The following is a 111988-nucleotide window of genomic DNA, read 5'->3' on the forward strand; positions in this document are numbered from 1 at the left end:
ATGGTCTGACGCCACAGCTCGTGGTGCTTCACTACACCGCCATGACAAGCGCCGAGGCCGCGTTGGAGCGTCTGTGTGATCCCGAGGCCGAGGTGTCCGCTCATTACCTGATCGGGCGCGATGGCACCCTGTGGCAGCTGGTCGAGGAAGACCAGCGCGCCTGGCATGCCGGCGCCGGTGAATGGTGCGGGCAACAGGACATCAATTCGCGCTCTATCGGGATCGAGCTGGACAATGTCGGCGATCATCCGTTTTCCGAGCCTCAGATGCGGCAATTGGAAGATCTGCTTGCAGGTATCATGCAGCGGTGGGCGATCCCGCCAGAGGGCGTAATCGGGCATTCCGACATGGCGCCGGATCGCAAATTCGATCCGGGGGCACGCTTTGACTGGGCGCGCCTTGCGCGGCAGGGCCTTGCACGGCCGGGGGCGGAATCTGGCGGTGGGGCTGGCCTGATGGAGCCGGAGATGCTGGATATGGCGCGGTTTCGGGCCTATGCGCGTGATATCGGCTATACAGCACCGGTGGAGGACGCGGCTTTGCTGAGGGCCGTACGTCTGCGCTATCGCCCGCAGGGCAGGGGGGCGCTCTGTGCCGCTGATTTCGCACCACTTGGGCAGGCTGAACTCTGGGGCTGACCTCCCCATATCATCCTCTTGACCGCAGCTGGATGAGCGCATAGGTGCTGCCTTGCGCAGAAGGCTGGACGGCCGCGCAGAAGGCTTGCCTTCCGCGAGGAAAGTCCGGACTCCCTAAAGCAACGGTGCCGGGTAACGCCCGGGCAGGGCAACCTGACGGAGAGCGCCACAGAAATGAAACCGCCAGGCCCCCGGCAACGGATCAGGGCATGGTAAGGATGAAACGGTGGGGTAAGAGCCCACCGCGCCCCTGGCAACAGGGGTGGCACGGCAAGCCCCACCGGGAGCAATGCCAAATAGGGCCCCCGCGCGGGCAGGTCCCGGCAACGGGAAACCGCCGCTAGGCACGCTTTAGCCAAGAGGGGCCGGGTTGGCAGCTAGAGGTGCGCAGCAATGCGTATCGCAGATGAATGGTCGTCTATGGGGCTATGCCCCGGGACAGAATCCGGCTTACAGGCCTTCTGCGCAAAATATCCCCCCGAATCCTATTGACTTGGGGGGCAGTGCAGGTAAAAGCGCACGCTCATATAGGAATTTACCGAGAGGCCCCCTGCCTTTTCGGACGCAGGAGAAGCACCATGGCGAAGCCGACGACCATCAAGATCCGCCTGAACTCGACCGCGGGCACGGGCCACTTCTACGTGACCAAGAAAAACGCACGCACCATGACTGAAAAAATGGTTGTGCGTAAGTACGACCCGGTCGTGCGCAAGCACGTCGAATACAAGGAAGGCAAAATCAAGTAAGCCCAATCGGCTGACTGGATTTTCCAACCCGGACGATCAAAAGGGTCACGCCGACAGCGTGGCCCTTTTTCGTGTTTGAAGGGCTCTTGCGGGCGGGTTTCCTGCCTGGGCTGCCGGATCCGGGGCGTTATTCCATCGTTCGAATTTGAACAAATTGCCCTTTAGATCAGTGCCACTGTACGAAAGGATAGTCGCCTTTTCGCCTCATTTCAGAGGTAGCTTGTTAATGTGAGTTAACAGAACCGGGTGGGTTTAACGGTGTTCAAACGTATCTTGAGTGGTGTGGTCTTTGCAGTGGCAGTTGTTCCCGGACCGGAGCCGACCGTGGCCGGTGTGGTGCCTGCCCCGGCGCCGGTCGAGGCGGGGCCCCTGTCCGTGCTCGGTGAGGCGGAAATCTCGGGCCGCAAAGTGACCAAACCGGGCAGCCAGAGCCTGCGCGTCGAGGTCAAGGGGCGTTTTCTGACACTGGATCTGGTGCGGTCCGGGTCTGCCGGGTTTGCGGTGCTGACCACGCCACAGCGCAGCGTGATCTCCAGCCTGCCCGATATCGCACTGTCCGAATTCCAGGCGCTGGCCGCGCGCGAAAGCGGTTGCAGCACGACAGGGGAGGTACAGGTGATGGGCAGCACCCGTGGCACCGTGGCCCTGGCCACAGGGCTGAGCTGCTCCTGAGCTGTCGGGGCGCCCTCAGGCGCCCATCCTCCATTCGGCAACCGTGGTGACAGGCGCCAGCCCCATACGGCTCATAAGCGCGCTGGAGGCTGCGTTGAACGTGGCGTAGGTCGTGACCAGCGTTTCGATCCCCATGGCTTTGCAGCGCGTTTGGATTTCTTTGATCAGGCTGCTCCCGACGCCCAAACGGCGAAAGGGGTCCTCCACCGCGATCTGATGCAGCATGATGCGCTTTCCCCCATGCACGATCGGCAGGCTGGGTCTGTCTTCGATCTGGTAGATTGCGTAGCCCATCAGCGCGCCAGAGGGGCTTTGGGCGCCGATGGCGTGAACGCCGTCCTCGTCCAGCCAGTCTGACAGCCAGTCGCGCAGTTCTGCGTCCTTGGGGTTTGCCGGGTAGCGGTCTGGCTGGTGTTCGGCGTGAAGCGCATGCAGCTCCTGCAACAGGGGCAGCAGGCGCTCTGCCTGTCCGGCCGGGATATCCGAAATCTTCATGGGTCAAATCCTTTGCTATGCGAAAAAAGAAGGGGCGGATCTTGCCGATCCGCCCCTTGCTGAACTCTTGGTGTCTGTGGCGCTTATTCGCGGTTCCCAAGCAGCTGGAGCAGCATCATGAACAGGTTGATGAAGTCCAGGTAGAGGCTGAGGGCGCCCATGATTGCGGCCTTGCCCAGCCACTCCTGATCGCCGGAATGGGCCATCTGGAGGTAGGTGTTCTTGATGTTCTGGGTGTCGTAGGCGGTGAGACCCGCAAAGATCAGAACGCCGATCACCGAGATCGCAAAGGCCATGGCGGAGGAGGCCAGGAAGATATTCACGATCGAGGCCACGATCAGACCGATCAGACCCATGATCAGGAAGGTGCCCATGGCCGACAGGTCTTTCTTGGTGGTGTAACCCACCAGGGAGAGGCCCGCAAAGGCGATGGCGGTGATCAGGAACACCTGCACGATGGATTCACCGGTAAAGACCAGGAAGATCGAGCTGATCGACAGGCCCATCACGGCCGCGAATGTGTAGAACACCAGCTGTGCGGCGGCGGCCGACAGGCGGTTGATGGCGGCGCTGAAGCCAAAGACAAAGGCCAGCGGGGCGAACATGATCACCCACTTCAGCGGGGAAGCATAGATCGCATAGCCAAGGCTGGTCAGGTATTTGTCTGCGCTGAGCTGGGCGGCTGCGCCCGACGGATCGGATGTGACCGCGAGACCTGCGATGGCCCAGGCTGCCAGGAATGTGATGAAGGTGCCCACGGACATCGTGCCGTAGACCTTGTTCATATGGGCGCGCAGGCCCGCATCGATCTCGGCAGAGCGGGCGCCTGCTGCAGAACGAATGGTGTCAAACTGTGCCATGTATCATGGTCTCCGTTTCAAAAACTCTCCCTTGCTGTATCAGAGCCTTCAGGCTGCGCACAGCGTTCTGTGCGAATATCGGATCAAAGCGCAATCGGTTCAAGGCCGGGACAAAAAGATTCACAGCAAAAACATGAAAAGGCGCATCAAATCAATGATGCACCTTCAGGCCGGTGGTGTCATGTGAAAGGCCCTGTTCAGCGCAGCCACGACGCCGGCGCATCCCAGAACGGGCGTTTGGCTTCACTCTGTGCCGCGGCGCGGCTGACACCGATGTCCAGCAGGGCGGCGTCATCCAGTTTGGCCAGGTCACGCCGTTGGCGGATCAGGGCAAAGGTCGTGGCCAGGCGCGCGGACAGGCCGATGCGGGATCTGCGGCGGGGAGCGGAAAGTGTCACGTAGGTCATGTCTTGTGTCCTTTTCTGGTATTGTGATGGTTTCTCATTCGTTCATCATTTCTGTTGATGTATATGGGGGAGTGTGATTTATTTTGAAAACGAATGTTTTTGATACTTAGCATCAGGGATAGTGATGGCTCGAAATCTGGATCTTACGACGCTGCGCTCTTTCGTGGCGGTGGCGGACAATGGCGGTGTGACACGGGCGGCGGGGTTTCTGCATCTGACCCAGTCTGCGGTCTCCATGCAGCTGAAGCGGCTTGAGGAGCTGCTGGGGCTGGAGCTGCTGGATCGGTCGGGGCGCAGCATTGCGCTGACCCCGGCGGGGGAGCAGCTCTTGGGCTATGCCCGCCGCATGGTGGCGCTCAATGACGAGGTGATCACCCGGCTGACCGACCAGGCCTTTGAGGGCGAGGTGGTCCTGGGGGTGCCCCATGATGTGGTCTACCCGGTGATCCCGCGCGTCCTGCAGCGGTTCAACGCGACCTTCCCACGGGTCAGCGTCAACCTGGTGACCTCAAACACCCGCGATCTGAAGGCGGGCTTTGCCAAGGGGGCCTATGATCTTATTCTGACGACCGAAGGCACGGCGGGCGAGGGCGGCGAGGCAATCCACGAAATGCCATTGCGTTGGATCGGGGCCGCCGATGGGTCGGCCTGGCGTCATCGCCCCCTGCGGCTGGGGTTTTGCCGCAATTGTATCTTCCGCGCCTCGGCCACGGCGGCGCTGGATGAGGCCGGGATCGAGTGGGACATGGCGGTGGACAGTGAATCCGACCGCACGGTCGAGGCGACCGTCAGCGCCGATCTGGCCATCGGCGTCCTGCTGGAGGGCACCCAGCCCGGGCATCAGGAGATCATCGATCACGGTGATGTCCTGCCCGAATTGCCGGTGCAGCAGATCAATCTTTATGGCGCCGATCGCGTTCGGGCCGCATATGTGAGCGATCTGGCAGATATCCTCCGCCAGGGCTTTGCCGCTTTGCGCCGGGCCCCGTTGCGCGCAGCCAGCTGATCCGGGGGAGGCCCTAGGGGGTGATGATCACCTTGCCGGTCGAGGCGCGGCTGCGCAGCAGCTCCAGGCCCTCTGCCGCCTGTGCCAGGGGCAGGACATGGCTGATATGCGGTTTGATCCGGCCTGCACTGTACCAGTCGAACAGGGTGGCAAAGGCGGTCTGGATCACCTCGGGCCGCGCCTTCAGGTAGCCGCCGATATAAAAACCGATCACCGTCAGGTTCTTGACCAGCAGATGATTGGCCGGGATCTGCGGAACCTCGCCGCTGGCAAAGCCGATCGGCAGCAGGCGCCCGCCGGGGTTGGTGGCGCGAAAGGCGGCCTTCCAGACCGGGCCGCCAACCGCGTCATAGACCACATCAGCGCCGCCCAGTTCCTTGACGATACTGCGCAGATCCTCGCTGTCGTCAATCAGGTGATCGGCTCCGGCCTTGCGGGCGACCTCCAGCTTGTCGGCACCACGCGCATGGGCGATGACGCGTGCGCCCATCAGCTTGCCGATTTCCACGGCCGTCAGGCCGACGCCGCCCGCAGCGCCTGTGACCAGCAGCGTCTCTCCGGGTTGCAGGCGGGCGCAATGGTCAAGGGCCACGAGGCTGGTACCATAGGCGATCAGCATTGCCGCGGCGTCTTCAAAGCACATGTTATCGGGAATGCGCACGGCGCGGTTTGCGTCAAAGACGCCTTCTTCGGCAAGGCCGCCCTGGCCGCCATAGACTGCGACGCGGTCGCCAAGAGACAGCCCCGCAACCGCGTCACCCAGGGCGGTCACGGTCCCGGCCACTTCGAGCCCCGGCACAAAGGGCAGCGCGGGCGTATCCTGGTAGGTGCCTTTCATCATCAGAAGGTCCGCGAAGTTCAAGCCACAGGCCGCAATTCGCACCGAGATCTGGCCTGCGCCGGGGGGCGGGCAGTCGACAGAGATGAGCGTTGGGGGGGTGTCAAAGGCGGTCACTTGGAAGGCCTGCATGGTGTCCTCGTAGATGCGGCGCGCGTTGGTGATTCGATGCGTGACTGTTCGACAACAGGTCGCGCAATTTCACCTCGCTATTTATGGGGAGGGGATATTTCATATGTTATTGTTCAAATTAACATGACAAAATGACACGTGAAATCATGTATTTGGATGTCTTCGACTCTCAGCTCTACCTTGGGAGGCTTGAATTCAACCGTGGAGGTCGTAAGGTCGGCCATGAGGTTGAACCAGTGTCGCGGTTTGGGGTGGTCCGATTGTTCGGATCAGTGTTGGTATCCTGACGGATTTGGCAATTGTCGCGGCAACCTTGGCGCGAACTACTTTGGTATAACTAGGAGATGGCACATGGCTCATCCAGTAGATGTGCATGTCGGTAAACGGATCCGTCACCGGCGCTGGCTGATTGGTATGACACAGCAGCAACTGGCCGAAAAGGTCGGGATCAAGTTCCAGCAGATTCAGAAGTATGAAACCGGTGCCAACCGGGTCAGCGCATCGCGGCTGTGGGATATTTCTGACGCGATGGAGGTTCCGGTCAGCTTCTTCTTCGACGGTCTCGAAGAAGAGGGCAAAGCGGCGGCGGAGAAGAGCTCGGTTCCCGAGGATCTGATGGGCGACAAGGAAGCCCTGGATCTGGTGCGCTCCTATTATGCGATCCCGGAAAACCAGCGCAGGCGCCTGTTTGAACTGGCCCGTGTTCTGAGCGACGCAGCCTGAAAGAGAAAAGACCCCTGAGGGGTCTTTTTTGTTGTATCCGGCGGGGTGCGATGGCACCCGCTGGATCATGACCGATAAATCTCCCTCTGATCTTGATGTGGCGCAGCGGCTGGCAGATGCCGCCGGCGCGGTGATCCTCCCCCATTTCCGAAAGCCTGGCCTTGGTGCCGACAACAAGCTCGCAGCCGGGTTTGACCCTGTGACCGTGGCCGACCGCGATGCCGAACAGGCCATGCGCGCCGTTCTGGCCGAATTGCGCCCCGAGGACGGGATCCTGGGGGAAGAGTTTCCCGCAGTCGAGGGCCGCTCTGGCCGCACCTGGGTTCTGGACCCGATCGACGGCACCCGTGGCTTCATCAGCGGCACACCGACCTGGGGTGTCTTGATCGCGCTGTCCGATGCGACCGGTCCGGTTCTGGGCGTGATCGACCAGCCCTATACCGGAGAGCGATTTGTCGGCTGTGCCGACCATGCGCAGATGTCGGGGCCGCATGGGACCTGTGCGCTGGCAACCCGGCAGGGCGCGGCACTGGACCAGGCGATCCTTTTTACCACCTTTCCGGAAGTAGGGACCCCGGACGAGCGGTCCGGGTTCGAACGCGTCGCGGCACAGGTTAAGCTGACCCGCTACGGCATGGATTGCTATGCCTATGCGCTGCTGGCCGCCGGCCATATCGATCTGGTGATCGAGGCGGGGCTCAACGCCTATGACATCCAGGCGCCCATCGCGGTGATCGAAGCCGCAGGCGGCATTGTCACCAATTGGCAGGGTGGCCCGGCTCATGATGGCGGGCAGGTTCTGGCGGCGGCGAACAAGGAGCTGCATGCGCAGGCGCTGGGCTTGCTGCAGGGCGGTTGAAACAGGCTTGAGCGCAGGCTGGATGCCGGGCTATAGCTGAGGGCAGGCCCGAGTCCTTTGCCCGTATTCTGTCGGACCTTCTTCACACTTCACCACCGAAACGGGCGATATCGGAGTGTGAAACCATGCAGGAAACCCTGATTCAGAATGCCCAGACCGTCATCACCATGGATGACGATGCTCGCGTCTTGCACGATGCCGACGTCCTGATCCGGGACGGGCAGATCGCGGCAGTGGGGCAGGGGCTGCAGACCTTTGGGCAGATCGTTTCGGGGGCGGGCTGCGTGGTGACGCCGGGCCTCGTCAATACCCATCACCATCTCTATCAGAACCTCACCCGCGCCGTTCCCGGCGCGCAGGATGCGCTACTGTTCGGCTGGCTGCAGCGGCTCTACCCGATCTGGGCGCGCTTCGGCCCGGAGGAGATGTTCGTCTCGGCGCAGCTGGGGTTGGTGGAACTGGCGCTGTCGGGCTGCACGCTCAGCTCCGATCACCTCTACCTCTATCCAAACGGATCCCGGCTGGAAGATACCATTCATGCCGCCCACGAGGTCGGCCTGCGGTTCCATCCCACCCGTGGCGCCATGAGCATCGGCGAAAGCAAGGGCGGCCTGCCGCCCGATAGCCTGGTCGAAGAGGAAGGCGCTATCCTGGAGGACATGATCCGGGTGGTGGACGGGTTCCATGATGCCAGCGAAGGCTCCATGTGCCGGGTCGGGCTGGCGCCGTGCTCTCCCTTCTCGGTCAGCCGCGAGTTGATGCGCGATGCCGCCCTGCTGGCGCGCGACAAGGGGGTGATGCTGCACACCCATCTGGCGGAAAACGACGAGGATATCGCCTATTCCGAGGCGCAGTTCGGTTGCCGCCCCGGCCAATACGCCGAGGAGCTGGGCTGGACCGGAGATGACGTCTGGCATGCACATTGCGTGAAACTGGATGCGGCGGAGATCGATCTTTTCGCGCGCACCCGCACCGGCGTCGCCCATTGTCCCTGTTCCAACTGTCGCCTTGGCAGCGGTATCGCCCCGGTACGGGGGATGCGCGATGCGGGTGTTCCGGTTGGGCTGGGGGTGGATGGCTCTGCCAGCAACGACATGGCCAGCCTGATCGGCGAGGCGCGTCAGGCGATGCTGTTGCAGCGGGTGGCAAACGGTGCCGACGCCATGAGCGCCTATGAGGCGCTGGAGATCGCCACCCGTGGCGGTGCCGACATCCTGGGGCGCCCCGATTGCGGACGGCTTGCCCCTGGCAAACGCGCCGATGTGGCGGTCTGGGATGTGAGTGGCGTTGCCTCCAGCGGCAGCTGGGATCCGGCGGCGCTTTTACTGGCGGGGCCGAGCCAAGTGAAGCACCTTTTCGTCGAAGGGCGTCAGATCATCTCGGGCGGTGAGGTCACCAGCATCGACCTGCCGCACCTGCTGGAACGTCACGGGCGGCTCGCCCGCGCCCTGGCAGAGCAGGGCTGATCTCAGATCTTTTGGCCGCCGATCCAGACCTCGGATATGGCCCGGTCATCGCCCATCATGATCGTGGCAAAGGTGGCTTCCCAAATGTCATTTGCCCTGGCCGCGCGCTGGGCGATCGCGGGGGTTGAGGCGAGATCCAGCACCACGAGGTCCGCCTCCATGCCCGGTGCGATATTGCCGATCTTGTCATCGAGCCGCAGCGCCCGGGCCGACCCTTGCGTGGCCAGCCACAGCAGCTCTGCCGCATGCAGGGGCGTTCCGCGCAGCTGGCCGATCTCATAGGCCGCCGCCATGGTGCGCAGCATGGAAAAACTGGAGCCGCCGCCGGTGTCCGTGGCAAGGCCGATACGCTGCCCCTCGGCCATCAACCCACCCATGTCAAAGAGACCCGAGCCGATGAAGGTATTCGATGTGGGGCAATGCACCAGAGCCGCGCCGTGTTCGCGAAGGCGGTCCCGTTCGCGCGGCTCCAGGTGGATGGCATGGCCATAAACCCCGCGCGCGCCCAAGAGGCCGAAGCTCTCGTAGGTGTCCAGGTAGTCCCGCGCCTTCGAGAACAGGTCTTTGACCCAGGCGATCTCATCCGTCTGCTCGCTCAGGTGGGTCTGCATCAGGCAGTCCGGATTGGCGGCCCAAAGCGCACCCATCGCTTCCAGCTGCTCTGGCGTCGAGGTGGGAGAGAACCGCGGCGTGATCGCATATTCAAGGCGGTCCACCCCGTGCCAGCGGGCAATCAATGCGGCGCTGTCGTCATGGGCGGATTGGGGCGTGTCGCGCAGGCCCTCGGGCGCGTTGCGGTCCATACAGGTCTTGCCCGCCACCACCCGTTGCCCGCGGGCCTGGGCGGCGGAAAAGAAGGCATCGACGCTTTCGGGGTGGATGGTGCAATAGCTGCAGACCGTGGTGGTGCCATGGGCCGCCGTCAGATCCAGATAGCGCGCGGCGACCTCATCGGCGTAGGCGCGGTCTTTGAACCGCATTTCCTCGGGGAAGGTGTAGCTGTTCAGCCAGTCGATCAGCCGCTTGCCCCAACTGGCGATGATCGCGGTTTGCGGATAATGGACATGGGCATCGACAAAGCCGGCCAGGATCAGCTTGTCCCTGTGATCGTGGACCTGGGCCTGGGGGAAGCGGTGTTGCAGATCCGCGAAGGCTCCCAGGGCGGTCACCACACCGTTCTGCAACGCGACGGCTTCATGCAGGGTGGCGGCCTCGTCCGGGGCGGCGGCATCAAAGGGGTTTTGCGCGAAGGACAGGACCTGACCGCGTAGAATATGCTCTGTGCGGGTATCAGGCATGGGTCTTGTGTTCATCTGCAGGTGTCCTTTCGCGCAGGGTGACCAGTCACAGGATATGCGCGACGAGGCTGGGGGTAAATTCCGTCATTGTCATTGTTTTTCGGTAGCTGCTTCTTCTATTCATGAAACAACCGGCACCAAGGAGGCAGCGCATGAGCAGAGGCGACGAGATCAGCGGATCCGACATCGTGCAGGAGGATGCCTACACGCTGGATCGCAAGCATGTGGCGCAGATCCTCTATGCGGTGGATACCAACGATCAGGCTCGCCTTGCGGACCTGATGGAGCCGCTGCATGCGGCCGATATCGCCGACCTTCTGGAGCAGATCAACGCCTTTGATCGCGCCCGTCTGATCCGCCTTTATGATCGTGAATTCGACGGTGACATTCTGTCTGAACTGGACGAGTCGATTCGCGAAGAGGTGATCGCGGTCCTGACGCCTCAGGTTCTGGCCGAGGCGGTGCGCGACCTGGACAGCGACGACGTGGTCGATCTGCTCGAGGACCTGGAAGAGCCGCAGCAGGAGGCGATCCTGGGGGTGCTGGAGGATTCCGACAGGATCGCGGTCGAACAATCGCTGAGCTATCCAGAGAGTTCGGCCGGCCGTCTGATGCAGCGCGAAGTGGTGATGGCCCCGGAACACTGGAGCGTGGGGCAAGCCATTGATTTCATGCGCGAGCGTTCCGATCTTCCAGCGCAGTTCTATCACGTGGTGGTGGTCGATCCGCGCCTGCATCCCGTGGGCAATGTGACGCTGGGGCGGATCATGTCCTCGCGCCGGGATGTGCCGCTGGTGGACCTCCTGGAAGAGACCTTTCAGGTGATCCCCGCCGATCAGGATGAAGAGGATGTCGCCTATGCCTTCAACCAGTACCACCTGATTTCGGCCCCCGTGGTGGATGACGAGGGGCGGCTGGTCGGCGTCATCACCATCGACGACGCCATGGTGGTGCTGGATGAGGAACACGAAGAGGACATCCTGCGCCTGGCCGGTGTCGGCGAGGGCAGCCTGTCGGACCGGGTGATCAACACCACCAAGCGGCGCTTTCCCTGGCTGGCGGTCAATCTGGTGACGGCGGTGCTGGCCTCGATGGTGATCGCGCTGTTCGAGGCGACCATCGCGCAGTTTGTTGCCCTTGCGGTGCTGATGCCGATCGTGGCCTCGATGGGCGGGAACGCCGGCACCCAATCGCTGACGGTTGCGGTGCGGGCGCTGGCAACACGCGACCTTACCGGCTCCAACGTCTGGCGGGTGATCCGGCGCGAAGCCTTGGTCGGGCTGGTCAACGGGCTGATATTCGCGGTGGTCATGGGGGTGGTCGGGATCGTCTGGTTCGGCTCCCCCATGCTTGGCGCGGTGATCAGCGTCGCGATGGTGATCAATCTGGTCGTCGCCGGTCTGGCCGGGACGGCGGTGCCGGTTATTCTGGAAAAGGTCGGCGTCGATCCGGCGCTGGCCTCTGGTGCCTTTGTGACCACGGTGACCGATGTGGTGGGCTTCTTTGCCTTCCTCGGCCTTGCGGCGCTGGTACTCTTGTAGCTCTGAAGACCTTTGCGGGAGGAGTGAATGACGGATCTTGCTCAGATCAAGGCAGGCGCCCGCAAGGCCGCCTTTGCGCGGCGCAAGGCGGCGTTTGAGATGAAAAAGCCGGGGGCGGCCGGGCACCTGTCCGAGGTGCTGGCCGGATACCGCGGCGTGCCGCTGGCAGGCTACATGCCGATCCGCACCGAGATCGATCCCTTGCCCGCCATGGCCGAGGCCGCCGCCCATGGCGATGTCGGCCTGCCGGTGATTGAAGGCGAGGGGCTGCCGCTGCGGTTCAGCCGCTGGCAGCCGGAGGGCGCGCTGCGCGACGGGCCGTTTGGCGCCAGGGTGCCTGAGGTGGATGACTTTTTCGAGCCCGAGATCGTGATCGTGCCGCTGGTGGCCTTTGATGCGTCCGGCGGTCGCCTGGGCTATGGTGGCGGCTTCTATGATCGCACGCTGCAACAGCTGCGCGCGCGCCGGGCGACCCTGGCGATCGGCTTTGCCTTTGATGCGCAGGAGGCCGACAACCTGCCGCTGGAAGCGACCGATCAGCCGCTCGACATGGTGGTGACGGAAAGCCGCATCCTGCAGTTTCGGCGCTGAATGCCGGAAAATGTGACGTCATTTCGCGCCGAGACCCCATGCTGCCGCCGTGGCGGGGCTTGCTCCCATCCGCTTCGAGGCCTAGGAGAGAGGGCATGAGAATACTGTTTCTGGGCGATGTGATGGGCCGCGCCGGGCGCCGCGCCATCACCGAGAACCTGCCGCGCCTGCGCAAGGAGTGGCGGCTCGATTTCGTGGTGGTCAACGGCGAGAATGCCTCCAATGGCATGGGGCTGAGCGGCGATCACGCAAAGCTGCTGCTGGATGCGGGGGCGGATTGCCTGACGCTGGGTGATCATGCCTTTGATCAAAAGGACATGCTGCAGTTCATCGAGAAGGAGCCGCGCATCATCCGGCCCATCAACTTTGCCAAGGGGGCGCCGGGGCGGGGGCACCGGCTGTTCAATGCCGCCGGAGGGCGCAAGGTTCTGGTGACCCAGGCGCTGGGCCAGGTTTTCATGAAACGCGCCTATGATGATCCATTCGGGGCGGTCGAAGGCGTGCTGAAGTCCCATCCGCGCGGCGGGTTGGCCCAGGCGGTGATCGTGGACATGCACTGCGAGGCCACCTCTGAAAAGATGGCGATGGGACATTTCTGCAATGGCAAGGCGTCCCTGGTTGTTGGCACCCACACCCATGTGCCGACTGCGGATGCGCAGATCCTGGCAGGGGGCACCGGGTACCTGACGGATGCGGGCATGTGCGGCGATTATGATTCTGTGATCGGTATGGAAAAGGCAGAACCGATGCGCCGTTTCCTGACCGGAATGCCGAAAAGCCGATTTACCCCGGCAAATGGGGAGGCAACCTTGTCGGGGGTTTTCATCGAAACCGACGACAGGACCGGTGCCGCCAAGGAGATCCGAATGGTGCGCAATGGTGGCCTGTTGCAAGACGCCGGGCCGCAAGCCTGATCGCGAAGACGTCTGTTCCGCCAATTGGCGCTTTGCCGTAAATTCATCCCGATTTCGAGTTTGGATCCGGCAAGGATGCTGAAGCCCTTGCCTCTCCATTTCCGATCGGGAAAACTCGGCGCCGGCGTGTCTTGATCGCCGGGGTCCACCCTGCGCAACGAATGTGAGTCTATTGCCCGATATGCAGTCATTTCAAATCGCGGAAAACGGTAGCGCCATTCTTGCGCTCTTGATCGTCGCGGCGATGTTCCTGGCCTTCCTGAAGGAAAGCTACCCGACCGAAGTTGTGGCGCTGGCGGGCGTATCGCTGATGCTGGTGACGGGGGTGCTTCCCTATGATGCTGCCCTGCCGGTGCTGTCCAACCCGGCGCCCTGGACGATTGCGGCCATGTTCATCATCATGGGCGCCTTGGTGCGCACAGGCGCGTTGGATGCCTTCACCCAGAGCGCGCGCAAACAGGCCGAGGTGAACCCGAAGCTGGCCGTTGCCATGTTGATGGGCTTCGTGGTGGGCGCTTCGGCCATCGTCTCCAACACGCCGGTTGTCGTTGTGATGATCCCGGTCTTTGTACAGATCTCCCGCACGCTGGGTGTCTCTGCCTCAAAGATGCTGATCCCGCTCAGCTATGCGGCCATTCTGGGGGGCACATTGACGCTGATCGGCACCTCGACGAACCTCTTGGTCGATGGTGTGGCCCGCGCGCAGGGTCTGGCGCCCTTCACCATCTTCGAGGTGACGCCACTGGGGTTGATCCTGGTGGTCTGGGGCATGATCTACCTGCGCTTCATCTCGCCGCGGCTGCTGCCGGACCGCGACAACCTTGCCAATCTGCTGAGCGACCGCTCCAAGATGAAGTTCTTCACCGAGGCGGTGATCCCTCCGGAAAGCAACCTGATCGGCCGCGAGGTCACCGGCGTTCAACTGTTCAAACGGCCCGGCGTGCGCCTGATCGACGTCATTCGCGGCGATGTCTCGCTGCGGCGCAATCTGAAGGGGGTTGAGCTGCAGGTGGGCGACCGGGTGGTCCTGCGCACCCAGATGACCGAGCTGTTGAGCCTGCAAAGCAACAAGGAGTTGAAGCGGGTCGATCAGGTCTCGGCGGTGGAGACCAAGACGGTGGAGGTGCTGATCACACCCGGCTGCCGCCTGGTGGGGCGTTCCCTGGGGGCCATGCGCCTGCGCCGCCGCTATGGTGTCTATGTGCTGGCGGTGCATCGGCGCAATCAGAACATCGGCGTGCAACTGGATGATCTGGTGGTGAGGGTCGGCGATACGCTGCTCTTGGAAGGGGCGCCCGAGGATATTCAGCGCCTTGCCGCGGATACGGATATGGCCGATGTCTCGCAGCCGACACAGCGCGCCTATCGCCGCAGCCATGCGCCCTATGCGATTGCGGCGCTTCTGGGGATCGTGGTGCTGGCAGCACTTGGGGTGGCACCCATCCTGATGCTGTCGATTGTTGCGGTGGCGCTGGTGCTGATCGGTCGCTGCATCGACGCGGATGAGGCATTTTCCTTCATCGACGGGCGGTTGCTGGCATTGATCTTTTCCATGCTTGCCATCGGTGCGGCGCTGGAAAGTTCCGGCGCGGTCAGCCTGATCGTGAGCTTCCTGGCGCCGGGCCTGTCGGTCCTGCCGCCCTTCCTGCTGGTCTGGGCGGTCTACCTTCTGACCTCGGTCCTGACCGAGCTGGTCTCCAACAACGCGGTTGCCGTGGTGGTGACGCCGATCGCCATCGGCCTGGCCCAGGCGATGGGACTGGATCCGCGCCCGCTGGTGGTCGCGGTGATGGTTGCGGCCTCGGCCTCCTTTGCGACGCCGATCGGCTACCAGACCAACATGTTGGTCTATGGTCCGGGGGGCTACAAGTTCACCGATTTCCTGCGGGTCGGGGTTCCCTTGAACCTTAGCATCGGCCTCCTGGCCTCGGCGGTCATCCCGTTCATCTGGCCGTTGTGACCGGCGGTTACATCGGCCAGAAAATCAGGATTGCGGGGATCGAAACCGCCACGATCAGGATCTCAAGCGGCAGACCGATCCGCCAGTAGTCGCCGAAGTGATAGCCACCGGGACCCAGCACCAGCGTGTTGTTCTTATGCCCGATGGGGGTGAGGAAAGCGGCAGAGGCGGCCACGGCCACCGCCATCAGAAAGGGATCGGGTGAGACGCCAAGCGCGGTTGCCATCTGGATTCCCACGGGGGCTGCGACGATGGCTGTCGCGGTGTTGTTCAAGACATCCGACAGGGTCATGGTGACCACCATCAGCACGGTCAGAATGGCCCAGGCGGGCAGGCCTTCGGTCAGGCCGATCAATCCGTTGGCGATCAGCTGGGTGCCGCCAGAACTGTCCAGCGCGGCGCCCAGCGGGATCATCGACCCCAGAAGAACGACCACCGGCCACTCCACATGGTCGTAGATCTCGGCCACCGGCAGGATCTTGGTCAGCACATAGGCCACGGCCACCAGCCCCAGCGCCACGGGCAGGTAGACGATCCCGACAGAGGCGGCGATGACGGCGGCGGCAAACAGGCCGATGGCCATCCAGGTCTTGTCGTTGGCGGTCACCGCAAGCCCACGTTGCGCCAGTGGCAGGCAGCCAAGCCAGTCCGTCACATCGGCGCCGCGGTCGCGCGGGCAGAGCAGCAACAGGATATCGCCCGGTTCGATCACGGTCTGGCGGATATGGCTGGTCAGACGCCGCCCCTGTCGGGAAATGCCCAAAAGAACCGTGCTTTGGCGCCAGGCAAGGCCGATGGATTGGGTGCTACGCCCGTTGACGCGGGCGGTTTCCGGCACCACCACCTCGACCAGCTCCAGGCCTTCCCCGGCGGCGGTCAGCTTTTCCTGGCGGGCGGCATCGGCGAAATCAAGCGACAGGGCGGTGCGGAACTCGTCCAGCGCTTCGGGCGTTGCCTCGATCACCAGGGTGTCGGCGGCGCGCAGGGTGAACCCGGCGGCCCGCCCATAAAGCCGCTTGCCCTCCCGGATCAGGCCGAGGATGGCCACATCCGCCTTTTCGGCCTCGCTGTCCAGCTCCCCAAGCCGCTTGCCCACCAGGGAGGAGTCTTCTGGCACGGTCAGCTCTGCGATATAGTCCGCGATCTGCGCTTCGGAGGCGCCTGCGGCATTCTCGCGCTGGGGGATCAGGCGCCAGCCGATCAGCGCCACAAAGGCAAGGCCCGCACAGGCGGCGACCAGGCCGACGGGGGCAAAATCGAACATCCCGAAGGGGGTGCCCAGGGTCTCGTGCCGGATCGAGGCGATGATGATATTGGGCGGGGTGCCGATCAGCGTGACCATGCCGCCGAGGATGGTGGCAAAGCTGAGCGGCATCAGGCTGAGGCCCGGCGCCCGACCCGCCTTGCGCGCGGTCTGGATGTCGACGGGCATCAGCAGCGCCAGGGCGGCCACGTTGTTCATGAAGGCCGAAAGCACGGCGCCAACCCCGCCCATCAGGGCAATGTGCAGGCCAAGCGCGCGGGTGCTGTCGACCAGGGTTCGGGTGATCAGGAACACAGCCCCCGACCGCACCAGCCCGGCGGAGACGATCAGCACAAGCGCCACCACCAAGGTTGCGGGATGGCCAAATCCGGCAAAGGCATCCTTGGTGGGGACGACACCGAGCAGAACCGCCGCCATCAACGCCGAGAATGCAACCAGATCGTATCGGTAGCGCCCCCAGAGCAGCAGGGCGAAAACGGCTGCGAAGATCGCAAAAAGAATGCCTTGGTCAAATGTCATTTCTGCGTTTTCCTAAATCGCGTCCCGTTTTATCGGGGGGGGGGGGTGCCCAGTCTCAGGGTCACTGTTACCACACGCTATATCCTGCGCCAGTACAAGCCGCACCCTCTGCTCAGGCGGAGCATTTTGACCAGCGCGGCGCTGGTGGCACCAATCTCTTGCGGCTCGCACGGCCTGCCTGTATCAAACGCTCCGACACGCAAAACCGCTAAGAATGGAGACTGGCACATGGCAGGCCACTCAAAATGGGCGAATATTCAGCACCGCAAGGGCCGCCAGGATGCGGCGCGCTCGAAACTCTTTTCCAAGCTGGCCAAGGAAATCACCGTGGCCGCAAAAATGGGCGACCCGGATCCTGACAAGAACCCCCGCCTGCGCCTGGCGGTGAAGGAAGCCAAGAGCCAGTCGGTTCCCAAGGACGTGATCGAACGTGCGATCAAGAAGGCCATTGGCGGTGATGCGGAGAACTACGACGAGATCCGCTATGAAGGCTATGGTCCCAACGGGGTTGCGGTGATCGTCGAGGCGATGACCGACAACAAGAACCGCACCGCGTCGAACGTGCGCTCCACCTTCACCAAGAACGGCGGCAACCTGGGCGAGACCGGCTCGGTCGGCTTCATGTTCGACCGCAAGGGCGAGGTGACCTACCCGGCGTCCGTTGGCGATGCGGATACCGTGATGATGGCTGCGATCGAGGCAGGTGCCGAAGATGTCGAAAGCTCGGAAGACGGGCATAGCATCTACTGCGCCGATACCGATCTCAACGAGGTGTCGAACGCGCTGGAAGCGGAGCTGGGCGAATCTGAATCGACCAAGCTGATCTGGAAGCCGACCACCACCACCGAGCTGGACCTGGAAGGCATGCAGAAGCTGATGAAGCTGGTGGATGCGCTGGAAGACGATGATGACGTGCAGCGCGTGACCACCAATTTCGAAGCCTCCGACGAGGTGATGGCGCAGCTTTGATCGGCTGGTGCCAGGTCGGCAGATGTCGGCAGGTATAGACGTTTGATGAAGAAGACCCGCCAATCCGGCGGGTCTTTCTCGTTTGGGGGCGCTATCAGTCCAGCTTGCGGTAGGACAGGAAATTGCCCCGCGGCAGATACATCAGGGTCATCTCGAAATCGGAGATGCTGTCGATGGCATAGCAGTAGGAGTCGCCGGTTTCTTCTTCTCGGGCATAGAGATAAGGGCCGCCCCCCTCCATACCATCGCACCAATCTGTCACCGAAAGATAATCCCGACCGGTGATGGCCCCGTCATAGGTGTTGTCCCGCTCCGACCCCAGGACGGTGAATTGCGCATTGGGATCATCGACCGAATACCAGTGCCCCTGCATGCGGTTCAGAATGGAATCCGCATTGGTCCAGGGGCGGATGGTGACGTCTCGCAGCACCACATCGGCACTGCGGTCATAGAGCGCCTCAAGGTCGCCCTCGACCTGGATTGGGGTGCCCGGATCAAGGTTGCCCATGATCGAAAAGACAAACTGGGGGGTGCGCCCGTCATCGGTGACGTAGAATTTCGTTCCGTCCGCGTGAAAACTGCAGGTGCGAACGCCTTCCGAATAGCACTCCTGCAGGTTCGCCATGTTCGAATAGGGTTCGCCATAGGTGCCTGCAGGCGCAACACCGGTCGGCGCAGCTGGGGCGGGAACCGGTGCCGGGGCAGGATCGCTCTTCTTGTCTGAAGTGTTGACCAGGGTCAGGGTGAAATGCTTGGCGGTTTCGCCTGTATCCAGCTTGCGAAAGCCGGTGGTTTCATAGCCCCGGTTGCCGCATTCCGTATCACCTGCAATGGTGAAGGCCGAGGACGTCGTGCAAAACGTATAGTCGCCGCTGGCAAAGGGGCTGCCAGAGGCATTGGCGCGGTAGTAATAATATCGGTTCTTCAGGTCCCCGGACAGCGGCGTCTTGCAGGCGCCCGGGTCGATATTCCACCAGCCTTTCGACACCCAGGTCTTGCCATCCGCATAGCCGATGGCAACGCTCAGGCTCTTGTCGGCATCGTTGCAGATTTCCAGCCCGGCCAAAGCAGGCGTTGCGGTACAGGCCAGCAATAGGCCGAAGGATGCTTTTTTCATAATATGCCCTGACATTACTTTAGGTCAGGCTAGGCAAGCCAAAGAGGTCGCGCAAGAAATTTGAAGGCGAGGCAAGGCCGCCGTTTTGTTGGCTATGGTGTCACTGCAATAGATGCTGTCGTGCCGTGCGGACGATTGCCCTGGTTGCAGGCCCAAGCGCGGCGGCCATGACGCGGCTCACCTGCCAGCCAAGCGGCACATCCAACGGCGTGCCCGGGACGAGCTCCACCAGATCCCCTGCCGCCAGTGCATCCTGGACCAAAGACAAGGGGTTCATGCCCCAGCCCAAGCCCGCCTTGGCGGCCTCGATGAACGCCTGGCTGGAGGGCAGGAAATGCGCCGGGGGCGCCAGTCCCGGGGCCACGTAGGTCTCCATCCAGCGACGTTGCAGCGCGTCCTTGGCGTTGAAGACCAGACAGGGGGCGGCCGACAATGTGGTCGTGGTGACCCCCTCTGCGAGCCATCGCGCCACAAAGGAAGGGCTTGCGGTTGCCACGTATCGCAGCGCGCCCAGATCATGCAGCGTGCAGCCGCCCACCGGCTTGTTGCCGCAGGTGACGGCAGCCGAAACCTCGCCGCGCCGCAACCAGTCGGCGCTGTGGTCCTGATCGTCGATCACCAGGTCGAACAGCAGATCGGGGCAGGCCGCCATGGCCGGGATGAACCAGGTCGCCAGGCTGTCGGCATTGATCGCGCAGCGCAGCTGGGCGGCGCTGCCGGGGGCCGAAAGCGCCAAGTCCCGCGCGACCTGATCCTCCAAGAGGGCAACATCTTCGGCATGTTTGGCAAGCCGCAGACCGGCGGCGGTGCCGGTGCTGGGCGGTCCCCGGTGCACCAGGGCGGTGCCGGTCCGGTCCTCCAGCGCCTTGACCCGTTGCGAAATCGCCGAGGCCGTGACGCCGAGCGATTGGGCCGCAGCCTCAAAGCTGCCGTGGCGCAGGACAGACCGCAAGGCGGCCAGTTGGTTCGGCACGAACTGCATTAGAATACCTTAATTCGATTAATCATATTTAATTGGATTATCGACAGCGGAGGACTTAGTCAAAGCGGATCAGATGGGGATTTCGAGGAAAGTCAGCTGCGATGCCTTCTAGCCTTCTTGCCGGTTTTGCGCTTGGTTTCAGCCTGATCCTTGCGATCGGCGCGCAGAATGCCTTTGTGCTGCGCCAGGGGTTGCGGCGCGAACATGTCTTCTGGATCTGTCTCACCTGTGCGGGATCGGATGCGGCGCTGATCTATGCGGGGGTTCTGGGTCTTGGCTCCCTGTCCGAGGCCGTGCCGGGGTTTGAACTGGCCATGCGCCTGGCCGGGGCGGGGTTCCTGGTCTGGTATGGCGCCCGCAGCCTTCTGGCGGCCCGGCGCGGTGGCGCTGCGCTGAAGCCAGACGCGGGCGCGGCGCCTCAGGCACTGCTGCCGGTTCTGGCCACGGTGCTGGCGCTGACCTGGCTGAACCCGCATGTCTACCTCGATACGGTTGTCCTTCTGGGCAGCATCTCGGCGCAATATCCCGACCCGATGATCTTTGGCCTGGGGGCCATCTGCGCCAGTTTCACCTTCTTCTTCTCCCTGGGTTATGGCGCGGCTTTGCTGGCGCCGGTCTTTGCACGGCCCCGGTCCTGGCAGGTGCTGGAGGTGGTGATTGGCCTCACCATGTGGGGGATTGCCGCAAAGCTCCTGTTGATGTGAGCCAGGCGATGTGACGTTGTGGATCCTTGTCATGTTCAGGGTTGTGCCTGCCTGATTTTGGGTGTTCTGTCTGATCCATGAGTGATGCACAGCAGATAGAGAAACCCGCCCAGAATCCCGTCATGGGCATCTTCTGGATGCTGGTGACCGGTCTGTGTTTCGTGGCGGTGACGGCGCTGGTGAAACATCTCGGAGGGCGCATTCCGCCTGCGGAATCCGCCTTTCTGCGCTATCTGCTGGGCCTTGTCTTCCTGATCCCGATGGTGGGCGCGCTGCGGCGGGCCCGGCTCACGCCGCGGCTTTGGGGGCTGTTTGCCGGGCGCGGCGCCTTGCACACGCTGGGTGTGATGCTGTGGTTCTTTGCGATGACCCGGATCCCCCTGGCCGAGGTCACGGCGATGAACTATCTGGCGCCGGTCTATGTTACCCTGGGAGCGGCGCTGTTCCTAGGTGAGAAACTCGCCCTGCGGCGGATTGCGGCGATTGTGGCGGCCCTGATCGGCGCCATCATCATCCTGCGCCCGGGCTTTCGCGAGGTGTCTCCCGGGCATATCGCGATGTTGGTGGCAGCGGTCGTTTTTGGTGGATCATATCTTTTGGCCAAGTTCACCGTGGATGGCACCAACCCAACCGTTGTGGTGGCCATGTTGTCGTTGTGGGTGACGGCGGGGCTGGCACCCTTTGCCATGGCGGTTTGGGTGACGCCGACCCTTGCCGAACTGGCAATCCTCTTCGGGGTGGCCTGTTTTGCCACTGCGGGCCACTACACAATGACGCTTGCCTTTTCGGCCGCCCCGGTGGCGGTCACCCAGCCGGTCACCTTTCTGCAGCTGATCTGGGCGACGCTTCTGGGCGCTTTGGTCTTTGATGAGGCGGTGGATATCTGGGTGGTTTCCGGCGGCGCGCTGATTCTGGCAGCGATCAGTTTCATCACCTGGCGCGAAGCAGTGCTGAAACGCCGGGCCATCACCCCGCCGGTGCCTGCAACCAAGGTCTGAGCAGGCGGCCTTTAGGGAAGCGCGATATCCACAACCCGATGGGCGGCGGCACGGGCGGATTCTGGGTCGACGCTGCCTTCGGATTGCGCGGCCTGCAGCCAGACCCCATCCATGTAGCACTGCAAGGCCTGGCGGGCGGTCTCCACCTGGGTTTCGGGGACAAGGCGGCGCAGTTCGGCCAGGAAATGGCTGCGCACCCTTGCGCGGTTGATGCGGTGCAGCCGCGACAGGCGCGGTGAATAGGGCGCGCTGGCCCAGAACTGCATCCACAGGCTGCATTGCGGCACGGTGAACAGATCATCCGAGAAATTCGCATCCATCACCGCATAAAGCCGCTCTTTCGGCGTTCTGGCCTGGCTGTAGCCCGTGACCATGGCCCGGCGCAGCTTGCGCAACAGATGGCGCATGGTCGCCTCCATCAGCCCTTCCTTTGAACCGAAGTAATAGTTGATCGAGGCGGCCGAGGCCCCGGCCTCGGCGGCAATCTCTGCCATGGTCACAACGCTATAGCCACGTTTGTGCACGGCCACGATGGTGGCCTCGATCAGCTCTTCGTTGCGGATGTCACGAATACGTTTTCTGCCCATGCCGCAGTCTTGCGGCACATGGGCACGGGTTTCAACCGCTGTTATCTGAGTTTAAAAAGTTGTATCGCTATTTAAAAAATATTTGGCTTGGAGCCGGGACGTGATAGGAACGGTCAAGCGATTGCCCTGATAGGGGCTCTGCTCCAGTGCGGGCGATTGCGAAAGAAGCCAGGAGATTGCCCATGCGTGGACCCAATATTCTGATCCTGATGGTGGATCAGTTGAACGGAACCCTGTTTCCGGATGGCCCGGCCGACTGGCTGCATGCGCCCAATCTGAAACGCCTGGCGGCGCGCTCGACCCGGTTTGCAAATGCCTATACCGCCTCGCCGCTTTGTGCGCCGGGGCGGGCAAGCTTCATGTCCGGGCAGCTCCCCTCGCGCACCGGCGTTTACGACAACGCTGCCGAGTTTCGCAGCGATATCCCCACCTACGCGCATCATCTGCGCCGGGCGGGCTACTACACTTGTCTCAGCGGCAAGATGCATTTTGTCGGCCCCGATCAGCTGCATGGCTTCGAGGAACGCCTGACCACCGATATCTACCCGGCTGATTTCGGCTGGACGCCGGATTATCGCAAACCCGGAGAGCGGATCGACTGGTGGTATCACAATATGGGATCGGTCACCGGGGCAGGGGTCGCTGAGATCTCCAACCAGATGGAGTATGACGACGAGGTTGCCTATCACGCCAAGGCCAAACTCTATGATCTGGCGCGCGGCAAGGATGACCGGCCCTGGGCGATGACCGTCAGTTTCACCCATCCGCATGACCCGTACGTGGCGCGCAAGAAATACTGGGATCTTTACGAGGACTGCGAGCATCTGCTGCCCGAGGTTCCGGCGATGGACTACGAGGCGCACGACGCCCATTCCAAGCGGATTTTCGATGCCAACGACTGGCGCAGCTACGACATTTCCGCAGAGGATATCCGCCGCTCGCGCCGGGCCTATTTCGCCAATATCTCTTACCTCGACGATAAGATCGGTGAGATCCTCGAGGTACTGGAAACCACCCGGCAGGAGGCGATCATCCTGTTTGTCTCGGATCATGGTGACATGCTGGGGGAACGGGGACTGTGGTTCAAGATGAGCTTCTTCGAAGGCTCTTCCCGCGTGCCCTTGATGATCTCGGCGCCGGATCTTCCTGCCGGGCGCATCGATGCGCCGGTCTCGACCCTGGATGTGACGCCCACCCTGGGGGCGCTGGCCGGGCTGGATCTGGCCGAGATCGAACCCTGGACCGACGGAGAAAGCCTGGTGCCGCTTGCCATGGGCGAAGAGCGCACCGCGCCGGTGGCGATCGAATACGCAGCCGAGGCATCTTATGCGCCGCTGGTGTCGCTGCGCTATGGCAAGTGGAAGTACAACCGCTGCGCGCTGGACCCTGATCAGCTCTTCGATCTGGACACAGACCCGCACGAGCTGCGCAATCTGGCCGAGGATCCGTCTCATACGGGAACCCTGCAGACCCTGCGGGCAAAATCCGAAACCCGCTGGGATCTTGCCCGTTTCGATGCCGATGTGCGCGCCAGCCAGGCCCGCCGGTGGGTCGTCTACGAGGCGCTGCGTGAGGGGGGCTATTACCCTTGGGATTACCAGCCGCTGCAAAAGGCCTCCGAACGCTACATGCGCAATCACATGGACCTCAACGTGGTTGAGGAAAACGCCCGTTTCCCGAGGGGGGAATGATGGATCTTGATCAGGCCCATACTTTCAGCACCCGGCACAGGGAGAGCCTGCAAAACAGCGACCGGGCGGGGTGTTTCCATGGCTGCACGATCTTCGACCCTGCCGAGATCGACGAATGGATCGAGGAAAACCCCTTTGCCGATCGCCCTGCCGGGTTCACGGCCATGTGCCCGTGCTGTGGCATCGATGCGGTCCTCGCCGAAGCGGACGTGCCCCTGTCGCCAGAGTTTTTGAAACAAATGTACAAGAGGTGGTTTGACGAATGACCCCGCAACCCAAAGCAAGCCATTTCATCAACGGTGAATATGTCGAGGACACCAGCGGCACGCCGATCCCGGTGATCTATGCCGCCACGGGCGAACAGATCGCCATGGTCCATGCGGCGACGCCCCAGATCGTTGAGCACGCGCTGGCAACTGCGAAGGAGGCCCAGAAAGCCTGGGCCAGGATGAGCGGCACCGAGCGGGGCCGTATCCTGCGCCGTGCCGCCGACATCATGCGCGAACGCAATCGCGAATTGTCGGTGCTGGAAACCTATGACACCGGCAAGCCCCTGCAGGAAACCCTGGTGGCCGATGCAACCTCTGCCGCCGATGCGCTGGAATACTTCGGCGGGCTGGCAGGCAGCCTCACCGGCGAGCATATCCAATTGGGCGAGGATTGGGTCTATACCATGCGTGAACCGCTGGGCCTGTGCGTCGGCATCGGCGCCTGGAACTACCCGACCCAGATTGCCTGCTGGAAGGGCGCGCCCGCGCTCGCCTGTGGTAATGCGATGGTGTTCAAACCCTCGGAAACCACGCCGCTTTGCGCCTTGCAGGTCGCCGAGATCCTGCATGAGGCGGGACTGCCTGCCGGGGTCTACAACGTCGTTCAGGGCATGGGCGAAGTGGGCGGCGCTTTGGTCACCGATCCGCGCGTCAACAAGGTGTCGCTCACGGGATCCGTGCCGACCGGCAAGAAGGTCTATGCGGCGGCGGCCGAGGGCATGAAGCATGTCACCATGGAGCTGGGTGGCAAATCGCCCCTGATCATTTTCGAAGACGCCGATATCGACAATGCCGTGGGCGGTGCGATCAACGGCAATTTCTATTCCTCGGGGCAAGTCTGCTCCAATGGCACCCGCGTCTTCGTGCACAAGGACATCAAGGAAAAGTTCCTCGCCCGTCTGGCCGAGCGCGTCGGAGGCGCGGTGCTGGGCGATCCGCAGGATGAGGCAACGAGTTTTGGCCCCATGGTGTCGGAGCGGCAGATGGATATCGTTCTGGGCTACATTGAAAAGGGCAAGGAAGAGGGCGCGCGTCTGATCTGTGGCGGCCAGCGCGCCGATATGCCCGGCTATTTCATCGAACCCACCGTCTTTGCCGATGTGAGTGACGATATGGTGATCGCCCGCGAAGAGATCTTTGGCCCGGTGATGTCGGTCCTTGATTTCGAGGATGAGGCGGATGTGATCGCCCGCGCCAATGGCACCGAGTTTGGCCTGTCCGCTGGTGTCTTTACCAAGGATTTCACCCGCGCCCATCGGGTGATTGGCCAGCTGGAGGCCGGAAGCTGCTTTATCAACTCCTACAATGATGCGCCGGTCGAGGCGCCCTTTGGCGGGGTCAAGGCCTCGGGCGTGGGGCGCGAGAATTCCAAGGAAGCGATCAAGCACTTCAGCCAGGTGAAATCCGTCTATGTGCGCATGGGCGATGTGGAGGCGGCGTTCTGATGGATCTTGCGCCGCTTACTCAAGCCTCCGCGCCTATTCCTCTTCATGCCTTTGGGGCGATGGGGGCGTTTGTTTTGGGCGTGGCGCAATTTGTTCTGGCCAAGGGGACCCTGCTGCATCGCGCGGTCGGTAGGCTATGGGTTGGGCTGATGGTGGCGGTGGCGCTCTCCAGCTTCTTTATCTGGGAACTGAGGATGATAGGGGCGTTCTCGCCGATCCACCTGTTGTCTCTCTTCACTCTTTTCTGGCTGTGGCGTGCGGTTGCCGCTGCTCGCCGTGGGGATATCGCCGCCCATAGGCGGTTGATGAAAATTCTGTTCGTCTGCGCGCTGCTCGGGGCGGGAGCTTTTACGTTCCTGCCGGGGCGCATCATGCATGACGTCTTGTTCTAGGAGCGGTTATGAACGCGGATTACGTGATCGTCGGCGCAGGGAGCGCTGGCTGCGCTATGGCCTACCGCCTGTCTGAGGCTGGCAAGTCCGTCTTGGTGATCGAGCATGGCGGCTCGGATGCGGGGCCGTTCATCCAGATGCCGGGTGCGCTGTCTTATCCGATGAATATGTCCCTTTATGACTGGGGCTACAAATCGGTGCCCGAGCCTCAGCTCAACAACCGACAACTGGTCACGCCGCGTGGTAAGGTGATCGGCGGCTCCTCGTCCATCAATGGGATGGTCTATGTGCGCGGCCATGCGGGGGACTACGATCACTGGGCGACAAGCGGTGCGGCGGGCTGGTCCTATGCCGATGTGCTGCCCTATTTCAAACGGATGGAGACATGGGAGCCGCGGGGCCATGGCGGTGATCCCGATTGGCGGGGCACTGATGGCCCGCTTCATGTCACACGCGGCCCGCGCGACAACCCGCTGCACGATGCCTTTGTGAATGCCGGACGTCAGGCCGGATATCCGGTGACCGCAGACTACAACGGCGAGCAGCAAGAGGGCTTTGGCCCGATGGAGATGACCGTCTACAAGGGGCAGCGCTGGTCGGCGGCCAATGCCTATCTGAAACCGGCGCTGAAGCGCGACAATTGCGATCTGATCCGGGGGCTTGCACGCAAGGTGGTGATCGAAGAGGGGCGCGCCGTAGGTGTCGAGATCGAGCGTGGGGGCAAGGTCGAAGTTATCCGTGCAAATGCCGAGGTGATCCTTTCGGCCTCTTCGCTCAATTCGCCGAAGCTGTTGATGCTCTCGGGCATCGGCCCCGCCGCGCATCTGGCGGAGCACGGGATCGAGGTGGTGGCGGACCGTCCAGGTGTTGGAAAAAACCTGCAGGACCATCTGGAGTTCTATTTTCAGTTCGCCTCCAAACAGCCGATCACGCTCTACAAGTACTGGAATCTTTTTGGCAAGGCACTGGTGGGGGCCCAGTGGCTATTCACTAAGACCGGCCTTGGCGCCTCGAACCAATTCGAAAGCGCCGCCTTTATCCGGTCTGACAAGGGCGTGGATTACCCGGACATCCAATACCACTTCCTGCCCATCGCGGTGCGCTATGACGGGCAGGCAGCGGCCGAGGGCCATGGCTTTCAGGCGCATGTGGGACCGATGCGGTCGCCGTCGCGCGGAGAGGTCACGCTCAACTCAGCCGATCCCAAGGAGGATCCGCGGATCTTCTTCAACTACATGTCGACCGAGCAGGACTGGATCGATTTCCGCAAATGCGTGCGGCTGACGCGGGAAGTCTTTGCCCAGGAGGCGATGAAGCCCTTCGTGAAGCATGAGATCCAGCCGGGCGATGCCCTGCAGAGCGATGCCGAAATCGACGGTTTCATTCGCGAACACGCCGAAAGCGCCTATCACCCGTGCGGCACCTGCAAGATGGGGGCGGTGGATGATCCGATGGCGGTTGTGGACCCCGACTGCCGGGTAATCGGCGTCGAAGGCTTGCGGGTGGCGGACAGTTCGATCTTCCCGCGCATCACCAACGGCAACCTGAATGGCCCATCGATCATGACCGGCGAGAAGGCTGCCGATCACATCCTGGGTCGGCGCTTGCCTGCATCCAATGCAGAACCCTGGTTCCACCCGGATTGGCGCAACAGTCAAAGGTAGCGCTTGTCTCCTCTCACTCTCCCCTTGGGGGTGACACGTCCGGGGAACTCTCCTATCGTTGGGGCTATTCCAAGGAAAGCTATTGTCTGGGGGGACTATGAAGAACCTGCAATTGGGCGCCTTGATATGCGCCGCCGCGATGTCGCTGGCGGGCTGTTTCGGCTCAACCGAGACAGTGCCGGTCAATCTTGACTTTTCCCGCACGAACTACGGTTTCATCAACTCCGGGGGCTACGCCGCGGGCAGCTTCTTTGCGTGGAACAAGGCGCAGGATGAGCTGGTGTTCCTGGGCAATGTCCCGGGGTTTGAACCGCCCGAGCCGGGACGCGGCAGGGACGTGGTTGCCTCCTATGCGGGCGGTCTTGAGATCGGCGGCGAATATGCGACCTACGGGCGCCTGGCGCGGGCCAAGGCCGATGCCTGGGTGCGCAGAATCTCGGCCTTTGAGATCAAGAATGGCACGCGCGTTGCCTATAGCAATGTCTATACCAAGATCACGGACCACCTGAGCAAGGACATGGCGGATGGGGGCAGCCTGATCGAAGAGTGGGGAATCAGCGAGGCGATCGGGGATCCGGATCAACGGTTCATCATCGTCCGGGATGTGACCTATGGCGATACCATCCGGCTACAAGTGGATGCCGAGGCGGGGGCCGACGGGTCTTTGTCGGTTCCTGTAAAGGACGGCAGCATCAAGGTGCGCCTGAATGGTCGCGGGCTTGAGGGGATCGCGGGGGACAATATCGAAATCACCTTCTTTGTCTATGTGCTCGAGCCCTATTGGAAGCAGGAGGACGGGGTGAAGACCCTTGCCGTGCGACGGATCAAATCCGAAGACATCTCGGGATTGCCGGGATTGCTGCGACGCGTCGGGGTGGACAGCTGAGCGGCCAGCGTCGCATTTCGGTGTCTTTGAAAAACCTGCATTTGGGGGAATGATTTGATCCCGGTCAAAGTGGCGGGAGTCTCGCTGTTCTACTGTCTTGGAGACAGATGAATAGAAGGAGCGAACAGATGTCGAATACACCTCATGAACTGGCCGAGGAATTCCCTGACAAGGTCGACGTGATGAGCGCGTTGAAGCAGTCGGATGCCCATTTCGCGAAGCTGGCGGATGAATACCACGAGATCAACCGTGCGGTTCACCGGGCGGAAACCAATGTGGAGCCGGTCGAGGAACTGGCCGAAGTGGAAATGCGCAAGAAGCGCGCGGCTCTCAAGGATGAGATCTGGGGCATTCTGGCCAAGGCCTGAGCCAACTGCGTGTGTTGGTTGGTATCCGGGGTTCGCGATGCGGACCCCGTTTTCTTTTGGCGCAGGATGAATTGGGTCAGAGCCTAGCTCACCTCATAGGGCAGGATGCCGCGCGCATCGGCATTGATGCTCAACCGTCTTTCCAGCGGCGGTACCGAACGCTGGTGGCAATGCTTGCGTTCGCAAATACGGCAGGAGATTCCGATGGGTTCATAGGCCGATGCGTTGTTCACATCCAGGCTGTCGGCATAGACCAGCGCATCCGCATGGCGCACCTCGCATCCCAGCGCGATCGCATAGCGCCGCACCGGTGAGCCGAACGAGCCTCCGGGTTTGGAGACATCATGCGCCAGGGAAATGTAGCGCACGCCGTCCGGTGTTTCGGCCAGTTGGCGCAGGAAATGTCCCGGCGTCTCAAAGGCCCGGTGCACGTTCCACAAGGGGCAGGCCCCGCCGAACCGGGCAAATTGCAGCCGGGTTGCCGAATGGCGTTTGGTGATGGTGCCGGCCTGGTCGACGCGGACAAAGAAGAAGGGGATCCCCTTGGCGCCGGGGCGCTGCAGGGTGGAGAGGCGATGCGCCACCTGTTCGATGGAGGCGCCAAATCGGGTGGCCAGGCGTTCCAGATCATGCCGGTCGTCCTGCGCCGCTGCCAGAAAGCGGCCATAGGGCATCAGGGCGGCGCCTGCGAAATAGTTGGCAAGGCCGATCTTGGCGATGGCGCGGGCCTCGTTGGTCTGGAAGCGGGCGAAATCGAGGGTCGCCTCCAGGAGGTTGTCCTGGCTGAGCAGCGCCACTTGCAACAGCAGTTGAAACACCTGCGTCGAGGGTGCGGTGCGGTTTGACAGACGCAGCGTTCGCGTTTCGACATCATAGCTGCGCAAGCCGTCCATATCGGCCATCTGCACGGTGATCCCGGCCGTCTCCAGCGCCGAAAGCGCCGCTGCGCGGACATCGGCCTCGCCCGCAAAACGTTCCGCGGCCCGGTCGACGGCATCGATGTAGTTGTCGCAGTAGTGGAAGAAATCGCGCACCTCTTCCCAGGGGCTGGCCTGAATGCGGGCATCCTCGCGTCCCAAGGCCTCGTCCAGGGAGGCCAGCCTTTCATGGGTTTGCCGGTAAGCGCGATGCAGTGTCAGAAACGCGCGAGCCAGCGCCGGGGCGTTGGATGCGGTCAGGCGCAGATCGGCCAGGGGCGGGGGATCATCGGCAAAGACCGGATCGGCCATTGCTTCGCGCATGTCGCTGACCAGGCGTTCGCTGTCGCCCGCGCTCAGCTCGGTCACATCCATGCCGAATTCCTGCGCCAGCGCCAGGACCACAGTTGTCGACACCGGGCGGTTGTTGTTCTCCATCTGGTTGAGATAGGGCAGGGAGACGCCCAGCTTGGCGGCAAAGTCCTTCTGCGTCAGCTCAAGCCGGGTGCGCATCTCACGCAGCTTGGCACCGGCATAGAGTTTCTGGGTGGCCATCGGGCGTACCTTTGCAAATCCTGATTGCTTGCATTGTATAAATGCAAATCAGGCCCGGCAAGGTGTCACAGATGCAGGGATTTCTCGCGCTGGATCACCAGGATGATGGCGGCAAGCCCCAGCAGCGCAGTGACAAACATGATGGCCAGCAGTGGCACGGCGGTGGCTCCGGGCACCAGGAGCCAGCCGGCAAAGGCACTGAGGCCCGCGCCGCCGCCAATCATGATCGCGCCGCTCAGGCCAGAGGCGGAGCCTGCCAGATGCGGGCGCACGGAAATGGCGCCGGCGGTGGCATTGGGGATCGCCATGCCATTGCCAAGCCCCACAAGGGTCATGAACCCAAAGAAGCTGTACAGGCTGTCCAGCCCGGCGATTGCGATTGCCAGGGAAATCCCGACCCCGACACCATTGACGATACAGCCCCACAGGACCATCCGGTTGACGCCGAGCCTTGTCGAGTAGCGCCCAGAGACGAAATTACCGAGGAAATAGCCCACCGCGGGGGCGGCAAAGCACACACCCAAGACAGCCGGGTCCAGGTGATAGACCTGGGTGCCCACGAAGGGGGCGCCGCCCAGATAGGCGAAGAATGCGCCCGAGGCGAGGCCCGAGGCCAGCGAGTAGCCCCAGAACCGGGGCGAGCGGAACAGCTCCGGATATTCGCGGAACTGGGCAATCAGGGTCTTGCCGCTTTTCTGGGCAGTTTCGCCGAAATCGAAATAGGTGATCGCATAGGTGGCCAGGCCCAGTGCAATCAGCAGCCAGAAATTCGCTTGCCAGCCAAAGCTTTCCTCCAGAACGCCGCCAATGGCGGGGCTGATCATCGGGACCACGGCCATGCCCATGGTGACATAGCCGATCATGCTGGCGGCCTTGTCGGTGTCGTAGATGTCGCGCACGGCGGCGCGGCTCAGAACCATCGTGGCGGCAATCGCGGCCTGGGCCATTCGGAAGACCAGAAAGACCCCGGCGGTGGGGGCAAAGATGCAGCCCAGCGTCGCCAGCAGGAACAGGATGATGCTGGTCAGGATCACCGGGCGGCGGCCCATCTGATCAGAGATGGGGCCGACCAGGATCTGCACCACCGCGTTCACCCCAAGATAGAGGGCGACAGACAGCTGCATCAGGCGATAGTCGGCCTCGAAATAGGCGGCCATCCCGGGCAGGGAGGGCAGAAACACATTCATGGCCAGCGCTGACAGTCCCGCCAAAAGAATCAGCGTGCCAATATGCGGTGGGGTCAAAGGGATACGGCCGTTGCCAGAACTCATTGTCATGACAACGATCTAGTGCCGCCAGCGCCTCTTGTCCATTGGCGCATTTCCACAGCTTATGTGCAATCCAACCGAGTCTTGCAGATCCCGGCTTGCCGTCAGACCAGGATGTCGTCGCTCAGATCCGATACGGAGACGCCACGCACCAGCAGTGTGTCAGAGCCGAAGTCGAACAGGGCGCCATCGGCTGTGTCGCTGGCCGCCGCGAGAACTGCGGATAGATCGCCGTGACCTCTGATCTTGATCGTGTCGAGGCCGTCGTCGAAATCGCGGATCGTGTCGTTTCCGAAGGTATTGGCAAAGACAAAGGTGTCAGTGCTGCGCCCTCCGTAGAGAACATCATTGCCAGCCTGGCCGTTCAGCACATCGTTGCCGCCGCCACCCGCCAGCGTATCGTTGCCAGCGCCGCCGAACAGGCGGTCACGCTGGACGCCGCCAGAGAGGGTGTCTGCACCCGCGCCGCCACGCAACTGATCCCGGCCACTATCTCCTACCAGGCTGTCGCGCCCGCCCTCTCCATAGAGCCGATCCCGTCCACTGCCCCCGACCAGATGATCGCCGCCTCGACCGCCGTAAACCGTGTCGTTGCCGATGTTTCCGTAGAGGTAATTGTTATCCGTGTTGCCGGTGATGCGGTCATTGCCCACGCCTGCGCGGACGTCTTCAATCACCGTGCCAAAGGTGATCACCACGTCACTTTCGGCGTCAATGCTGGAGAAGCTGCCTTGTCGCAGGTCGATGACAACATCGCTCGTGCGGTCGGCGACACTGATCATGTCCTGGCCGCCGCTGTCCCAGATTGCATCCACCGTTGCGGTGCGCGAACCGGTGTAGGTGGTGTCACCGGCGTTAAACGCCGCAGAGCCCCAGATATCCTGCAGGGCCAGGACATCAAACAGCATCATCGCGTCGCTGTCCTGCCCGTTGTTGGGGTTCGCGGTGTAGGACATGACCGAGTAGAGGTTGCTGTCATATTCCGAGGGCAGGTCGCTGTCGTCATCGAATGTGTGCCGGAGCCCCATCGCATGGCCCATCTCGTGCAAGAGAAGGTTCATGTATTGATCTGCGGACAGGTCCAGTGTCTCATCAAAGACCACATAGCCATCCCACTGGGTGATGGTCGTCCCGGAGTAGCGAACGCTGTAGCCGCCATATCCGGTGGTGCTGCCGGGCAGCGTGACCGCGCCGACATTGATGTCCGGATCGCTTTGTCCGCTGACTTCGATGAATTCGACGTTCAGAAAGGTTTCGATATGGGCGAGCGCCGCCTCGAAATTGGCCTGTTCGGCTACCGTGAAATCCCGCCATCCGCTGTAGGTGACGCCAGTCGGCAAATCCTCGGGCGCCTGCGTTCCGGCATATTGGTAGGTGATTTCCATCCGGGGCGACGAGCTGAGATTGACAGGATCGCTCTGATAGAAGCGGTCGAACTGCATGGCGCGGATGATTTCCGATGGGCTCAACATCTGGGTACGGTCCCCTTCAAGAACGAATTATGGTCACAATGACTGTGATGATAGACCTCGTCGGCCCGGCAAGAAAGCAAAAGTCACACGGGCTTCGGCGGGAAACAGCCGTTTGAAGCCGGGGATTTGTGAGGGGTTTGCGAAGTTTTCAAATTTTCAGGTGGTGTATGCAAACACTTTGCAAATTTGCGACAAAGGGCTTTGGTCCGGATCTGCGGCAGGGTATGATCCCCGGAAAATCATAGGGGACCTGTGCCATGAAAGATATCCTTTCCGAGCTGGAAGAGCGCCGCGAGGCCGCGCGGCTGGGCGGTGGGCAAAAGCGGATCGATGCGCAGCATGGACGCGGCAAGCTGACAGCCCGCGAACGGATTGATCTTCTGCTGGATGAGGGCAGCTTTGAAGAGTTCGACATGTTCGTCTCGCATCGCTGCACCGACTTCGGCATGGAAAAGCAAAAGCCGGCGGGCGACGGGGTTGTCACCGGCTGGGGCACCATCAATGGCCGCATGGTCTATGTGTTCAGCCAGGATTTCACCGTCTTCGGCGGCTCCCTGTCCGAAACCCATGCGCAGAAGATCTGCAAGATCATGGATATGGCGGTGCAGAACGGCGCGCCCGTGATTGGCATCAACGATTCCGGCGGGGCCCGTATCCAGGAAGGCGTTGCCTCGCTCGCCGGTTATGCGGAAGTGTTCCAGCGCAACATCATGGCTTCGGGCGTGGTGCCGCAGATCTCGGTCATCATGGGGCCCTGCGCCGGTGGCGCGGTCTATTCGCCCGCCATGACCGATTTCATCTTCATGGTGAAAGACAGCTCCTACATGTTCGTGACCGGCCCCGACGTGGTGAAGACCGTCACCAACGAGGTTGTCACCGCCGAAGAGCTTGGCGGTGCCTCGACCCACACCAAGAAATCCTCGGTCGCCGATGGCGCCTTTGAAAACGACGTGGAGGCCCTGGCCGAAGTGCGCCGCCTGGTGGACTTCCTGCCGCTCAACAACCGCGAAAAGCCCCCCGTTCGCCCCTTCTTCGATGAGCCGGGCCGCATCGAGGAGAGCCTCGACACCTTGATCCCGGAAAACCCCAACACGCCCTATGACATGAAGGAACTCATCGTCAAAGTGGCGGACGAGGGCGATTTCTATGAGATCCAGGAAGATTACGCCAAGAACATCATCACCGGCTTTATCCGCCTGGAAGGGCAGACCGTGGGCGTTGTCGCCAACCAGCCGATGGTTCTGGCCGGCTGCCTTGATATCGACAGTTCCCGCAAGGCGGCACGCTTCGTGCGCTTCTGCGACTGTTTCGAGATCCCGATTCTGACCCTGGTCGACGTGCCGGGCTTCCTGCCGGGCACCACGCAGGAATATGGCGGCGTCATCAAGCACGGCGCCAAGCTGCTGTTCGCCTATGGCGAAGCCACGGTTCCAAAGGTCACCGTCATCACCCGCAAGGCCTATGGCGGCGCCTATGACGTGATGGCCTCCAAGCACCTGCGCGGCGATTTCAACTACGCCTGGCCCACGGCCGAGATCGCGGTGATGGGCGCCAAGGGCGCGACCGAGATCATCCATCGCGCCGATCTGGGCGATGCGGAAAAGATCGCGGCCCATACCGCCGATTACGAAGACCGCTTCGCCAACCCGTTTGTGGCGGCAGAGCGTGGCTTCATCGACGAGGTGATCATGCCGCAATCCACCCGCAAGCGGGTCAGCCGGGCCTTCGCGAGCCTTCGCAACAAGAAGCTCGAGAATCCCTGGAAGAAGCACGACAACATTCCGTTGTGATGCGCTGATGGCATCCCGCTGGCATATCCTGCGCGAGGAGGGGGCTTTGACGCTGTGCCGTCAGTCTCCGCCCCGCTTTGACGTGGCATCTGTCACCGATCTGCCTCTGGCGGATCCGGTGCGGCTGGCGCATCAGATCCGGCAGGATATCTGGCGGGCCTTGCAGAATGTGCGCGGGTTTTCTCCGGTGGTTCGGGTTGAGCATTGCGCGGATGGCGCAAGGGTCACGGCCGGTGGACGCGTGGAGGGCGTTGTTGCGCCGGTTCTGGCAGCGCGGATTTCCGACGTGCTTGCCAACCCTGCGAACCGGCGTCGCTGGCTGCGCCATGCCACGCGTGGTCAAGCCAGGCGTGATCAAGGGGGTGAATTGTGAACCCCCGGATTTGTTTCAATTTGTACGGAAGGCGGCCTCAGGGCGCGAGTTTTGGCAGGGCGACATCACCGCATGCGTGTGGGCTTTTGTTGCATCGCCAAATAAAGCTGCGCGGAGATATCTTTCTGCACAAATTTGTAACAACATTTGACACGAAGGGCGAATCGGCTCCATGATCCGCCGCATCGGCATAAGGATAGCGCGCGCCGCGTGCGCAGCGCCTGCAGCCCCGGCAGGAGGAGCCCATTGTCTATGGGGTCGGGGCTGCGGTTATGCCGCTTCACTGTCTTTGGTTTTGCTGAATTCATCGCTTGCGGGTGGGGCTGCCGCCTCTGACGCCTCTGTCGTTCCGGTCAGCGTGCCATCGGGACAGCCCGTGACCCTGTCCGAGATCCTGCTGGACAGCGATCCGGGCGAACTTTGGCTGCGCTTGCGGTTTGTCGCGCCGCAGATCGCCCGCAACGGCGGTACGGCCTCGCATGAAGAGGCGGCCGCCGATATGGATCACCTCTGCAACCGTCTTGCGCTGCGCTACATGAAGGACCAGGACATCGATCCGGCGCGGATCGCGATCTCCTTTTCCGACCGGCTGCTGCCCTTTGGGGTTCAGGACGCTGCGGCAACCCAGTTTTTCGAGGTCTACCGCCCGGAAGGCGACACCTGCATCTGGGAGGGATTCTGATGGCTCCACAAGATCTTGCGGTGCTTTCGTCAGCGCCTGCCTCGCTTGCGGCTTTGCGGTCACAAAAGGCGGAAGCTCTGTCTTTTCGATGTGAAAACCCCTGCCTGCCGGCTATGATTGGCGCGGGCGATCAGATGGTTGCCCGTTCATTGAGGACAGGCCACACCCGGAACGGTCCGGGTGGCGGTTCAAAGGCAGTAATCAGGAGACAGAAATGTCCAAGAGCATCAAACTTTTTGCGCTGGCAGGTCTGCTGGCGGCTGTGGCAGCCTGCGGCAGCAAGCAAGAAGAATTTGTCGTCGTCGAGCCCGAGCCCATTTCGGTCGAGCCGACCTACACCGGCAAATACAAGTAACACTCTTTGGGGTCCGGCCCTGTGGCCGGCCCCATCCGCCGCGCGCGGTGCCGGATCGGAGGCATCGCAATGTTGAAACACCGTGGCTTTCCCGGGCGTCTTCCGGGCACCGATTTTCAATTCATAATCCGTCGTCCAAATCCCAAGGGGGTCACGCCGATCACCCGGCGGGAACGCTATCGTGACCGCCGTGCGCCGGACCGGCGCGCCGATGCCGCCTTCATGAAGGCGCTGTGGGAGCACTTTGGCGATCAGCCGTTTGAACGCGGCAATCTGGATGCCGGGCGCTTGAGCTGGCTGTTCGGGCGCGAAGTGGTCGCGGTCGAGGAGAATTTCGACCCCGCCGATTACGAGGCCCTGCTGGTCATCAATGTGGATCTGGCGCGCCAGTCTTTCCCCGAGGCCTTTGAGGACGAGGGATACTGATGCGCGTTGCGGCCTGCCATATCACGCAAACGTGCGATGCCAACGCCCGCAGGGGGGCTGGTATCGGCATGTTTCTGCACATCGCGGGCGATGGTCAGCGGGATGCCGCGCAGGTCGGTGCTGTGGCTGCTGGCGGGGTTTTCCTTGCGGGCAAGACCTGCAAACCTTGCCCCGTGGCGCAGGCGTTCTGCGCTGCTTCGCATCTGTTCCAGTCCCTTGACCTGGAAAGGCAGGCCCGCGATCCCATCTGCGGCCTGCCTTCTTTTTTGCGCGGCCCGGCGCGCCCGGGCCGGAGCGCACGCCGATCACAGGCGCGGCTGTCGGCGCCGCTGCACCTCTCATCCTCTGCAAGGAAAGCCCCGGCCGGTGCTGATCGCACCGCCCTGCGCCTTGCCACGATATTCCGACCTGTCGCGGTCGGTTCCACCACCACACAGATGATACCGCGCTCGGGCCTGTCCCGCGGGCGGTGCATTGCATTCCGACCCAAGACAGACCGAGGGTCCACCAGAGCACAAGGGACTGCCAATGTTTGATAAGATCCTGATCGCCAACCGGGGCGAGATCGCCTGCCGTGTCATCAAGACCGCGCGCAAGATGGGCATCAAGACCGTTGCCATCTATTCGGATGCGGACAAGCAGGCGCTGCATGTCCAGATGGCGGATGAAGCCGTGCACATCGGCCCGCCGCCCGCCAACCAGTCCTATATCGTGATCGACAAGGTTATGGATGCCATCCGTCAAAGCGGCGCGCAGGCGGTGCATCCGGGCTATGGCTTCCTGTCGGAAAACGCCAAATTTGCCGAGGCGCTGGCCGCCGAGGGTGTCGCCTTTGTCGGCCCCCCCGTTGGCGCCATCGAAAGCATGGGGGACAAGATCACCTCCAAGAAGATCGCCCAGGATGCCCAGGTCAGCACGGTGCCCGGCTATATGGGCCTCATCGAGGACGCCGACGAGGCGGTGAAGATCTCCAACGAGATCGGCTACCCGGTGATGATCAAGGCCTCCGCCGGCGGTGGCGGCAAGGGCATGCGGATCGCCTGGAACGATGAAGAGGCCCGCGAAGGCTTCCAGTCCTCCAAGAACGAGGCGGCAAACTCTTTCGGGGATGACCGGATCTTCATCGAGAAATTCGTGACGCAACCCCGCCACATCGAGATCCAGGTCCTGTGCGATACCCATGGCAACGGCATCTACCTGGGCGAGCGGGAATGCTCGATCCAGCGCCGCAACCAGAAAGTGGTCGAAGAGGCGCCGTCGCCCTTCCTTGATGAAGCCACCCGCAAGGCGATGGGCGAGCAGGCCGTCGCGCTGGCCAAGGCCGTGGGCTATGCCTCTGCCGGTACCGTGGAATTCATCGTCGATGGCGACAAGAACTTCTACTTCCTGGAAATGAACACCCGCTTGCAGGTGGAACACCCCGTGACTGAGCTGATCACCGGCGTTGACCTGGTGGAGCAGATGATCCGGGTTGCCGGCGGTGAGCCGCTGTCGATCACCCAGGACGATGTGAAACTCACCGGCTGGGCGATCGAGAACCGTCTCTATGCCGAAGATCCCTATCGTAACTTCCTGCCCTCGATCGGCCGTCTGACCCGCTATCGCCCGCCGGCAGAGCAGGCCTCCGGCCCGCTCTTGGAAAACGGCAAATGGCAGGGGGATGCGCCCGAGGGCGTGGTTGCGGTGCGCAACGATACCGGCGTCTACGAGGGCGGCGAGATCTCGATGTATTACGACCCGATGATCGCCAAGCTCTGCACCTGGGCGCCCACCCGCGAGGCAGCAATCGCCGCCATGCGCGATGCGCTGGACGGGTTCGAAGTGGAAGGCATCGGTCACAACCTGCCGTTCCTGTCGGCGGTGATGGATCATCCGAAATTCGTCAGCGGTGACATGACTACGGCCTTCATCGCCGAAGAATACCCTGAAGGCTTCGAAGGCGTGGAGCTGCCCGAAGGGGAGCTGCGCCGTATCGCGGCTGCGACTGCTGCCATGCACCGGGTCGCCGAAATCCGCCGCACCCGCGTGTCGGGCCGTATGGGCAACCACGAGCGCAAGGTCGGCACCGATTGGGTTGTAACCCTGCAGGGGCAGTCCTTCGACGTTGAGATCGACGCCGATCATGATGGTTCCACCGTGCGGTTCGCCGACGGAACCTCGATCCGGGTGGCATCTGACTGGACGCCGGGCGATCAGCTGGCGCGGGTGTCCACCGATGGCGACATGCTGGTTCTGAAAGTGGGCAAGATCTCGGGCGGCTTCCGCATCCGCAGCCGTGGCGCCGATCTGAAGGTGCATGTGCGCACCCCCCGTCAGGCGGAACTCGCCCGTCTGATGCCGGAGAAACTTCCGCCGGACACTTCGAAACTGCTGCTCTGCCCGATGCCGGGTCTGATCGTGAAGGTCGATGTGGAAGTCGGTCAGGAAGTCCAGGAAGGTCAGGCGCTCTGCACCGTCGAGGCGATGAAGATGGAGAATATCCTGCGCGCCGAGAAGAAGGGTGTGGTTTCCAAGATCAACGCCAGCGCGGGCGACAGCCTGGCGGTGGACGATGTGATCATGGAGTTCGAATAAGATGCACCACGGGGCAGCTTTCCAGATGGGGCCATGCGCCTCTGTCCGGGCCGGGGGCGGGCGGATGCCTGTCTCCGGGGCTGCCCCGACCATCGCGTCCGGTCTAATGACCGTCACGTGCACCAATTCTTCAGGAGTGGATGTCAGACTGCCCCGGTGTGATCGGTATCAAGGGGTTCTGGAGGCACCAAATGCGGCGTATGACTTTGGCTCTGATGGCGGGCCTGTTTCTCTTGTCGGCCTGCGCGCTGGACGAGGAGGAAGAGGTGCGCGCGATGGTCTCGCCTTGGGTGCAACTGGGCGATACCTATTTCTTCGAATCTTCCTCGACCTGTACGGCGGCGGTGTTTCACACGGCAAGCCCGCGGATCAGTTCGCTGGTGTCCAAGGCGCGATCGGTGTCGACTGGCATGAAGATGCTCTCCGAAGGCAAGCCGGTCTCCTTCGACGTGGGCGGCAAGACACCCAATATGCTGACCGAAGAGATCATGTCGCGCGACCTGCCGCAGGGGATCAGCGTGCTGAACTCCGGGCTGGCGGGTGCCAATTGCATGTCCGAACTGGTCAAGTCGATCTACTATCAGGCGATCATGAACCCGCAGTCGCGGCTGATCTTCGTGCCCGACGGGGATGCGATGATCGTGGTGGACCGGCAGGCGGGCGCCCTGATCTACGTGCGCGGCAACGGCTAACCCGTCAGCTGCCGCGACGTTCTTCTACTTCGCGCAGGCGGGACGGAAACTTGTCGATGGTGCGGCTCAGCTCGCGCACCGACCAGGGATGCGGTTTGCGCAGTTTCACACCACCATCCTTGCCCACCAGCACCAGCATGAATCCCCTGGGGCGCAGCTTCTTGCGCAATTCGGAGTTTTTGCCCGGATCGGTGTCGGTCAGAACCACTACATCCCGCTCCAACAGATCCTCGGCGCCTTTTTCCAGCCGCTGCAACTGGTCCTGGAACCGCGGGTCTTCGGCGCTGTCGGCAAAGACCACCACCGGCCTGTTGTGCCACAGGAACGCGCTGAGATCGCCTTCATATTCCGGCAGGATCCAGGCCGGGGCATCCGGCTGCGCTGTGTCTTCGGCCAGGACGGCTGTGGGCAGAAAAGCTGTCAGAACAAGGGCTAGGATGGGTTTCATGGCTCCTCCTGTTGCCGACAATATATGCCGCGCCTTGGCGAATGCGATGGTCGATTGCATGGGGCGGGAAAAAAATTCAACTCGCATTAACCGCTTTGAGAGGGTGTGCTGCGCATGATCACGCCGTCTTCCTCTCACCGTCCGCAAAAAGGCGGGCCTGTCCAAAGGACTGGAAAAGCGATGCAAGTGATTGTTCATCTGGGTGCCCACCGGTGCGCCACAACTTCGTTTCAGGATTATCTGCGCTTCAATGCCGCCCCGCTGGCCGAGCAGGGCCTGGTGGCCTGGGGGCCGGATCGCACCCGCGAGGGGCTGTTTCACGGTATCCTGCCCAATCCGTCGGTGATCGGGGCTGCCAAGGGTGCCAAACGGGCGCGCGGGCGACTGAAGATGCGCCTGGACGAGGCCCGGCAGGCGGGCACGCAACAGTTGCTGATCAGCGACGAGAACATGATGGGCAGCATCCGCGAGAACCTGCGCCTGGCCGACCTATACTGCGGTGTGGGCGAACGGCTGGCACGTTTTCACGAGGCCTTTGACGGGAACATCTCGGTTCTGGCGGTCAACCTGCGCAGCCTGGAAAGCTATTGGACCTCGGCACTGACCTATGCGGTGGCGCGCGGCCACCGGGTGCCGGTCGCAGGGCAACTGGACCGGCTGCTGCACAGCACGCGCAGCTGGCGGGATGTGCTGACGGATATCGCCTGTTCCATGCCGGAGGTCGAGATCCGCGTGCTGCCGTTCGAGACCTTCGGCGGGCGGCCCGAGTTGCAGTTGGAACTGCTGACCGGCTGCAAGGGGCCGCGTGAGAATGCGCGTATGCGCCATGCCGCTTCGCCGCGGCTGGAAGAGCTGCGCCGCACGATGCCGACCTCTGCCGCCCTTGCCCTGCCGCAGGGCGAAGGACGCTGGCGGCCGCTGGACGAGGTGCAAAGTGCCGCCCTGCGTGAACGCTATGCGGACGATTTGATGTGGCTGGCTGCGGGCGCCGACGGGCTGTCGCAGATCCAGCTGATGTATGACCCAGACAAACAGGTGGCGGGACAGAACCTGCCCCAGAACGACTTGACGAGAGGAAGACCCCATGACGAAGACAGACGATTGGCGGGCTCTGGCTGAAAAAGAGCTGCGCGGACGCCCGCTCGACGATCTCACCTGGAAGACGCTCGAGGATATCGACGTTAAGCCGCTCTATACGGTTGAGGACACGAAGGATCTGCCGCATGTCGGCACGATCCCTGGATTTGCACCGTTTACCCGCGGTGTGAAGGCCACCATGTATGCGGGCCGCCCCTGGACCATCCGCCAATATGCGGGCTTCTCCACGGCGGAAGAATCCAACGCCTTTTACCGCCGCAACCTGGCCGCCGGTCAGCAGGGGGTTTCGGTCGCCTTCGACCTGGCCACCCACCGCGGCTATGACAGTGACCACGAACGGGTGGTCGGCGATGTCGGCAAGGCCGGCGTGGCCATCGACAGTGTCGAGGATATGAAGATCCTCTTTGACGGTATCCCGCTCGACAAGGTTTCGGTCTCGATGACCATGAACGGCGCGGTGATCCCGATCCTGGCCAACTTCATCGTCGCAGGTGAAGAGCAGGGGCACGACAAGAGCTTGCTGGCGGGCACCATTCAGAACGACATTCTGAAAGAGTTCATGGTGCGCAACACCTATATCTATCCGCCCGAACCTTCGATGCGGATCATTTCGGACATCATCGAATATACCTCGAACGAGATGCCGAAATTCAACTCGATCTCGATTTCCGGCTATCACATGCAGGAAGCGGGTGCGAACCTGGTGCAGGAACTGGCCTATACCATTGCCGATGGCCGCGAATACGTGCGGGCGGCGATCAATGCCGGCATGGACGTGGACAAATTCGCCGGCCGCCTGTCGTTCTTCTTTGCCATCGGCATGAATTTCTTCATGGAAATCGCCAAGCTGCGCGCGGCGCGGACCCTGTGGTACCGGGTGATGACCGAATTCGGTGCCAAGAACGACCGCTCCAAGATGCTGCGCACCCACTGCCAGACCTCGGGGGTCTCCCTGCAGGAGCAGGATCCCTATAACAACGTGATCCGCACCGCCTATGAGGCGATGTCGGCGGTTCTGGGCGGCACCCAGTCCCTGCATACCAATGCGCTGGATGAGGCCATTGCCCTGCCGACCGATTTCTCGGCCCGCATCGCGCGCAACACCCAGCTGGTGCTGCAGGAAGAAACCGGCGTGACCAAGGTGGTCGATCCCTTGGCGGGGTCGTTCTACGTCGAAAGCCTGACCGAAGAGCTGATCGAAAAGGCCTGGGCCATCATCCAGGACGTCGAGGACATGGGCGGCATGACCAAGGCGGTGGCCAGCGGCATTCCGAAACTGCGCATCGAGGAAACCGCGGCCAAACGTCAGGCAATGATCGATCGCGGCGAAGAGGTGATCGTCGGCGTGAACAAGTACCGCAAGGAAAAGGAAGATCCGATCGACATTCTCGACGTGGACAATGTCGCGGTGCGCGAAAGCCAGATTGCCCGGTTGCAACAGATCCGCGCAACACGCGACGAGGCCGCCTGTCAGAGTGCATTGGATGAGGTCACCCGTCGTGCAAAGGAAGGTGGCAACCTTCTGGAAGCCGCTGTCGAAGCTGCCCGTGCCCGGGCCTCTGTTGGGGAAATCAGCATGGCAATGGAAAAAGAATTCGGCCGTCACCGCGCCGAGGTGAAAACCCTGGCGGGCGTTTACGGCGCCGCTTACGAAGGCGACGAAGGCTTTGCCGCGATCCAGAAATCCATCGAGGACTTCGCGGAGGAAGAAGGCCGCCGTCCGCGCCTCTTGGTGGTGAAGATGGGCCAGGACGGTCATGACCGCGGCGCCAAGGTGATTGCCACCGCCTTTGCCGATATCGGTTTTGACGTTGACGTGGGGCCGCTGTTCCAGACCCCGGCCGAGGCGGCACAGGATGCCATCGACAACGACGTGCATGTCGTGGGCATCTCCAGCCAGGCGGCCGGTCACAAGACGCTGGCACCGCAGCTGATCAAAGAGCTGAAGGAGCAGGGCGCCGAGGATATCATCGTGATCTGCGGCGGTGTTATCCCGCAGCAGGACTATCAGTTCCTCTATGATAATGGCGTCAAGGCGATCTTCGGCCCCGGCACCAATATCCCCGAGGCGGCGCAGGATATCCTGAAGCTGATCCGCGAAGCGCGCAGCTGATCCCGTTGATCCGCTAGGGCGGACAAAACGCCAAGAAAACGACCCGGTGCCCCAGTGGCGCCGGGTTTCCTGTTTGATAGGGTGGTTGGGCGCCGTGGCTTTCACGTTGTGAACCTTGGATTTGCCGTTAAGGTGCGGCGAAAACAGGGGAGTGATAGGCGATGATGGAACTGGATCACATTGCCGTGGCCGGCGAGACGCTGGAGGCGGCTGCAGACTACGTTGAGACAGCGCTGGGCGTCCCGCTGCAGGCGGGTGGGCAGCACCAGGTTTTTGGCACCCACAACCGGCTTTTGGGGCTGGCGGATGGGTTGTATCTGGAAGCCATCGCCCTTGATCCGGGTGCAACGCCGGAACGCAGCCCGTGCTGGTTTGATCTTGATAATTTCAGCGGGACGCCGCGTCTCACCAACTGGATCTGTCGCACAACCGGCCTGCCGAAACTGCTGGAGCGGATGCCGGACGGGGCTGGTACGCCCGTCGCATTGACGCGCGGCGATCTGGTCTGGGACATGGCAGTGCCTGCAGATGGCAAGCTGCCCTATGGCAATCTCTTTCCGGCGCTCATTGAATGGCACAGCGATCACCCCGCCCCCCGGCTGGAGCAGCAGGGCTGCGCGCTGCGTCGCCTGGTGATCTCTCATCCTGACGCGGCGAAGCTGGAGGAGATGCTGCCGCTCAACGATGGGCGGTTGGTGTTCGAGACCGGGCCTGCCGCCATGGAAGCGGAATTCGACACCCCGCATGGGCAGCGGGTCCTGCGGTGATCGTCCGACAGGCCACTGCGGCGGATGCGGGCGGGATCGCGCAGATCACCAATCAGATCATCCGCGACACGCTGATCACCTTCACGACGGCAGAGAAACCTGCGGATCAGATCGCCAGCGAGATTGCTCAAAAAGGCGCACGCTTTCAGGTGGCCGAAGAGGCAGGCACGCTCCTTGGCTATGTGAGCCTGGGGGCCTTTCGCGCGGGCCCCGGCTATGCCCGCACCTGCGAACACACGATCTACCTGGCCGAAACGGCCCGTGGCCGTGGGGCAGGCCGCGCCCTGATCGCCGCGATCGAGGATGTCGCGCGCGCCGAGGGGATCCATGTGCTTGTGGCAGGGATCAGCGCGGTCAATACCGGAGGCTTGGCCTTTCACGCCGCCATGGGATTTGACGAGGTGGGACGCCTGCCGCAGGTCGGTCGCAAGGCGGGGCGGTGGCTGGATCTTGTGCTGATGCAGAAAATTCTGACGGTAGAGGCCGACGCAGCCCCTGACAGCGCGGCGCAGACCGGTTAACCTCTGGGCATGTCTCTGTGGACCCGCATATCCGAGGCGCTGGGCGCGCTGGCCAAGGGGGAAAGCCTGGCGCATGTCTTTGACAAGCTTAAGGCACCGCCTGAGCGTACCGTCGGTTTTGCCATCGCGGTGATCGCCCTGGGCGCCAAGATGGCCAAGGCGGACGGGCAGGTGACGCGGGACGAGGTCACCGCCTTTCGCGAGGTTTTCCAGATTGCCCGCGCTGACGAGGCGGGTGCGGCCCGGGTGTTCAACATGGCGCGCACCGATGTGGCGGGCTACCAGGATTATGCCGCCCGTATCCAGCGCATGTTTGCCAATGACCCGGCCACCCTGTGCGACCTGATGGAGGGGCTGTTTCACATCGCCATGGCAGATGGGTTCTACCATCCCGGCGAGAACGAATTCCTGGAAGAGGTGAGCCGTATCTTCGGGCAAACCCCGCAGCAGTTCACTGCCCTGCGGGCGCGGTTTGTGACCGATGCGCCGAAGGATCCTTATGCGGTGCTCGGCGTGCCTGCCGATATGCCCCTCGCGGAGATCCGCAAGCACTGGCGCCGCCTGGTGCGGGAAACCCACCCGGATGCAATGATGGCGCGCGGCGTCCCCGAAGAGGCGGTGCGCCTTGCGGAAAAACGGATGATCGACATCAACCGCGCCTGGGACGAGATCAACGGATGCGGGACCCATGCGGCTGGTCACCTATAACGTCGAGTGGTTCTCGCATCTGTTCGACAAGAACGACCAGCTGATTCTGGATGAAAAACCCTCTGGGCGCTATGATGTGGATCGCTACACCCAGGCGGTGTCGCTGGCGCATGTGTTCCAGACGCTGGATGCGGATGCGGTGATGGTGATCGAGGCGCCCAATACCGGGCGGCGTCAGCGCACCGTGCGCGCGCTTGGCGCCTTTGCTGCCGAGGCGGGCCTGCGCGCCTGCGAGGTGGTCAGCGGTTTTGCCACCGATACCCATCAGGAAATCGCCCTGATGTATGATCCGGCGGTGCTCAGCGCCGAACACGATGCCCAAAGCAGCCCTGAGGCGCCTCGCTTTGACGGCAGTTTCGAAATCGACCTTGATATCGATGAACGGCCTGACAGGGTGCGGTTTTCCAAGCCGCCCCTGGAACTGGCGGTCACCCTTCACAGCGGCAGGACACTCCGCCTGATCGGTGCGCATCTGAAATCCAAGGCCCCCTATGGCGTGCAGGGGCATGATGCGATCATCCAGCGCGCGCTGGAGAATCGGCGCACCCAGCTGGCTCAGGCGATCTGGCTGCATCGCCGTATCGAGGCGCATGTGGCGGCAGGGGACGATCTGATCGTAATGGGGGATTTGAACGATGGTCCGGGACTGGATGAGTACGAACGGCTGTTTGGCCGGTCCTCGGTCGAAATCGTGATGGGGCAGGAGCTGCGCGATCCCCATGCTCAGATCCTGAGCCAGCCGCGCCCCGGTAGCCCGCCCAGCACCGCGCGTTTCTACGATGAAGACAGGAAACGTTTCTTTCGCGCCTGTCTTGACTACGTGATGATCTCCAAGGGGTTGGAGGGGTGCAACCCGCGCTGGCGGATCTGGCACCCGTTCGAGGATGCCGCCTGCTACAAGGATGAGGTGCTGCGCGAGGCGCTCTTGATGGCGTCGGATCATTTCCCGGTCAGCCTGGATATCGATCTGACTTAAAATCGTCGCGCACCCTGCCTATATTGGTATCATGAAACGGACATTATGCATAAGCGCCCTGTGCCTGAGCTGCCTCGTGGCACCAGTCGCTGCCGAGCAGGCAGACAATAACGGCAAGGGTTTGATGGAAAGAGGGGCAGAGCTGTTCTGGGAAGGGCTGCGTCAGGAGATGAGCCCGGCTTTGGAAGATCTGCAGGAGTTCGCCGAGAATTTCGCCAGCGAGGTTGGTCCGTCGATGCGGGATTTCCTGGCCCGCATGGGACCGGCCCTTGCCGAGATCGCCGCCGAGGTGGAGGACTGGAGCCGCTATGAGCTGCCGGAAATCCTCCCCAATGGCGATATCATCATTCGCAGAAAACCCGACCCGGAGCCGGATGATCCACAGGAAAACCCCGCCCCGGAAGGCAATGCCATCGATCTGTGATCTGGGCGTCTGCCGGGCGAATTCGCCCGGTATCAGCCGGAGATCTTGACCTTCAGCTCGGCTTCCAGCGTGTCGCAGAGAGAGCGCAGGCGGGCCTCGGCAACCTCCCCATACAGAGGCTCTGCCGCGCGCGGAAGCTCCAGCGTCAGGTGCTTCTTGCGCGGCTGCCATTTGAATGCGCCGATTTCGCCGGTGTCACTGACCATCAGCATGGCGCCAAACCGCATCGCCTTTCCAAGGATCTCCGCTTCCTTCTGGCCCTTTTCGTCCAGCAGGTCATAGAGGTATTCAAAAGCGGTTCCCTGGCGTTTGTTGCGGTAGCGGTGCAGCAGCGCCAGCCCCAGGAAGACGCGTTCGGAGTGTTTCAGCCCGCCGAGATTGGCGCGGGTGGCATTGTCGAAACAGACCTCCGCCCGATAGTCTGGATGGGCGCGCCAGCTGACGTCATGCAGCAGACAGGCTGCCTTGATCAGGCGCTTTTTCGTGTGTGGCCGGTTGCTGAACAGGGGGATCACGAAATCATAGAGCGTCTTGCCAAAGCCCGGGATGCGCGCGTCCTTGGCTTCGGCAAAACGGCTGGCTTCAATCAGCGGATCGCGTTCGCGCAGGCGCTGGGGCATCTGTTCATACAGCAGCCCCTCGCGGATCCCGTAGCTGGAGATCGCGATATCCTTGGGCTTGAAGGTCTTGACCAGCCGGGTCAGCACATCGATGGCATAGGGCACCAGCGACATCCGCGCCGATGAAATTCCGGTCTCGGCCCGCAGTTCCTCAAGGTCGCGCTTCTCGATGTACTTCAGTGTTTCACGCACGCTCTTTGCGCTCATCCGGTATTCGTGCAGCACCTTCAGGGGATAGCCGCGCCGCGCCATGTCGATCCGGGCAATGGCGCGCCAGCTGCCGCCCACCAGGAACAGGCGGTCCTTCTGCTTGCCCATCTCGGCGTGTAGCTCATCCATCACGCTGGCGATATGCGCCTTGCGTCCACGCCGCCCGCCCTTGATGTCGCGCAGTTTCAGCGGCCCCAGGGAAGAGGTCACCCGCTTGCCGACTTCGCCGTCGTGAATTTCCGCCAGCTCCATGGAAGAGCCGCCGATGTCGCAGACCAGACCATAGGAGCCGGGCCAGCCCAAGAGAACCCCCTGCGCCGACAGCCGCGCCTCTTCACGCCCGTCGATGACCCAGATCTTGAGCCCGGTTTCCCGCAGCACATCGGCACAGAAATCCGGCCCGTCGCTCGCGTCGCGCACTGCGGCCGTGGCAACCACGGAAAGAGGCGGCAATCCCATGCCTTCGGCGAGGCATTGAAAGCGGCGCAGGGCGGCCAGGGCACGGCTGCGCCCCTCGGGATTGAGACGCCCGGTTTCCGACAGCCCGGCGCCAAGCGCGCACATGATCTTCTCGTTGTAGAAATAGGCCGGGCTGCGGGCGGCGCCGTCAAAAACCACCAGACGGACCGAGTTCGATCCCACGTCCACCACGCCCACCCGCGACAGCGCCCGCGCACTGGGATCGTCAAACAACGGTCGCCCAAAGGGCCCCCAGTCGGCGGTGGCAGGGTCCTCGGTCACGGTCATGAGCGCTCCGTTAGGTGTCTTGCTGCAGGATGGGCGAAGGAAGGGGGCTGGGTCAACTCTTGGATCCGGCGATGGTTTCCGGGGCGTTGATCCCCGGTTCTTGCGACATCAGCCGCACCGCAAGGGGGCGCGACAGGGTGCGTTTTTCCGCCAGCGACAGCCGGTCAAGCTGTTCCACGATGCGGGCGGCAGCGGCAAAGGACCGGTCCATATGGGCCACCAGATAGGGGATCACATCGGGTTTCGGCGTGATCTGGCGATCGTTGAAGAGCTTTGCCAGAACCACGGCGAGCAGCGCATCATCCGGTGGCTGCAGTTCGGCATGGGTGGCGGCCTGAACCCGGCTTTGCAGGTCGGGCAGGCTGAGGCCCCAGAGATTGGGCGCCGCGCGGCCGGTCATCATCATGGCATGCCCGTTGGCAAGCACCAGGTTGTGCAGGTGAAACAGGGCTTCCTGTGCGGCCGTGTCCCGGGCGATGAGCGGCACATCTTCGACCACCACCGGACCGGCGGCCAATGCGGGCACCATGGCTTCGGTCAGATCCTTTGCCTGCAGGATCCGCGCCCCCGAGGCCTTGGCCCAGACATGGGCAAGGTGGGTCTTTCCCGATCCCGCCGGTCCCGTCAGCACCAGCTTGCCACTGGGCCAGGAAAAGCCGGGATCAAGCAGGGCCACGGCCATAGCATTGGACGGGGCCACAAAGAAATCGTCGCGGCCCAGCGCGGTCTTGGCGGGCAGATCGAAACTCAGCTGTTGCGCCATGTTACTTCTTCGAATCCCGGTGGCTCAGTCCCTGGTACAATCGGCTGTCCAGATACTGTTCCGTGAGGAAACCTGCAACCACGCCCAAGGCCGCCGCTACGGGGACGGCCACCAGCATGCCGACAAAGCCAAAGAGCGCGCCAAAGACCGACAGGGCCAGCAGCAGCCAGACCGGGTGCAGCCCCACCGATCCACCGACGAGCTTGGGAGTCAGGTAGTTGCCCTCGATCACCTGGCCAATCACGAAGATGCCCGCAACCAGCCCGATGGACCACCATTCACCCCAGAACTGGAACAGCGCGAGGCCAATGGCCAGGGCACCGCCGATCAGGGCTCCCAGGTAGGGAATGAAGGTGACAAGCCCAGCAATGAAGCCCACAGCCAGCCCGAAGTTCAGACCCACGAGCATCAGGGCCACGGCGTAATAGACGCCGAGGATCAGACAGACCGTGCCCATGCCGCGGATGAAGGAGGCCAGGACCTTGTCGATATCAGCTGCCAGCCTGCGAATGACCGGGGCGTGATCCAGCGGCAGCAAGGCGTCGATCCGCTCGATCATCCGGTCCCAGTCCAGCAGCAGGTAGACCGCAACCACCGGCACGATCACGAAAAGCACCAGCAGATTGACCACGGACATGGCCGAGCCGACCAGCGATTCGAACAGCTCGATCCCCTTGCCCTGCAGGGTTCCGGCGATGGAGGCGATGGTCTGTTGCGCGCGGCTGCCTTCGGTAAAGACCGAGGGGAACTGCGCTTGCGCAAAGGCGCGCAGATCCCGAAAGGCTTCGGGCAGCACCCGGATCAGGTCGCTGAGCTGATAGATCAGCGTCGGCAGGACCACCAGCAGCATGAGCAGAAAGGTCAGCATGGCGCCGACTGTAATGACCGCGGTGGACGCGGCCCGGCTGAGGCCCGCGGCCTCGAGCCGGTCGGCAATGGGGTCGATCAGATAGGCAATCGCCGCGCCCAGCACAAACGGCAAAAGCACATCGCCAAGCGCCCAAAGCACCACCGCAAAGACCAAGGCGGCAATGCCCCAGTAGAGAAACTGCTTCTTCGCCGGTAGTGCCATGCGCAAGCTGCCCTTTGATGATCTGTCTGCCAGTCTCGTCCAGTCATTGCCCATGCTGCACGCGCATGCAACCGCCAAGCGGCCGCAAGTGCGATATGAGCGGGAAACCGGGTTATGGGGTCAACAGGCCGGGGCTCGTTTAGTGGATCCGCACACCCTGGCGGGTCAACTCGGCCTGCACGGCAGAGATGGCGATGTCCTGCGGGCTGCAGGACGACTTCACCGACAGGGCCGCCGCAACGCCTGCCCCCTGACCGGCAACGGCGCAGCAGGCCATGTTGCGGGTGGCGGCATGGGCCACCTTGTCGCCGCCGATGGCACGACCGGTGACCAGCAGGTTCTCGACGCCCTTCGGCAGCATCGCGCGATAGGGGATCTGCATGTAGCGCCCGGTGGTGGGCAGGATCAGGATGCCGTAGCCGTCGATGAATTCGGGGTAGATCCCGATGGTATCCTCGAACCGGCCTTGGTTGCGGGTCTCATCCTCGGTGATGTTGTGATGCGCGTCGATCTTGCGGGTGTCGCGGATACCGATGGTCATGCCAAAGTTGCGCAGCCGCGCGCCTTCGCAGCCCGGCGTATAGGCTTTCAGCGCATTGATCGCGTGCATGGCCTGCTTGCGGCCCTCGATCTCGAACCGGGTCATGCTGTCGGGATCGGTGCCGTCGCAGCCCGCCAGGTGCACCAGGTTCATATAGGTCATCTCGCCGCTGTCATGCACCGCGCCCCAGGTGCCGCCGATGGTATTGAGATGCGCCGGGATCACCCCGTCGCGCAAGGCCTGGGCAAAGGGTTTGGCCAGGAAGGGCGAGAACATGTCATCCTCCTTGCCCGAGGTCTCGACCTCCCATTCACCGGTGGACCAGTCCTTGTAGGTTTGCGGGTCGGCCTTGACGCCTTCCATGAACTTCTGCTTGTCGACGCCCGCGATGTGGAACATCACGCTGGCGGCTTGCATTTCCTCGATCGGGGTCTTGATCGTGGGGGCGCCCATCGCATGCGCGATGTCTGCATCTCCCGTGGCATCGATGACGCGCCGGGCCAGGATTGCCTCGCGTCCGGCCTTGGATTCCACGATGACGCCGGTGATCCGGTTGCCCTCGCGGATTGGCGCCACGAACATGCGGTGGAGCATCGGGTGAATGCCCGCCTCCTCGACCAGCTTGTCTGCCACCAGTTTGAAACCTTCGGCGTCCAGCTCATAGGACAGGGACTGGCTTTCGGGAACGGCCGCGTCCATCGCCTTGGCGCGTTCCTCGAACTCCCAGCCGATGCCGCCTGCCTCGACCGTCTGCTCGTGGCGGTACCAGGCAAAGCCCTCGACCCCGACGGTGGTGATATTGCCGCCAAAGCAGCCGAACCGCTCCAGAAGCGTGACCTCCACCCCGCAGCGGGCCGCCGCCAAGGCCGCCGCCAGCCCGCCGGGACCAGAGCCGACCACGAGCACATCGGTACGGTGCACGACAGGGATCTCCCGAGCGGGTTCAGTGATTGTATCGTGCATGCGCGCCTCCGATGGGTTTGTTTGACCATTCACAAACTGAAATCATTGTTCAAGTATTTTTCTGCCTGGAATGACCAAGCGTAGTGCGCCTCATTTTCAAAGCCCGATTGCCTGAGGCGCGACGATGGCTTAGACCGCATGAAAACCCTTCGAACGAATGAGAGCGACATGCGCCTGTCCCGTTACTTCCTGCCTGTTCTGAAAGAGACGCCCTCCGAGGCTCAGATCGTCAGCCACCGCTACATGCTGCGGGCCGGCATGATCAAACAATCCGCCGCCGGGATCTATTCCTGGCTGCCGCTGGGCTTCAAGGTGCTGAAGAAGATCGAAGGCATCGTCCACGAAGAACAGATGCGCGCGGGCCATATCCCGGTCCTGATGCCGACCATGCAATCGGCCGACCTGTGGCGCGAGAGCGGGCGCTATGATGCCTACGGCGAGGAAATGCTGCGCATCACCGATCGTCATGACCGGGACCTGTTGTTCACCCCCACCGCCGAAGAGCTGATCACCGATATCTTCCGTAGCCATGTCAGCAGCTACAAGGATCTGCCGCTGACCATGTATCAGATCCAGTGGAAGTTCCGCGACGAGATCCGTCCGCGTTTCGGCGTGATGCGGGGGCGTGAGTTCTACATGAAGGACGGCTACAACTTCGACCTGACCAAGGAAGACGCGCTGCACGCCTACAACCGTCACCTGGTGAGCTACCTGCGCACTTACGAGCGCATGGGCCTGCAGGCGATCCCGATGCGTGCGGACTCCGGCCCGATCGGCGGCGATGACACGCACGAATTCCTGGTCCTGGCCGACACCGGCGAAAGCGAGGTCTTCTACGACAGCGCGGTCACCGATATTCGCCTGGGCGAGCGGGACATCGACTATAACGATGTGGACCAGTGCCGCGCGGTGATGGAGGAGTTCACGGCACTTTACGCCCGCACCGATGAAACCCATGATGCGCGTCTGTTCGACCAGATCCCAGCCGAACGTCAGCGCAGTGCCCGTGGCATCGAGGTGGGCCAGATCTTCTATTTCGGCACCAAATACTCCGATCCCCTGGGTGCCACCGTGCAGGGGCCTGATGGCAAGTCCATCCCGGTGCACATGGGCAGCCACGGGATCGGGGTCTCCCGCCTGGTTGGCGCCATCATCGAGGCGAGCCACGACGACAAGGGCATTATCTGGCCGGAGGGTGTGACGCCTTTCCACTGCGGGATCGTCAACCTCAAGCAGGGCGATGACGAGGCAGACGCGGCCTGCAACCAGATCTATGCAGCGCTTGTCGCGGCGGGTCTTGAGCCGCTGTATGATGACCGCAAGGAACGCGCTGGCGGCAAGTTCGCCACCATGGACCTGATCGGTCTGCCGTGGCGCATCACAGTCGGCCCGCGCGGGCTGAAAAACGGCGTGGTCGAAGTCACCTGCCGCCGCACCGGCGAGAGTGAAGAGCTGAGCCCGGAAGAGGCGGTGAAGAAGATCGCCAAGATCTATGAGCCGCATACCGCCGGCCGCGGTTTCTGAGACTTGCCATTGGACGATAGGATGAAAGGCAGGCCGGATGGCCTGCCTTTTGCGTTTCCCCTCCAGCAGTAGACCGGAGGGCTGCCGAGGTGATCCGCCTGACTTAGAAAAAGTCCACGTTCAGATCGGTCAGACTGTCCAGCTCAAGGCCGCGCAGCACCAGGACATCGCCTTCACCAAAATCGATCACCGTGTTCTGGCCGCGTTGTTCGGCGAGGTCTGTCAGATCATCCAGGCTCTCGATACCTTCGATGGACAGGGTCAGGACGTCTTCATCCGCATTGAAGTCCTGAATGCGATCTCGCTTGTCACCCTGTTCAAAGACAAAGACATCCGCACCCTGACCGCCAAGCAGAACATCATTGCCACGGCCACCGTCCAGCGTGTCATTGCCCTTGCCGCCATCAAGGTAGTCACGACCCGCGTTCCCCGACAGCTCATCCCAGCCCAAACGCCCCAGCAAGGCGTCCTGGCCACGTCCGCCGTTCGCAAGATCATCAGAGGCCGAACCGATCAGCACATCCGAGCCACGGCTGCCCTCGAAGGTCTCCACCGTGTTGATATGCACGTCCGCAATCTGTGCGCCGGGCTGGGTGAAATCCGCGGCCTCGGGATCAATGAAGGCGCCGGCCGCATTGGTGCCGCCCAGGATATTGCCATCGTCCAGGAAGCCCGGGTGCTCATGCACAACGCCGTTCTCATCCACGCCGGTATTAGCCGCCGTCTGGTTCAAAAAGGCTGCATCCTCTTCGGTGTTTTCCTCGGTCCCGGCATCAAGAACGTCAGCGCCGTCAAAGCGAATGTTCTGGGCGCCCAGGAAATTGCCGTCTTCATCAAACAGGCGAATGGCGCTCTCGGTGCCGATGAAGGCATCGTTTGACGGCAGGATCATCGCACTCAGCGAGATATGGCTGGTCGCGCTGCCATTGAGGCTGACAGTGCTGCTTGCGGTTTCACCGGTGGCAATCGGACCGGCGGCGCCCAGGACGGCGCCGGTCACCGCATCGGCGTCAGCGGCCAGCACCTCTTCATTGATCGGGGTGAAATTGCCGTCTTCGGCCAGGGCCTCAAGCCCTGCCGAGGCTGCCTCGCCATTGGTGTAGAGGTCGAAAGAGCCGTCATGGGCGGCAAACCAAAGCGGTGTCAGGAAGGTGCCGCCGTGCAGGGAGGTGTTGGTTGTTACAATTCGAATGTCGGTCATGAAACTGTGCCCGTGGTTGTTGTGTAGGACTTCGTTGCTGAAGTGGGTGCAGCCTGCCGTCGAACATGTCCGCCGGATAGCCTTGCGACCCTCACGTTCCATCACCTGGCAGCGAGATCCCCGTGAAGCCACGAAAACGCGATTTTTGGTCTCTTTTCCGTGGGTTGATGTGGGAATGGTGCTCAGGAAATTGGGCCGAAGTTCACGTGAATGTGCGCTGCGCGTGGGCTTTCGATCCGCTAGAATAGGCTGTCGCAAATGGGTGCGCTTGACCCTGTTTGTGGCGCACAATAGGCTTGGCGCAAGCAATAATCCGCGCCACGAAAGAGCCGAGCAGCCATGACCTCCTCCCCCCCGCCATTTGCGCGTTTTGAATGGATCATTGCATGGCGTTATCTGCGCGCGCGCCGGGCCGAGGGCGGTGTCAGCGTGATGACCTGGATCAGCCTGATTGGCATCACGCTTGCGGTCTTTGCGCTGATTGCGACCCTAGCAGTGCGCTCGGGGTTTCGCTCTGAATTTGTCGGCACCATCCTGGGCGCCAATGCCCATGTGACGCTCTATTCCTATGGCGAGATGGCCGAGGACGGGCGCCTGGATCGCAGATTGGAAAACTACACCGACCTTGCCGCCCGCGTGGGCGAGGTGCCCGGCGTCATGCGCGCCGCTCCCCTGATCAAGGGACAGGTCATGGCCAATCTGCGCCAGCGCAATGCGGGGGTGGAGGTCTTCGGGATTTCGGCTGCGGATCTCCAGGCGATTCCGGGCGTGGCGCAAAGCGAGGACTACTCTGGCGATCTGGCCCGCTTTGAACAGGGGGTCGCCATCGGGTCGGGGGTCGCGCGCGAGCTTGGCGTCAGTGCTGGCGACAGGATCAAGCTGATCTCCCCAAATGGTGTGAAAACCCCGTTTGGCACCAGCCCGCGCGTCAACGCCTATGAGGTGGTCTATATCTTCACCGCCGGCCGTTATGACATCGACCGCACCCGGCTCTATATGCCCTTTGCCGAGGCCCAGGCCTTTTTCAACCGCGAAGGTGTTGCCGATGAGATCGAGGTGATGGTTGCGGATCCCGAAGCGGTGGATCGCGTTGTCGTGCCGTTGATGATGGCGGCGGGGCAGGGGATCGGCGCCTGGACCTGGCGCGATGCCTCGGGCGGCTTCCTGCGCGCGCTGGAGGTGGAGGACAACGTGATGTTCATCATCCTGTCGATCCTGGTGCTGATCGCCACCATGAATATCGTCTCGGGGCTGATCATGCTGGTCAAGAACAAGGGCCGTGACATTGGCATCCTGCGCACCATCGGACTGAGTGAAGGGTCGGTGATGCGGGTCTTCTTCATCTGCGGCGCCTTCACCGGCGTCATCGGCACCATCTGCGGCGTGATCCTGGGCTGCCTGTTTGCGCTATATATCGATCCGATCTTCTCTTTCGTGAACTATGTCATGGGAGGCGGTGTCTGGGACCCGTCGATCCGGGGCATCTATGCGCTCCCGGCCGAGCTGAATCTGCCCGATGTGCTGTCTGCCGTGGCCCTGTCGCTGGGGCTGTCTTTCGTGGTCACCATCTTCCCGGCCCGGCGCGCCGCCCGGCTGAACCCGGTGGAGGCGCTGCGCTATGAATGATCTGACCGCAGAGAACCCGCAGATGGCGCTGGACCTGAAGGGCATCACCAAGGCCTATAATCGTGGCAGCAGTGCGCAGGTGGACGTCCTGCGCGGTGTCGATCTGTCGCTGAAACCCGGAGAGGTGGTGGCCCTGGTGGCGCCCTCGGGGGCTGGGAAATCCACCCTTCTGCATATCGCGGGCCTGCTCGACACGCCGGATGCGGGCAGCCTGTCGATCGCGGGGCAAGAGGTCGTGGGGCTTGGGGAGGGCAGCCGCACCCGTCTGCGCCGCCGCGATATCGGCTTTATCTACCAGTTCCACCACCTTCTGCCCGAATTCACCGCCGCCGAGAATATCATCCTGCCGCAACTGGCCGATGGGACACGCCCGAAAGAGGCAGAGCAGCGGGCCAGGGAGCTGTTGGATCTTGTCGGCCTTTCGGCACGTGCCGCGCACCGCCCGGCTGAACTGTCCGGTGGGGAGCAGCAGCGCGTTGCCTTCTGTCGGGCGCTTGCCAATCGGCCCAGCGTCCTGCTGGCGGATGAGCCGACCGGCAATCTTGATCCCGGCACCTCCGATCAGGTGTTCGAGGTTTTGATGGAGCTGGTGCGCAGCTCTGGCCTGGCGGCGCTGATCGCCACCCATAACCTTGACCTTGCCGCGCGTATGGACCGCATGCTGCGGCTTGAACAGGGCAAGCTGCTGCAGATCTCCTGAGCCGGGAACCGCACGTGTTCGCGACCCATGGAGAAGCGGTTTACCCTGCTCAAAGAGGCGGCTAAACTTTGAAAAAACAGCGTATTCGGCGCGACCCATTCGGCAGGAGCGATACGATGAATAGAAGAGCAACCCTGTTGGCCCTTCCGGTATTGGCAGCCCTGGCGGTGGCCTGCACCGAAGCGGTGATCAGCATGCCCACCCCAGAGGAGGGGCAGGCGATCTTCAACCGCAACTGTGCCATCTGCCACGGCAGCGACGCAGAGATCGCCAACCGTGAGACCACCGGCAAGGCACCGGATCTGCGCCGGATCAGCGCCCGTCACGGCGGTGATTTTCCGCGTGCCAAGGTGATGTCGCAGATTGATGGATACGGGCGCGGCAAGGTCGGCGCAGACCTCATGCCGGAGTTCGGAACCCTGCTGGAAGGCGACCTGATCCCGGTCGAGGTAGACGGCACCCTGACGCCGACGCCGCGCCCGCTGGCGGCGCTGATGACCTATCTCGAAAGCCTCCAGCCGGAAGCCTAACGCGCCTAGTTGCAGATCCCGCGCAGATCGGCGTTCTTCCAGGGCAGGTAGACGTCGCTTTGGCGGGTCTTTGGAAGGTCGGTGACCGGCATCACTTCTTTCAGCATGGCATGCAGCCGCTTGGTGCGCGCGCCCTGTGGCGCCAAGGCGCGGCAGCAGACGTATTCCTCGACGATGGCGCCCTGCTGTTCGTAGCCGTAGCTCAGGAAATCGGGGCTTTGATCCAATTCGAACAGGTAGGGATCGGGGTTGCCCTGGTGCTCGGCTGCGGCCAGAAGCGGCGTATAGCCGGTGCGCGCCCGGTTCTGCCATTGCCAGACATGGGTGACCTCATGGGCGAGCAGCATCGCCTCAACCAGGTACAGCCGCTCGGGGTAGGCGGGCAGGTAGTTCTCCGCGTACCAGTCGCTGATGAACAGGATCTTGTTGAAGACCGTCATCGCCGCCGGGGAGGAGGTGACACGGCCTTCCTTCATCGGCGGCAGGATGCGTTCACGGCAGGCCACCCGCGGGCGCGGTTTGCGATAAAAGGTGGTGGTCGGCACCGGCGCGCCATCGACGATACGCAGCTTCTCCACCTGCACATCTGCCCCGTGAATATCCGACAGGAAGGCGTGCTCCTGCGGCGTCAATGCGCGCCCACAGGAGCTGAGGATCAGGGCAATCAGGACAAGACGCAGGATCATGGCATCAGGCTAGCGCAGCAGGCGCGGGCTGCAAAGCTGCCTTATGCGGCATAGAAGCTTGCGGTGGCGGTGGCGACCAGCTTGCCACTGTCCTCTTCGCTCATCTCGGCGCGGGCAAAGACCAGCGATTTCCCGGCCCGCACCACGGATGCACGGCAGAGGATCGCGGTGCCCACACCGGGGCGCAGGAATTGCGTGTGCAGATCCGTCGTCGCCAGCGCCCGCACGGCTCCATTATGGGCAAAGGCCGCCAGCACCATGGAGGTATCGGCCAGCGCCGCCAAAGCCTGGCCTGAGACGATCCCGCCCATGCGCGCAAGGTTCGGTGTCAGCGGCATGCGCAGGGTGGTCTGTTCCGGGCTGGCCTCGGTCACGGTCAGATCCAGCGCCTGCACCCAATCGGCAAAGCCTTCGGCCAGAACGGACTGCAAATCCTGTGGGGTCATGGGTCTCTCCCTGTTTTGATCGGGAGGGTAGCTGCAGGCAGAGGCAATGGAAACGGGCAATTGCGCGCGCGCCTGACGTTACATTCGGGAGTTCGTCCCGGACCGCGCAGCGGCAAACAGTGCGGGGCACTGTTTGGGGAAAGAACGGGCGGAGCCCCAAGCCGAAACACCTGCCCCAAGATGCAGCGCCTGCAGGGTGTCCCCTTGGGGCGTGGAGCGTAGCCGCACGGCCCGCGCCTGACCTTCCCGTCATGCCGGAGGCATGCTTTCAGCATAACGAAGGCGCATTCGCGCCCTTCCAAGGTCAGGCACGGGCCTTTTATTGACAAGAATGTTCAGTGAAGCAGATTTCGTCAACATTATGGGCTGGCTTTTACCCTAGCTCAGGGTCACAATCAGACAGCACTGGGACCCCGTTCTTTATTATGAATTCTTGCCTGCGAACCTGTTCACGAATATTCTTACTTTCTAGAGTAAGTTTATACTCCTTTGAAATATCAAGTTTTCTATCATCGATATTCGTGATTTGAATCTGTTGTTCTTGTTCAGAGCTAAGATAGCTGAGGTTTTCGGTTTGCAATTGCAGGTCTGGGTTGTCTTCTAGGGCCACGGTGGAGCTCAGTGAAGCCGCTCCAACGTTTTTTGCAGTAAATTTGTAAGTACGCCTTCCGCCAGTGGCCGAACTTCCACCGCCCCTCAATTGAAAGAATGGCAATTCCCTTGAACGGGACGCGAGAGTTTGATCTTCACGTACTGCAATATCCAACTTCAATTGCTTTTCCGTAATTCCGACCATTTCCTTTTGTTGCTCAACCGAGTTCTGTAATTCTTTCGCCTGTAACTGAAGGGCTTGAACGCTGTGTCTTAGCTCTCTCCCTTGTTGGAAGAAACCTAGAACAAGCCAACAGATTGCCAATGGCCCAAAAGCGCCAGCTAGAAAATCGCCGACTTCGTTTAAGCTCATTGGTGCAAGCTGTAAGACGCCAAAGTAGTATAGAAGTGGTATTCCAGCAAAGAGGAGTATGAAGTATATCTTTGTAATTTTCAGTCCTAGTGACTCAAGTTTTGTTCCATCTTCATCGTACCTACGCGTCTGTGTAGTCTCCTCAAACATCCAGCTCCTCCACGAACTTGGCGTTCTCCTGAATATACTGGAACCGCAGTTCGGGTTTCTTGCCCATCAGACGCTCCACCAGATCGCCGGTCTCGCCCGGTTCGTCCTCGTCGATCGTGACCCGGATCAGCTTGCGGGTCTTGGGATCCATGGTGGTCTCTTTCAGGTCTTTCGCGTCCATTTCGCCCAGACCCTTGAAGCGGGAGACATCGATCTTGCCCTTGCCGCCCAAGCCCTTTTCCAGCCAGACGTCGCGCTCTGCCTCGTCAAGGCAATAGACCCGGCGCGCGCCTTGGGTCAGGCGGAACAGGGGCGGGCAGGCAAGGTACAGGTGGCCGCCGTCGATCAGCGGGCGCATCTGGGTGAAGAAGAAGGTCATCAAAAGCGAGGCGATATGCGCCCCGTCCACATCCGCATCGGTCATGATGATGATCTTGTCATAGCGCAGATCATCCAGGTTGAACTTGGTGCCCAGGCCCACCCCCAGCGCCTCGCACAGGTCGCTGATTTCCTGGTTCGATCCCAGCTTGTTCGAGGCCGCGCCCAGAACGTTCAGGATCTTGCCCTTGAGCGGCAGGAGCGCCTGATATTCCCGGTTGCGCGCGCCCTTGCCGGACCCACCGGCCGAGTCGCCCTCGACGATGAACAGCTCGGTGCCTGTGCGGTCCTTCGAGGTGCAATCGGTCAGCTTGCCCGGCAGGCGCAGCTTCTTGGTGGCCGATTTGCGCTGGGTTTCCTTCTCCTGCTTGCGGCGCAGGCGTTCCTCGGCTCTGAGGACAAGGAAATCGAGGATGGCGCCGGCGGATTTCGTGTCGGCGGCCAGCCAGTTGTCGAAATGATCGCGGACCGAGTTTTCCACCATGCGGTTGGCGCTTTCGGTCGACAGGCGGTCCTTGGTCTGGCCCACGAAGGCGGGATCGGCGATGAAGCAGGAGACCAGCGCACAGCCCCCGGTCAACAGGTCATCGCGCGAAATCTGGCCTGCCTTCTTGTTGCCGACCAGCTCCCCGTAGGCCTTGATGCCCTTCAGGATTGCGGCCCAGAAGCCCGCAACATGGGTGCCGCCCTCGGGCGTGGGCACGGTGTTACAGTAGCTCTGGATGAAACCATCCCGGGTCGGGGTCCAGTTGATCGCCCATTCCACGTAACCCGGCTCACCGAATTTCTCGCGGAACTCGACCTTGCCGGCAAAGGGCGCGTCGGCATAGGTGGTGGCCTTGCCCAGAACCTCGGACAGGTAGTCTTTCAGGCCGCCGGGGAAGTGGAATGTGGCCTCTTGCGGGGTTTCGCCATCATCAATCGCGGATTTCCAGCGGATCTCGACGCCCGAGAACAGATAGGCCTTTGACCGTACCAGCGTCATCAGCCGCTTGGGCTTGAACCGGTGCGAGCCGAAGATCTGTTCGTCCGCGTGGAAGGTCACGGAGGTGCCGCGCCGGTTTGGGGCGGCGCCGACCTTTTCCACCGGCCCCTGCGGGATGCCGCGTGAAAAGCGTTGCTCGAACAACTCCTTGTTCTTGGCAACCTGCACCACCATGGAATCCGACAGCGCGTTCACCACGGAGGAGCCGACCCCATGCAGACCGCCCGAGGTCTGATAGGCCTTGCCGGAAAACTTGCCGCCCGCGTGCAGGGTACACAAAATGACCTCTAGCGCGGATTTGTCCGGGAACTTGGGATGCGGGTCGATCGGGATGCCGCGGCCGTTGTCGCGCACGGTGACCGAGTAATCGGCGTGCAGTTCAACTTCGATCCGGTTGGCATGGCCCGCGACCGCCTCGTCCATGGAGTTGTCGAGGATCTCGGCCACCATGTGATGCAGCGCGCGTTCATCGGTGCCGCCAATATACATGCCGGGGCGTTGGCGGACGGGCTCCAGCCCCTCCAGCACCTCGATCGAGGAGGCATCATAGGTTTCGGCGTCAGGCGTGCTCAGAAGATCGTTGGCCATCTTTGTCGGGCTGCTCTTGGTTGCTTTTGGTTGAGGGGCATTATGGCAGGTGTCAGCCTTGCGGGGAAGAGGGGGAGCGGCCCTGTGGATAAGCTTGCTTCCATATGTCATGTAGGCGGAAACAGCTGCTGGAGGCATGGGCGGATGACACGTGGGAATGATCTGGATCCAAAGGATTGGACGGCTTTCCGAGGCGAGGCGCATCGGATGCTGGAGGCTGCGCTGGATCAGCTCGAGCATGTGCGGGATCGTCCCTGGCAGCCGGTGCCGGGGGATTTGCCGCAGCGCTACCAGATCGGGCAGGGCGGTGATCTGGTGGGGCGGATCGAACGGGACGTGCTGCCCCATCATGGCGGCAATATCCATCCGCGCTTCTGGGGCTGGGTGCAGGGGACTGGGCTGGCCTCGGACCTGATCGCGGGCATGGCGGGGGCGGTGGTCAATGCCAATGTCGGCGGGCGCGATCATGGCGCCGTTTACATGGAGCGCGCGGTGATCGACTGGACCCGAGCCAAGATGGGCCTGCCCGAGGGCGCTAGCGGCGTTTTGACCACGGGAACCTCGCAGGCGACGGTGATCGCCTTTCAGGCAGCCCGGGTGCGGGCACTGCCTGATGTGCGCAAGACCGGGCAGGGGGCTGTGCGGCTCGCGGCCTATGCGGGGGTGGGCGTGCACAATGCCACCCGCAAGGCGCTGGAGCTGATCGGGGTCGGGGCCGACAATCTACGCCAGGTGCCGCTGAAGGACGGGCAGATGGACCCAGAGGCGCTGTCCCGGATGATTGCGGTAGACCGGGACGCAGGTGCAGTGCCCTTCCTACTGGTGGGAACGGCGGGCTCTGTTGATCTGGGTTTCTTTGATGACCTTGATGCGCTGGCGGATCTCGCTGTAGATCACGGGCTGTGGCTGCATGTGGACGGGGCCTTTGGCGCCTGGACGCGGATCGCGGATGCCCCCTGGCGGTCCTTGAGTGACGGGATCGGCCGGGCCGACAGTATCGCGCTTGATTTCCATAAATGGATGTATGTGGGCTATGACTGCGGCCTCGTGCTGATCGCGGATGAGGCAGCCCATCGCGCCGCCTTTGCCGCGCGCCCGGCCTATCTGGAAGGCGCCGAGAGCGGCCTTGCCGGGGGTGATCCCTGGTATTGCGACTACGGCATCGATCTGTCGCGTGGCAATCGCGCGCTCAAGGTCTGGTGCGCGCTGGAGGCATACGGGGAAGCGGCCTTTGCCGCCGCCATCACGAGCAACTGCGCCCTTGCGGCCCTGATGGGGGCGGAGGTTAAGGAACACCCCAGGATGGCGCTGGGCGCCGGGGTCGTCTCCAACGTCTGTGTGTTCACGGCCCGCGCGGATCTGCCGCCCGAGGCGCAATCGCGGCTGAACGCAAAGATCGCACAGGCCCTGCAGAACAGTGGCGAGGCGGTATTCTCCACCACCCGCGTCGGCGACGTTACCCTGCTGCGCGCAGCCATCACCAACCACCGCACGCAGGAGCAGGATATCAAGGCGGCCATTGCGGCGGTGGCGCGACTGGCAGAGCTGCCGGAATTGTGAACGCTCTCCCGGGGCAAATGGCTTTCGCCTGGCGACAGGACGGCTAATCTCCCTGGCAACCAAGGGAGGACATGCATGGCCTGGATTGAAACCATTCCCTTTGCCGAAGCCACCGGCAAGCTGAAGAGGCTCTACGATCGCGTCACCGGACCTGGTGGCAATGTCGACAACATCATGATGGTGCACAGCCTGCGCCCTCATTCGATGGAGGGGCATATGGCGATCTACAAGAACGTGCTGCACCATTCGGGCAATACGCTGCCAAAGTGGTTCCTCGAGGTGCTGGGCGTCTGGGTCTCTTCGCTGAACGACTGCGCCTATTGCGTCGAACATCATTTTGCGGGCTTGCAAAGGCTGCTGAGGGATGAGGCGCGCGGGCAGGCCATACGCGCCGCGATCGAGGCGCGTGATCCCGAGGCGGCGCCGCTGGATCCTGCCCAACAGGTGGCGATGGGATATTCGCGGAAACTGACGCAAGATCCGGCCAGCGTGGAACGGTCCGATGTCGAGGCGCTTCGCCAGGCCGGGTTCGACGACGGACAGATCCTGGAGATCAACCAGGTCACTGCCTATTTCTCTTACGCCAACCGGACGGTGCTTGGGCTGGGCTGTTCCACCAAGGGCGATGTGCTGGGGTTGAGCCCCAACAATTCGGACAACCCGGACGACTGGAACCACAGCTGAGGTCGCATCCGACTGGGAGGGTGGTCAACCCTCCAGCCAGGACAGGATCGCTGCGGCCATCTCCTTGGGCTTCTGGTGGTGCAGCCAGTGGTCGCAGCCGGGGATGTCGACACGGCTCAGATGCGGGGCGAACTCTTGCAGACCTTCGGTGGCCTCTGGGAGCAGCGCGGTGTCGTCGGCCCCCCAGATCAACAGGTGCGGCTGTGGCACATGCAGGCGCTCCAGCGGCAGTTCGGGCATCGGGATCGGTTGCTCTGGCCGCGCCACCTGCAAGGGCGAGGCCCGGTACCAGTTCACCATGCCGCGCATGCGCCCGGGGCGTGACCACTCGGTCTGATACGCGTCCTGCCGTTCCCCGGTGAGCCAGCCAAGATCCATATGGGCGGAAAACAGGGCGCGCAGGATCTTGAAGTCATCGGCCATCAGCCGCGCCTCCGATCCCTCCCGCCGCAGGGACAAAATGTACTGTGATGCGGCGGCCTGCGCGCCCCCACTGGCCAGGGCGCGCTGGAAGGGCACCGGGTGCACCCCGTTGGCGATGATCAGCCTCGACACCAGTTCGGGACGGAACATCGCCAGCCCATAGGCCACCGCCGCTCCCCAATCGTGGCCGAGAACGGTCAGCGGCGCTCCGATCTGGTCGATCAGGGCGGCCATGTCGGCGACCAGCTTGGAGGTGGCATAATCCTCGATCTCTTGCGGTGCCCAGCTTTGCCCATAGCCGCGCTGATCCGGGGCAATGCAGTGAAAGCGGTGGCACAGCTGCTCTGCCAGCTCCTGCCAGGCACCGCCATATTCGGGGAAACCATGCAACATCAGCAGGGGCGGCAGAGAGGGATCACCCCAGCACCTCACGTAGAACGGCTGGCCGTTCAGGGTCTCGAAACCTGTCTGCACTACAAGATCCTCCGGTTTTCGTCACAGGCTGGTGCGGCGACCCCGACCGTGCAAGCGGTTCGTCACGTCACCGGCAGTTTTTGAACCTGTTTGACACAGGTCAGCGATGGATGGGGCGAGCCATGTTAGGATCCGTCCCAAGTTTGATTTATTAGGAGTACCAGATGCCGACATCCCCCCCTCAGCCCCAAGCCCCAGCGAATGGCCAGACCGACAGCGCCGCAACCAAGCCCGCGCCGGACGAGATCCGCCGTGCCTTTGAAAGTGGCAAATACCCCTATGCCCGCAAGATGGCCCGCAAGGCCTATGAGGAAGAAAAGGCCAAGCTGCAGGCCGAATTGCTCAAGGTGCAACATTGGGCGCTGGAGACCGGCGAGAAATTCGTGATGCTGTTCGAAGGGCGCGATGCGGCCGGCAAGGGCGGAACCATCAAACGCTTCACCGAACACCTAAACCCGCGCCACGCACGGGTGGTGGCCCTGAACAAGCCAACCGATGAAGAACGCGGCCAGTGGTATTTCCAACGCTACCTGCAGCACCTCCCCACCAGCGGCGAAATCGTGCTTTATGACCGCTCCTGGTACAACCGGGCGGGCGTTGAGCGGGTGATGGGCTTCTGCGAACCCAGCGAATACCTGGAGTTCATGCGCCAGACGCCGGATCTGGAGCAGATGCTGGTGCGTTCGGGCATCCGGTTCTACAAATACTGGTTCTCGGTCACCCAGGACGAACAGCTGCGCCGCTTCAAATCCCGCGAGACCGATCCGCTGAAACAGTGGAAGCTGTCGCCCATCGACAAGGCATCGCTGGACAAATGGGACGATTACACCGAGGCCAAGGAGGCGATGTTCTTCTATACGGATACCGCCGATGCCCCCTGGACCGTGGTGAAGTCCAATTGCAAGAAACGCGCGCGTCTGAACTGCATGCGCCATTTCCTGAGCACGCTGGACTATCCAGACAAGGATCCTGCAATCGCCACGGCACCGGATCCGTTGATCATCGGCCAGGCGCATCATGTGATCCACAGGTCCGACCACATCCTTGGCAAGGCGCTGCATCCCGACACCCGCATGCGCTGACTCTTGCCACTGCGCACGGGCCACTGCAGGGGGAGCGCTTGCCGGTCTGCTCAGGGGTCGCTAAACCTTTGAAATGACCCTGATCCAAGCCCGCCTTGCAGCCTGTGCCGCCCTGATCTTTGCGCCTGCCGCCGTGCAGGCGCATCCGCATGTCTTTGTCGACACGGGGCTTTCGCTTTCCGTTGACGGGGACGGGCGGCTTGATGCGGTGGAAGTCACATGGGTCTATGATGAATTCTATTCGCTCCTCGTCTTCGAGGATCTGGGTCTTGATGGCGATATGGATGGCCGGTTGAACCCGGCCGAATTGGGCCTTCTACAGGGGTTCGACCTGCGCTGGACCGCGGGCTATGTCGGCGATACCTATCTGAGCCGCAATGAGGCGCCGATTGCCTTGGGTGCGCCCGAGCATGTCTCGACCGAGGTCGTGGACGGGCGGATCGTCACCCGCCACCGGCGCCCCCTCCAGCAGCCTGTCGCGGCGGATGGGGTGACCATCAAGGCCTATGATCCCACCTATTATACGGCCTATACCGTCACCCAAGAGGTATCGGTCAGCCCGGGATGCCGGGTGGACATCACGCCGCCGGATCTCGACCGGGCCTATACTCTGGTTGAAGAGCTGCTCTATGCCATGCCCGCCGATCAGGCCGAGACCGCCTACCCAGAGGTGGGCGCGGCCTTTGCGGACACTGTTCTGTTGATCTGCGAGGGGTGACATGCGGATCCTGACGGCTGTTCTTGCCCTCGCCGTTGTTGCCGTGGCTCTCTGGCTTTGGGGATTTAGTGGCGCACAGGACGTTTCACGCTGGGCCGCCGAGGGGCAGCGCGAGGCGCAAAACGCTCTGGCACGCGGGCTGAGGGCGCTGAAGGCCGGGCAACCGGGGGCGCTGATGTCGCTCTTGTCCTTGTGTTTTGCCTATGGGTTCTTTCATGCGGCCGGACCGGGGCACGGCAAACTGGTGATCGGAGGCTATGGCATCGGCAGGCCGGTTGCCCTGGCGCGGCTGGCCGGGCTGGCGGTGGCCTCGTCCCTGGCGCAGGCGGCCACGGCGGTGGTTCTGGTGGCCGGTGGCCTGGTCGCGTTCGACTGGAGCAGGCAGCGTTTGACCGACGTGGCCGAGGGGGTCCTGGCGCCGATATCCTATGGGCTGATTGCCTGTCTGGGGCTTTACCTTGTGTTGCGCGGCGGGCGCCGATTGTGGGCGTTGCGTCCTGTCGCTCGCGCCCAAGAGCTGCATAAAGATCATGCGGGATGCGACCACGGGCCTGTGCATGAGCATAATCATCACGACCACGACCATGATCATGGTGGCACCTGTCCCAGCTGCGGGCACCGGCACGGCCCGACCCTTGAGGAAGCGGCACAGGTCCACGGTCTGCGCGATGCCCTGGCGATCATTGGTGCGGTCGCGATGCGTCCCTGTACCGGGGCGGTGTTTCTGCTGTTGGTGACCTGGCGGATGGATGTCCTTTACGCCGGGATCGCGGGGGCCTTTGTGATGGGGTTGGGAACCGCCAGCGTGACAGTTGCCGTTGCCGTGGCTTCGGTCTTCCTGCGCGAGGGCAGTCTGCAGCGGTTGCAGGGGCGCGGGGCACTGGCCCTTGCTGCCGGGTTGGAACTTTTGGCCGGTGCGGTGATTGCCGCCTTGGCGCTGCAGATCATGCTGCGCGCGCTGTGACATAGCCCCCGCCGCAGGATGCAGGCCAGCGGCGGGGCGCATGCCTTTTTATTTCCCTTTGGGCAGGGTTTCGAAGGTCAGCCCCTGCGCGGTGCGCGGCGCAAAGCCTTTCCAGTAGCTATGTCCTGCTTGTTGCTTGCCGTTATCATCCAGATCGACGACGCCATCGGCGGCGCGCACAATGAGGTCAAGATAGGCGGCCTTCTCCGCATCGCCCTTCAGATGCAGATCCATATAGGCAGTGGCGAAATGCTGGGCGATATTGTTCATCCGGTTGGTGTCCCAGACCGCATCCGCATAGTGCTCGAAGGGCACGAAATCGAGCTTGTCCGACGGCTCCCAGCTTTCAATGGGGGCGGGCATGGGGGCCGCGGCATTGTGATTGGCCGCCTCAAAGGTCAGCAAGTGTCGGGTGGTATTGACCATGCCTTCGAAGATCTGCCGCATGGCGGGGTATTTGGATACATCGTCGGCGCCGCCCGCCATCATCAGGATGGGTTTTTCGACACCAGCCAGCCCGGTGGCGTCCCAGAAACCGGTATTCATGCCCCAGGGGCCGATGGAGATCACCGCCTTGACCCGCTCGTCGATCAGCGCGGCGTGGCTGTCGGACCCGGCCTGGTGGCGCTTGAGCAGGCCCGCGGGGGTGCCCCAGCTGTATTCGGTAGAGGCTTCGGTCACCCCGGCCCCTGCAAAGATCAGCGCCCCGTAGCCCCCCATGGAATAGCCGATCACCCCTGTCTGCGTGGTATCGGTGATCTCGCCCAACGGCCCTTCCAACGCGGCCATCTGATCGATGACGAACTTCTGGTCCAAGGGGCGGTTCAACAGGGTTGAGCCAAAGGCCGCCTGATCGGAATAGGTGCTGTCGGTGTGATCGATAGAGACGGTGACATAGCCCTTGGAGGCAAGGTTTTCGCCCAGGTGAGACATCAGGTAACGGTTGCCCGGATAGCCGTGCGAGATCACCACCAGAGGAAAACGCGCTCCGCTGACCGGCGTGGCGGCACGGGTGGCGCGGCCCCGCAGAGTGGTGGGCGTGACGCCATCGCGCAGCACGGTCTGATAACTGCCGCCCGCGGCGGTTGCATCTGCCGCCGGATACCAGACCTCCACCGTCAGCGGGCGGTCATAAAGCGGCTGGCTGTCCGCCGCGGTGTTCAGAATGTCATGCTGGCCCGGATTGACGAACTCCAGCGTCTGAACGCCGATTGCATAGCTACCAAAGGCTGCCAGCTCCGGGGCGTCCGGGCGGATCCGGTCAATCCGGTTCTCTGCTGATGCCGCGCCTGGCGCAGCTGCGGCCAGACCTGCGGCAAGGCCGATCACGGTAAACTGTTCGCGCATGAATGCTCTCCTGTTCAATAAGTGGGACAACGGTAGTCCGCGCACCCGGCATGTGAAGTGATTGTTGCGTGAATTCTTGGTGACACTGCGTCACCGACAGGCGCCTCCCAAACCTGTGGCTGGAGATGGGCGTGGCGCAGAAAACCGGTTGATACCTATTGCCAGCCCTCTTTGCCGGGCATAAGGCGGATCCATGGAGACCAGGATAGCATATCGTGACCATGCCCGTGCCGTGGCGGTTCTGGGCCTGCCCCTGATCGGTGGGCATGTGGCCCAGTTTGCGATCGGAATGACCGACACGATCATGCTGGGATGGTATGGCGCCGAGGAACTGGCGGCGGTGACATTGGCCGGCTCCTATTTCTTTGTCTTTTTCATGCTGGGTGCCGGCTTTGCCTTTGCGGTGATGCCCCTGGTGGCCGCAGCGGCCGGAGCAGGGGAGGAACGCCAGATCCGCCGGACCACCCGCATGGGGCTGTGGCTGTCGCTGGGCTATGGTGTCATCGCGCTGCCCGCCATGTGGTATTCCGAGCCGATCCTTCTGCTCTTGGGGCAAAAACACGGGGTGGCTGCCGATGCGGCAACCTACCTGCGGCTTGCCGGGTGGGGGCTGTTCCCGGCCTTGTTGGTGATGGTGCTGAAGTCCTACCTGGCCGCCCTGGAGCGCACCCAGATTGTCCTGTGGGTCACCGTTCTGGCCGCGGTGCTGAATGCTGTCGTCAACTACGCGCTGATCTTTGGCAATCTTGGCGCCCCCGAAATGGGGATCGAGGGGGCGGCGCTGGCGTCGATCCTGACCCAGGGCGTGTCGCTTGTTGCCATCCTGATCTACGCGCTGCGGGCCTTGGCCCAACATGAGCTGTTGCGCAACTTTCACCGTCCCGACTGGGAGATGCTGGGTCTGGTGTTTCGCCTCGGCCTGCCGATTGGTCTCACCAATCTCAGCGAGATCAGCCTGTTCACCGCCTCGGCGATGATGATGGGCTGGCTGGGCACGGCCACTCTGGCGGCGCATGGGGTTGCCATCACCCTGTCGGGGCTGACCTTCATGGTACATCTGGGCCTGTCCAATGCGGCAACGATCCGCGCCGGGAATGCCTTTGGGCGGCGGGATCGCTTGCATATGGCGCGGGGCGCACGGGTGGTGATCGTCCTGTCGCTGGCCATGTCCCTGGCGACGATCGTGCTGTTCCTGGCAGCGCCGGATCCGTTGATATCGCTGTTCCTGGCCCCCGACGATCCCGACAAGCCGCAGATCCTGCTGATCGGGGCCGGGCTGCTGGCCGCCGCGGCCCTGTTTCAGCTGATGGACGGCATGCAGGTCGTGGCCCTGGGGCTGTTGCGAGGGGTGCAGGATACCGGGGTGCCGATGGTCATTGCCGCGCTGAGCTATTGGGCGATCGGTATCCCGGCGTCCTACCTCTTTGGCTTCACCTTCGGCTGGGGCGGTGTCGGTGTCTGGTACGGGCTGGTCATCGGGCTGAGCTGCGCCGGGTTTTTCCTGCTGTTGCGGTTCTGGCGACGGTCGATCCTGACGGTGCCTTCGCCTGCGCAGTAAGCAGGAGGATCAGTCCTTGCGCTGGCGCATCAACCGATCTGCCTTCTTGCGCACCAGAACGCTGCGCAGATCGTGCATCGCCATCAACAGCGCATCGGTGACCTCCTCCAGCTGCGCGTCGCTGGCCCGGCTCTGCACCCAATGGGTGGTCAGGTTCAGATGGTCCACGGCGCGATGGATATCGTCCACCTCGCGCCGGGCCAGCGTTTCGCTGCGCTCGTCCATCCAGGCCTTGATCTCGGCCAGGTCGCGAGAGCTGAGTTCGCGATCCCCGTGGGCGCGAATCTCGCCATTGCGGATGTTCACAACCGCGATCTGATCCATGTCGATCCGTCGCTGCCGGTTTTCCGTATCCACCCGGAACACGAAGGCGCCGTTGTCGCGGACGCGGAAGTAATACTCTGGCAGCGCGGTCGACATGGGGATTTCTCCGGTTCAGCTCAGACTGTCACAGAAGCTTTTGATGCGGCGGCAGGCCTCCACCAGGGCTTCATCCGAGGTGGCATAGCTGACGCGGAAATTCGGCGACAGGCCAAAGGCCGCGCCAAAGACCACGGCCACATCCTGCTCGGCCAGCAATGCGGTGGCAAAGGCCTCGTCATCGGCAATGACCGTGCCCTTGGGGGAGGTCTTGCCAACCAGCCCGGCGATCGAAGGGTAGACGTAGAATGCCCCCTCTGGTGTGGGGCAGGTGATGCCGTCGATTGCATTGAGGGCGCTCACCACCAGATCCCGGCGGCGTTTGAAGGCGACGTTGTTTTCCGCGATGAACTCCTGCGGACCGTTCAGCGCCTCTACCGCGGCCCATTGGCTGATCGAACAGGGGTTGGAGGTCGATTGCGACTGCACCTTGCGCATGGCGGCGATCAGATGTTCGGGGCCCGCGGCATAGCCGATGCGCCAGCCGGTCATGGCATAGGCCTTGGAGACGCCATTGCAGGTGAGCGTGCGCTCATAAAGGCCCGGCTCCACCTCGGCCGGGGTGCAGAACTCGAACCCGTCAAAGACCAGATGTTCATACATGTCATCGGTCATCACCCAGACATGCGGATGGCGCATCAGCACATCGGTCAGCGCCTTCAACTCGGCCCGGCTGTAGCCTGCGCCGCTGGGGTTGGACGGGGAGTTGAAGATGAACCATTTGGTTTTTGGTGTGATGGCGGCCTCAAGCTGTTCGGGCGTCAGCTTGAAACTGTTTTCCAGCGTGGCCTCTACCGCAACCGGCGTGCCGCCTGCCAAGAGCACCATATCCGGATAGCTGACCCAATAGGGCGCCGGGATGATGACCTCGTCACCGGGGTTCAGGGTGGCCATCAGCGCGTTATACAGCGTCTGTTTGCCGCCGGTGCCGACCGAGACCTGGCTGGGCGTGTAGGTCAGCCCGTGGTCGCGCTTCATCTTGGCGCAGATCGCTTCTTTCAGTTCAATGATCCCGTCAGGCGCGGTGTATTTGGTCTTGCCCGCTGCAATGGCGGCGACGGCGGCATCCTTGATGTTCTGCGGTGTGTCGAAATCCGGTTCACCCGCGCTCAGGCCGATGATGTCGCGGCCCTGCGCCTTCAACTCGCCCGCCAGGGTGCTGATCGCGATGGAGGGTGACGGTTTCACGCGAGAAAGTGTTGCGGACAGGAAAGACATGGCAAAAGGCCTCGGTTTGAATGTTGCTGGCAACTGTCATAGGGTGCGGCCAAATCACGATCAAGCGGCATCGGCCCAATCGATCAAGGGAGAGCTAAAATGGCCAATGAAACGACAGACTGGTTCGGCCCCGATGCTGCGACCTTCGGGGATCGGGTGGCTGCGGCGCGCGAGGCGGCCGGCATGAACCAGAGCCAGCTGGCGCGGCGGCTCGGGGTCAAGAAATCCACGCTGATGGGCTGGGAGCAGGATCTCTCCGAGCCACGGGCCAACAAGCTGTCGATGATGTCGGGGCTGCTCAATGTCTCCATGAGCTGGCTGTTGACCGGCGAGGGCGAAGGCATGTCCGAACCCGGCGATCTGGAGCTTGAGACAGGCGATTTCGCCGCCGTGCTGAGCGAGCTAAGGGATCTGCGCACTGAGCTGCGTGCCAATTCCGACCGCGCGGCGCGGCTGGAAAAGAAACTGCGAACCCTGCTGCAAAACGCGGCCCAATAAGACGAGCGATTCTGATGACAGAACAGATGGAAACCCGTGAAAATCGACTCAAAAGGCTGCGCATGCGCTCGATGCGGCGCGGCATCAAGGAGATGGATATCCTGCTGTCTGCTTTCGCGGATGCAAATCTGGACGGTATGGATGCGGCTCGGCTTGATCTCTATGACCGTCTGCTTCATGAGAACGATCAGGATTTATATCAATGGGTTACGGGGCAAGTCGGCGCGCCTGAAGCCTTTCGGGACCTGGTGCACGACATATCGCAAACCTATCAATAATCATAAAAATCCAGCTTAACTGATTTTTCGGGAATTGTCTGCATTCTCTGTCTCAGCAAATTCGAGTCGGAGATGCGCATGAGTATGGAAATGCCAATTGGCCAGCAGGACCGCAAAGGGTTCATGACTGGCTATCTTGAAGCGCTGGCACTGGTGGAGCGTCTGCATCGCCTGCTGCTGGATGTGATCAAGGATGAATTTGAACGCGTCGGCGTTCTGGAAATTAATGCGGTGCAGGCGCTGCTTCTGTTCAACATCGGGGACAATGAGGTCACCGCTGGCGAGTTGAAGACGCGCGGCTACTATCAGGGCAGCAATGTCAGCTACAACCTGAAGAAGCTGGTGGACATGGGCTATATGCATCACCAGCGTTGCGAGATCGATCGCCGGTCCGTGCGTGTGCGTCTGACGCCGCGTGGCCGCGAGATTCGCGACATCGTAGCGGGTCTGTTCTCCCGTCATGCCGAAGGCCTGGAAGGCAAGGGCGTGATCAGCGGCGAAGGGATCGATGACATCACAACCGCATTGAAACGGGTAGAGCGTTACTGGTCTGACCAGATCCGCTATATCTACTGACCTTTTGCGCAGGCGTTTCTGGACCGCATGACGGTCTGCGGCAAGAATTGCTGCCCTGCCTGCCAGATCGGCGCTTTGGGACTAAAGCTGCAAAAGGCAGCCACATTTCACCGACTTGAAGAATTCAAGGTTTGGACATCAGCGACGCCAGAACAGTTCCCCCAAAACGGGGCGTCGCTCAGGTAAGAATACCTCCCCCCAGATCACACCCCCAAGCGCCCGGACGGAAACGGTCCGGGCTAGGCGCATAAGCGGCAGCCGCTGTCATCAGGCGGTATCAGCTGCAGCAGTCACGGTAGGTTCAGCCTGCGAGCGCCAAGGTCAAGTCAAGACTAAACAAGGCGGCCCGATGGGCCGCCTTTGTCATAATGACATGTTGCGTCTGCTCACCAGTGGCCGGTGCTTTCCATGCTGGCCCAGGGTTCGGCAGGCTCCAGCGCGTCGCCGTTTTGCAGCAGTTCGACCGAGACATTGTCCGGCGAGCGGACAAAGGCCATGCGCCCATCCCGCGGCGGGCGATTGATGGTGACCCCGTTGTCCTGCAGATGCTGGCACATCTCGTAGATGTTATCGACGCCATAGGCGAGATGCCCGAAATGGCGGCTGTCGCTGGGCAGGCCGTCGTCGCCGTCCCAGTTGTAGGTGAGTTCGATCGGCGCTTCGTGCTGTCCGGGAGGGGCCAGGAAGATCAGCGAGAAGCGGCCTTCTTCGCTGTCGTAGCGGCGTGTCTCTTCCAGGCCCAGGAGCTTGAAAAAGGCCATGGACTTCTCCAGATCCTTCACCCGGATCATGGTATGCAGATAGGTAAGGGGCATCAGTTGTTCCCTGGTCAGATTTCGCTTGGGGGAGAGCTTAGCTGTCAGGGCGGGAAAGTCGAGGGGCGGAGCTCAGAACGCAGACTGAATGCCGAAATTCACGCCAAATCGATGCGATTCGTAGAGGCCGATATTGCTGTCCACCTTGGCGGCAGACATCCGAAGCGTCGGGTTGAAACCGTAGTAGTCGATCTTGTTGAACGTGAGGGACAGATCCGCCTGGAAGCGGTCATCCTGTCGTCCGTCCGGGCTATGGGGGGACTGGTCGTAATCGCGGATGCGTCCCCATAGGCCGAATTGCGCGGTTGCTCCGAAAATGGGCTTGGCCAGCGTCAGCTGAGTGCGGACGCCGATTTCCTCGAATTCATCGGCAGCCCGGTTCGAGGTCGCTCCGGCAAGGGTCAGATTGGTCCAGAGCGCGGCACCGGACGGCAGCTTGAAACTGTAGGACATATCGGCGCGCCAGGTGCTTTGATCGCTGGTGAGAATCCCGTCCTGGATTTCATGCGACAGGCGCGCGTTGATCCTGCGGTCCCGGTCTAACTTGAAGCTTTGACCGGCTGACAGGCGTAGGAAGCGCGCATATTCCTCACCGCCGTACCAGCTTTGGCCAAGGTCCGCCGCCGCGCGAAACTCGCCCTTCTGGCCTAGGTTGATGCCGCGCAGCCCATAGCCGATCTGATAGGAGGTGAAGGCAAAATCATTGCCCTCCACGCCAGGCGCCTGGGCCTTTGCCTCTGAGGACAGCGTGTAGCTGCGGGCAGTCAGCGAAAAGGCCAGATCATGCGCCCGCGTGGCGGTCTGGTGAAACCTGTATCTGGACTGCAGCCCCAGCGCATATTCGATTCCCGAAAGCGCGCGCTGGCTTCCGCCCAGTTGATACTCGACCGGTTGTCCCAGCAGCAGTTCGGACAATTCGTAATTCAGGAAGGAAGAGCGTTCGGAGGAGCCGTTGTTGATATTGGATTCCGGGGAAACCGAGAATGAGAACCGGTGCAGCCAGGGGGTGCTGGCGCGCAGATAGCGGAAATCCCGCACCGCCCGGCGCTCCAGGTGCTTGTCGGGTGCGTGTTCGACCGCCCGGCGCAGCCAGAATTGCGCCAGGGTGCGTTGACCGCCCGAGGACAGCGCCTGCGCCATGATCAGGGCAGCGGCGTATTTCTCTTCCTCTGTTTCGGAAAGGGTCCAGGCCTGTTTGGCCGCCTTGCGCGCCAGGGTGTAATCGCCCAGGTCCCGTGCGGCACGGGACCTGATCAGCAGGGCCGAGCGGTCATGCGGGTCGCGCGCAATCAGCGCATCCGCAAGCGCCATGGCCTGCCTCGGGTTGCGCAGGCGCAGCAAATCGGCCGCCGCAGTGCGCATCTGCGGCGGGGTCAGCACGGTGCGGTCTTCGGGGGCTGCGGCCAGCGGGCCGCTGCCAACCCAGGGCAGGAGCGCGCAGAACAGCAGCGCCGCCCCCCGATGTGCTGATTTTCCTATGCGCCGGGCGCGCCGCATTAGGGGACGTTGTTGTAGACGATGAAGCCGCCGGTTTCACGGGTCGAGGCGGCGATCGGATCCAGGGTGTTTTCCAGAACGACAACCCCGACGATCTCCTCGGCATCGTCGCCGGACACGATGGCGTAGTAATTGCCGGTCTCGTAGATCTGCAACTCGCCGTTTGCATCGGTGTATCTGCTGTGCAGCGTGCCGATGATCTCGCCGTTTTCGTCCAGGTTGTTGGGGCCGACATCGAAGGTCACGACCGGGATGCCCGATAGGGTCAGGTTGTTGTCGGCGTTGATCCGGTTGATGACGTCACTGGTGATGTCGGCGCCGTTCATATCGTAGATGGTGCGGTTGGACAGGGTGCCGGATACCGCGTCTCCGCGTCCGCCCGTGGTCGGGTTGAAATCGTCAAAGTCGATGGCGATCTGCACATCCGCCGTGGTGTATTCGAGGCCGCCGGAGCCGTTGAAATCGCGGATCCCGGCCAGCGTGCCATTGTACTGCGCCTGCCCGGAGGAGGGCAGGGTGACGGCGTTGTCGCGCTGATAGATGAAGCCACCGAACCCGTAATCCGCATAGGCGCCGGTGCGCACGATGGCGAACTGGGTATTGCCCGAGGTGCTGACGCCATAGATGGCGCGATGGGTGAACTGGTTGATCGCCTCACTGTCGTTGATGTCGGTGTATTGCGCATCCGCCTCGTAGACCGCAAAGGGCCCCAGGCTGCTGACCGCAGAGCCACGGGCATAGGTTCCGTCACCGTCAAAGGCGAGGTTGTCGACCGAGAAGGTGTCGTTGCGCCGGTTGTAGCTGATGTCGGTGGCATAGCCGTTGCCGTCATAGGGCTCTTCGGTGCTGGTGCCTTCACGCCGGAAAATGCCGACTTCCGGAGCGGGTGAGGCCGTGCCTGGCGGGATACCATCGCTGTCGATGCCCGTTCCGGTGTCGGTGCCTGTGTCGGTCCCGGTGCCTGCGTCCGTCGTGTCTTCGGAGAACGGATTGCCACCCCCGCATGCGGATAGCGCAAGCGCCGCAATAAATGCGCCTGTGATCTTGTTCATGATGTGCCTGCCTCTGCTCGAAGTTCTCGGCGTTTTTTCTTCACCCTTTTCTGCTGCAGGCGAAAAGTCAACGGGTTTGCGCCTGGGCGTGCGGCTTTATGCGGAAGGCTGACTGGAAAGCCATAGTCCTATGTGTTTGTCTGGCCGCCGGGCCTTGGCGTGACCGCGTGCAACGGCTATGACCGTGGATAAAGCGGCCCGCCAGGTGGGCAAGGGCTGGTAAGGGGCGGCAAGGGGGAAAACATGCAGCAATATCACGATGCATTGCGCCATATTCTGGATCACGGTGTGCCAAGCAGTGACCGCACCGGCACCGGCACGCTGTCCTGTTTCGGCATGCAGGCGCGCTATCCCCTGGCCGATGGGTTTCCGCTGGTCACCACCAAAAAGTTGCACCTGCGCTCGATCGTTCACGAGCTGCTGTGGTTCCTCTCCGGCGATACCAATATCCGCTATCTCAAGGACAACGGCGTGTCGATCTGGGATGAATGGGCCGATGAAAACGGTGACCTGGGGCCGGTCTACGGCTACCAGTGGCGCCGGTTTCCCCGGCTGGAGCTGGTTCCCGGAACCACCGGGGATGAGCCGCTCTATCGTGCGGGCAGCGTCGATCAGATTGCCGATCTGGTGCGGATGATCGAGACCTCTCCCGACAGTCGTCGCCTGATCGTTTCCGCCTGGAACCCGGCGGATGTCCCCGATATGGCGCTGCCGCCCTGCCATACCCTGTGGCAGGTGCGCATCCTGGGCGGCAAGCTGCATCTGCAGCTCTATCAGCGCTCTGCCGACATGTTCCTGGGCGTGCCCTTCAATATCGCCTCTTATGCGCTGCTGCAGGCGATGCTGGCCCATGTGACCGGCTATGAGGTGGGGGATTTCATTCACACCATGGGCGATGCGCATATCTACACCAACCATATGGATCAGGTGCAGGAGCAGCTGTCGCGCACGCCAAAACCCCTGCCCAGCCTGCGGATCAAACGGGAGGTCACGTCGATCTTCGATTTCCGCTACGAGGATTTCGAGTTCCTGAACTACGATCCCGATCCGGCGATCAAGGCCCCGGTGGCGGTCTGAGCGGTAAGGACGAGAGATGATCACTTTGATTGCAGCCCGCGCCCGCGATGGCGCCATTGGCAAGAACAATACCATTCCCTGGCACGCGCCAGAGGATCTGAAGGCCTTTCAGCGGGAAACCCTTGGGGGCGCCATCATCATGGGGCGCCTCACCTGGGACAGCCTGCCGGTCAAGCCTTTGAAAAACAGGCTGAACATTGTCGTATCATCTGATCCGAAGGCTGCCGAGACGGTCTGCGCCTCAATCGATGAGGCCATCGACTTGGCCTATGGGCGGGGATACCGGCGCATCTACGGGATCGGCGGCGCCGGGATCTATGGCGCAATGATGGAGCGCGCCGACCGCCTATTGATCACCGAGGTGGATCTTGCGGTTGAGGGGGCCGATACTTTCTTTCCCAAGTTTGCAGAGCAGGATTGGGCACGCATCGGCACAAGCACCCTGCGCCTGGAAGAGCCGCGCTGCACCTTGGTCGAATACCTCAGGATCCCGGGTCAAGATCCCGCCTGAAGATCGCTGTGCGGGCGGAAGGCCCTGAACAGCCCTGTCTTCATCCGCGTGCTGGGAGGGCGGCTCGATCGAACAAGGTGGGCAGAATTGTTGAGGCTATGATCACGCCCGCAGGCGGTCAGAGTTCGACCAGCTCACCGGCCATTTCGCGACCGTCGCGACCTTCGGTGAGTTGATAGCCGACTTTCATATTGTCAGCGAGCCCTTTCAATCCGGATCTTTCGACCTGAGAGATGTGAACAAAAACATCCTTGCCGCCGGTGTCGGGTTCGATAAATCCGTAACCCTTTGTGGTGTTGAACCATTTCACGGTGCCACTTGGCATTTCCCGTGTCTCCTTCTACCTTAATACTCCCCCGAACAGGTGCGGGGTATTCACAAATAGCCTGACCAAGGCGCCGGATGTGCGAAGACAAACGAAACCCAAACATGGTAAAGCGCCATCAACTGTTGCAGGTATGATGCGAAAATCAAGGCTGGGATCCGAATTCTACCGCAAATTGCGCCTGCGAAGTGAACGGGAGAGATGACTGTAAGATGCAGCTTTTTGGATTGAAGACCTGCGATACCTGCCGCAAGGCGCTGAAACTGTTGCCGGAGGCGCAGCTTGTCGATGTCAGAAGCGAGGGCGTGCCGGATGCGATCCTTGAGCAGGCGCTGGCCGCCTTTGGGGACAAGCTGGTGAACACGCGGTCCACGACCTGGCGGGGGCTCAACGAGGCAGAGCGCGCAGAGGCGCCGCTTGATCTGCTGCGCAAACATCCGGCGCTGATGAAGCGACCGCTGATCGAAAAGGACGGAACCCTGTTCCTGGGCTGGGACAAGTCCGTTCAGGCGGCACTTCTACCGGAGTGAGCGCCGAGCACAGTGGAATAGCCAAAGGCCATCCCGATTTCTCTTGTCGGGATGGCCTTTGCTTTGTCACTGGCACATGCGGCTCATCAGGCCGGGACCTGTTCCATCTGCCTGTCGCGCAGCAGCGCATCGACCGACAGGGCGCCGGCACCCTTGACCACCAGAAGGCTCAACAGGAAGACCCAGAACAGCCGCTGATCCAGGATCACGCCATCGGGAAAGCGGTCGAACCAGGCGCCCAGGGTTTTGAGGTCGGTGCCATGGTGGCCGTAGATATCGGTGAGGGACTGCACCACCACAAAGCCGATCATGCCGAGCGCCGCCAGCCGGGTGAACAGCCCGATGATGAGCAGCAGGGGCAGGATGAACTCGGCCCAGGTGCCCGCGATCACCACCAGCCAATGGAACACACCCAGTTGCGAGACGTCATAGCCGACCGCCTCTAGCTGCTTCGGGAAGATCTGCGAATAGGCGCCGATGGAGGGCGAGAACAGGCCCAGAATGCCGTCCCCGAGCTTGGTCACGCCCGAGACCCAGAAATACATCAACAGGGTTGCGGCAAAGACGAACCGCGCAGCGATAGGCAAAAGCCAGCTGCCCGCGGTCTCGATCATCTCGAAGACCGCGTTGTGAAGCGAAACAACAGAACGCATGGGGATTTCCTTTATGTCATGAGATCGGTCAAACCGCCCCCCTCCAACAACAGGGCAAGCGGTGCGGATAGGTCGAAATCGGGGGCGATTTCGAGCGTGGTTTCAAAAGCCTCGCCGATGCTGTGCCCAACCCGCAGGGCAGCGATCCACTGGGCGGATCCCGGGGGCAGCGGCTGCGCCACCGGGTCAAAGTCTGGGCGGGTGATCAGCACGTCCTGGGCGCTGGCCTGGGGTTTCGGGGCGCCCTCTTGGGTGGCATAGCACCAGATATCAAACAGCGGCCAGTCGGATCTGAGCAGCTCCACCGCCGGGGCAAGCTGCAGGCGCGCGGCCATCAGCGCATCCGGGGAGAGGCCTGCCAAGCGTTCGGCGGGCAGGGGGGCTGCATCTGCCGCGTGGTAAGACCGGCGCAGGGCCAGCTCCAACCGGGCCACATCCGGCAGGTAGCCCAGATGCGACAGCTGGCGCATCCCGGCCAGGAAATCTGGAAATTCGCCGCCAAAATGCATCATCAGCGGGGAGGCGGGCGGATGCTGGCGCAGGTAAATCCCCGCCAGCCCGTCCATGTTCTCCTTGCCGAGCAGACTGGCGACAGCCGGGAAGCCTTCGTGCAGCGCTTCGGTTAGGGAGGCGGCGACATTGTTCCTGTAAACGGCAAACCGGCGCCCCGCCGGGCGTCCCGCAGCGTCCTGCAAGCCGCCGGGCACCGGGGCCTCGGGCGCAAGAAGCGCCTCGGCAAATTCCGTTTGCGACTGGGTCATGCCATCACCGCGGTGGGCGCCAGTTTCGACAAGGCCCAGTCGGCCCGCACCGCTTCGTTCAGCAGCACCGGCCAGTCCGGCACATCGGTGTCCCATTCGATCAGGATCGGCTTGGGGCCGGATTTGTCCAGGGTATAGTCCAGCAGCGACCAGACCGGATCCACCACCTCGCGGCCATGGCTGTCGATCAACAGCGGCGCGCCGTGATCGTCCTCATCCTCGTCATGGCCGCCCAGGTGGATCTCGCCCACCTTGTCGAGCGCGAAGGCGTCGATATAGCCGGTTGGGGAGAACTCCAGATTGGTGGCCGAAACAAAGACGTTGTTCACATCCAAGAGAAGCCCGCAGCCGGTGCGGCGGCTGACCTCGGCCAGAAAGTCTGGCTCGGACCAGTCGCTTTCGGCAAAGGCGAGATAGCTGGAGGGGTTCTCCAGCAGCATCTTGCGGCCAATGGCGTCTTGCAGCTGGTCGATATGCGCGCAGACACGGGAGAGCGTGGCCTTGGTATAGGGCAGGGGCAGCAGGTCGTTCAGGAAATGGCTGTCATGGGTGGACCAGGCCAGATGTTCGGAAAAGCTTGCAGGATTGAGCCAGCCCACGAGGGACTTGAGGCGGGTGAGATGATCCGCATCCAGCGGCCCTTCGCCGCCGATCGAAAGACCCACGCCATGAACCGAGATGGCGTAGCGCTCCGCCAGGTGGCGCAATTGCGCCAGCGGGCGCCCGCCATCTCCCATGTAGTTTTCCGCGTGGATCTCCAGCCAGCGCACCGGGCCGGGGCCGTCCCGGTGTTCGGGCGCGCGGATCAGGGCGTCGAAATGCTGCGGCTTGTAGCCCACACCGGGGGCGGCGGGCAGCCGGTCAGATCTGGTGCTGTCCAACATGGCGTATCCTGACACTTCGGGAAGAGAGAACATCAACAGGGATGGCGCGAAGGGCGCGATCCTGCGCCCCCCGCTAGGGAGAGAGGGTTATGCGGGCAGGTCGCGTTCCAGCGGTTCCAGCGAGCCCTTGCGCGCGGTGCCATCGGCCATTTCCGGCAGTTCGATATCAAGGCAGGTGCCCGCATCGACCAGCGTCCAGGCGTTGCCCTGGTAGTCGACAACCGAAGAGCCGGCGCAGGTGGTGCCGGGACCGGCGGCGCAGTCGTTCTTGCCGGCCAGCGAAATGCCATAGCATTTTTCCTTGCTTTGGGCGGCGGCAGGCATCGTGGTTGCTGCGGTCAGGGCTGCGGCAACGGCGCTGGCGACAGCAAGAGATTTGGCGTGCTTCGACATGTAAGTGTCCTCCTCGGTATGGGATGCGGTATCGATGTGATCCGCTTGGGGTACGAGAACACTCTAGCCCAGCTGCACAGCGCTTTGAATTCACGAGGCTGTGCCTCACGCGTGCGTCAGAACCCGTGACAGGTGAAATGCATTCAAGGGTCAGTGTTTAAAGGGAATTTGCGCCCCAAACGAAAACCGGCCCCCAGGTGGGAGCCGGAAGAAGCGATTGATCTGCGCCAAATGTTACAGAAGATCCGGCGGTGTTGCCTCGCGGCCAAGGGCCTTTGTTACATCCGCCAGGCTTTCGACCTTGGTCTGTTTTTCGCCCAGGCGGCGCACGGAAACGGTGCGCTCTTCCACCTCGCGGTGGCCGACAGCGAGGATCACCGGAACCTTGCCCACCGAGTGCTCGCGGACCTTGTAGTTGATCTTCTCGTTGCGGATATCCGCTTCGGCGCGCACGCCCGCATCGCGCAGGATTTGCACGACTTCATTGACGTAATCGTCCGCCTCCGAGGTGATGGAGGCCACAACCACCTGACGCGGCGCCAGCCAGAAGGGCAGCTTGCCTGCGTGTTCCTCGATCAGGATGCCGATGAAACGCTCGAAGGAGCCCAGCGTTGCCCGGTGCAGCATGAAGGGGCGATGCTTGTTGCCGTCCTGGCCGATATAGGTCGCATCGAGCCGTTCCGGCAGGTTGGGATCCACCTGCAGGGTGCCGCACTGCCAGTTCCGGCCGATCGCGTCGGTCAGGGTGAACTCCAGCTTCGGCCCGTAGAAGGCGCCTTCGCCCTCGAGGATCTCGTAATCATAGCCGGCCGCCTTGCAGGCATCGCCCAGCGCCTTTTCCACGAAGTCCCAGCTTTCGTCGGAGCCGATCCGTTGTTCCGGGCGGGTCGAGAGCTTGATGGTCCAGTCATGGAAGCCGAGGTCGGCGTAGATCTTCGACAGGAAGTCGATGAAACGGGCGGTTTCGCTTTCGATCTGGTCTTCGGTGCAGAAGATATGGCCATCATCCTGGGTAAAGCCGCGCACCCGCATGATCCCGTGCAGCGCGCCCGAGGGTTCATAGCGCGCGCAGGAGCCGAACTCGGCCATGCGCAGCGGCAGGTCGCGGTAGGATTTCAGACCCTGGTTGAAGACCTGCACGTGGCAGGGGCAGTTCATCGGCTTCAGCGCGTTGACCGCCTTTTCGCGGGCATGGTCCTCGTCCACTTCGACGATGAACATGTTCTCCTGGTACTTGTCCCAGTGGCCCGAGGCCTCCCACAGCTTGCGGTCCACCACCTGCGGCGTGTTCACCTCCACATAGCCGCCGCGTTCCTGCTGGCGGCGCATGTAGTCCTGAAGCGTGGTGTAGACCTTCCAGCCGTTGGGGTGCCAGAAGACCTGACCGGGGGCTTCTTCCTGCATGTGGAACAGGTTCATCTCGCGGCCCAGCTTGCGGTGATCGCGCTTGGCGGCCTCCTCCAGCATGGTGAGATGCGCCTTCAGCTTTTCCTTGCCGGTAAAGGCCACGCCATAGATCCGCTGCAGCATGGCGCGGTCACTGTCGCCGCGCCAATAGGCGCCCGCGATGGACATCAGCTTGAAGGCATCGCCCGGCAGTTGACCGGTGTGCTGCAGGTGCGGACCGCGGCAGAGATCCTGCCAATGGCCGTGCCAGTACATGCGCAGCGGTTCGTCGCCGGGAATGGCGTCGATCAGCTCGACCTTGTAGGGCTCGTTGTTGGCCTCGTAGAATTTCACCGCACGCGCGCGATCCCAGACCTCGGTGGTCACCGGCTCGCGCTTGTTGATGATTTCCTTCATCTTCTTCTCGATCACGCCCAGATCTTCGGGGGTGAAGGGTTCGGCGCGGTCAAAGTCGTAATACCAGCCGTTCTCGATCACCGGGCCGATGGTGACCTTGGTGTCGGGCCATATCTCCTGCACGGCGCGGGCCATGACATGGGCCAGGTCGTGGCGGATCAGCTCATTCGCCTGCTCTTCGTCCTTCATGGTGTGCAGGGCGATGGAGGCATCGGCATTGATCGGCCATTGCAGATCCCAGTGCTTGCCATCAACGGTGGCGGAAATCGCCTTTTTCGCCAGCGAGGTCGAGATATCGGCAGCCACCTCGGCGGGGGTTACGCCAGCCTCGTAGCTGCGTGCATTGCCATCGGGAAGGGTGAGAGAGATTTGGGCCATATCGGCTGCTCCTCGTCGGTTTGGCGCCCACTGAACGCCCGGTTGCGGGTTATGGTGTCTGTGCCCTTTTTGACCGGGGCGCCGCCGCTGTCAACCACTGTGGTCGATCCTGGCATCACCGGGGGCAGGGACGTTGCTGTCCGAACAGATTGTTATTCTTTTCCATTCTTGCCTTTTGCCGGGAGCAGGGTCACGATCCGCGGGTATTTTGCCGATTGGCCGATTGCCCGACAGAAAGAGCCCCATGCGTGATTTTGACGAGATATTGGCCATCGCGGCCGACCGCCACGGCGGCCATGCGGCGGTTGCGGCCATGTTGCCGCAGACCCTCCCCAAGGATGACGTTGCGCAGATCCCGGATGCGGTGTGGCTGCGGACGATGGCGATGCGGATTTTCTCCACCGGCATGAGCACCAGCATGATCGAGGCCAAGGAGGACGATATCATCGCCGCCTTTGAGGGGTTCGACGTGGGGCGCGTGGCGCTGATGTCCGACGATTGGTTCGATGCGCTGCTGAAGGACAGGCGGATCATCCGCAACGCTCCGAAACTGCGCGCCATCCAGCAAAACGCGGTCTTCATCCAAGAGGTCTCTGCCGAGGCGGGCGGCTTTGGTCGCAAGATCGCCGACTGGCCGGATGCAGAGTTTGGTGAGCTTCTCTTCTGGCTCAAGTCCGAAGGGGCGCGCCTGGGAGGCAGCACGGGCGGCTATATCCTGCGCCAGCTGGGGCGGGATGGCTATGTCTTCTCCAAGGACGTGGTGGCCCGGCTCGTTGCCGAAGGGGTGGTTTCGGGCCAGCCAACATCGCGAAAGGCCATGCTGGCGGCGCAGGCTGCGTTCAACACCTGGCAGGCGCAGTCCGGGCGGCCCCTTGCGGAGATTTCCCGCATTCTGGCCCTCAGTATCTGAGGACGGGCCGGTTTTGCAAAGGGCGCCAAGACATGGCAGAGAATTGGCAAGCAGATATGACTGAAGGAAAATCGAGATGACAGCCCAAGAACTGGAAACGCCCCAGGGCCGCCGCCTTGCCTACCACAAATCCGAAGGCAGAGGCCCTTCAATCGTGTTCCTGGGCGGGCTGAAGTCGGACATGGAAGGCACCAAGGCCGTGCATCTGGAAGCCTGGGCCCGGTCACAGGGGCGGGCTTTTCTGCGCTTTGATTACTCCGGTCACGGCGAAAGCTCGGGCACCTTCGAGGAAGGCTGCATCGGCGACTGGCACGAGGATACGCTGGCTGCCGTTGATGCGCTGACCGATGGCCCCATCGTGCCGGTGGGATCTTCCATGGGGGGATGGCAGGCGCTGTTGCTGGCACGCGCGCTGCCCGAACGGATTGCCGGGATGGTCACCATCGCCGCCGCGCCGGATTTCACCGAAGACGGATACTGGGCCAGTTTCACCGATGCGCAGAAAGCCGAATTGGACACAAAGGGCTATGTGGAGCTGCCCAGCGACTACATGGAACCTTACCGCATCTCCAAGCGCATGATCGAGGATGGTCGCACCCGTCTTGTCTTGCGTGCGCCGCTCTCCTTGCCCTTCCCGGTGCGCTGCCTGCAGGGAACGGCGGACACGGCTGTTTCGACCGAGACGGCGCTGCGGCTGTTGGATCATGCGGAGTGCGCCGATATGCGCCTGACCCTGGTCAAGGACGCCGATCACCGGTTCTCTGATGCGGCCTGCCTGACACTGATCGAGAAGGCGGTGCTGGATGTGCTGGGGGATGCGTAATGGAGGGGATCTTGGGGGCGCTGGGAAAGGCCGTCCTTGGGCTGGGGGTTCTTGGGGCTGGGCTTTGGACCTTTGGCCCCTATGAACCTGTGGATCTGAAGGCGTCGTTTGATCCCGCGAAATTCGATGGGGGAGTTGCGGCCTATTTTGAACGTGTGGAAGGCGCCTTTTCCGATATCACGCCGGGGACCGAGAAACGAGTGATCTGGGCGGGGGAGCCTGAGGCGCGCACGCCCGTCTCGGTGGTCTATATCCATGGCTTTTCGGGCACCTCCGAGGAAATCCGCCCGGTGCCGGACCGCGTGGCGCAGGCGCTGGGTGCAAACCTCGTCTATACCCGGCTGGCCGGTCACGGGCGCCCGGGCTCGGCCATGGCTGAGCCTACCGTCAATGACTGGATGCAGGATCTGGCCGAGGCGCTGGCGGCGGCGCGTAAGGTAGGCGAGCGCGTGGTGGTGATTGCCACCTCCACCGGGGCCACGCTGATGACGGCAGCGGCGCTGGATCCCGAACTGTCGCGCGATCTGGCGGGGATCGTAATGGTCTCGCCCAACTATGGCATCAATCACCCGGTGGCCGCCCTGCTGACCTGGCCCGCTGCGCGTCACTGGCTGCCGCTGCTGGCCGGGAAAGAACGCTCCTTCCCGGCGCGCAGCCCGGAGCATGAACGGTTCTGGACCACATCGTACCCGTCGGTGGCGGCAATGCCGATGGCCGCACTTGTGAAGGCGGTCACGCAGTTGAAGCTCGAAGAGACGCGCATCCCGGCCCTGTTCTGGTTCTCTGAAAAGGATCAGGTGGTGCGCCCGGACCTGACGCAAAAGGTGGCCGCGCGCTGGGGCGGGCTGGTTAAGCTACAGAACCGTGATCCCGGCCCGGATGATGATCCTTACGCCCATGTGATGGCGGGGGATGTGATGTCGCCGGGGCAAACCGATACGGCGGTGCAGGATATCCTGTCCTGGCTCTCCGATCTGGAGGTGAAGTGATGGAGCAACGTGTCAGCCTGATCACCCTTGGGGTGCCCGACATGGAGCGCGCCGCCGCCTTTTACGAGGCGCTGGGCTGGCAGCGGGCACAGAGCCCCGATTGGGTGATCGCCTTTGATCTGATGTCCCAGACGCTGGGGTTATATCCGCTCGACAAGCTGGCCGAGGACATCGGCCTGCCGGTTGCGGCGCTGGGCACCGGGGCGATGACCCTTAGCCACAACCTGCGCAGCCCGCAGGAGGTGGACGCCTTGATGGAAGCCGCACGTGCGGCAGGGGCCGAGATCCTGCGCCCCGCAGCAGAGGTGTTCTGGGGCGGCTACATCGGCTATTTCCGCGCGCCGGACGGTCACATCTGGGAGATCGCCCACAACCCGTTTTCTCCGCTCTCCGAAGATGGTGCCTTTCGCTGGAACGGGTTTCCCGTCTCATCTTGAGGTCAAATTTCTTGCGCTTTTTCCTGTTGTTGCCCATGGTTGATGGGAAACCTCCGATCGCAGAGAGCTCGATGGTTCGGCGGGAGTAACGATAAGGTAGGGCGCATGACACACGAGATGTCCGAGGTTGGATCCAGCCCGCTGGGAACAGAACCGCTGGTGATGCTTCCCGGAATGATGTGCGATGCGCGGCTGTTCCAGCCCCAGATCGAAGCGCTGTCGGCCCATCTTCCGGTCACCGTGGCGCCCCTGTTGGGGGGCGAGAGGATCGAGGCGATTGCCGCGCATATCCTGACCATGCTGCCCGACCGTTTTGCGCTGGCGGGGCTTTCCATGGGCGGGATCATCGCGATGGAGATCATGCGCCGTGCGCCGCAGCGGGTCAGCCGCCTGTGCCTGATGGCAACGACGCCGCTGGCGGAAACCCCGGCCCAGGCGGCCGAACGGGAGCCCTTGATCATCGGGGCGCGGACCGGGCGTCTGGCGGAGATGCTGGAAAAGGCGCTGCCGGCAGAATGCCTGGCACCGGCTCCCGCTCGCCCTGCGATCCTTGAGACGGTGCGGCAGATGGGGCTGACCTTTGGCAGCGATGTTTTCGTGGCACAAAGCCGCGCGCTGCAGCGGCGCATGGATCAACAGGCCGCGGCGCGCCGTTGCCATGTGCCTGCGCTGGTCCTGTGCGGCGAATACGATCGGCTCACGCCGGTGAAACGGCACCAGTTGCTGGCGGATCTCATCCCCCATGCCAGATTGGAAGTCATTGCGGGGGCCGGGCATCTGCCGAGCCTGGAACAGCCAGAGGCGGTCACGCGCGCCCTGCTGCAATGGTTGTCCACCCCTGCGGTGCGGCAGTCTGCGGCCGGTTAACCCCGGGTTGCGGCGGTCCGCTCTGCCTTGCTGAGCACAATCGGTTCGCAGATTGGGCGGCCGGTTTCGATGTCGAAGAACGGGGTCTCCTTCCAGCGTCCCGACAGGCGGGCAGCCACCATCCGCGTGAAGAGGCCGTAGACCATCGACAGGGCGCCGTTGGTCAGCGGAGGCTTTCCCGGACGGGGCATGAAGGCGCGGGTGGTGATCTTGCCGAAGATCTCTGGCTGGGCAAAGAGATTGGTTCGCATGCCGGCAAAGGGCAGACCCGGAGTCTTCAGGGTATTGGCAAAGGGCGTGCCGCAACATCCCGCATACCAGCGAAACAGCCCCTTGGGGCCAAGCCGCATCAGGCGCAGGTTCTCTGCGCCCTTGGTGATGTGGATTGCATCGGGGGACAGCTGAAACAGCTCTACCGGATCAGGCGCCGGGTCAGGGCGCCCGTGATAGATCTCATTGGCGCGGCAATCGGCGCAGTAGCAGGCGATATGGGTGCCTGTTTTCAGCGCCTCGGGCGCGATATGCCCCTGCAATCCGCCGCACGTACAAGAAAAGGTGCAGACGGATTGATCGGGGGCAGTCGCCATGACGTCAGACCGCCGCGATCTTGGGTTTTGCGCGCTTGCCTTTCGGCTTGTCGCTGCGCGTGTTGGCATTCATGAAGTCGATCACCAGCGGGCGGATGTTGTTGCGCCAGCTGCGACCGGCAAAGATGCCGTAGTGACCGGCACCCGGCTCCACGTGGCTGGCCTTTTTTGAATCCGGCAGACCCGTGCAGAGATCCAGCGCCGCGATACACTGACCCGGGGCCGAGATGTCATCATTGGCGCCTTCAACCGTTTTCACGGCCACATCGGTGATTTTGCCGATGTCGACCTTGTGGCCATCGACGACGAATTCGTTCTTGGCGATCTCGCCGTTCTTGAACACGCGCTCGACCGTGGACAGGTAGAATTCCGCCGTCATGTCCATCACCGCCAGGTATTCATCATAGAACCGGTTGTGCGCGTCATGATCCGAGGCCTCGCCCTGGGAGACCCGCTGGATCTGGTCCATGAAGGCCTTGGAATGGCGGTCCATGTTCATCGACATGAAGGAGGACAGCTGCAGCAGCCCCGGATAGACCTTGCGCCCGACACCGGCGTATTTGAAGCCGACGCGCTGGATCATGGTTTCTTCCAGCTGGCCCATGGTTACGCGGCGGCCAAAGTCGGTGACCTCGGTCGGGGTGGCGTCAGGGTCCACAGGGCCGCCGATCAGTGTCAGCGAAGAGGGCTGCGCCTCGGGGTCCTGTTCGGCCAGGTAAGCGGTGGCGGCTAGGGTCAGCGGCGCGGGCTGGCAAACGGCGATCACATGGGTTTCGGGTCCCAGTTCGCGCATGAAGTCGACCAGATAAAGCGTGTAATCCTCGATATCGAACTTGCCGGCCGACACGGGGATGTCGCGGGCGTTATGCCAGTCAGTGACATAGACCTCGCAGTTTTCCACCAGGCTTTTGACGGTGGAGCGCAACAGCGTCGCGTAGTGGCCGGACATCGGCGCCACCAGCAGTACCTTGCGCGGCTGCACCTCGCGGCCGACGACGCGGAAATGGATCAGATCTCCAAACGCCCGTTCCACCACCGTGTCGATTTCGACCGTGTGGTCCTTCCCGTCTTCGCAGGTGAAGGTGCCGATCCCCCAGTCGGGGCGCGCCACCATGCGCTGAAAGGTCCGCTCGGTCACCTCGCCCCAGGCTGCCATCCAGCTGAGCGCGGGGTTCGGGATGGCGGAAAAGGCCGGGTAGGATGCCATCGACAAGGCCGTTGCCCCCAGCCATTGGTTCATGTTGCGGGCGGTTTCCATCAGGTCGTAGGACATCATGTAGCGCATGGCTGCTCCTTTTCGGTGTCCGCCCTGCAACCCATTGCACAAATCATGGGCGGATGATGCGCAGAGATTAGAACCTCGTGTCACTTTACCGTAGACTGCTTTGGTAAGAATTCTGCACAGCAGAAAGAGTAGGGAGGATTCTTTAAGATGACAACAAGCGACGTGATGGATGCCGAAACTTCGCCTGAACACATTGAACGGCTTAAGGAAAATCTCGAAAAAGTAGAACAACTCTCCAAGCGGCTGGTTGATGTGATGGCCTCGAAGAAGCCTCATCATCCGGGACTTGATGCTCCGAATCACGAATTGTTCGCACGTGCAGCAACCTCGTACTGGGCCTCGATGCTGGAAAACCCGGCCAAGATGCTGGAGCATCAGATCGAATATTGGGGCAAATCGGTGCTGAATTTCGCCGAAGCGCAGCAGGTTCTGACCGGCCATGTGGAGGAGGAACGCGACGCAGCGCCGAAGGACGGTCGCTTCAGCAACCCGATGTGGGACAAGAACCCCTACTTCCGCTTCATCAAGCAACAGTATCTGACCAATGCCGAGGCCATCCGTGACGCGGTGGAGGAAGCCGACGATCTGAACCCGGTCGACAAGCAGCGCCTGTCCTATTTTGCCGATCAGATCATCCACATGATGGCGCCGACCAATTTCCTGCCCACCAACCCGGATGCCCTGGAACGGGCGTTGGAGACCGAGGGACAGTCGCTGATCAAGGGGCTTGAGAACCTCGTTGCCGATCTGGAGGCCAACGACGGGGAGTTGATTGTGCGTCTGGCCGATGACACCGCCTTCGAGGTTGGTCGCAATCTTGCCACCACGCCGGGAGAGGTCGTCTTTCGCAACCGGATGATGGAGGTGATCCAGTATCGCCCCACCACCGATACGGTGCATGAAACACCGATCATTCTGTTCCCGCCCTGGATCAACAAGTTCTACATTCTCGACCTCAAGGCGCAGAACAGCCTGATCAAATGGGTGACAGAGCAGGGCTACACGCTGTTCGTCGTCTCCTGGGTGAACCCGGATGCCTCTTATGCGGATGTGGGCCTGGAAGACTACATCGAGGAAGGCTTCCTGACCGCCATCGATGAGGTCAAAAAGATCTGCAAGGTCAAGCAGGTGAATGCCGTCGGCTATTGCATCGCCGGAACCACGCTGAGCCTGACGCTGTCCCTGATGAAACAGCGCGGCGACAAATCGGTGAAATCGGCCACCTTCTTTACCGCGCTCACCGATTTTGGCGATCAGGGCGAATTCACCCCCTTCCTGCAGAACGATTTCGTCGATGCCATCGAAGAGCAGATCGGCGACGATGGATTGCTGCCTTCCTATATCATGGCGCGGACCTTCTCGTTCCTGCGGGCCAATGATCTGGTCTACGCGCCAGCGATCCGCAGCTACATGATGGGAGAGACGCCGCCGGCCTTTGATCTGCTCTATTGGAACGGCGACGGCGCCAACCTGCCCGGCAAGATGGCGATCCAGTATCTGCGCGGCCTGTGCCAGAGCAATGATTTCGTCAATGACGGCTTCGAGATCCTCGGCCACAAGCTGCATGTGCGGGATGTGGATGTGCCGCTGATGGCGGTGACCTGCGAGACCGATCACATCGCCCGCTGGAAGGATTGCTACCGCGGCGTGCAGCAGATGGGATCGCGCAGCAAGACCTTCATCGTGTCGCAGTCGGGCCATATCGCGGGCATCGTGAACCCGCCCTCGCGCAACAAATATGGTCATTACACCAATGACGACCTTAAAGGCGATGCCGAGGCCTGGATGGAGGGCGCCACCTTCAACGAAGGCTCCTGGTGGCCCCGCTGGGAGGCCTGGCTGAAGAAGCGCTCCGGCAAGCAGGTTCCGGCCCGAGAACCCGGTGATTCGCAGCATCCACCCCTGGCTGCGGCCCCGGGGAGCTATGTGCGCAAGGTTGCAAGATTCTGATATTAAAGCCTTTGCGAAGATTTTCTGCAGTGCAGCAAGAAATTTCTTGAAATGCTGCGCTGCAGAAAGTATATTGGTTTCAGACAAGGGCAGGCGGGGTTGTCCCGGATCCTGCAGCGAAAGGAACCAGTACGATGGCTAAGACCCAAGATTTTACTGCGATGATGAAAGACATGATGGGCGCATTCCCGATGGACACCAAAGCCATGGAAGATGCCTTCAAGAACTCCGCCGCTCTGAACGAGAAGCTGGCAGCAGTTGCGCTGGGCGCCGCTGAGCAGTCCGCGGAAATCTCGACCAAATGGACCAAAGACACCCTGGCCAAGCTGGGCGCCGTCTCCAAGGCCCAGGCAGAGCCCGCCGATTACGCAAAGGCCGCAACCGATTTCGCCAGCGCCTCCGCTGAAGTGGCCGCCGAAAACATGGCTGCCTTCGCCGAGATCGCCAAGAAGGCACAGACCGAAACCGTCGAGCTGCTGATGGCTGCCGGTAAGGACATCAGCGAAGAGGCGACCGCCGCTGTCAAGAAGGCCACCGAAGAGGTGACCACCGCAGCCAAGAAAGCGGCCGCGAAGTAAGAACTAACACATGGAGGCACCAGCTCTCCTCCCAATCGGTGCCAACATGTGATGAAAGGGCAGGCCACGCGGGCCTGCCCTTTTCGTTTCGGATCCAGGGCTAAAGACCTCCGGCTTAAAAGGCTGCCTGGCTGAAACAGCGGTGCTCTGGCTCCCAGCCGCAGGAGAGTTTCAGTTTCTCGGCGCAGAGTTGCTGATCCAGCGTCGGGCCTTCGGCCCAATCGCCGTATTTGCACAGCACATATTTCAGGGTGCGCACCACATAGCCCGAGGCGTGATCGCGTCTACGGGTGATTTCACTGATGATCTCGTGGGCGGGAACGCCGGACTGGGCGCAGACGTTGAATTCACCGGTCAGATCCGGGCGCTCCAACAGGCTGCGATAGGCCCGGGCCAGATCGTCACGATGCACCAGCGGCCAGCGGGTGCCGAGGCCACCCCAGGCCTCGATCGGATCCTCCCGGCGGGCCGCGTCCAGATAGCGGGAAAAAACGCCGCCACCATCCTCGTGATAGACCATCGCCGGGTGCAGAACCGCTGCTGACACGCCTTTTGCGGTGAGCACCTGCCTGGCCTGCGCTATCATCCACTCGAAACTGGAGATTGGTCGTTTGAAGGTGGTTTCATCGGCAATCCGCTCTCCGGTTGCGCCGTACAGCCAGCAGCCCCCGGTATAGAGAAACCTGAGCGGCGTGTCGCGCCGGGCCGCCTGGTTCAGCAGCTCGGTGATCACCTTGCGGTCGGTCTCTCCCATATCCGCTTCGAAGGTGGCAGCGGCCTGGATCACCGCATCCACATGGTGCACCCTGTCGGACCAGCGCTGGGGGTCCTTGAGATCGCCGCGCAGTGGGGAGGCGCCAATTTCTGCCAGCCGGGCCGCGGATTGGTCCGAGCGTGCAAGTCCCGTCACCGTATGGCCGTGATGGACAAGTTCCCGCGTGATGGCGGTTCCGATGGAGCCGGTGCCTCCCAAGAGCAATACGCGCATGTCGCAGCCCGTCCTGTGCAGTTTCAGTTGCGGGGAGCTGTGTAAAAGTTCAAGCCAACTTCAGGTCAAGCGGTTTTTGCAGGCTATGAGAGCAGGGAGGGGAACATTTTCCGCCTAAGGCCCTGCGAGGCTTTTCTTTTGTTCTGCGCTCGCATAGGGTTTTCTGCAATGCATCATGTCTGGGGAGGTATGACATGGCGGAACAGGAAAAGCCCCTGCTTATCAAGCGCTACGCCAGTCGGCGCCTGTATAACACCGAGACCAGCGATTACGTCACGCTGGAGGATATCGCCGGGTTCATCCGGGATGGGCGCGAGGTGCAGATCGTCGACCTCAAGACCGGAGACGATCTGACGCGCCAGTATCTTTTGCAGATCATTGCCGAACATGAAAGCCGCGGCGAGAACGTGCTGCCGGTCAATGTGCTGAACGATCTGGTGCGCAGCTACATGGTGCCGGGCGGCGGTGTGATGCCGCAGTTCCTGCAGAGCTCCTTTGACATGCTGCGCGACAGTCAGTCGAAGATGATGGAAAACATGAATGCGATGAACCCGATGGCGAACATGCCGGGGTTCGAGGCGATGAAGGCGCAGCAGGAAGCCTTCCTCAAGGCGATGACCGGGGGATTGTCCAGCGGTTGGACCGGGGGCAGCAGTACGCCCGAACCGGACAGCGCAGGGTCCGACAGCGAAGGGGAAGAGGATCTGGATGCGATCAAGCGCCAGTTGAGCGAGTTGCAGGACAAGCTGTCCAGGATCAAGTGATCCGGTGACGCGGCTCTGGCGGCAGCCTGCTCCATGTCTGACCTGATGAAACCCGGCTGTTTTGCCGGGTTTTTTCGTCTCTGGGAAGGGCCTTGGCGGGGGCGCTCCCGCCCGATCCTGCGCAGCCCTGACGGGCGGCGCGGAGCCGTTGGGCCAAGCGCCGCGCAGAGGCGCGGCGCGGGCGCGTCCATGGCGAAGGGTCAGGCTGCGGCGCGGCCCATGGTTTCATTGGCTGCGGCCAGCAGGATATCGACGGTGATATCCAGTTCCGCCTTGGTCAGACGCACCGGCAGGCGCACGTCGCAGGCCTTCATCAGCATGGCACGGGTCTGCGGCAGTTCGGGCAGATCCGAAAGGAATTGCCAGTTCCAGAAAGCGCGGGCATTGTCCGTGGAGAGACCAAAGACCTGCACCTTGACGCCCTTTTCGGCGGCGGATTTGGCAAAGGCCTTGATCTCTTCCTCGTTCATGCCGACCAGATTGAACTGGATCGAATCCGGCGCGCGCCGTTCAGGCGCCAGCGGGGCGGGCACGTCGAAATAGGGGGCGGCATTCAGGCGGTCCGCCACATAGTCATGGTTCTTCAGCCCGTCCCGCACCCGGCGCGCCAGTTCCGGCAGCTGCGGGCGGATCACGGCGGCGGAAAGGTTGCTCATCCGGAGGTTATAGAGCGGCAGCTGGTTCTGCCATTTGGCAAAGGCCTCGGCCAGGTCCGGAGTGTTCTCACCGCGCGGACCTTTGTGTTTCTGCCAGTTGTGCTCATAGGCCCCCGACATGATCACCGCGCGGGCCACCAGATCGGCATCGTCGGTGACCAGGATACCGCCTTCGCCCGCGTTGATCATCTTGTAGGACTGGAAGGAGAAGCAGCCGACCCGGCCAATGGTTCCGATATTCTGCCCGTTCCAGGTGGTGCCGAGCGAATGGGCGGCATCCTCGATCACCGGGATGTCGCGGGCCGCGCACAGGGCCATGATGGCATCCATGTCCGAGGTGTGACCGCGCATGTGGCTGATGATCACGGCCGAGATGTCCTGATCTAGACGCGCCTCGAAATCGGCGATGTCGATGCGGTAATTCTCGCCGACCTCGCACAGAACGGGGATGCAATCGGCATGCACCACCGAGGAGGGAACTGCCGCGAAGGTGAAGCCGGGGATCAGCACGCGGGCATCACGGGGCAGGCCTAGCGCCTTCAACGACAGGAACAGCGCCGCCGAGCAGGAGGAGACCGCAAGGGCATATTTGCAGCCGATCAGTTCCGCGAACTCCTGTTCCAGCAGGGCGACGGGGGCATCCTCGGGGGCGGTGTAGCGAAACAGGTCGCCCGATTGCATCAGCGCGTCAATCGCCTCCCGGGCGGCTGCGGGGATCGGTTCGGCGTCATGAACGTTCGGGGGCAGCGTCATATTTCAATTTCCCAAATATCTGATTTGGTAATTCTAAAACAGCAGGCGGGTAAAGCCAAGCAAAAGGCCCAGCTTCAACCTTCGGACAGGGAAAAATTCACAGAACTGTTGCGATGTCGCAGGGGAGGCTGGGGGTATTTGCGCCGCGATCAGAGCCCCAAACGGTCCCGCATGGCGAACCAGGTCATTGCCAGCACCAATAGCGGCGAGCGCAGGCGCGATCCGCCGGGAAAGGCGGGGGCGGGGACGCGGGCCATGGTGTCAAAGCCTTCGGCCTGTCCCTTGATGGCCTGCGCCATCAACTGCCCGGCATGGGTGGCAGTGCCGACCCCGTGGCCGGAATAGCCCGAGGCCGACAGGACATTGGGCGCCAACCTGGCAAGATAGGGCATGCGTTTCATGGTGATGCCCAGGGTCCCGCCCCAGGCGTAATCGACGCGCACATCCCGCAGATGCGGGAAGATCTGAAGCATGGGCTTGCGCACCGTCGCCTCGATATCGGTGGGAAAGCGGTAGCCATAGCTTTCGCCGCCGCCGAACAGCAGCCTTTTGTCGTGGCTGAGGCGGAAGTAGTTGACCACGAATTTGCTGTCGGCCACGGCCACATCGCGGGTCAGCACCTCAGTCGCCCTGTCGCCCAGGGGTTCGGTGGCGACCACGAAATTGTTGATCGGCATCACCCGGGCCGCAACCTGGCGGTTGAGCCCGCCAAGGTAGCCATTACAGGCGAGGATCAGGTGATCGGCGGTGACGGTGCCTGCCGCCGTGCGCAGCTTGACCTTGGCGCCTTCGCTGATCTCCAGGGCTTCGCTTTGTTCATAGATCTTTGCGCCGGCCGCATCTGCCGCCCGGGCCAGGCCCAGGGCATAGTTCAGCGGGTGCAGGTGGGCCGCGCCATGGTCAAGGAAACCGCCCTTGTAATCCGGTGATGGGCACATGGCATGGCAGGCGCTCTGGTCCAGGATTTCAAGCTGATCGTAGCCATAGCGCTCCTGCAGGTGGCGGCCATAGTCGTGCAGATGCTTGACCTCACCGTGGGAGGAGCCGGTCCAGGCCACCCCCGGTTTCAGGTGGCAATCGATGTCATGACGGGCGATCAGGGATTTCACCAGATCCTTCGCCTCTTCCCCCAATTGCCAGAGTTTCCGGGACTCTGTCTCACCCATCAGGCTTTCGAGACCTTCCTGATCCATGCGCTGCCCGCTGCCAAGCTGCCCGCCATTGCGGCCAGAGGCGCCAAAACCGACGCGGTGTGCCTCCAGGAGGACCACCTCCATGCCAGCCTCTGCCAGGTGCAGCGCGGCAGACAGGCCGGTGTAACCGCCGCCAACGATGCAGACATCGGCCCGGATATCGCCCTTGAGCGCGGGAAAGGGCGCGGTTGCGGTCGCCGTTGCCGTGTACCAGCTGTCCGGATAGTGGCCCTTGCGGTCATTGGAATAGAGCAGGTTCAAACCCATGGGATCACCTCATGCAGACGGGGCGCGCCGGGATCAGCGGCGCGGGATTTGGTCGGTGTTGCACCGCGCGGGCGGCAGGAACCAAGGATCAGACGTTCAGCAGCAGGTGCTCACGCTCCCAGGGGGAGATCACCTGTAGGAATTCCTCGTATTCGGTGCGTTTGACGATGCCATAGACGCGGGCGAACTCGGGGCCGAGGACCTCGTGCAGCTTGCTGGCCTCGTCAAAGAGATCCAGCGCCTGTCCCATGACCTGGGGAATATCGCCGTCGCCCTCATAGGCGTCGCCCTTGAACTGGCGGCGGGGGCGTTCCTCTTCGATGAGACCGAGATAGCCGCAGGCCAGCGATACGGCGATGCCGAGGTACGGGTTGCAGTCCATCCCGGCAAGGCGATTTTCCACGCGGCGCGCCGCGGGGCCGGAGAGCGGCACGCGGATCCCGGTGGTGCGGTTGTCGCGGCCCCATTCCAGGTTGATGGGGGCGGCGTGGTCCTTCACGTAGCGCCGGTAAGAGTTCACATAGGGCGCCATCACCGCGACGCCGGCGGGCAGGTGGTTCTGCAGCCCGGCGATGAAGTGATAGAAGGCATCCGTTTCACCGCCTTGTGGGCCGGAGAAGATGTTTTCGCCGGTTTCCTTGTCGATGATCGAGTGGTGGATATGCATGGCCGAGCCGGGCTCATCCGCGATCGGTTTTGCCATGAAGGTGGCAAAGCAGTCGTGGCGCAGCGCGGCCTCGCGGATCAGGCGCTTGAAGTAGAAGACCTCATCCGCCAGCTTCACCGGATCGCCATGGCGCAGGTTGATTTCCAACTGCCCGGCACCGCCTTCCTGGGTGATGCCGTCGATCTCGAAGCCCTGTGCTTCGGCAAAGTCGTAGATGTCGTCGATCACCGGGCCGAATTCATCCACGGCTGTCATCGAATAGGCCTGGCGCGCGGCGGCGGGGCGGCCCGAGCGGCCCATCATTGGCTTGATCTCATGGGCGGGGTCGACGTTACGGGCGACCAGGAAGAATTCCATCTCCGGCGCCACGACCGGATCCCAGCCCTTGTCGTGATAGAGCTGAACCACCCGCTTCAACACGTTGCGCGGCGAGCAGGCAATCGGGTCGCCGTCGCGGTCATAGGCATCGTGGATCACCTGCAATGTCCAGTCGCCGGTCCAGGGGGCTGCCGTCACCGTGGTCATGTCGGGGTAAAGGATCATGTCCCGTTCGATGAAGCCATCCTCTCCGGCAGCCTCGCCCCAGTCGCCGGTGATGGTCTGGTAGAAGATGCTGTCGGGCAGGTGGAAATACTCTTGTTTCTCGAACTTGCTGGCTGGCACCGCCTTCCCTCGGGCGATGCCCGGCAGGTCCGAGATGATGCATTCAACCTCGTCGAGACGACGGCCCTCCAGGTAGGATTTTGCGGCATCTGGAAGGGCGTCGAGCCAGGCGGACATCAGGTCCTCTCTTTCTTGAAAAACTCTGCGAGGAAGGTTGCGATTTCAGGATTGTCTACGGGGGTGTTCAGACCTTGGGCGGCGCTGTCGAGGATCTGATCCGGCACCACGCCGCGACCGCGTTTTTCGATCAGGCCCTGCACGAAGCCGTTCGAGAACTCGGGATGGGGCTGCACGGTCCAGATGTGGTCGCCATAGGCCAGGATGCCATTCTCGCAGAAGGCATTCCCTGCCAGCACGCGGGCGCCTTCGGGGCGCTGGATAACCTGATCCTGGTGCCAGGCGTTGAGGGTGACGTCCTTGCCGTCTTGCTGATAGGTCACATGACCCACGGCCCAGCCCCCATCGTATTTGGCAACCGTGCCGCCAAGAGCCTGCGCGATGATCTGATGGCCAAAGCAGATCCCCGCCATGGGCTGTTTGCGGGCATTGATCTGGCGGATCAGTTCCTCCAGCGGGGGAATCCAGTCGTGCGGCTCATAGGCGCCGTGTTTGGATCCGGTGATCAGCCAGGCATCGGCCTCTTCTGGCCCATCCGGGAAGATACCATCCACGACAGCCCAGGTTTTGAATTCAAAGCCGTTCCCCCCCAAAAGGGTGCGGAACATTTCGTCATAGTCGCCCGAGCTTTCGATCAGGTCTTCGGGGGCATGGCCGGTTTGCAGAATGCCGATTTTCATAGGTCACCAAATTTGATCAAATTCACCCTATCCGATCCATGACGCTCGGGCAAGAGATCATACCGCCTCAAGCCAGGACAGCCAGTGGGCCTCTTGCGGGCGGTTGGCGAATTCGGCCAGTTCCTGCCGTTTTGTCATCACCAGGTTGCGGATTGCCATGGCGGGCAGGATGCGAGCGATCAGCGGATCGCTTTCAAACAGATCGATGGCCTCGGCCCAGCTGGCGGCAAGCTGTGGCAGCCCCTTGATGTCGTAGATGTTGCCGCTGGAGGGGGCGGGGGGCTGCATCGCGTCTTCGATCCCCACGAGGGCCGCGCCCAGCACGGTGGCCAGCATCAGATAGGGGTTGATGTCACCGCCCGCGGCCCGGTGTTCGATCCGGCGGGCCTTGGGGCTGCCGCCGGGAATGCGGATGGCGGCGGTGCGGTTTTCATAGGCCCAGGCGGCGCTGGTGGGCGCATGGGCGCCGGGGATCAGCCGGTCGTAGGAATTGCCGTGCGGGGCAAAGATCAGCGTGCTGGCGGGCATCGCCGCCAGGCAGCCGGCCACTGCATTCAGCAGCAGGTCGGACCCGGCATCGGTGCCATTGTCGAAGATGTTGTTTCCCGCCTCATCCACCACCGAGAAATGCACATGCATGCCGTTCCCGGCCTCTTCGGCATAGGGTTTCGCCATGAAGGTGGCGGCAAATCCGTGTTTGCGCGCCAGCCCCTTGACCAGGGCCTTGAACAGCCATGCATCGTCGGCACAGCGCATGGCATCCTGGTGATCGAGGTTGATTTCGAACTGGCCGAGGCCTGCTTCGGAAATGGCGTCCTTGGCGGGGATGCCCATCGCCTCGGCGCCCTCATAGACATCGGAAAAGAAGGCATCAAAGGCGTCAAGCTCGGCCACCGATAGCACCGATTGCTGGTCCAGCTCGCGCCCCGTCAATGGGTCAATGGGCGGCCCCGGCTGCGCACCGCCGTCATCCACCAGGTTGAACTCCATCTCGGTCGCGGCAACGACTTTCCAGCCGCGCGCCGTGTAGCGCTCAAGCACCTGCGCCAGAACCTGGCGCGGATCGCCGAGGAAGGGCGTGCCGTCCTCCAGCACCATGGTCATCGGGATCAGTGCCGAAGGGGTGCTGAGCCAGGGCATGGGGACAGCGCCGCGATCCGTTGGCAACAAGATGCCATCGGCATCGCCGGTCTCAAAGACCAGCGGGCTGTCCTCGATGTCGCGGCCCCAGATATCCACGTTTAGAACCGAGACAGGCATTCGGGCGGTGCCGTCATCCAGTTTGCGGGCAAGGCTTGCGGGCATGCGTTTGCCGCGCATCTGTCCATTCATGTCACAGGCGGCAATGCGGACGGTTCTGAGGCCAGAGAGGTCCATTTGGGGCTCCATTGTTGGTGCTCATAGTTCTACCGGAGCCAAGGAAAGACGCAATCAAAATTTGATCAAAAATTGCCGCAGCCCGATCTGCGCACAAAAAATGGCCCCCGAAGGAGCCATGTTCTGTTGCTGTGCAAGAGGCGAAATCAGCGGATTAGATTTGGCCTCAGCCGCATTTTTGTCCGGCGTTCCTGCGGGATATGGCGGTTCAGTCTTTTGTTGACCAGGCCAAAGAGACCGATGATCAAAAGCGTCAACAGGATGAAGTAGAAGGCCAGAATCGGGTAGGGGATGAACGGGTTGAACGTCTTGTCCGCAAAGTAGTTCGCATAATAAAGCGCATCGCCCTTTTGCCGCCAGGCCGGAAAGCCGGAAAAGAACACCAGCGTGGTCGCATGAAACAGGAAGATCGCCTCGTTGGTGTAAGAGGGCCAGGCCAGCCGCATCATCGTCGGCCACATGATCCGGCGGAAGCGGTGCCAGCCGGTCAGACCATAGGCATCGGCCGCCTCGACATCGCCGCGGGGGATCGACCGCAGCGCCCCGTAGAAGATTTCCGCGCTATAGGCAGAGGTATTAAGGAACAGAACCACCAGCGCCCCAAGCCAGGCCGAGGAGAAGGCATCCAGAATCGGCGAGATGCCTTTCAGCTCCAGGAACAGGAAATAGGCAAAGAAGAACTGGATAAAGAGAGGCGAGCCGCGGAAGACGAAGATGAACCACTCCGCCGGTTTGCGCCAGATCGCAGAGGGCGAGTTCTTGGCCACCGCCAGAAGGTTGGCAAAGAAGAAGCCGCTGATGACCGCCAGGGTGCCAAAGTAGATGTTCCAGATCATCCCCGATCCGATCAGGGTGAAATGTTCGCACAGGGTGAAATCGCTGCGGGGCAGCAGGCGTTCGCCATAGCCCAGCGAACGGAAGGCATAGGCTTCGATGGTCTCAAGACAGCTCATGTCGCTTTCCTTTGCGCTTCGCCGCCCAGCGTGGCTTGTCCATGCGACAGACGGGCCGAGATCCGCTCCAGCACCACCTCGGACACCTTGGTGAAGGCGAGGTAGAAGACCAGCAGCGCCAGGAAGTACCACATGCGCCAGTCGCCATGGGGGTAGTCGGTGAACTTGGCGGTCTTGCTGCCACCGAGCTCTCGCGCCCAATAGACGATATCCTCGACGCCCAGGAGGAACAGCAGTGGCGTGGCCTTGATCAGTACCATCCACAGGTTCGACAGGCCGGGCAGCGCGTAGGTCCACATCTGCGGAACGGTGATGCGCCAGAAGGCCTGTCGCCGGGTCATGCCATAGGCTTCGGCGGTTTCGATCTGCGCGCGTGGTACGGCGGTCATGGCGCCATAAAGAACATTGGCGGCAAAGGCGCCAAAGACGATGGCAAAGGTCACCACAGCAAGGGTAAAGCCGTAGACCTCGTGGATCCATTGCGGAGAGGTCCCAAGCGGCATCTTGGCAATGTCACAGACCAGGAAATCGCTGCCCTGGCGGATCGGCTGATCCCAGTCGGGGCATTTGATTGTGTGACGCAGCCATTCGATGCCCTGATCCAGCGCGATCACGAAGAACAGGAAGAAGGCGATGTCCGGCACGCCGCGCACGATGGCGATATACCCCTTGCCCAGCCAGGACAGGGGCAGGAACTGGGCGCGCGCCGCGATGGCGCCGCCAAAACCGAACAGGAGCGCCATCGGAGCCGTGATGGCCAGCAGTAAGAGGACCGTCCCAAAAGCGACATAGAACCCCATGTGCTTTCCGGTGGTCAGGTAGCAGGACAGCCACTGGAGGCCCTCCAGGCTGGCCGGGTCTGAGCAATAGGAAAAGATGGCTGACCTCTTCGTCTATGTCACGCGCGCAGCGCCTTTACAGGGCGGAGCGCGGGAGCAACTGGAAAATACAGCAAAGGGGAGCCTTGCCCCCCTTTGCCAGTCATTTGGAAAGGGCAGGCAGGGCTTACCAGGTGCCGCCCACTTCCCATTTGGTGATCAGCGCGTTCAGGCTGCCGTCTTCCTTCATCGAGGTGATGGCCGCGTCGAACTTGCCGCGCAGCTCGTCATCGCTTTCGCGGAAGGCCATGCCGATGCCACCGCCGAGCGGCACATCGCCGCCGACGAACATCAGATCAGAGCCTTCCACCTGCGGCTCCAGGAAGTCCTTGTCGGCCAGAACCGCATCGGCTTCGCCAGAGACGACGGCCGCGATGGTTTCATCCGGGGTCGGGTATTCGACCAGGGTGGCGCCGGTGTCGACCACGTGGTTGGCTTGGATGGTCGCGGTCTGGGCCGCGATGATGCCACCGGCCAGGTCCACATCTGCGGACAGTGCGGCATAGGCCGAGGGCGACGGCGGGGTGTAGCCTTGGGTGAAGTCGACGACTTCCTCGCGCTCCGCGGTGATCGACATGCCGGCGATGATTGCGTCATAGTTGCCCGAGGTCAGGTTGGGGATGATCGAATCCCAGTCGTTGGTGACCCACTCGCAGGTCAGCGCGGCGCGCTTGCACAGCTCGTCGCCCAGCTCGCGCTCGAAACCGTCCACTTCACCCTTGTCGTTGATGAAGTTGTAGGGAGGGTAGGCGCCCTCAGTGCCAAGGCGCACGGTGTCTGCCAGAGCAACGCCCGCGGTCAGGGCCAGGGCAGCGGTGCCGAGAAGAATGGATTTCATGAGTTTACTCCCGTTTGGTTGGTTATTGGTCGTTTATTGTCTTAGCGTTTGGTCGAGGACAGGAAAGCCTGCAGGCGCTCGGATTGGGTATTGCCGAACACCTCCTCTGGCGGGCCTTGCTCCTCGATCAATCCCTGGTGCAGGAAGACGACATGGTCCGATACATCGGCAGCCATGTTCATGTCATGGGTCACGATCATCATGGTGCGCCCTTCGGCGGCCAGATCCTTGATCACCTTCACCACTTCCTGTTCCAGCTCCGGGTCCAGCGCCGATGTAGGTTCATCGAACAGCAGCGCCTCGGGCTCCATGCACAGGGCGCGGGCAATCGCTGCGCGCTGCTGCTGCCCACCCGAAAGCTGCGCCGGGTAGACATCGCATTTGTCGCCGATGCCGACCTTGTCGAGATACTTGCGGGCAGAGGCTTCGACCGCGGCACGGTCGCGTTTCAGCACCGTCAACGGCGCTTCCATCACGTTTTGCAGAATGGTCATATGGGACCAGAGGTTGAACTGCTGGAACACCATCGAAAGATTGGTTCGGATGCGCAGCACCTGTTTGGGATCGGCGGGATGGCGGTGTTGGCCGCTGCCGCTCCATTGGATCGGTTCGCCCTTGAATAGAATCTCGCCTTGCTGGCTGTCCTCAAGCAGGTTGCAGCAGCGCAGAAGCGTGGATTTTCCAGAGCCGGAGGAGCCGATCAGCGACACGACCGAGCCGCGCGGCGCGGTGATATCCACGCCCTTGATGACCTCCAGATCGCCATAGGATTTGTGCAGGCCACGGATCTCCAGCACGGGCGTGGTGTCTGTCTCAGGCGTCGTAACGGTCATGGCGGTGGTCAAGGTCAGCATCGTCCGGTTGGTGAAATTTTTCTTTATTGGACCCAAAAAAAGGCGGAATGCAATGTGCAAACCGCCTGATCTGGTCGGGAATGCTGCGAATTGGGCAGTGCTGTCGACAAAATGATCGGCGGTTTACGCCTTTGCGCGCGCGCGGATCTTTTGCTCGGTCAGAACCGGGCCAGGGGGGGTGGGAACCGCCAGGTAGTCGGCCATCGGGATCTGGACGATCCCCTTGAGATGCAGCGTCTCGGCGGCTTCGGCGTCCAGGGTCGCAATGGCCTGTTCCAGCGCCTCGAACAGCACCTGCGGATCATTGCCAAGTGCTGTGATGAAGGGCAGTCCCGGCGTGGCGCCCGTGCGGTCAACCACCTGCAAATCGGCGGCAAAATCGTCGTATTTCTGGATCATCTGCCACGACAGGATATCCAGCGCCGCAAAATCCGCGCGCCCCTCGGCAACGGCCTGCGCCGATTCCCTGTGGCTACCGGTTTCCAACAGGCTGCCGGGCAAGAGCCCTGCGTCCTGCATATGGATCAAGGGCCCGGCCCAGCCCGATTGGGACAGGCTGTCGTTATAGGCAAATGTCTTGCCGTCAGCCTGCGCAAGGGTGCCGATGCCGCCCTCCTTGCGGGTGACAAAGACGCTGTAGTAATGGCCCGGCGCGCAGCCTTCATGGCCATAGTCGGGCGTGCCCACCAGCTGCACCTCGCCGTAAAGACGCGTGCGCAGCGGGCAGCCGCAGGTCTGCCCAAGCACCAGATCCTTGGCGGTCCAGGCCGACCAGGCATCCTTGTTGCGGTCGGGCGTTTCGGGCAGCCCGTCAAAAGATCCCGCCAGCGCGTTGCGGATCGCGCTCCACAGCCGGTCGTTGGCCTCGGCGGTCTCCGGACGATCATACATTCCGAGATAGGCAATCATTGCGCGGCCTCCGCCCGTTGTCTGGCCAGGGCGCTGTCACGATCATTCACCCCCAGCAGGCTGGAGGACAGCCGCAACAGCGTGTCTTCATCGGCATCCCGCTGGCCATCGGCAAGGGCCACCTGCCACAGTGCCTCGATCACCGCGATCCGGTCGTCGTAGAGCACAGCGTCCTTGATCGCGCGGGTAAAGCGCACCGTGTCGGGGGCTTCTGCCTCCATCGCTTCGGCTTCTTCGCGCAGCAGGATCGCGCCGCCCATATCCAGCCCGTAGCGCGACTGGTTGATGCGGTCGATGCGGTCCTTTTCCACCTCGGCGTAGTTATGGTCGGACCGCGCGACCCGCACCAGAAGCGCGGTCAGGGCAAGGCGGGCATCGCTGTCGCCCAGGGTTTCCTGGGCCGGAGACAGCAGGCGCTTCAGTAGTTCCTGGAACATCATTCACCCTTTCCTGTCGGGGCGCCCAGCTTTTGCCGGGCCCGTTCCCGCGCCGCCTCATTGTCGGCATAGGACAGCCCCATGGCCTTGCGCGCGTCCTCGACGATCTTGACCTCGCCCTCGTGTTCGTTGCCATCCGCCAGCACCACCTCCCACAGCGCGTCCAGCGCCGCCAGCCGTTCGTCCAGCCCGGTGGTTTCGCGGATCAGGCGCCCGAAGGTATCGGTTTCCGGGGCCGCCGCATGCAGTTTCTCGCAGTTGGCGCGGACCTTGGCAGCCTCGATCGCATTGTGCTGGTAAAGCCGCGCCAGGATCCGGTCGATCAGGCTGATCTCTTCCAGCTGATAGTCCCGATCCGACTGCGCCACGCGCACCATCAATGCGCCAAGCGCCAGTTCGGCATCCGGGTCCGGCAGGGCCGGGGGTTGCGGCGGGCGAAGGGCCTGGAAGAACTTTTTCAGCATGAGGTCAGATTACCCTGCAAATGAACAGCGGCCAACGGCACTTAGCCATCATAGCCTTCGATGATCTCCATATCCCCGGTCGAGACCGGGTCACGCAAGGCCTTGGCATCCTGGTAGGCAACCGAGTCGTAACAGGCCTTGGCGGTTTCGTAATCCTTGAATTCGATCACCACCGTGCGGGCGCGCATCTTGCCTTCGCGCACTTCCTTGGGGCCGCCGCGGACCAGGAATTTCGCGCCGTATTCTGCAAAAGGCGCTGCATTTGCCGCCACATAGTCCTTGTAACGTTCCATGTCATCGACATGGGCCACCCAATATCCTTTTGGCATGCGGAATCCCTTTATTGTTTTTGCCAAGCTGAAACAGAAGAGGCGCAAAGACAATGGGCTGCCTTGGCCGATTTTCCCCGTTTCCTGCCTCAAAATCTCAAAAATGCGTTAGAAATGGCAAGCAAATTCAAAGGAAGCCGCCCACATGCGGTGGGCGGCTATGTCTTGACCGTCAGCCGATCTCTGAGAGACGGGCGAGCGCCTCTTTGATCTTGGTCTCTTCTTCTTCGCGCAGCGCCAGGTTCTCGCGCGCTTCTTCCACCACCTCATCCGGGGCGGAGGCCACGAATTTCGGGTTGTTCAAGCGGCCACGCAGCCCCCCCAGTTCCTTGGCCAGTTTGCCAAGGGTTTTCTCAAGGCGCGCCTTTTCCTCGTCGATGTCGATGATATCCGCGAGCGGCAGGCCAAAGGAGGCACCCGGCGCCGAGATCGACACGCAGCCCTTGGGCAGGGCATCCACCTTGGTCAGGCTGTCGATGCGCGCCAGACGTTTGATCAGCGCCTCGTTGCGGTCCCATGCGGTCTGGGCGGCCTCATCGATCTCGGTCACCAGCATGGCCACTTTCAGGCCTGCGGGCACATGCATCTGGGCGCGGGCAGAGCGGGTGTTCTCGATCACCGAGATGACCCAGTTAATTTCCCGGTCGGCCTCGGCATTGACCAGATCGGCGGCGGTATAGGCGGGCCAATCGGCGTGCACCAGCATCTTGGCACGGGTGCCGGTCTGGCCCCAAAGTTCCTCAGTGATGAAGGGCATGATGGGATGCAGCAGGATCAGACATTGATCCATCACCCAGCGCATTGTCTCGCGGGTCTCGGCCTGGGCAGCGGCGTCTTCGCCCTGCAGAAGCGGTTTCGAGAGTTCCACATACCAGTCGCAGACCTTGCCCCAGACAAAGGCATACAGCGCCTGCGCCGCATCGTTGAAGCGGAAGGCGTCCAGTGCGGCATCCACTTCTTCGCGTACGCGGGCGGTCTCGCCGATGATCCAGGCGTTGACGGCCTGCGCGGGCTTCAGATCGGCCACATCGCTCTGCGGCACCGCATCGGTGAAGACCTCGTTCATCTCGGCAAAGCGGATGGCGTTCCACAGCTTGGTGCCAAAGTTCCGGTAGCCCGCGATGCGCTGCATGTCGAGCTTCAGCACGCCGCCAAGGGAGGCCATCGCCGCATTGGTAAAGCGCAGCGCATCGGCGCCGTATTCGTCAATGATTTCCAAGGGATCGATGACGTTGCCGGTGGATTTCGACATCTTCTTGCCCTTGGCATCGCGCACCAGGCCATGGAGGTAAACAGTGTCGAACGGGATCTGATCCACGACCGCCAGCTGCATCATCATCATGCGGGCAACCCAGAAGAACAGGATGTCCTGGCCTGTGACCAGCGTCGAGGTCGGGAAGTACTTCTTCAGCTCATCGGTGTCCTCGGGCCAGCCCAGGGTGCCGATCGGCCAGAGGCCGGAGGAAAACCAAGTGTCGAGCACATCGGGGTCGCGCCAGACCGGGTAGACCAGTTTGGTCGGATCCTGCGTGGTCTCATATTCGGCCAGGGCGGCAGCGAAGGCATGAACCGCCTCGGCGCGGGTTTCGACCTCGACCACAGCGGCGTGGTTCAGCGGGGCGGGCAGGCCGACAAGAATGTCGTCGAACTGCGATTTGACGCTGTCGAAATCGGCGGCGCAGTGGCGCGGCTCTTCCCCGATCAGCAGCTTCTGTTCCCACATCAGGCGCAGGCTTTCCACCAGATCAAGGGCGCCGTCGCCTTCATCGTCGGTGAAACCTTCGCCCGACAGATCGAAGCCATACCAGACCGGGATCTGGTGACCCCACCACAGCTGGCGTGAGATGCACCAGGGTTCGATGTTCTCCAGCCAGTGGTAATATGTCTTCTCACCGCTTTCGGGCAGGATCTTGACGGTGCCGTCCTTCACGGTGTCCAGCGCCGGGCCGACGACCTTTTCGGCGTCCACGAACCACTGGTCGGTCAGCATCGGTTCGATCACCACCTTGGAGCGATCCCCAAAGGGCTGCATGATCGGCTTGTTCTCGACCAGCGGCACAAGGGTTTCGACCTCGTTGCCGTCCTCGTCCTTGGTGGTCTCCTTGACCATCACGGCAAGGCCCTCGGCCGTGATCTGCTCGACAACGGCCTTGCGCGCTTCGAACCGGTCCAGACCGCGCAGGTCTTCGGGCACCAGGTTCACGGCGTCAGCTTCAGCCTCAGAGAGGGTCTGCTCGCCCTTGGCGACAGCCATGGCGGTGGTTGCGGCCTCGGCATAAGGCGCGCCGTCTGCGCGCATGGCGCCCTTGGTGTCCATCAGGCGGTACATCGGGATGCCGCCGCGCTTGGCCACCTGGTAGTCGTTGAAGTCATGGGCACCGGTGATCTTCACCGCGCCGGAGCCGAAGTCGGGATCGGGGTATTCATCGGTGATGATCGGGATCAGGCGGCGGTGTTCCTTGGGGCCGACGGGGATCTCGACCAGCTTGCCCACGATGGGGGCATAGCGCGCATCATCGGGATGCACCGCAACCGCGCCATCGCCCAGCATGGTTTCGGGCCGGGTGGTGGCGATGGAGATGTAATCGCGCACCTCCTCCAGGGTGACATTCCCGTCCTCGTCCTTTTCGACGTAGGTATAGGTCGCACCACCCGCGAGCGGGTATTTGAAGTGCCACATGTGACCCGCGACCTCGATATTCTCGACCTCAAGGTCGGAGATCGCGGTTTCGAAATGCGGGTCCCAGTTCACCAGCCGCTTGCCACGGTAGATGAGACCCTTGTTGTACATATCCACGAAGACCTTGATGACGGCATCGTGGAAATTGCCCTCTTCGCCTTCGGGCGCACCGGGGGCGCCGGACATGGTGAAGGCATTGCGCGACCAGTCGCAGGACGCACCAAGGCGTTTCAGCTGGTTGACGATGGTGCCGCCGGACTGGCTTTTCCATTCCCAGACCTTTTCGAGGAAAGCGTCCCGCCCCAGCTCCGCGCGGGAGGGCTGCTGGGTGTTCGCCAGTTCGCGTTCCACCACCATCTGGGTGGCGATGCCGGCATGGTCTTGCCCCGGCTGCCAGAGCGTGTCGAAGCCCTGCATGCGCTTCCAGCGGATCAGGATATCCTGCAGCGTGTTGTTGAAGGCGTGGCCCATGTGCAGAACGCCGGTGACATTGGGCGGCGGGATCATGATGCAATAGGTGGAGGCCTCGGGCTTGGCATTTGCGCCGGCCTTGAAGCAACCGGCCTTTTCCCAGGCCTCATACAGGCGGTGTTCCGCCTCGGCTGCATTGAATGTCTTTTCCATCGCCATCGGTTTGGTCCTGCGTGCATGTCAATTCGGATCGCTCCCTCCCTTACAGAAGGGGGCGGCAAAGGGAAAGTGGGAAGGCGGGGCAGGGCGGGGAACCAGGAAAACGGGCGGCCGGGTAACGGTGGCTTAACACTGCCTTGCTAGTGTCAAAGATGAAGAGAACAGCGGGCCCTTCCCTCCTCCCGCAATTCACAAAGCCGCCCGGCCAGACTTTGATGCGGGTCACCGCAAAGTTGGCCGGGCGCACTAGTTTTCAGGCACATATCACTCAGGTTTAGCGCCTATCCCCGCATCCCGCTGCGGTCCAGTTTGGTGGCCAGATGGATCAGGCTTTCGGAGGAGCGCACACCGCGCGCCTCGCCGATGCGGTCGATGGTCTCGTCCAGTTCATCCGTGCTTTGGGCCACCACCTGCGCCAAGAGGTCGAAGCGCCCGGACGTGGTGTGAACGACCTCGACGCCGGGCAGGCTGCGCAACCGCGCCAGCACGTCGGGGCCGCTCCGCGGTTCGATCGAGATCAGCACCGTGGCCTGCAGCGGCGGACGCGCGGCAGGCGACAGTTTCAGCGTATAGCCCGAGATCACGCCAAGGGTCTCCAGCCGTTCGATCCGCGTCTGTACCGTGGTGCGGGCAAGCCCCATGCTCCGGGCGAGCTCGGCCACGGATCGCCTGGCATTGTCCCGCAACAGCGACAGAAGCTGCCGGTCTGTTTCGTCGATCTGCATGAAGTATCTGCCTATCTGCCGATATTTTCCGTCACTATAGGCAATGTGACGGCGGGAATCGACGTGGAACTGCGGGATATTGAACGAAAACCGGCAAATTCGCCCTGACTGTCCAACCGAGGTCCCGTTTTCGATGCAGCATATCCCTCCGCTCTGGCTTGATCCTGAAACCCACCTTGCGCGCCGCACCCCGGATCACCCGATCCTCTATTTTGCGCCGCAGGTATTGCATCAGACGGCGGAGCGGTTTCTGCGCGGCTTTCCGGGGCTGGTGACCTATGCGGTCAAGGCCAACCCGCATCCGGCGGTGTTGTCCAATCTGGTTGCGGCGGGCGTTTCGGGTTTTGATGTGGCCTCGCCTGCGGAAATGGAGGCGGTACGGGCCGCCAGCACCGATGCGGTGATGCATTACAACAACCCGGTACGCTCGGAAGCAGAAATCGCCGCCGGGATTGCCCATGGTGTGGCCAGCTGGTCGGTGGATGACGCCAGCGAGCTGGAGAAACTGCGCGAGGTGCCGCGGAGCTGCGAGATCGCCGTGCGGTTTGCTCTGCCTGTCGCGGGTGCGGCCTATGATTTTGGCAGCAAGTTCGGCGCCGCACCGGAAGAGGCCGTGGCGTTGCTAAAAGAGGTCGCCGCGATGGGCTGGACGCCCGCCTTGTGTTTCCATCCCGGCACGCAATGCGAAGATGCCGCGGCCTGGGTCGAATATATCCACGCGGCGCGCCGGATCGTCGATGCAGCGGGCGTCAAGGTGGCGCGGCTGAACGTGGGCGGTGGCTTCGCCGCCAACCGCAACGGCAATGCGCCGGATCTGGAGAGTGTCTTTGCCGCAATCGGCGCCGCCGTGACCGAGGCTTTTGGTGCCGAGGCGCCGCAGCTGATCTGCGAGCCGGGCCGTGCCATGGTGTCAGAGGCCTTCACCCTTGCCGCCCGCATCAAGGGGCTGCGCAAGGGGGGTGAGGTGGTCTACCTCAACGACGGGATCTATGGCGGGCTGGTCGATATCCGCGACATGGGCCTGCCGGGGCGGGTCGAGGTCGTCAGCGCCGAAGGCCGACACAGGAGAGCTGCGCGAAAACCCCGCATCGTCTTCGGCCCCACCTGCGACAGTCTGGATCGCTTGCCGGATGGCCTGCCGCTGCCGGAAGACAGCATGATCGGCGACTATGTGCTCTTTCCCGGGCTTGGTGCGTATTCTTCGGCCATGAGCACCCAGTTCAATGGATATGGGCTCTCTGACGTGGCGACCGTGATCGCCCTCTCTGGACAAGCGGGCCGCGAAGGCTAATGTCGGCCCCAAAGCAAGCACCACGCGCGCGGAGGGGACGAGCATGCAGAAATTCGGAAAAAGCCAGCCAGTCAAACGCACCGAGGATGTCCGGTTTCTGACCGGACATGGGAGCT

114 protein-coding genes and 1 other RNA gene (2 of these 115 running past the window's edge) are annotated in these 111988 nt (G+C 62.2%); 62 read left to right on the top strand and 53 right to left on the bottom strand.

Annotated elements, in window-relative coordinates; all coding sequences use genetic code 11:
• The 4 genes from PXK07_RS02205 to PXK07_RS02220 all read left to right on the top strand — a co-directional run.
• Positions 1-638 carry the 3' portion of an N-acetylmuramoyl-L-alanine amidase gene (locus PXK07_RS02205; RefSeq protein ID WP_274846555.1) on the top strand. 61 nt of this gene lie to the left of the window's left edge, so only the last 638 of its 699 coding nucleotides appear in the window; its start codon lies beyond the left edge, outside the window; the stop codon is at positions 636-638.
• A 56-nt stretch (positions 639-694) separates the two neighbouring features.
• Positions 695-1107: RNase P RNA component class A (gene rnpB / locus PXK07_RS02210), an RNA gene on the top strand.
• Between the two features lie 109 nt (positions 1108-1216).
• The gene (rpmG, locus tag PXK07_RS02215; RefSeq protein WP_007814563.1) at positions 1217-1384 is read left to right on the top strand and encodes a 50S ribosomal protein L33; all 168 of its coding nucleotides are present in this window, start codon (positions 1217-1219) and stop codon (positions 1382-1384) included.
• Positions 1385-1642: 258 nt separating this feature from the next.
• Positions 1643-2056, top strand: a complete 414-nt coding sequence (locus PXK07_RS02220; RefSeq protein WP_274846556.1) for a hypothetical protein — start codon at positions 1643-1645, stop codon at positions 2054-2056.
• Between the two features lie 15 nt (positions 2057-2071).
• Here PXK07_RS02220 and PXK07_RS02225 read toward each other — a convergent pair whose 3' ends face one another.
• The 3 genes from PXK07_RS02225 to PXK07_RS02235 form a co-directional block, all read right to left on the bottom strand.
• Positions 2072-2551 (bottom strand): GNAT family N-acetyltransferase, encoded by a 480-nt coding sequence (locus PXK07_RS02225; protein WP_274846557.1) that lies wholly within the window; start codon positions 2549-2551, stop codon positions 2072-2074.
• Positions 2552-2634: 83 nt separating this feature from the next.
• Positions 2635-3411, bottom strand: a complete 777-nt coding sequence (locus tag PXK07_RS02230) for a Bax inhibitor-1/YccA family protein (protein WP_274846558.1) — start codon at positions 3409-3411, stop codon at positions 2635-2637.
• A gap of 197 nt (positions 3412-3608) precedes the next feature.
• Positions 3609-3818, bottom strand: coding sequence for a DUF1127 domain-containing protein (locus PXK07_RS02235; protein WP_274846559.1), 210 nt, complete (start codon positions 3816-3818; stop codon positions 3609-3611).
• A gap of 124 nt (positions 3819-3942) precedes the next feature.
• Here PXK07_RS02235 and PXK07_RS02240 point away from each other — a divergent pair, with 124 nt between their 5' ends.
• Positions 3943-4824 (top strand): LysR family transcriptional regulator, encoded by an 882-nt coding sequence (locus PXK07_RS02240; protein WP_274846560.1) that lies wholly within the window; start codon positions 3943-3945, stop codon positions 4822-4824.
• 13 nt (positions 4825-4837) lie between these two features.
• On the opposite strand, the gene PXK07_RS02245 is transcribed toward PXK07_RS02240, so the two are convergent.
• On the bottom strand, positions 4838-5794 hold the full coding sequence (locus PXK07_RS02245) for an NADPH:quinone oxidoreductase family protein (protein ID WP_274846561.1): 957 nt from the start codon (positions 5792-5794) through the stop codon (positions 4838-4840).
• 351 nt (positions 5795-6145) lie between these two features.
• Between PXK07_RS02245 and PXK07_RS02250 the strand changes: the two genes are divergently transcribed.
• The 3 genes from PXK07_RS02250 to PXK07_RS02260 all read left to right on the top strand — a co-directional run bounded on the left by PXK07_RS02250 (position 6146) and on the right by PXK07_RS02260 (position 8842).
• On the top strand, positions 6146-6517 hold the full coding sequence (locus PXK07_RS02250) for a helix-turn-helix domain-containing protein (protein ID WP_274846562.1): 372 nt from the start codon (positions 6146-6148) through the stop codon (positions 6515-6517).
• 67 nt (positions 6518-6584) lie between these two features.
• On the top strand, positions 6585-7376 hold the full coding sequence (gene hisN / locus PXK07_RS02255; RefSeq protein WP_274846563.1) for a histidinol-phosphatase: 792 nt from the start codon (positions 6585-6587) through the stop codon (positions 7374-7376).
• 125 nt (positions 7377-7501) lie between these two features.
• Positions 7502-8842, top strand: a complete 1341-nt coding sequence (locus PXK07_RS02260) for an 8-oxoguanine deaminase (RefSeq protein ID WP_274846564.1) — start codon at positions 7502-7504, stop codon at positions 8840-8842.
• Between the two features lie 2 nt (positions 8843-8844).
• Here PXK07_RS02260 and guaD read toward each other — a convergent pair whose 3' ends face one another.
• Positions 8845-10155: a guanine deaminase gene (gene guaD, locus PXK07_RS02265; RefSeq protein WP_274846565.1), complete on the bottom strand. Its 1311-nt coding sequence runs from the start codon at positions 10153-10155 to the stop codon at positions 8845-8847.
• Positions 10156-10292: 137 nt separating this feature from the next.
• Here guaD and mgtE point away from each other — a divergent pair, with 137 nt between their 5' ends.
• From mgtE to PXK07_RS02285, 4 genes are all read left to right on the top strand, one after another.
• Positions 10293-11681: a magnesium transporter gene (mgtE, locus tag PXK07_RS02270; protein ID WP_274846566.1), complete on the top strand. Its 1389-nt coding sequence runs from the start codon at positions 10293-10295 to the stop codon at positions 11679-11681.
• 27 nt (positions 11682-11708) lie between these two features.
• Positions 11709-12272, top strand: a complete 564-nt coding sequence (locus PXK07_RS02275; RefSeq protein WP_274846567.1) for a 5-formyltetrahydrofolate cyclo-ligase — start codon at positions 11709-11711, stop codon at positions 12270-12272.
• Between the two features lie 95 nt (positions 12273-12367).
• A complete protein-coding gene (locus tag PXK07_RS02280) occupies positions 12368-13186 on the top strand; it encodes a TIGR00282 family metallophosphoesterase (protein WP_274846568.1) in 819 nt (272 codons plus the stop codon).
• Positions 13187-13367: 181 nt separating this feature from the next.
• Positions 13368-15146 (top strand): SLC13 family permease, encoded by a 1779-nt coding sequence (locus tag PXK07_RS02285; RefSeq protein ID WP_274846569.1) that lies wholly within the window; start codon positions 13368-13370, stop codon positions 15144-15146.
• A 7-nt stretch (positions 15147-15153) separates the two neighbouring features.
• Here PXK07_RS02285 and PXK07_RS02290 read toward each other — a convergent pair whose 3' ends face one another.
• Positions 15154-16929, bottom strand: a complete 1776-nt coding sequence (locus PXK07_RS02290; protein ID WP_274846570.1) for an SLC13 family permease — start codon at positions 16927-16929, stop codon at positions 15154-15156.
• 228 nt (positions 16930-17157) lie between these two features.
• On the opposite strand from PXK07_RS02290, the gene PXK07_RS02295 reads away from it, so the two are divergent.
• Positions 17158-17898 carry a YebC/PmpR family DNA-binding transcriptional regulator gene (locus PXK07_RS02295; protein ID WP_274846571.1) on the top strand — a complete coding sequence of 247 codons (741 nt, stop codon included), beginning with the start codon at positions 17158-17160 and terminating at the stop codon, positions 17896-17898.
• Positions 17899-17992: 94 nt separating this feature from the next.
• Here the strand turns inward: PXK07_RS02295 and PXK07_RS02300 are convergent, their stop codons facing one another.
• A complete protein-coding gene (locus PXK07_RS02300; protein ID WP_274846572.1) occupies positions 17993-19015 on the bottom strand; it encodes a DUF1036 domain-containing protein in 1023 nt (340 codons plus the stop codon).
• Positions 19016-19115: 100 nt separating this feature from the next.
• On the bottom strand, positions 19116-19997 hold the full coding sequence (locus PXK07_RS02305) for a LysR family transcriptional regulator ArgP (RefSeq protein ID WP_274846573.1): 882 nt from the start codon (positions 19995-19997) through the stop codon (positions 19116-19118).
• A 101-nt stretch (positions 19998-20098) separates the two neighbouring features.
• Here PXK07_RS02305 and PXK07_RS02310 point away from each other — a divergent pair, with 101 nt between their 5' ends.
• Positions 20099-20701, top strand: coding sequence for a LysE/ArgO family amino acid transporter (locus tag PXK07_RS02310; protein WP_274846574.1), 603 nt, complete (start codon positions 20099-20101; stop codon positions 20699-20701).
• Positions 20702-20778: 77 nt separating this feature from the next.
• The gene (locus PXK07_RS02315; RefSeq protein ID WP_274846575.1) at positions 20779-21699 is read left to right on the top strand and encodes a DMT family transporter; all 921 of its coding nucleotides are present in this window, start codon (positions 20779-20781) and stop codon (positions 21697-21699) included.
• Positions 21700-21710: 11 nt separating this feature from the next.
• On the opposite strand, the gene betI is transcribed toward PXK07_RS02315, so the two are convergent.
• Positions 21711-22286, bottom strand: coding sequence for a choline-binding transcriptional repressor BetI (betI, locus tag PXK07_RS02320; protein ID WP_274846576.1), 576 nt, complete (start codon positions 22284-22286; stop codon positions 21711-21713).
• Between the two features lie 182 nt (positions 22287-22468).
• On the opposite strand from betI, the gene betC reads away from it, so the two are divergent.
• From betC to PXK07_RS02355, 7 genes are all read left to right on the top strand, one after another.
• Entirely contained in the window at positions 22469-23977 is a 1509-nt protein-coding gene (betC, locus tag PXK07_RS02325) for a choline-sulfatase (RefSeq protein ID WP_274846577.1), read from the top strand.
• Positions 23977-24243, top strand: a complete 267-nt coding sequence (locus PXK07_RS02330; protein ID WP_274846578.1) for a cytoplasmic protein — start codon at positions 23977-23979, stop codon at positions 24241-24243. Before betC ends, PXK07_RS02330 begins: the two co-directional genes overlap by 1 nt.
• Positions 24240-25691 carry a betaine-aldehyde dehydrogenase gene (gene betB / locus PXK07_RS02335; RefSeq protein WP_274846579.1) on the top strand — a complete coding sequence of 484 codons (1452 nt, stop codon included), beginning with the start codon at positions 24240-24242 and terminating at the stop codon, positions 25689-25691. Before PXK07_RS02330 ends, betB begins: the two co-directional genes overlap by 4 nt.
• Positions 25691-26083, top strand: a complete 393-nt coding sequence (locus PXK07_RS02340; RefSeq protein WP_274846580.1) for a DUF2306 domain-containing protein — start codon at positions 25691-25693, stop codon at positions 26081-26083. Before betB ends, PXK07_RS02340 begins: the two co-directional genes overlap by 1 nt.
• Positions 26084-26091: 8 nt before the next feature.
• On the top strand, positions 26092-27747 hold the full coding sequence (gene betA, locus PXK07_RS02345; protein ID WP_274846581.1) for a choline dehydrogenase: 1656 nt from the start codon (positions 26092-26094) through the stop codon (positions 27745-27747).
• A gap of 97 nt (positions 27748-27844) precedes the next feature.
• Positions 27845-28633 (top strand): hypothetical protein, encoded by a 789-nt coding sequence (locus PXK07_RS02350; protein ID WP_274846582.1) that lies wholly within the window; start codon positions 27845-27847, stop codon positions 28631-28633.
• 128 nt (positions 28634-28761) lie between these two features.
• Positions 28762-29001 (top strand): YdcH family protein, encoded by a 240-nt coding sequence (locus PXK07_RS02355; protein WP_274846583.1) that lies wholly within the window; start codon positions 28762-28764, stop codon positions 28999-29001.
• Positions 29002-29084: 83 nt separating this feature from the next.
• Here the strand turns inward: PXK07_RS02355 and PXK07_RS02360 are convergent, their stop codons facing one another.
• From PXK07_RS02360 to PXK07_RS02370, 3 genes are all read right to left on the bottom strand, one after another.
• On the bottom strand, positions 29085-30473 hold the full coding sequence (locus PXK07_RS02360; RefSeq protein ID WP_274846584.1) for a helix-turn-helix domain-containing protein: 1389 nt from the start codon (positions 30471-30473) through the stop codon (positions 29085-29087).
• A 65-nt stretch (positions 30474-30538) separates the two neighbouring features.
• Positions 30539-31750 (bottom strand): multidrug effflux MFS transporter, encoded by a 1212-nt coding sequence (locus PXK07_RS02365; RefSeq protein ID WP_446728344.1) that lies wholly within the window; start codon positions 31748-31750, stop codon positions 30539-30541.
• Positions 31751-31845: 95 nt separating this feature from the next.
• Positions 31846-33213 (bottom strand): M10 family metallopeptidase, encoded by a 1368-nt coding sequence (locus PXK07_RS02370; protein ID WP_274846585.1) that lies wholly within the window; start codon positions 33211-33213, stop codon positions 31846-31848.
• 257 nt (positions 33214-33470) lie between these two features.
• Between PXK07_RS02370 and PXK07_RS02375 the strand changes: the two genes are divergently transcribed.
• From PXK07_RS02375 to PXK07_RS02405, 7 genes are all read left to right on the top strand, one after another.
• Positions 33471-35003, top strand: a complete 1533-nt coding sequence (locus PXK07_RS02375) for an acyl-CoA carboxylase subunit beta (RefSeq protein WP_274846586.1) — start codon at positions 33471-33473, stop codon at positions 35001-35003.
• Positions 35004-35010: 7 nt separating this feature from the next.
• Positions 35011-35376 (top strand): hypothetical protein, encoded by a 366-nt coding sequence (locus PXK07_RS02380; protein WP_274846587.1) that lies wholly within the window; start codon positions 35011-35013, stop codon positions 35374-35376.
• A gap of 295 nt (positions 35377-35671) precedes the next feature.
• Positions 35672-36058, top strand: coding sequence for a DUF6497 family protein (locus PXK07_RS02385; RefSeq protein WP_274846588.1), 387 nt, complete (start codon positions 35672-35674; stop codon positions 36056-36058).
• A gap of 214 nt (positions 36059-36272) precedes the next feature.
• Positions 36273-36413 (top strand): hypothetical protein, encoded by a 141-nt coding sequence (locus PXK07_RS02390; protein ID WP_274846589.1) that lies wholly within the window; start codon positions 36273-36275, stop codon positions 36411-36413.
• Positions 36414-36482: 69 nt separating this feature from the next.
• Positions 36483-36839 carry a hypothetical protein gene (locus PXK07_RS02395; protein ID WP_274846590.1) on the top strand — a complete coding sequence of 119 codons (357 nt, stop codon included), beginning with the start codon at positions 36483-36485 and terminating at the stop codon, positions 36837-36839.
• A 528-nt stretch (positions 36840-37367) separates the two neighbouring features.
• Positions 37368-39413, top strand: a complete 2046-nt coding sequence (locus PXK07_RS02400; protein WP_274846591.1) for an acetyl-CoA carboxylase biotin carboxylase subunit — start codon at positions 37368-37370, stop codon at positions 39411-39413.
• A gap of 191 nt (positions 39414-39604) precedes the next feature.
• Entirely contained in the window at positions 39605-40105 is a 501-nt protein-coding gene (locus PXK07_RS02405; RefSeq protein ID WP_274846592.1) for a hypothetical protein, read from the top strand.
• Positions 40106-40109: 4 nt separating this feature from the next.
• Here PXK07_RS02405 and PXK07_RS02410 read toward each other — a convergent pair whose 3' ends face one another.
• Positions 40110-40553, bottom strand: a complete 444-nt coding sequence (locus tag PXK07_RS02410) for a DUF4174 domain-containing protein (RefSeq protein WP_274846593.1) — start codon at positions 40551-40553, stop codon at positions 40110-40112.
• A 180-nt stretch (positions 40554-40733) separates the two neighbouring features.
• On the opposite strand from PXK07_RS02410, the gene PXK07_RS02415 reads away from it, so the two are divergent.
• The 7 genes from PXK07_RS02415 (at position 40734) to PXK07_RS02445 (ending at position 47160) form a co-directional block, all read left to right on the top strand.
• Positions 40734-41672 carry a hypothetical protein gene (locus tag PXK07_RS02415; RefSeq protein ID WP_274846594.1) on the top strand — a complete coding sequence of 313 codons (939 nt, stop codon included), beginning with the start codon at positions 40734-40736 and terminating at the stop codon, positions 41670-41672.
• A complete protein-coding gene (gene scpA / locus PXK07_RS02420; RefSeq protein ID WP_274846595.1) occupies positions 41638-43764 on the top strand; it encodes a methylmalonyl-CoA mutase in 2127 nt (708 codons plus the stop codon). Before PXK07_RS02415 ends, scpA begins: the two co-directional genes overlap by 35 nt.
• Before the next feature lie 164 nt (positions 43765-43928).
• Positions 43929-44531, top strand: coding sequence for a VOC family protein (locus PXK07_RS02425; RefSeq protein WP_274846676.1), 603 nt, complete (start codon positions 43929-43931; stop codon positions 44529-44531).
• A complete protein-coding gene (locus PXK07_RS02430; RefSeq protein WP_274846596.1) occupies positions 44528-45052 on the top strand; it encodes a GNAT family N-acetyltransferase in 525 nt (174 codons plus the stop codon). Before PXK07_RS02425 ends, PXK07_RS02430 begins: the two co-directional genes overlap by 4 nt.
• Before the next feature lie 9 nt (positions 45053-45061).
• Positions 45062-45760, top strand: coding sequence for a TerB family tellurite resistance protein (locus tag PXK07_RS02435; RefSeq protein WP_274846597.1), 699 nt, complete (start codon positions 45062-45064; stop codon positions 45758-45760).
• Positions 45741-46736 carry an endonuclease/exonuclease/phosphatase family protein gene (locus tag PXK07_RS02440; RefSeq protein WP_274846598.1) on the top strand — a complete coding sequence of 332 codons (996 nt, stop codon included), beginning with the start codon at positions 45741-45743 and terminating at the stop codon, positions 46734-46736. The genes PXK07_RS02435 and PXK07_RS02440 overlap by 20 nt, the downstream gene beginning before the upstream one ends.
• A gap of 76 nt (positions 46737-46812) precedes the next feature.
• Positions 46813-47160: a hypothetical protein gene (locus PXK07_RS02445; RefSeq protein ID WP_446728345.1), complete on the top strand. Its 348-nt coding sequence runs from the start codon at positions 46813-46815 to the stop codon at positions 47158-47160.
• A gap of 32 nt (positions 47161-47192) precedes the next feature.
• Here the strand turns inward: PXK07_RS02445 and PXK07_RS02450 are convergent, their stop codons facing one another.
• The 4 genes from PXK07_RS02450 to PXK07_RS02465 form a co-directional block, all read right to left on the bottom strand.
• Positions 47193-48737, bottom strand: a complete 1545-nt coding sequence (locus PXK07_RS02450) for a Ppx/GppA family phosphatase (RefSeq protein ID WP_274846600.1) — start codon at positions 48735-48737, stop codon at positions 47193-47195.
• 52 nt (positions 48738-48789) lie between these two features.
• Complete coding sequence (locus PXK07_RS02455; RefSeq protein WP_274846601.1) at positions 48790-49500, bottom strand: HdaA/DnaA family protein; 711 nt, start codon at positions 49498-49500, stop codon at positions 48790-48792.
• Between the two features lies 1 nt (position 49501).
• Entirely contained in the window at positions 49502-50572 is a 1071-nt protein-coding gene (locus PXK07_RS02460; RefSeq protein ID WP_274846602.1) for an AI-2E family transporter, read from the bottom strand.
• A gap of 139 nt (positions 50573-50711) precedes the next feature.
• Entirely contained in the window at positions 50712-52076 is a 1365-nt protein-coding gene (locus PXK07_RS02465; protein ID WP_274846603.1) for an FAD-dependent oxidoreductase, read from the bottom strand.
• A 168-nt stretch (positions 52077-52244) separates the two neighbouring features.
• Here PXK07_RS02465 and proS point away from each other — a divergent pair, with 168 nt between their 5' ends.
• Positions 52245-53600: a proline--tRNA ligase gene (gene proS, locus PXK07_RS02470; RefSeq protein WP_274846604.1), complete on the top strand. Its 1356-nt coding sequence runs from the start codon at positions 52245-52247 to the stop codon at positions 53598-53600.
• 103 nt (positions 53601-53703) lie between these two features.
• Here the strand turns inward: proS and PXK07_RS02475 are convergent, their stop codons facing one another.
• Positions 53704-54801, bottom strand: a complete 1098-nt coding sequence (locus tag PXK07_RS02475; RefSeq protein ID WP_274846605.1) for a spondin domain-containing protein — start codon at positions 54799-54801, stop codon at positions 53704-53706.
• A gap of 339 nt (positions 54802-55140) precedes the next feature.
• Here PXK07_RS02475 and PXK07_RS02480 point away from each other — a divergent pair, with 339 nt between their 5' ends.
• From PXK07_RS02480 to PXK07_RS02490, 3 genes are all read left to right on the top strand, one after another.
• Positions 55141-56427 carry a lipoprotein-releasing ABC transporter permease subunit gene (locus PXK07_RS02480; RefSeq protein WP_274846606.1) on the top strand — a complete coding sequence of 429 codons (1287 nt, stop codon included), beginning with the start codon at positions 55141-55143 and terminating at the stop codon, positions 56425-56427.
• The gene (locus PXK07_RS02485) at positions 56420-57127 is read left to right on the top strand and encodes an ABC transporter ATP-binding protein (protein WP_274846607.1); all 708 of its coding nucleotides are present in this window, start codon (positions 56420-56422) and stop codon (positions 57125-57127) included. Before PXK07_RS02480 ends, PXK07_RS02485 begins: the two co-directional genes overlap by 8 nt.
• Positions 57128-57243: 116 nt before the next feature.
• A complete protein-coding gene (locus PXK07_RS02490) occupies positions 57244-57657 on the top strand; it encodes a c-type cytochrome (protein WP_274846608.1) in 414 nt (137 codons plus the stop codon).
• Positions 57658-57662: 5 nt separating this feature from the next.
• On the opposite strand, the gene PXK07_RS02495 is transcribed toward PXK07_RS02490, so the two are convergent.
• The 4 genes from PXK07_RS02495 to parE form a co-directional block, all read right to left on the bottom strand.
• Positions 57663-58343 carry a hypothetical protein gene (locus PXK07_RS02495; protein WP_274846609.1) on the bottom strand — a complete coding sequence of 227 codons (681 nt, stop codon included), beginning with the start codon at positions 58341-58343 and terminating at the stop codon, positions 57663-57665.
• A gap of 41 nt (positions 58344-58384) precedes the next feature.
• Complete coding sequence (locus PXK07_RS02500) at positions 58385-58789, bottom strand: PaaI family thioesterase (protein WP_274846610.1); 405 nt, start codon at positions 58787-58789, stop codon at positions 58385-58387.
• Between the two features lie 373 nt (positions 58790-59162).
• A complete protein-coding gene (locus tag PXK07_RS02505; protein WP_274846611.1) occupies positions 59163-59903 on the bottom strand; it encodes a hypothetical protein in 741 nt (246 codons plus the stop codon).
• The gene (gene parE / locus PXK07_RS02510; protein ID WP_274846612.1) at positions 59896-61854 is read right to left on the bottom strand and encodes a DNA topoisomerase IV subunit B; all 1959 of its coding nucleotides are present in this window, start codon (positions 61852-61854) and stop codon (positions 59896-59898) included. Before parE ends, PXK07_RS02505 begins: the two co-directional genes overlap by 8 nt.
• 144 nt (positions 61855-61998) lie before the next feature.
• Between parE and PXK07_RS02515 the strand changes: the two genes are divergently transcribed.
• Both PXK07_RS02515 and PXK07_RS02520 read left to right on the top strand, forming a co-directional pair.
• Positions 61999-63414 (top strand): pyridoxal phosphate-dependent decarboxylase family protein, encoded by a 1416-nt coding sequence (locus PXK07_RS02515; protein ID WP_274846613.1) that lies wholly within the window; start codon positions 61999-62001, stop codon positions 63412-63414.
• 75 nt (positions 63415-63489) lie between these two features.
• Positions 63490-64098, top strand: a complete 609-nt coding sequence (locus PXK07_RS02520; protein WP_274846614.1) for a carboxymuconolactone decarboxylase family protein — start codon at positions 63490-63492, stop codon at positions 64096-64098.
• A 24-nt stretch (positions 64099-64122) separates the two neighbouring features.
• Here PXK07_RS02520 and PXK07_RS02525 read toward each other — a convergent pair whose 3' ends face one another.
• Complete coding sequence (locus PXK07_RS02525; RefSeq protein WP_274846615.1) at positions 64123-64995, bottom strand: alpha/beta fold hydrolase; 873 nt, start codon at positions 64993-64995, stop codon at positions 64123-64125.
• Between the two features lie 164 nt (positions 64996-65159).
• Between PXK07_RS02525 and ppk2 the strand changes: the two genes are divergently transcribed.
• From ppk2 to PXK07_RS02540, 3 genes are all read left to right on the top strand, one after another.
• Positions 65160-66077, top strand: a complete 918-nt coding sequence (gene ppk2, locus PXK07_RS02530) for a polyphosphate kinase 2 (protein WP_274846616.1) — start codon at positions 65160-65162, stop codon at positions 66075-66077.
• Positions 66078-66150: 73 nt separating this feature from the next.
• Positions 66151-66795, top strand: coding sequence for a DUF1007 family protein (locus PXK07_RS02535; RefSeq protein WP_274846617.1), 645 nt, complete (start codon positions 66151-66153; stop codon positions 66793-66795).
• Position 66796: 1 nt separating this feature from the next.
• Complete coding sequence (locus PXK07_RS02540) at positions 66797-67759, top strand: nickel/cobalt transporter (protein ID WP_274846618.1); 963 nt, start codon at positions 66797-66799, stop codon at positions 67757-67759.
• 48 nt (positions 67760-67807) lie between these two features.
• On the opposite strand, the gene PXK07_RS02545 is transcribed toward PXK07_RS02540, so the two are convergent.
• A complete protein-coding gene (locus PXK07_RS02545) occupies positions 67808-69106 on the bottom strand; it encodes an alpha/beta hydrolase family protein (protein WP_274846619.1) in 1299 nt (432 codons plus the stop codon).
• 193 nt (positions 69107-69299) lie between these two features.
• On the opposite strand from PXK07_RS02545, the gene PXK07_RS02550 reads away from it, so the two are divergent.
• Entirely contained in the window at positions 69300-70664 is a 1365-nt protein-coding gene (locus PXK07_RS02550) for an MATE family efflux transporter (protein ID WP_274846620.1), read from the top strand.
• A 9-nt stretch (positions 70665-70673) separates the two neighbouring features.
• On the opposite strand, the gene PXK07_RS02555 is transcribed toward PXK07_RS02550, so the two are convergent.
• The gene (locus PXK07_RS02555) at positions 70674-71084 is read right to left on the bottom strand and encodes a hypothetical protein (protein WP_274846621.1); all 411 of its coding nucleotides are present in this window, start codon (positions 71082-71084) and stop codon (positions 70674-70676) included.
• Positions 71085-71099: 15 nt separating this feature from the next.
• Positions 71100-72302 carry a pyridoxal phosphate-dependent aminotransferase gene (locus PXK07_RS02560; protein ID WP_274846622.1) on the bottom strand — a complete coding sequence of 401 codons (1203 nt, stop codon included), beginning with the start codon at positions 72300-72302 and terminating at the stop codon, positions 71100-71102.
• A gap of 99 nt (positions 72303-72401) precedes the next feature.
• Between PXK07_RS02560 and PXK07_RS02565 the strand changes: the two genes are divergently transcribed.
• From PXK07_RS02565 to PXK07_RS02575, 3 genes are all read left to right on the top strand, one after another.
• Positions 72402-72800, top strand: a complete 399-nt coding sequence (locus tag PXK07_RS02565) for a helix-turn-helix domain-containing protein (RefSeq protein WP_274846623.1) — start codon at positions 72402-72404, stop codon at positions 72798-72800.
• Between the two features lie 14 nt (positions 72801-72814).
• On the top strand, positions 72815-73078 hold the full coding sequence (locus tag PXK07_RS02570) for a succinate dehydrogenase assembly factor 2 (protein WP_274846624.1): 264 nt from the start codon (positions 72815-72817) through the stop codon (positions 73076-73078).
• Between the two features lie 78 nt (positions 73079-73156).
• Positions 73157-73654, top strand: coding sequence for a MarR family winged helix-turn-helix transcriptional regulator (locus PXK07_RS02575; protein ID WP_274846625.1), 498 nt, complete (start codon positions 73157-73159; stop codon positions 73652-73654).
• 386 nt (positions 73655-74040) lie between these two features.
• Here PXK07_RS02575 and PXK07_RS02580 read toward each other — a convergent pair whose 3' ends face one another.
• The 3 genes from PXK07_RS02580 to PXK07_RS02590 form a co-directional block, all read right to left on the bottom strand.
• Entirely contained in the window at positions 74041-74469 is a 429-nt protein-coding gene (locus PXK07_RS02580; protein WP_274846626.1) for a VOC family protein, read from the bottom strand.
• Between the two features lie 72 nt (positions 74470-74541).
• Positions 74542-75966 (bottom strand): surface lipoprotein assembly modifier, encoded by a 1425-nt coding sequence (locus tag PXK07_RS02585; protein ID WP_274846627.1) that lies wholly within the window; start codon positions 75964-75966, stop codon positions 74542-74544.
• A complete protein-coding gene (locus PXK07_RS02590; protein ID WP_274846628.1) occupies positions 75966-77018 on the bottom strand; it encodes a hypothetical protein in 1053 nt (350 codons plus the stop codon). Before PXK07_RS02590 ends, PXK07_RS02585 begins: the two co-directional genes overlap by 1 nt.
• A gap of 243 nt (positions 77019-77261) precedes the next feature.
• Between PXK07_RS02590 and PXK07_RS02595 the strand changes: the two genes are divergently transcribed.
• The gene (locus PXK07_RS02595; RefSeq protein WP_274846629.1) at positions 77262-78095 is read left to right on the top strand and encodes a thymidylate synthase; all 834 of its coding nucleotides are present in this window, start codon (positions 77262-77264) and stop codon (positions 78093-78095) included.
• Between the two features lie 16 nt (positions 78096-78111).
• A complete protein-coding gene (locus PXK07_RS02600; protein WP_274846630.1) occupies positions 78112-78606 on the top strand; it encodes a dihydrofolate reductase in 495 nt (164 codons plus the stop codon).
• Between the two features lie 118 nt (positions 78607-78724).
• On the opposite strand, the gene PXK07_RS02605 is transcribed toward PXK07_RS02600, so the two are convergent.
• On the bottom strand, positions 78725-78931 hold the full coding sequence (locus PXK07_RS02605; protein ID WP_192966197.1) for a cold-shock protein: 207 nt from the start codon (positions 78929-78931) through the stop codon (positions 78725-78727).
• Positions 78932-79143: 212 nt separating this feature from the next.
• Here PXK07_RS02605 and PXK07_RS02610 point away from each other — a divergent pair, with 212 nt between their 5' ends.
• Complete coding sequence (locus PXK07_RS02610; RefSeq protein WP_274846631.1) at positions 79144-79461, top strand: arsenate reductase family protein; 318 nt, start codon at positions 79144-79146, stop codon at positions 79459-79461.
• A gap of 86 nt (positions 79462-79547) precedes the next feature.
• On the opposite strand, the gene PXK07_RS02615 is transcribed toward PXK07_RS02610, so the two are convergent.
• The 5 genes from PXK07_RS02615 to thrS all read right to left on the bottom strand — a co-directional run bounded on the left by PXK07_RS02615 (position 79548) and on the right by thrS (position 84333).
• Positions 79548-80114 (bottom strand): DoxX family membrane protein, encoded by a 567-nt coding sequence (locus PXK07_RS02615; RefSeq protein WP_274846632.1) that lies wholly within the window; start codon positions 80112-80114, stop codon positions 79548-79550.
• A gap of 11 nt (positions 80115-80125) precedes the next feature.
• Positions 80126-80875, bottom strand: coding sequence for an HvfC/BufC N-terminal domain-containing protein (locus PXK07_RS02620; protein WP_274846633.1), 750 nt, complete (start codon positions 80873-80875; stop codon positions 80126-80128).
• Positions 80872-81759, bottom strand: coding sequence for an MNIO family bufferin maturase (bufB, locus tag PXK07_RS02625; protein WP_274846634.1), 888 nt, complete (start codon positions 81757-81759; stop codon positions 80872-80874). The genes PXK07_RS02620 and bufB overlap by 4 nt, the downstream gene beginning before the upstream one ends.
• 87 nt (positions 81760-81846) lie before the next feature.
• The gene (locus tag PXK07_RS02630; protein WP_274846635.1) at positions 81847-82152 is read right to left on the bottom strand and encodes a BufA1 family periplasmic bufferin-type metallophore; all 306 of its coding nucleotides are present in this window, start codon (positions 82150-82152) and stop codon (positions 81847-81849) included.
• 234 nt (positions 82153-82386) lie between these two features.
• Complete coding sequence (thrS, locus tag PXK07_RS02635) at positions 82387-84333, bottom strand: threonine--tRNA ligase (protein ID WP_274846636.1); 1947 nt, start codon at positions 84331-84333, stop codon at positions 82387-82389.
• Positions 84334-84577: 244 nt separating this feature from the next.
• Here thrS and PXK07_RS02640 point away from each other — a divergent pair, with 244 nt between their 5' ends.
• The 5 genes from PXK07_RS02640 to PXK07_RS02660 all read left to right on the top strand — a co-directional run bounded on the left by PXK07_RS02640 (position 84578) and on the right by PXK07_RS02660 (position 88359).
• Positions 84578-85243 carry a DNA-3-methyladenine glycosylase I gene (locus PXK07_RS02640; protein WP_274846637.1) on the top strand — a complete coding sequence of 222 codons (666 nt, stop codon included), beginning with the start codon at positions 84578-84580 and terminating at the stop codon, positions 85241-85243.
• Positions 85244-85319: 76 nt separating this feature from the next.
• Positions 85320-86066, top strand: a complete 747-nt coding sequence (locus tag PXK07_RS02645) for an alpha/beta fold hydrolase (protein ID WP_274846638.1) — start codon at positions 85320-85322, stop codon at positions 86064-86066.
• Positions 86066-87055 (top strand): alpha/beta hydrolase, encoded by a 990-nt coding sequence (locus PXK07_RS02650; RefSeq protein ID WP_274846639.1) that lies wholly within the window; start codon positions 86066-86068, stop codon positions 87053-87055. Before PXK07_RS02645 ends, PXK07_RS02650 begins: the two co-directional genes overlap by 1 nt.
• Complete coding sequence (locus PXK07_RS02655; protein ID WP_274846640.1) at positions 87055-87492, top strand: VOC family protein; 438 nt, start codon at positions 87055-87057, stop codon at positions 87490-87492. The genes PXK07_RS02650 and PXK07_RS02655 overlap by 1 nt, the downstream gene beginning before the upstream one ends.
• Positions 87493-87597: 105 nt before the next feature.
• Positions 87598-88359 (top strand): alpha/beta fold hydrolase, encoded by a 762-nt coding sequence (locus PXK07_RS02660; RefSeq protein ID WP_274846641.1) that lies wholly within the window; start codon positions 87598-87600, stop codon positions 88357-88359.
• Here PXK07_RS02660 and PXK07_RS02665 read toward each other — a convergent pair.
• Together PXK07_RS02665 and phaZ are read right to left on the bottom strand one after the other, a co-directional pair.
• Positions 88356-88946 carry a DUF6151 family protein gene (locus PXK07_RS02665; RefSeq protein WP_274846642.1) on the bottom strand — a complete coding sequence of 197 codons (591 nt, stop codon included), beginning with the start codon at positions 88944-88946 and terminating at the stop codon, positions 88356-88358. The genes PXK07_RS02660 and PXK07_RS02665 overlap by 4 nt on opposite strands.
• A 4-nt stretch (positions 88947-88950) precedes the next feature.
• Positions 88951-90231 (bottom strand): polyhydroxyalkanoate depolymerase, encoded by a 1281-nt coding sequence (gene phaZ / locus PXK07_RS02670; protein WP_274846643.1) that lies wholly within the window; start codon positions 90229-90231, stop codon positions 88951-88953.
• Between the two features lie 147 nt (positions 90232-90378).
• On the opposite strand from phaZ, the gene PXK07_RS02675 reads away from it, so the two are divergent.
• The gene (locus tag PXK07_RS02675) at positions 90379-92181 is read left to right on the top strand and encodes a PHA/PHB synthase family protein (RefSeq protein ID WP_274846644.1); all 1803 of its coding nucleotides are present in this window, start codon (positions 90379-90381) and stop codon (positions 92179-92181) included.
• 134 nt (positions 92182-92315) lie between these two features.
• Complete coding sequence (locus tag PXK07_RS02680) at positions 92316-92759, top strand: phasin, PhaP (protein WP_274846645.1); 444 nt, start codon at positions 92316-92318, stop codon at positions 92757-92759.
• Positions 92760-92874: 115 nt separating this feature from the next.
• Here PXK07_RS02680 and PXK07_RS02685 read toward each other — a convergent pair whose 3' ends face one another.
• Positions 92875-93747: an NAD-dependent epimerase/dehydratase family protein gene (locus tag PXK07_RS02685; protein WP_274846646.1), complete on the bottom strand. Its 873-nt coding sequence runs from the start codon at positions 93745-93747 to the stop codon at positions 92875-92877.
• Positions 93748-93941: 194 nt separating this feature from the next.
• Between PXK07_RS02685 and phaR the strand changes: the two genes are divergently transcribed.
• Positions 93942-94511: a polyhydroxyalkanoate synthesis repressor PhaR gene (gene phaR / locus PXK07_RS02690; protein ID WP_274846647.1), complete on the top strand. Its 570-nt coding sequence runs from the start codon at positions 93942-93944 to the stop codon at positions 94509-94511.
• A 200-nt stretch (positions 94512-94711) separates the two neighbouring features.
• Here phaR and PXK07_RS02695 read toward each other — a convergent pair whose 3' ends face one another.
• The 15 genes from PXK07_RS02695 to PXK07_RS02765 form a co-directional block, all read right to left on the bottom strand.
• Positions 94712-95920, bottom strand: a complete 1209-nt coding sequence (locus PXK07_RS02695; protein WP_274846648.1) for a DegT/DnrJ/EryC1/StrS family aminotransferase — start codon at positions 95918-95920, stop codon at positions 94712-94714.
• A gap of 149 nt (positions 95921-96069) precedes the next feature.
• A complete protein-coding gene (locus PXK07_RS02700) occupies positions 96070-97380 on the bottom strand; it encodes an NAD(P)/FAD-dependent oxidoreductase (RefSeq protein ID WP_274846649.1) in 1311 nt (436 codons plus the stop codon).
• An 88-nt stretch (positions 97381-97468) separates the two neighbouring features.
• Entirely contained in the window at positions 97469-98827 is a 1359-nt protein-coding gene (locus PXK07_RS02705; protein ID WP_274846650.1) for a glutamine synthetase family protein, read from the bottom strand.
• Positions 98827-99507: a type 1 glutamine amidotransferase gene (locus PXK07_RS02710; protein WP_274846651.1), complete on the bottom strand. Its 681-nt coding sequence runs from the start codon at positions 99505-99507 to the stop codon at positions 98827-98829. Before PXK07_RS02710 ends, PXK07_RS02705 begins: the two co-directional genes overlap by 1 nt.
• Positions 99508-99564: 57 nt before the next feature.
• Complete coding sequence (locus tag PXK07_RS02715) at positions 99565-100884, bottom strand: glutamine synthetase family protein (RefSeq protein ID WP_274846652.1); 1320 nt, start codon at positions 100882-100884, stop codon at positions 99565-99567.
• Positions 100885-101030: 146 nt separating this feature from the next.
• Positions 101031-101837, bottom strand: a complete 807-nt coding sequence (locus PXK07_RS02720; RefSeq protein ID WP_274846653.1) for an ABC transporter permease — start codon at positions 101835-101837, stop codon at positions 101031-101033.
• A complete protein-coding gene (locus tag PXK07_RS02725; protein ID WP_274846677.1) occupies positions 101834-102715 on the bottom strand; it encodes an ABC transporter permease in 882 nt (293 codons plus the stop codon). Before PXK07_RS02725 ends, PXK07_RS02720 begins: the two co-directional genes overlap by 4 nt.
• Before the next feature lie 127 nt (positions 102716-102842).
• Positions 102843-103553: a transporter substrate-binding domain-containing protein gene (locus tag PXK07_RS02730; RefSeq protein WP_274846654.1), complete on the bottom strand. Its 711-nt coding sequence runs from the start codon at positions 103551-103553 to the stop codon at positions 102843-102845.
• Between the two features lie 41 nt (positions 103554-103594).
• On the bottom strand, positions 103595-104407 hold the full coding sequence (locus PXK07_RS02735) for an ABC transporter ATP-binding protein (RefSeq protein ID WP_274846655.1): 813 nt from the start codon (positions 104405-104407) through the stop codon (positions 103595-103597).
• Positions 104408-104530: 123 nt separating this feature from the next.
• The gene (locus tag PXK07_RS02740; protein ID WP_274846656.1) at positions 104531-105316 is read right to left on the bottom strand and encodes a phosphate/phosphite/phosphonate ABC transporter substrate-binding protein; all 786 of its coding nucleotides are present in this window, start codon (positions 105314-105316) and stop codon (positions 104531-104533) included.
• A complete protein-coding gene (locus PXK07_RS02745; protein ID WP_274846678.1) occupies positions 105313-105753 on the bottom strand; it encodes a tellurite resistance TerB family protein in 441 nt (146 codons plus the stop codon). Before PXK07_RS02745 ends, PXK07_RS02740 begins: the two co-directional genes overlap by 4 nt.
• The gene (locus PXK07_RS02750) at positions 105753-106217 is read right to left on the bottom strand and encodes a tellurite resistance TerB family protein (RefSeq protein ID WP_274846657.1); all 465 of its coding nucleotides are present in this window, start codon (positions 106215-106217) and stop codon (positions 105753-105755) included. Before PXK07_RS02750 ends, PXK07_RS02745 begins: the two co-directional genes overlap by 1 nt.
• A 41-nt stretch (positions 106218-106258) precedes the next feature.
• Positions 106259-106546 (bottom strand): DUF1330 domain-containing protein, encoded by a 288-nt coding sequence (locus PXK07_RS02755; protein WP_274846658.1) that lies wholly within the window; start codon positions 106544-106546, stop codon positions 106259-106261.
• Positions 106547-106718: 172 nt separating this feature from the next.
• Entirely contained in the window at positions 106719-109856 is a 3138-nt protein-coding gene (locus PXK07_RS02760) for a valine--tRNA ligase (protein ID WP_274846659.1), read from the bottom strand.
• A 281-nt stretch (positions 109857-110137) separates the two neighbouring features.
• A complete protein-coding gene (locus tag PXK07_RS02765; RefSeq protein WP_274846660.1) occupies positions 110138-110581 on the bottom strand; it encodes an Lrp/AsnC family transcriptional regulator in 444 nt (147 codons plus the stop codon).
• Between the two features lie 133 nt (positions 110582-110714).
• Here PXK07_RS02765 and PXK07_RS02770 point away from each other — a divergent pair, with 133 nt between their 5' ends.
• Positions 110715-111872: a type III PLP-dependent enzyme gene (locus PXK07_RS02770; protein ID WP_274846661.1), complete on the top strand. Its 1158-nt coding sequence runs from the start codon at positions 110715-110717 to the stop codon at positions 111870-111872.
• A 43-nt stretch (positions 111873-111915) separates the two neighbouring features.
• Positions 111916-111988, top strand: the beginning of a protein-coding gene (locus PXK07_RS02775) for a xanthine dehydrogenase family protein molybdopterin-binding subunit (protein WP_274846662.1). Its footprint extends 2225 nt past the window's final position; only the first 73 of its 2298 coding nucleotides appear in the window; it begins with the start codon at positions 111916-111918; its stop codon lies off the right edge, out of view.

It is taken from the genome of Phaeobacter sp. QD34_24 (genome assembly GCF_028890115.1).
In the GTDB taxonomy this organism is placed as follows: Bacteria; Pseudomonadota; Alphaproteobacteria; order Rhodobacterales; family Rhodobacteraceae; genus Phycobacter.

Excerpts from the sequence above, each read along its gene's own strand:
- rpmG (WP_007814563.1), top strand. The coding sequence starts at position 1,217 with ATGGCGAAGCCGACGACCATCAAGATCCGCCTGAACTCGACCGCGGGC.
- PXK07_RS02225 (WP_274846557.1), bottom strand. The coding sequence starts at position 2,551 with ATGAAGATTTCGGATATCCCGGCCGGACAGGCAGAGCGCCTGCTGCCC.
- PXK07_RS02230 (WP_274846558.1), bottom strand. The coding sequence starts at position 3,411 with ATGGCACAGTTTGACACCATTCGTTCTGCAGCAGGCGCCCGCTCTGCC.
- PXK07_RS02235 (WP_274846559.1), bottom strand. The coding sequence starts at position 3,818 with ATGACCTACGTGACACTTTCCGCTCCCCGCCGCAGATCCCGCATCGGC.
- PXK07_RS02240 (WP_274846560.1), top strand. The coding sequence starts at position 3,943 with ATGGCTCGAAATCTGGATCTTACGACGCTGCGCTCTTTCGTGGCGGTG.
- PXK07_RS02245 (WP_274846561.1), bottom strand. The coding sequence starts at position 5,794 with ATGCAGGCCTTCCAAGTGACCGCCTTTGACACCCCCCCAACGCTCATC.
- PXK07_RS02250 (WP_274846562.1), top strand. The coding sequence starts at position 6,146 with ATGGCTCATCCAGTAGATGTGCATGTCGGTAAACGGATCCGTCACCGG.
- hisN (WP_274846563.1), top strand. The coding sequence starts at position 6,585 with ATGACCGATAAATCTCCCTCTGATCTTGATGTGGCGCAGCGGCTGGCA.
- PXK07_RS02260 (WP_274846564.1), top strand. The coding sequence starts at position 7,502 with ATGCAGGAAACCCTGATTCAGAATGCCCAGACCGTCATCACCATGGAT.
- guaD (WP_274846565.1), bottom strand. The coding sequence starts at position 10,155 with ATGAACACAAGACCCATGCCTGATACCCGCACAGAGCATATTCTACGC.
- mgtE (WP_274846566.1), top strand. The coding sequence starts at position 10,293 with ATGAGCAGAGGCGACGAGATCAGCGGATCCGACATCGTGCAGGAGGAT.
- PXK07_RS02275 (WP_274846567.1), top strand. The coding sequence starts at position 11,709 with ATGACGGATCTTGCTCAGATCAAGGCAGGCGCCCGCAAGGCCGCCTTT.
- PXK07_RS02280 (WP_274846568.1), top strand. The coding sequence starts at position 12,368 with ATGAGAATACTGTTTCTGGGCGATGTGATGGGCCGCGCCGGGCGCCGC.
- PXK07_RS02285 (WP_274846569.1), top strand. The coding sequence starts at position 13,368 with ATGCAGTCATTTCAAATCGCGGAAAACGGTAGCGCCATTCTTGCGCTC.
- PXK07_RS02290 (WP_274846570.1), bottom strand. The coding sequence starts at position 16,929 with ATGACATTTGACCAAGGCATTCTTTTTGCGATCTTCGCAGCCGTTTTC.
- PXK07_RS02295 (WP_274846571.1), top strand. The coding sequence starts at position 17,158 with ATGGCAGGCCACTCAAAATGGGCGAATATTCAGCACCGCAAGGGCCGC.
- PXK07_RS02300 (WP_274846572.1), bottom strand. The coding sequence starts at position 19,015 with ATGAAAAAAGCATCCTTCGGCCTATTGCTGGCCTGTACCGCAACGCCT.
- PXK07_RS02305 (WP_274846573.1), bottom strand. The coding sequence starts at position 19,997 with ATGCAGTTCGTGCCGAACCAACTGGCCGCCTTGCGGTCTGTCCTGCGC.
- PXK07_RS02310 (WP_274846574.1), top strand. The coding sequence starts at position 20,099 with ATGCCTTCTAGCCTTCTTGCCGGTTTTGCGCTTGGTTTCAGCCTGATC.
- PXK07_RS02315 (WP_274846575.1), top strand. The coding sequence starts at position 20,779 with ATGAGTGATGCACAGCAGATAGAGAAACCCGCCCAGAATCCCGTCATG.
- betI (WP_274846576.1), bottom strand. The coding sequence starts at position 22,286 with ATGGGCAGAAAACGTATTCGTGACATCCGCAACGAAGAGCTGATCGAG.
- betC (WP_274846577.1), top strand. The coding sequence starts at position 22,469 with ATGCGTGGACCCAATATTCTGATCCTGATGGTGGATCAGTTGAACGGA.
- PXK07_RS02330 (WP_274846578.1), top strand. The coding sequence starts at position 23,977 with ATGGATCTTGATCAGGCCCATACTTTCAGCACCCGGCACAGGGAGAGC.
- betB (WP_274846579.1), top strand. The coding sequence starts at position 24,240 with ATGACCCCGCAACCCAAAGCAAGCCATTTCATCAACGGTGAATATGTC.
- PXK07_RS02340 (WP_274846580.1), top strand. The coding sequence starts at position 25,691 with ATGGATCTTGCGCCGCTTACTCAAGCCTCCGCGCCTATTCCTCTTCAT.
- betA (WP_274846581.1), top strand. The coding sequence starts at position 26,092 with ATGAACGCGGATTACGTGATCGTCGGCGCAGGGAGCGCTGGCTGCGCT.
- PXK07_RS02350 (WP_274846582.1), top strand. The coding sequence starts at position 27,845 with ATGAAGAACCTGCAATTGGGCGCCTTGATATGCGCCGCCGCGATGTCG.
- PXK07_RS02355 (WP_274846583.1), top strand. The coding sequence starts at position 28,762 with ATGTCGAATACACCTCATGAACTGGCCGAGGAATTCCCTGACAAGGTC.
- PXK07_RS02360 (WP_274846584.1), bottom strand. The coding sequence starts at position 30,473 with ATGGCCACCCAGAAACTCTATGCCGGTGCCAAGCTGCGTGAGATGCGC.
- PXK07_RS02365 (WP_446728344.1), bottom strand. The coding sequence starts at position 31,750 with ATGACAATGAGTTCTGGCAACGGCCGTATCCCTTTGACCCCACCGCAT.
- PXK07_RS02370 (WP_274846585.1), bottom strand. The coding sequence starts at position 33,213 with ATGTTGAGCCCATCGGAAATCATCCGCGCCATGCAGTTCGACCGCTTC.
- PXK07_RS02375 (WP_274846586.1), top strand. The coding sequence starts at position 33,471 with ATGAAAGATATCCTTTCCGAGCTGGAAGAGCGCCGCGAGGCCGCGCGG.
- PXK07_RS02380 (WP_274846587.1), top strand. The coding sequence starts at position 35,011 with ATGGCATCCCGCTGGCATATCCTGCGCGAGGAGGGGGCTTTGACGCTG.
- PXK07_RS02390 (WP_274846589.1), top strand. The coding sequence starts at position 36,273 with ATGTCCAAGAGCATCAAACTTTTTGCGCTGGCAGGTCTGCTGGCGGCT.
- PXK07_RS02395 (WP_274846590.1), top strand. The coding sequence starts at position 36,483 with ATGTTGAAACACCGTGGCTTTCCCGGGCGTCTTCCGGGCACCGATTTT.
- PXK07_RS02400 (WP_274846591.1), top strand. The coding sequence starts at position 37,368 with ATGTTTGATAAGATCCTGATCGCCAACCGGGGCGAGATCGCCTGCCGT.
- PXK07_RS02405 (WP_274846592.1), top strand. The coding sequence starts at position 39,605 with ATGCGGCGTATGACTTTGGCTCTGATGGCGGGCCTGTTTCTCTTGTCG.
- PXK07_RS02410 (WP_274846593.1), bottom strand. The coding sequence starts at position 40,553 with ATGAAACCCATCCTAGCCCTTGTTCTGACAGCTTTTCTGCCCACAGCC.
- PXK07_RS02415 (WP_274846594.1), top strand. The coding sequence starts at position 40,734 with ATGCAAGTGATTGTTCATCTGGGTGCCCACCGGTGCGCCACAACTTCG.
- scpA (WP_274846595.1), top strand. The coding sequence starts at position 41,638 with ATGACGAAGACAGACGATTGGCGGGCTCTGGCTGAAAAAGAGCTGCGC.
- PXK07_RS02425 (WP_274846676.1), top strand. The coding sequence starts at position 43,929 with ATGGAACTGGATCACATTGCCGTGGCCGGCGAGACGCTGGAGGCGGCT.
- PXK07_RS02435 (WP_274846597.1), top strand. The coding sequence starts at position 45,062 with ATGTCTCTGTGGACCCGCATATCCGAGGCGCTGGGCGCGCTGGCCAAG.
- PXK07_RS02440 (WP_274846598.1), top strand. The coding sequence starts at position 45,741 with ATGCGGCTGGTCACCTATAACGTCGAGTGGTTCTCGCATCTGTTCGAC.
- PXK07_RS02450 (WP_274846600.1), bottom strand. The coding sequence starts at position 48,737 with ATGACCGTGACCGAGGACCCTGCCACCGCCGACTGGGGGCCCTTTGGG.
- PXK07_RS02455 (WP_274846601.1), bottom strand. The coding sequence starts at position 49,500 with ATGGCGCAACAGCTGAGTTTCGATCTGCCCGCCAAGACCGCGCTGGGC.
- PXK07_RS02460 (WP_274846602.1), bottom strand. The coding sequence starts at position 50,572 with ATGGCACTACCGGCGAAGAAGCAGTTTCTCTACTGGGGCATTGCCGCC.
- PXK07_RS02465 (WP_274846603.1), bottom strand. The coding sequence starts at position 52,076 with ATGCACGATACAATCACTGAACCCGCTCGGGAGATCCCTGTCGTGCAC.
- proS (WP_274846604.1), top strand. The coding sequence starts at position 52,245 with ATGCGCCTGTCCCGTTACTTCCTGCCTGTTCTGAAAGAGACGCCCTCC.
- PXK07_RS02475 (WP_274846605.1), bottom strand. The coding sequence starts at position 54,801 with ATGACCGACATTCGAATTGTAACAACCAACACCTCCCTGCACGGCGGC.
- PXK07_RS02480 (WP_274846606.1), top strand. The coding sequence starts at position 55,141 with ATGACCTCCTCCCCCCCGCCATTTGCGCGTTTTGAATGGATCATTGCA.
- PXK07_RS02485 (WP_274846607.1), top strand. The coding sequence starts at position 56,420 with ATGAATGATCTGACCGCAGAGAACCCGCAGATGGCGCTGGACCTGAAG.
- PXK07_RS02490 (WP_274846608.1), top strand. The coding sequence starts at position 57,244 with ATGAATAGAAGAGCAACCCTGTTGGCCCTTCCGGTATTGGCAGCCCTG.
- PXK07_RS02495 (WP_274846609.1), bottom strand. The coding sequence starts at position 58,343 with ATGATCCTGCGTCTTGTCCTGATTGCCCTGATCCTCAGCTCCTGTGGG.
- PXK07_RS02500 (WP_274846610.1), bottom strand. The coding sequence starts at position 58,789 with ATGACCCCACAGGATTTGCAGTCCGTTCTGGCCGAAGGCTTTGCCGAT.
- PXK07_RS02505 (WP_274846611.1), bottom strand. The coding sequence starts at position 59,903 with ATGTTTGAGGAGACTACACAGACGCGTAGGTACGATGAAGATGGAACA.
- parE (WP_274846612.1), bottom strand. The coding sequence starts at position 61,854 with ATGGCCAACGATCTTCTGAGCACGCCTGACGCCGAAACCTATGATGCC.
- PXK07_RS02515 (WP_274846613.1), top strand. The coding sequence starts at position 61,999 with ATGACACGTGGGAATGATCTGGATCCAAAGGATTGGACGGCTTTCCGA.
- PXK07_RS02520 (WP_274846614.1), top strand. The coding sequence starts at position 63,490 with ATGGCCTGGATTGAAACCATTCCCTTTGCCGAAGCCACCGGCAAGCTG.
- ppk2 (WP_274846616.1), top strand. The coding sequence starts at position 65,160 with ATGCCGACATCCCCCCCTCAGCCCCAAGCCCCAGCGAATGGCCAGACC.
- PXK07_RS02535 (WP_274846617.1), top strand. The coding sequence starts at position 66,151 with ATGACCCTGATCCAAGCCCGCCTTGCAGCCTGTGCCGCCCTGATCTTT.
- PXK07_RS02540 (WP_274846618.1), top strand. The coding sequence starts at position 66,797 with ATGCGGATCCTGACGGCTGTTCTTGCCCTCGCCGTTGTTGCCGTGGCT.
- PXK07_RS02545 (WP_274846619.1), bottom strand. The coding sequence starts at position 69,106 with ATGCGCGAACAGTTTACCGTGATCGGCCTTGCCGCAGGTCTGGCCGCA.
- PXK07_RS02550 (WP_274846620.1), top strand. The coding sequence starts at position 69,300 with ATGGAGACCAGGATAGCATATCGTGACCATGCCCGTGCCGTGGCGGTT.
- PXK07_RS02555 (WP_274846621.1), bottom strand. The coding sequence starts at position 71,084 with ATGTCGACCGCGCTGCCAGAGTATTACTTCCGCGTCCGCGACAACGGC.
- PXK07_RS02560 (WP_274846622.1), bottom strand. The coding sequence starts at position 72,302 with ATGTCTTTCCTGTCCGCAACACTTTCTCGCGTGAAACCGTCACCCTCC.
- PXK07_RS02565 (WP_274846623.1), top strand. The coding sequence starts at position 72,402 with ATGGCCAATGAAACGACAGACTGGTTCGGCCCCGATGCTGCGACCTTC.
- PXK07_RS02570 (WP_274846624.1), top strand. The coding sequence starts at position 72,815 with ATGACAGAACAGATGGAAACCCGTGAAAATCGACTCAAAAGGCTGCGC.
- PXK07_RS02575 (WP_274846625.1), top strand. The coding sequence starts at position 73,157 with ATGAGTATGGAAATGCCAATTGGCCAGCAGGACCGCAAAGGGTTCATG.
- PXK07_RS02580 (WP_274846626.1), bottom strand. The coding sequence starts at position 74,469 with ATGCCCCTTACCTATCTGCATACCATGATCCGGGTGAAGGATCTGGAG.
- PXK07_RS02585 (WP_274846627.1), bottom strand. The coding sequence starts at position 75,966 with ATGCGGCGCGCCCGGCGCATAGGAAAATCAGCACATCGGGGGGCGGCG.
- PXK07_RS02590 (WP_274846628.1), bottom strand. The coding sequence starts at position 77,018 with ATGAACAAGATCACAGGCGCATTTATTGCGGCGCTTGCGCTATCCGCA.
- PXK07_RS02595 (WP_274846629.1), top strand. The coding sequence starts at position 77,262 with ATGCAGCAATATCACGATGCATTGCGCCATATTCTGGATCACGGTGTG.
- PXK07_RS02600 (WP_274846630.1), top strand. The coding sequence starts at position 78,112 with ATGATCACTTTGATTGCAGCCCGCGCCCGCGATGGCGCCATTGGCAAG.
- PXK07_RS02605 (WP_192966197.1), bottom strand. The coding sequence starts at position 78,931 with ATGCCAAGTGGCACCGTGAAATGGTTCAACACCACAAAGGGTTACGGA.
- PXK07_RS02610 (WP_274846631.1), top strand. The coding sequence starts at position 79,144 with ATGCAGCTTTTTGGATTGAAGACCTGCGATACCTGCCGCAAGGCGCTG.
- PXK07_RS02615 (WP_274846632.1), bottom strand. The coding sequence starts at position 80,114 with ATGCGTTCTGTTGTTTCGCTTCACAACGCGGTCTTCGAGATGATCGAG.
- PXK07_RS02620 (WP_274846633.1), bottom strand. The coding sequence starts at position 80,875 with ATGACCCAGTCGCAAACGGAATTTGCCGAGGCGCTTCTTGCGCCCGAG.
- bufB (WP_274846634.1), bottom strand. The coding sequence starts at position 81,759 with ATGTTGGACAGCACCAGATCTGACCGGCTGCCCGCCGCCCCCGGTGTG.
- PXK07_RS02630 (WP_274846635.1), bottom strand. The coding sequence starts at position 82,152 with ATGTCGAAGCACGCCAAATCTCTTGCTGTCGCCAGCGCCGTTGCCGCA.
- thrS (WP_274846636.1), bottom strand. The coding sequence starts at position 84,333 with ATGGCCCAAATCTCTCTCACCCTTCCCGATGGCAATGCACGCAGCTAC.
- PXK07_RS02640 (WP_274846637.1), top strand. The coding sequence starts at position 84,578 with ATGCGTGATTTTGACGAGATATTGGCCATCGCGGCCGACCGCCACGGC.
- PXK07_RS02645 (WP_274846638.1), top strand. The coding sequence starts at position 85,320 with ATGACAGCCCAAGAACTGGAAACGCCCCAGGGCCGCCGCCTTGCCTAC.
- PXK07_RS02650 (WP_274846639.1), top strand. The coding sequence starts at position 86,066 with ATGGAGGGGATCTTGGGGGCGCTGGGAAAGGCCGTCCTTGGGCTGGGG.
- PXK07_RS02655 (WP_274846640.1), top strand. The coding sequence starts at position 87,055 with ATGGAGCAACGTGTCAGCCTGATCACCCTTGGGGTGCCCGACATGGAG.
- PXK07_RS02660 (WP_274846641.1), top strand. The coding sequence starts at position 87,598 with ATGACACACGAGATGTCCGAGGTTGGATCCAGCCCGCTGGGAACAGAA.
- PXK07_RS02665 (WP_274846642.1), bottom strand. The coding sequence starts at position 88,946 with ATGGCGACTGCCCCCGATCAATCCGTCTGCACCTTTTCTTGTACGTGC.
- phaZ (WP_274846643.1), bottom strand. The coding sequence starts at position 90,231 with ATGCGCTACATGATGTCCTACGACCTGATGGAAACCGCCCGCAACATG.
- PXK07_RS02675 (WP_274846644.1), top strand. The coding sequence starts at position 90,379 with ATGACAACAAGCGACGTGATGGATGCCGAAACTTCGCCTGAACACATT.
- PXK07_RS02680 (WP_274846645.1), top strand. The coding sequence starts at position 92,316 with ATGGCTAAGACCCAAGATTTTACTGCGATGATGAAAGACATGATGGGC.
- PXK07_RS02685 (WP_274846646.1), bottom strand. The coding sequence starts at position 93,747 with ATGCGCGTATTGCTCTTGGGAGGCACCGGCTCCATCGGAACCGCCATC.
- phaR (WP_274846647.1), top strand. The coding sequence starts at position 93,942 with ATGGCGGAACAGGAAAAGCCCCTGCTTATCAAGCGCTACGCCAGTCGG.
- PXK07_RS02695 (WP_274846648.1), bottom strand. The coding sequence starts at position 95,920 with ATGACGCTGCCCCCGAACGTTCATGACGCCGAACCGATCCCCGCAGCC.
- PXK07_RS02700 (WP_274846649.1), bottom strand. The coding sequence starts at position 97,380 with ATGGGTTTGAACCTGCTCTATTCCAATGACCGCAAGGGCCACTATCCG.
- PXK07_RS02705 (WP_274846650.1), bottom strand. The coding sequence starts at position 98,827 with ATGTCCGCCTGGCTCGACGCCCTTCCAGATGCCGCAAAATCCTACCTG.
- PXK07_RS02710 (WP_274846651.1), bottom strand. The coding sequence starts at position 99,507 with ATGAAAATCGGCATTCTGCAAACCGGCCATGCCCCCGAAGACCTGATC.
- PXK07_RS02715 (WP_274846652.1), bottom strand. The coding sequence starts at position 100,884 with ATGGACCTCTCTGGCCTCAGAACCGTCCGCATTGCCGCCTGTGACATG.
- PXK07_RS02720 (WP_274846653.1), bottom strand. The coding sequence starts at position 101,837 with ATGAGCTGTCTTGAGACCATCGAAGCCTATGCCTTCCGTTCGCTGGGC.
- PXK07_RS02730 (WP_274846654.1), bottom strand. The coding sequence starts at position 103,553 with ATGAAATCCATTCTTCTCGGCACCGCTGCCCTGGCCCTGACCGCGGGC.
- PXK07_RS02735 (WP_274846655.1), bottom strand. The coding sequence starts at position 104,407 with ATGCTGACCTTGACCACCGCCATGACCGTTACGACGCCTGAGACAGAC.
- PXK07_RS02740 (WP_274846656.1), bottom strand. The coding sequence starts at position 105,316 with ATGATTGCCTATCTCGGAATGTATGATCGTCCGGAGACCGCCGAGGCC.
- PXK07_RS02745 (WP_274846678.1), bottom strand. The coding sequence starts at position 105,753 with ATGTTCCAGGAACTACTGAAGCGCCTGCTGTCTCCGGCCCAGGAAACC.
- PXK07_RS02750 (WP_274846657.1), bottom strand. The coding sequence starts at position 106,217 with ATGCTGAAAAAGTTCTTCCAGGCCCTTCGCCCGCCGCAACCCCCGGCC.
- PXK07_RS02755 (WP_274846658.1), bottom strand. The coding sequence starts at position 106,546 with ATGCCAAAAGGATATTGGGTGGCCCATGTCGATGACATGGAACGTTAC.
- PXK07_RS02760 (WP_274846659.1), bottom strand. The coding sequence starts at position 109,856 with ATGGCGATGGAAAAGACATTCAATGCAGCCGAGGCGGAACACCGCCTG.
- PXK07_RS02765 (WP_274846660.1), bottom strand. The coding sequence starts at position 110,581 with ATGCAGATCGACGAAACAGACCGGCAGCTTCTGTCGCTGTTGCGGGAC.
- PXK07_RS02770 (WP_274846661.1), top strand. The coding sequence starts at position 110,715 with ATGCAGCATATCCCTCCGCTCTGGCTTGATCCTGAAACCCACCTTGCG.